The sequence below is a fragment of the Sphingomonas sp. P3_C5 genome (assembly GCF_056402635.1).
Genome location: NZ_JBFUHA010000006.1, coordinates 1 through 113,384 on the forward strand (window position 1 = coordinate 1; position 113,384 = coordinate 113,384).

The window sequence follows — 113,384 nt, forward strand, 5'->3', positions numbered from 1 at the left end:
CGCCCCCACCCCCCCCCACCCCCTACCCCTCCCCTGAAGGGGAGGGGCTGATTTTTACCGCACCTGAGCCGCGATTTGGCGAACGGAAGGGGTTGGAGCTAATAGCGCCGCATCGGGGAATGGTGGGCGCGGTAGGGATTGAACCTACGACCCCACCCGTGTGAAGGGTGTGCTCTACCACTGAGCTACGCGCCCGTCGCGACTGCCCGATCGATCGAATGATCCATCACCGGGGCGCCAACGGAATAGGGCGGCGTCGCCGCCGCCCCAATATTTTTCGCCTTAAGGCAGGCAGGCGCGGCTTGTCCAGCCCTGCCCGCCTGTCGCTTTTAGTTGACTGAGTCCTTCAGGCCCTTGCCGGCCTTGAACTTGGGCTGTGACGATGCCTTGATCGTCATCGGCTCGCCGGTGCGCGGGTTGCGGCCGGTCGAAGCCTTGCGCTTGCTGACCGAGAATGTGCCGAAGCCGACCAACCGGACCTCATCACCCTTTTTGAGCGCGGCCGAAATCGCATCGAACACTGCCTCGACGGCCTTGCTCGCATCTCCCTTGCCGAGCCCGGACGCATCCGCGACCGATCCGATCAGTTCCTGCTTGTTCATGCCTGGAGAACCCCCGTCTTGAATTGATACGTATGGAAATGAGTCGCGGCGCAAAGCCGGTGGTACAGTAAGGCGGGTCGAAACCGGGCTGTCAAAGCAAAACGACGCGATGCCCCGTCCAAAACGGCGATAACGCGTCGTTCAGTGCTTATCCGCAGTCGATCAGTGGTGCAGTTCACCACCGATCGGCGCGACACCCGCAGGTGGCTGCGCGGCAAGATCGTCCGCCTCAGTCCAGTCGATCGCGGTGAGGGGCCCCGTCAATGCCAGGCGGAGCACCTCATCGACATGCGCGACGGGGATGATCGTCAGCCCTTCACGAACATTGGCCGGGATTTCCTCCAGGTCCTTTTCATTCTCGGCCGGGATCAGCACGGTGGTGATGCCGCCGCGCAGTGCCGCGAGCAGTTTCTCCTTCAGGCCACCGATCGGCAGCACGCGACCGCGCAAGGTCACTTCGCCGGTCATCGCGATATCGCGCCGAACCGCCACGCCGGTCAGCGTCGAGACGATGGCCGTCACGATACCGATACCCGCGGACGGACCGTCCTTGGGAACCGCACCTTCGGGCAGATGGATATGGATATCCTTGCGCGCGAAGATGCTCGGCTTGATGCCATAGCTTGGCGACCGCGCCTTGATGAAGCTGAGCGCGGTTTCGATCGATTCCTTCATTACATCGCCGAGCTTGCCAGTGACCTTGGCGCTGCCCTTGCCGGGCACGGTGACGCTTTCGATCGTCAGCAACTCGCCGCCGACCTCGGTCCAGGCGAGGCCGGTCACCGCGCCGACCTGGTTCTCTTCCTCGCCAAGGCCGTGGCGATATTTCTTCACCCCGGCGAATTCAGCGAGATTGTCGGGCGTGATCGTGACGCTCTTGGTCTTGCCCTCGAGGATACGGCGCAGCGCCTTACGCGCGAGCTTGGCGATCTCACGCTCGAGCGTGCGGACGCCGGCCTCACGGGTATAATATTGGATCAGCGCGCGCAGGCCCTCGGTGGTGAGCTTGAACTCGCCCTTCTTCAACCCGTGCGCCTCGACCTGCTTGGCGATCAGGTGCCGCTCGGCGATCTCGACCTTCTCGTCCTCGGTATAGCCTTCGAGCCGGATGATCTCCATGCGGTCGAGCAGCGGCTGAGGCAGGTTCAGCGTGTTCGCGGTCGTCACGAACATGATGTCGCTGAGGTCGAGATCGATCTCGAGATAATGGTCCTGGAACTTCGAGTTCTGCTCAGGATCGAGCACTTCGAGCAGGGCCGAGGCGGGATCGCCGCGGAAATCCTGGCCGAGCTTGTCGATCTCGTCGAGCAGGAACAGCGGATTTGAGCTGCCGGCCTTTTTGAGATTGGTGACGATCTTGCCGGGCAGCGAACCAATATAGGTGCGGCGATGGCCACGAATCTCGGCTTCGTCGCGCACGCCGCCCAGGGACTGGCGCACGAACTCACGGCCGGTCGCCTTGGCGATCGACTTGCCGAGCGAGGTCTTGCCGACGCCGGGAGGGCCGACGAGGCAGAGGATCGGCCCCTTCAGCTTGTTGGTGCGCGCCTGGACCGCGAGATACTCGACGATCCGGTCCTTCACCTTCTCGAGCGCATAATGATCCTCATCGAGGATCGCCTGCGCGGCCGAGATGTCCTTCTTGATCTTCGACTTCTTGCCCCAGGGCAAGCCGAGCAGCACGTCGAGATAGTTGCGCACGACCGTCGCCTCGGCTGACATCGGCGCCATCGTCTTCAGCTTCTTGAGCTCGCCGGTCGCCTTGGTGCGGGCTTCCTTGGAGAGCTTCAGGTTGGCGATCTTCTGGGTGATCTCGGCGATCTCGTCGCCCTCACCCTCTTCGCCCTCGTTGCCGAGCTCGCGCTGGATCGCCTTCAACTGCTCGTTGAGATAATATTCGCGCTGCGTCTTCTCCATCTGGCGCTTGACGCGGCTCTTGATCTTCTTCTCGACCTGCAGGACGCCGAGCTCGCCTTCCATGAAGGCAAACGCCATTTCGAGCCGGCGCGCCGGATCGGCCTCGACCAGCAGCGCCTGCTTGTCGGAGACCTTGACCGAGATGTTGGAGGCGACCGCATCGGCGAGCCGCGACGGCTCCTCGATCTCGCCGAGCTGGACCGCGGTTTCGGCCGGCAGCTTGCGGTTGAGCTTGGCGTAATTCTCGAACTGGTCGACGACCGAACGCATCAGCGCGGACACCTCGGTGCCCTCCGCGACCTTCTCCTCGACCGGCAACACGGTTGCGGTGAGATAGGTCTCATTCGCCGTCAGCACATCGAGCGCGGCGCGCAGCTTGCCTTCGACCAGCACGCGGACGGTGCCGTCGGGAAGCTTGAGCAGCTGCAACACGGTTGCGGTCACGCCGATATCGTAGAGATCCTCGCGCTCGGGATCGTCTTCAGCGGGATCGAGCTGGGCGACGAGGAAAATTTCCTTGTCTGCGGCCATCGCGGCTTCGAGCGCCGCGACCGACTTGTCGCGACCGACGAACAGCGGCACGATCATATGCGGGAAGACGACAATATCGCGAAGCGGCAGGACGGGGTAGGATTGGGTCATGGATACTCCGGGGGTGCCTGAACAGGGCACAAGTTCTTCCTTATATGGTGTTGGTAACCGATCCATCAATCGCCGCGTGATGATTGCCCGTTCGGGCAGGTTTTTTTGCCCATCAACCCCGGCCCTGCGATGCGCCGTGCGGTCGCGTATCGCAGGTGCGCGACGGGGGGAGCGCCGGTTCGCGAGCGCTTTGATTTCCCCACTCTCATCCAGAATAGCGACGGGTGCTTGTTCAAAAAATCGTGATCTCGCAGGATGATCGCTAGATTTCTCGTCTCACGGATCGAGCCGGTCCGGGTCTGCCTCCATCGAAACAAGGTGCCCGCATGAGCCTTCGCCCGCTGTTCGTACCTATAGTCATGCTCGCTGCTTTTCCGCTCATTGCCGCCGCCCTGCCAAAAAAGGGAGAGCCTGCGATCAGCGTCCAGACTCAGCGATCGGGCGGGCCGGTCGACCCCGAACAGGCGAAGCTCGCTTTCGACTCGGCGGATCTGAAGTTCGAGGTGCTGCCCGAAACCGAGCAGTTGAAGGGCGTGGCGACGCTCGTGTTCACTGCGAAGGCGCCGCTGACGCAGCTGGTGATCGATCTCGATCATAATATCGCGCCAAGTGCGGTGGCGATCGACGGAAAGCCTCTGCCCCGCTCCGCCTTTGCCGATCCCGATGGGCGGCTGACGATCACACTGCCGCAGCCGGTTGCTACCGGCAAAAGCGTCACCGCGGTGATCACCTATGGCGGCACGCCGCATGTCGCGGTGAACGCGCCGTGGGACGATGGCATGGTCTGGTCGAAGACCCCCGATGGCCGCACCTGGTTCGCGACAACGGCGGAGGGCTATGGCTGCGACCTGTTCTGGCCGTGCCTCGATTTCCCGAGCGGCGAGCCGGCGCATGTGACGCTGCATATCACCGTGCCCAAAGGCCTCAAGGCGCCGTCCAACGGCAAGCTGCTCGGTGTCGATACGCTAGCCGATGGGCGCACGACCTGGAACTGGAGCGTCCGCCAACCCAACACCTATGGCATTGCGCTGACCGTCGCGCCCTATGAGGAGATATCGGGCGTCTACAAAAGCCGCTTCGGCAACGAGATCCCGATGTTTTACTGGTACCTTCCGGGCGAGGAGGCGAAGGCCAAAGCACTCTTCGCCGAGTTCGCGCCGACGCTCGATTTCTTCGAAAGCCAAATCGGCCCCTATCCCTGGGGCGACGAGAAGCTCGGCGTGGTCGAGACGCCGCACAAGGGCATGGAGCACCAGACCATCAACGCGTACGGCAATGGCTATGCCAAGGCGCCGGAAGGGTTCGACTGGCTGTTCCAGCACGAATTTTCCCATGAATATTTCGGCAACCAGCTGACGGCCACGAACTGGGACGATTACTGGCTGCACGAGGGCTATGGCACTTACATGCAGCCCTTTTACGGGCGCTGGCGCGAGGGCGAGGCGCGCTATGCAACGATGCTCGACCAGCAACGCAACCTGGTCGCCAATCTGCGCCCGATCATCTCGGGCAAAGTCCGCACCGAGGAGGAGGTCTATGAGCTCGACAAGGGCGGGCCCGGCCAGGATATTTATTACAAGGGCTCGTGGATGCTCCACACCCTGCGCAACCTGATCGGCGACGAGGCTTTTCTCGATGTGACCCGGCTCGCGGTATATGGGCGGACCGACCCGAAGCCGGGCAATTTCCGGCCGCGCTATGGTTCGAGCCTGGAATATGAAGGGTTCGTCAAACAGGTGACGGGCAAGGACTATGGCTGGTTCTTCAATGTCTATCTTCGCCAGGCGGCACTTCCGGAGCTGATCGAAGCGCGCGCGGGCAACACGCTGACGCTGGCCTGGAGCGCGCCGGAGGGCCTACCTTTCCCGATGCCGGTCGAGGTGCAGATTGATGGCAAGGTCCAGCGTCTGGCGATGACGGACGGCAAGGGCAGCATCGCGGTCGCGCCCGACGCACATGTCGTGGTCGACCCGGACAGCCGCATCCTCAAGCGTTCGCGCGCAGTGGAGGAGTTTCAGGCGTGGCGGGCGGCGCAGGCCAAGGCGAAATGATACAGAAGAGGCAGGAGGGGACATGAACATGGTTTTTCACAGCGATCCTGCGGGTCTGCCCGGTCTCGCCGCATTGATGCTGGGTTTCGTCGCGTTCCTGCTTGCGCTGGTCGCCGCGCGGCTGCGCGCCGGACGTGGACCGAAGGTGGCAATGGCGCGGCGGAGCAACGCCTCCATCATCTGGATTCTGGGACAGGGCGTTGCGCTGGCCATTGTCGGCTCAGGCGCGATCCGCGTCACGCTCGACCCCCAATCGTCCAAAGCACTTACCGAGGGTTTCATCACACTCGCGCTGATGCTCGGCGCCGTCCTTCTGTTCCACGCCTCCTCGCGCGCGATGGGCAAGAACTGGAGCCTGGTCGCGCGCACCCGCGAGGACCATCAACTCGTCCAGAGCGGTCCGTTCGCGCTTGTGCGGCACCCGATCTATGTCGCGCTGTTCCTGTTCATGCTGGCGATGGCGATTGCGTATGGCCATACGAGCCACCTGATCGTCGGGGTACCGGTCTACGCCCTCGCGACCTGGTTTCGCGTGCGGCACGAAGAGCGCATCCTGCGCGAGCAGTTCGGCGCCGATTATGATGCCTATGCCGCACGCGTGATGAGGTTCGTGCCGGGGGTTTTCTGAGCGGCATGCTGACCTTCGAACGCGACGGTGCTAAGCGCTTTCCGCTGGCGGCTGTGGAAATGTTGTCCCAGATCGAGGCCATCACAGCTCGTCTCGAACCGGACCGGGCCGGTATCCGTCTGCATGGGATCGATGGACTGCCGGCGCTGCTGGCAACCGAAGGCGCGATCGGCAGTATCGCTGTAAGCGCGATCGGTGCGGCGGCGCGTCCGGTCCGCGCGATCCTGTTCGACAAGACCGCAACCGCCAACTGGTCGCTTGGCTGGCATCAGGACCGGACCATCGTCGTAGCCGAACGGCGCGAGGTGGAGGGTTACGGCCCCTGGACGATTAAGGCCGGGCTGCAACACGTCGCGCCGCCCTTCGATCTGCTGGCCCGGATGGTGACGCTGCGCGTGCATCTCGATCCCGTTTCCGCCGAAAATGCGCCGCTGCTGATCGCCCCCGGCTCGCACCGGGCCGGCCGCGTGGCGGAGCAGGACATCGACGCTGTGGTGGCGACATGCGGTGTCATCCCCTGCCCCGCCGAGCGCGGCGATATCTGGCTCTACGCCACCCCAATCCTCCACGCTTCGGAAGCGGCGGCGCGACCACAACGAAGGCGCGTGCTGCAGGTCGATTACGCCGCTGAGGACCTTCCCGATGGTCTGGAATGGCTCGGCATCTGACGCAGCCCTTGCGCTGACCGGCAAATCGGACATTCTCCCAGCAAGGGGGAAGCCGCATGACCGATCAAGCCGACGATACGCTCTGGAACCACGATCTCGCACCGACCGATGCGGCGCAGAGGACCTGGGCGTGGTACCATTATGCCGCGCTCTGGATCGGGATGATCGTCGCGGTGCCGAGCTGGATGCTCGCCTCGGGACTGATCGAGCAAGGCATGTCGGCGGGCCAGGCGACGATCACCGTGCTGCTGGGCAATGTCATCGTGCTCGTGCCTTTGCTGCTGATCGGCCATGCCGGCGCGCGTTACGGCATTCCCTACTCAGTGCTGGCGCGCGCCTCGTTCGGGACGCGCGGCGCGCGGCTGCCCGCCCTTGCTCGCGCGCTGGTCGCGTGCGGCTGGTACGGCATTCAGACCTGGATCGGCGGCGAGGCGCTGCTCACCCTGCTTGGCGTGCTTGTCGGCAAGGATCTGAAGGGCGCGACGATCCCGTTGCTCGACATGGGCGTCGGCCAGGCGTTTGCCTTTGCGGCCTTCTGGGCGCTGCAGCTCTTCTTCGTTCGCAAGGGGCTGACGACGATCCGCCGGCTCGAGACCTGGACCGCGCCGATCAAGATCCTGGTCTGCATCGCGCTGGTCTGGTGGGCGATCRACCGCGCCGGCGGGCTCGGGCCGATCTTCGCCAGCCCCTCCGCCTTCGTGCCGGGCGGCGCGAAGGAGGGGCAATTCTGGCTGGTGTTCTGGCCGTCGCTGACCGGCATGATTGGTTTCTGGGGGACGCTGGCGCTCAACATCCCCGATTTCACCCGCTTCGCGCGCAGCCAGCGCGACCAGATGGTCGGCCAGGCGATCGGCCTGCCGCCGGGCATGGGGCTGATCGCGCTCGCCAGCGTCATCACCACATCGGCGACGGTGGTGATCTATGGCCATGCGATCTGGGACCCGGTCGCGCTCTCCGGCACCTTGGCGGGCCCGCTGGTGCTGATCGGGCTGATCGTCATCACGATCGACACCATCTCGTGCAACATCGCCGCGAACCTGGTGTGCGCTGCCTATGACTTCTCGTCGCTGGCGCCGAGCCGGATTTCGTACCGCACCGGCGGACTGATCACCGCGGTGATCGGCGTGCTGATCATGCCGTGGAAGCTGCTCGCCACGACCGGTGGCTACATCTTCGTCTGGCTGACCGGCTATAGCGCGCTGCTCGGGCCGATCGCCGGTATCCTGATCGCCGATTACTGGCTGATTCGTCGTGCACAACTTGATGTGGATGACCTGTACCGCGAGGATGGGCGATATGCGTACGCCGGCGGCTGGAACGGGCGTGCGCTTGCCGCTTTCACGATCGGGATACTGCCTAACCTTCCGGGATTCCTGGCGACGGTTGCGCCGGGTGCGTTCGGCTGGGTGGGGGGATTCTGGACCGGGCTCTACGCCTATGCGTGGTTCACCGGACTGTTCCTGGCGCTGACGAGCTATGCGCTGATGATGCGGGGCTCGGCGACGCGGGCGGCTGTTGGATAATTTCGGTAGACTGCATGGGAGGTGCTTCCCACCACCGTGACGGACCACGATAATAGTGAAGCGTGCACTTGACTATTGTCAGTGCAGTGGCAATACAGAAGCCATCACTTCACTAATGGAGTCGTTGGCCATGGAAGAGCAAGCCGTCATCCCCAGCACCTTTGTGATCGAGCGGAGCTATCCGGTGCCACGCGAACGCGTGTTCGCCGCGCTCAGCCAGGAAGAGAAGAAACGCCGCTGGTATGCCGAGCGGGACGGTCATGATGTGACCGGGTTCACGATGGATTTCCGTGTCGGCGGCGAGTCGATCCTGCGTTATCGGCTTGGCCCGGACACGCCGTTCGAAGGGGTCGAGATCGTCAATGAGGAGCTGTTTCACGACATCGTCCCCGATCGCCGGATCGTCAGCGCCTCCACCATGTCGTTGGGCGGGAGGCGCTTTTCGGTCTCGCTGGTGACGATCGAGTTCGTCGCGACCGACACGGGAACTGATCTGGTCTGCATTCATCAGGGCGTGTTCTTCGAAGGCGCCGACGGCCCGGAAATGCGCGAGGCGGGCTGGCGAGCGCTGTTCGAAAGCCTCGCATCGGCCCTGACCGAGGAGCGCCAGCTTCAATGACGGTCGCGCCCGCGATCAGCGTCGACCGAATCCTACGCGCGCTTGCCGATCCCTCGCGCAAGGCGATTGTCGAGCGGCTGAGCCAGGGGCCAACCTCAGTCTCCAGCCTGGCGGCGCCGCTCAACATCACCCTGACTGCGGTGGCCCAGCACCTCCAGGTGCTCGAGGAATGCGGGCTGGTCCGGACCGAGAAGATCGGCCGCGTGCGGACCTGCAGCCTGGAGACGAAGGGTTTCCTGCCGCTTGAGCAATGGATCCGCGATCGGCGTTCAGCGTGGGAGATGCGGCTCGACAAGCTGGGGGATTTTCTGGCCGACGATAGTGCAGAATAGTCTTACCGAAGGCGTCGGCCTCAGTTTGTGCCGAAGCGGGTCCAAAGCTTTGGATAGCGCTTTTTCAATGCCGCTGGGTCTTCGCTGAACCGAAGGCCTGAAGGCTTTTCACCAGGTGTCAGGCGGACGGGGTTCGGCATTTTACTGGGATCCCGTCCAGACTTTTCGCCCCATACATCAAGCGCGAGATATGCAATTTCCTCGAACTCACGATCTTCGACCGAGTCCGGCATGGGGAGGTCAGCCAACGAATCCGGATCAGCCTTTGCCCGCTCGAACGCTTCTCTCCCTTGAGAAATCAGCCAGCGCCGAAAATACTCGAAACCGTCATCAGACGCCCCGCCCTGAATGATGTAGGCAGCGCCCCATAAATCCCATGAATAGGACGCACGCATTTCCTGGGCGAAGATAGCCTCATACCCTTCAAGTTCCCGTAGAGTCAGTTTCTCAAGCGACGCCCGGAGAACCGCGGTCTGTTTTTCGCGATCAGCTGCATAGGGAACCGCTTCCGCTATGATCGACCAGAAACGCGCCTCAGTCATTGCGGCGGGCCCGGCGTCCTTGGCTGAAGCGTACGGTATGAATCCAGCTAGAAACAGCGCGATTGACGTGCCGATGACAGTCCGTCTGCTTTTCATTCCTCGCCCCACGCCACGCATCAAGCCGCCCGCCACATCGACCAGAAGCGCGGCCCGCCTTTGGGTACGACCCAATCCGCCGTCACTTCGAAACCAAGGCCCTGATAGAAGCTTATATTCCGCTCAAGCGGGGTCTCGAGATAGGTCGGCATCCCGTTCGCTGCGATGCGATCGAGCCCCGCGCGCACCGCCGCGCCGCCAAAGCCCTTGCCCTGTGCAGCCGGCTCGCAGCCGGCGATGTGGAGATACCAGAAATCACCCGACGGCATATGCATGTCGATAGCGTCTGAAACCGCCAGCGCTCGCCCGAGCGCAGTCCCGAAAATGGTGAGCAGCGGCAGCGCCTCGCGCAAAAGGTCGAGCCGGCTGGTGCGAATGCGCCCCGGCCCGCGCCACAGCGTCGCCGCCTCGCCGCCCGCCGTGACGAGCCGCATGCCGTGCGCGTCCTCGTCGAACAGCAAGGCGAACAGCTTCGGCAACTGCTTCGCGCGCCGAACCGGATCGGGGAAGATGAAGCTGGTGGCCGGGTCCTCGCCAAAGGCGCGGGCCAGGGTCGCGGCGATTGCGGCACGGTCGCGGTTATCCGCGACCCGGACTGGGGAAATCGGGTCGGCGTCCGCGATCACGCGGCGCCGGCGCCCGCCTTGTCCTTCTTGGCATAGACGCGGATCGGTTCCTTGCGGCCCTCGATCACGTCCTTGTCGATCATCACCTCATCGACCGAATCCATGCCCGGCAGATCGAACATGGTGTCGAGCAGGATGCCCTCGAGGATCGAGCGCAGCCCGCGCGCACCGGTCTTGCGGTCGATCGCCTTCTTGGCGACCTGGACAAGCGCGTCGTCGGTGAAGCCGAGCTTCACGTCCTCCATGTCGAACAGCTTCTGATACTGCTTCACCAGAGCGTTCTTCGGTTCGGTCAGGATCGTCACCAGCGCGGGCACGTCGAGATCCTCGAGCGTCGCGATCACCGGAAGGCGACCGACGAATTCGGGAATCAGGCCGAACTTCAGCAGATCCTCAGGCTCGACAGACTTGAGCGTCTCGCCGGTGCGGCGCTCCTCAGGCGAAGCGACATAAGCGCCGAAGCCGATCGACTTGCCCTGGAGGCGATCGCCGATGATCTTTTCGAGGCCGCTGAACGCGCCGCCGCAGATGAACAGGATGTTGGTCGTGTCGACCTGCAGGAACTCCTGCTGCGGATGCTTGCGCCCGCCCTGTGGCGGCACCGAGGCCGTCGTGCCCTCCATCAGCTTCAGCAGCGCCTGCTGAACGCCCTCGCCCGACACGTCGCGGGTGATCGAAGGATTCTCGGCCTTGCGGCTGATCTTGTCGATCTCGTCGATGTACACGATGCCGCGCTGCGCCCGCTCGACATTGTAATCCGAAGCCTGGAGCAGCTTGAGGATGATGTTCTCGACATCCTCGCCGACATAGCCAGCCTCGGTCAGCGTCGTCGCATCGGCCATGGTGAAAGGCACGTCGAGGATTCGCGCCAAAGTCTGGGCGAGCAAGGTCTTGCCGCAGCCGGTCGGCCCGACGAGCAGGATGTTCGACTTGGCAAGCTCGACATCGGCGCCCTTCTGGCCGTGGTTGAGGCGCTTGTAATGGTTGTGCACCGCGACCGAGAGCACCCGCTTGGCGCGCTTCTGGCCGATGACATAATCGTCGAGCACATCGCAGATTTCCTGCGGAGTCGGCACGCCGCCATCCTTCTTCGAGACAAGTGCGGACTTGGTCTCTTCGCGGATGATGTCGTTGCAGAGCTCGACGCATTCGTCGCAGATGAACACGGTTGGCCCGGCGATGAGCTTCCTCACCTCGTGCTGCGACTTGCCGCAGAACGAGCAATAGAGGGTGCTCTTCGAGTCGCCACCGCTGAGCTTCGTCATAAACCAGATACCTTCATTCGATTACGCACACTCGCCGCCGCCGTGCGAGGGACTCGGATTTCGCCGCCTTCATCGTCCGGCCAAGCAGCCTAATGATAGTTCCGCCGCGACGATAGCAAATATGTTTATCGCTGAAAGAGGAAACAACCCGTTTCCATGCGACTTCTGGGACACAGGTGAAATGATCGCGCCCCACGACCTGCGCCGGTACCGGATCTTTGCGATCAGGTGCCGGCGCGATCGTCGCCAAAATCAGGACGCGGGCAGCACCGGGGTGGACGAACCGTCCTCGGCAATCGCCGGGCGCTTGTCGAACACCTCGTCGATCAGGCCGAAGGCCTTGGCCTCGTCCGCCTCGAGGAACTTGTCGCGATCCATCGCCTTCTCGATCTCTTCGAGCGGCTTGCCGGTGTACTGAGCGTACAGCGTGTTCATGCGGTGCCGGATGCGCAGGATTTCCTTGGCCTGGATCTCGATGTCCGACGCCATGCCCTGAGCACCACCCGAAGGCTGATGGATCATGATTCGGGCGTTGGTCAGCGCAACGCGCATGCCGGGCTCGCCGGCGGCGAGCAGGAAGCTGCCCATCGAGGCTGCCTGGCCAATGCAGACCGTGCCGACGCGGGGGCGGATATACTGCATGGTGTCATGGATCGCCATGCCCGCCGTGACGACGCCGCCCGGCGAGTTGATGTACATGAAGATGTCCTTCTTGGGGTTCTCGGACTCCAGGAAGAGCAGCTGGGCAGTGATGACCGAGGCCATATGATCCTCGACGCCACCGGTGACGAAGATGATCCGCTCGCGCAGCAGCCGCGAATAAATATCGAAGCTGCGCTCGCCGCGGTTGGACTGCTCGATGACGATGGGGACGAGACCACCCTCGGGCGACTGGCTGAAACCAGCATTGGTGAGAGGACGTGCGAAGTCGCCGGTGTCGAACGGGTTGTGCATGATGTGCCTTTGGATCCTTGTGCCCCTAGAGAGCCCTACATCGGCGCTGGCGGAAACGAGTTCAAGCCCCGCGGCCATCCTCGCGTCGATCCTCGACGCCGGGCGCGCGATGAGACAGATAGGCGAGCCGCCGCATCTCGCGTCGCCCGCGCACCACCGTATCAAGAATAAGCCCGGCAAAGCCGTTGAGCGCGGCCATGATCATCAGCCCGGTGACGAGAATCGCGGTCGGGAAGCGCGGTACGAGATGGGTGTGCAGATAGGTCAGGATCAGCGGCACCGCGAGGACGACCCCGATCAGGGCGAACAGCACGCCGACCGCGCCGAAGAACAGCAAAGGCCGCTCGATCCGGTACAGGGTCATGATCGTGCGGGCGATCCGAAAGCCGTCGCGATAGGTGCTGAGCTTCGATTCGGAGCCTTCGAGCCGGGCATAATAGGGCGTTTCGATCTCGCCGACCGGCATCTTGAGCTCGAGCGCATGGACGCTGATCTCGGTCTCGATCTCGAAACCCGAAGACAGCACCGGGAAGCTCTTCACGAATCGGCGCGAGAAGACGCGGTAGCCCGAAAAGATATCGGTGAAGCTGCGCCCGAACAGCTGGGCCAGGATGCCGGTCATCGCCTTGTTGCCGAACTGGTGACCGCGCCGATAAGCGGCGGTCTCCTGAGTCACGCGCGATCCGACGACCATGTCGAGCTGCTCTTCGAGCACGCGCGCGATTAACGCCGGGGCGGAAGCCGCGTCATAGGTCGCGTCGCCATCGGCCATCACATAGATATCGGCATCCACGTCAGCGAACATGCGACGCACGACATTGCCCTTGCCCTGCATCTTCTCGGTGCGGACGACGGCCCCCGCCGCGCGCGCGACCTCAACTGTACGGTCGCGGCTGTTGTTGTCGTAGACGTAGATGGTGGCGTGGGGGAGTGCCGCGCGGAAACCGGCGATGGTCTGCGCGATTGCGGTTTCCTCGTTATAGCACGGAAGCAGGACGGCAATCTTTGTCGTAGCAGTCACAGCCCCCCCTTTCCTCTCCTTCCAGGGGAGAGGATACGAAGACTTGGCAGCTCGCTGCCTAGTCGTAGTTGGTGAGGGTGAGCGGCGCCTCGCGCCGCGCGCTGCAAGTGCAGCGCATACCCCTCACCCAGCTCCGACTAAGCCCGTGTGAAGAACACGGGCCAAGTCTGCGCAACCCTCTCCCACAAGGGGAGAGGGATCAACTACTTCTTCGCTGGCGCCTTTTTGGCGGCCGGCTTCTTGGCCGGTGCAGCCTCGGCCGGAGCCTCCTCGGCGGCGGGTTTGGCTGCCTTCTTGGCGGCCGGCTTCTTCACCGGCTCATCGGCGACCTCGGCAGGCGCTTCGGCAACGGGCTCGGCCTTCTTGGCTGCGGCCTTCTTCGCGGGCTTGGCTTCGGCCTCTTCCTTCGCAGGAGCCGCCTTCTTCGCCGCTGCCTTCTTGGCCTTGGGCTTGTGGTTGTCGTGATCGTGGGTGTGGGTGCCGGTATCGAAGCCGTCTTCGGATTCGATCGCGGCTTCCAGTGCCTCGCGAGTCACTTCGCGGTCGCTGATCTCGGCCTTTTCGAACAGCCAGTCGACCACCTTGTCCTCGTAGAGCGGCGCGCGCAGCTGGGCTGCCGCCATCGGCTCCGAGCGGACATATTCGATGAACCGGGTACGGTCCTCCGGGCTGTACTGCTGGGCGGCCTGGGCGATCAGCCGGTTCATTTCCTGCTGGCTGACCTCGACCCCGTTCGACTGGCCGATCTCCGACAGGAGCAGGCCGAGGCGTACGCGACGCTCAGCAATCTTCTGATAATCCTCGCGCTCGGATTCCATCTCGGCGAGTGCCGCCGCGGGATCCTCCTCATGCGTGGCTTCGTGCTCGAGTTGCTGCCAGATCTGATTGAACTCGGCCTCGACCATCGTCGGCGGGACCGGGAAATCATGACCCTCGGCGAGCTGGTCGAGCAGCTTGCGCTTCATGTGGGTGCGGGTGAGGCCATTGAGCTCCTGCTCGATCTGGCCCTTGAGCAGGCCCTTGAGCTGCTCGAGGCTTTCGAGGCCGAGCGAGGTCGCGAGCGAATCGTCGATCTTGGTCTCGCCGGCGACTTTCACCTGCTTGATCGTCAGGTCGAAAGTCGCGTCCTGGCCGGCCAGATCCTTGGCCTGATAGTCGGCCGGGAAGGTCACCTTGATCTGGCGCTCCTCGCCGGTCTTCACACCGACGACCTGATCTTCGAAACCAGGGATCAGGCGGCCCGAGCCGAGCTCGACCGACATATCCTCGCCGGTGCCGCCCTCGAAGGCGACATCGCCGACCTTGCCGACGAAATCCATGACGACCAGGTCACCCATCTTCGCCTTGTAGGTCGGCTTGGCATCGTCCCAGCGCTTCTGCTGCTCGGCGAACTTCTCGAGCTGCGCCTGGACGCTCGCCTCGTCGGCGGGGACGGTCAGCCGCTCGAGCTTGATCGAATCGATCGACGGAGTCGGCACATCGGGCAGCACTTCGAGCTCGACCTTGACCTCGGCATCCTTGCCGAGCTCATAGCCGTCATCGAGGCTCACCGAAGGCTGGATCGCCGGGCGCAGCTTCTGCTCGGCGAGGAGCGCCTGGACGCCTTCCTGGATCGAGCTGTTCAGCGCATCCTGCATCAGCGCCGGGCCGTGCATCTTGCGAACCAGGTTCGCCGGCACCTTGCCGGGGCGGAAGCCGGGCATGCGGACCTGCGGCGCAACGCGCTTCAGCTCGGCATCGACCTTGGAATTGATATCCTTGGCCGTGATCTTCAGCGTGTACGCGCGCTTCAGGCCCTCGTTCAACGTCTCGACAGTCTGCATTTCAACTATACGCCTTTTCAGGGAATCGGTGCTGCGGCACCCCTCGCCCAGCGCGACGAGACTGGTGCGGGCGAAGGGACTCGAACCCCCACATCTTGCGATACCTGGACCTAAACCAGGCGCGTCTACCAGTTCCGCCACGCCCGCAGGGGACACCGTCGGTCGGCGGCGTCTATACCAGTGATGCGCGCGGGGGCAAGCGCGGAGGCAACCTGCGCTGCTTAAAGGCGTTATGTGCCGAGAGGAGATTGATCCCATGGCCACCACGCCACCGACTGAACTGCCCCCACCGAGCCAGCCAGGACAGCCCGAGGCGCCACCGCCCGAGGTCGGCCCCACTGCACCCGATGTGGATATCCCCTCCCCCGGCAGCGAGCCCGAGCAGCCGTTCCAGCCGACGGACTGACCCGAAAGGAACTCCCGTGACCGATCATGATCGCGACCCACACCCCGACAGCCCGCTGGCCAACGACGATGACACCAGGGAAGATGAGCGCAGCGATATCGAGCAGATCGTCGAGGCGCGGAAAGATGCTGTCGAGCGCGGCGAAGGCGGGCGCGAGCCCGATTCGTTTACGTCGTCCGGCCTTCCTGACGGCGTCGGCGGCACTGGTGGGATAACGAAGAACCAGGATGACGACGCCCAGTAAACGGAACGGCGGCGAGGCGAACCTTTTCGCCTCATCCCTTTCCGCATCGGGGTAAGCCGCTCCGTTCTACCGAACCGAGAAATCGAAGATTCGCGCAGTCATCGCGCCGCCCGTGAAGCCGCCGCCTCCACCGCCGGTAATGGCGAACATGAAACCATATTCACCCGGCCCAAGCGACGCCCGCGGTGTCGCCTTGAACACGCCGGGACGCACCATGTCATAGTCGAACGGGATCTGGTCCTTGTCCATCACGCCTGTCTTCGCGCCGCCGATGTTGACGCTGCCTACCCGCGCCTCCCTTCGCCCTTTTTTCTTGTCGAGGTGGACAAGGGTGAACTCGTTGGGTGAGGTTACGGTCGCGTTCGAGCCCGACGACCAGGCCGTCCCCTGCCGGAGACTGTCCGGGTTCGACTCATCGAAGAAGAAGTAGAATATCGGCCGCGTACTGGTCGTATTGGTTCGCGCACTCTCGCCCGGGATTGCTGCCTTGATGCTCATCGAGGCAAGCCCGCTGGTGAGCGCATAACCCAGAAATCCGCCGGTTTTCGCCTGATTGGAAACGGTGGCGTCGATGCGCTTCATCGTCGGCGCAGCTCCCTCCATCAACAGATATACGCCCGGCGCATGCGGCACGGCCGGGTCCACCGCGTCGATCGAGAGGGCGCCGGCGACTGGTGCCGGGTTCGCAGCTGCCAGCATCGCCGCGATAACCGGACCTGAAACGCCCTGCTTCTTCAGCGCGATGATCTGCTCTGTCGAAACATCGTAGCTGGCGCCCGACGTTTTGATCTTGGCGATGATTGCCTCGTCGCCGAGCCCCGCCTGCGTCAGCGTGACGACAGTGCTGTTGTTGAGCGTTTCAGCTGACACGGGCACCGCGATCGCAAACAACGATGCCGCAGCTAATAATCTGATAAACATACTGCTTTCCCCCCAGTGCTGATTGGGAGGTTACGCCCGGAAAATCGATACGCCAAGCAACTCCATGGATTATTGCGCCCATTTCGACGGAAAGGCGCGACATAGGATTTGATCGGGCGTCAGCTCGTCCTGCTGCTTTTGATCTGCGCCTTCTCGTTTTCGGCGGATGCAGGACCGCATGGCGGATGTTCTGCCGCGCAGGCCCTGCGCCCCGCACATGATCATAGATTCGCCGAATCGATCAGGCTGCGCAGATAGTGGGTATGCTCCAGAAATGCCGCCGTTCCAGCGCGGGTGATCACCGCACGGGTCCGCGGCTTCTTGCCGACAAACTCCTTTTCGAGCTTGAGATAGCCGGCGGCTTCGAGCGTCGCGAGGTGGCTGCCGAGATTGCCGTCGGTCGCCTCGGTCAACGCCTTCAGCCTGCCGAACTCGATCGGCTCGGTTTCGCGCGCCGCATAGAGCGCCGCCATGATCCGCAACCGCAACGACTGGTGGATGATTTCATCGGGGTTCGCCATCTCAGATCGTTCTCATCCACAGGCCGCCCAGGACCAGCCCGCCGCCGCCTGCTGCCGCAATCCAGAAGGGCATCAGGCCCGGCGCGAGCAGATAGCCGAGCATCACCGCGACGAAAATGCCCGCGCCGATCCAGGTGAAGCGCGGCAATCCGAAGGTGCCGATCAGGGCATAGGTCACCGCCATGATCAGCGCCGGGAAGACGAGATAGGGCAGCGGCGAGACCGGTTTGAACACGAGATAGACCGAGCCCATGAACAGCATGATGATCAGCGCCATCAGCAGCGATCTTKCGGTGGGATTCTTGGCATTGCCTGTCCTCGAACCGCCCAGACGCGCCGTGCGCCGGCCCAGGATCGTGCTCCCGACGGTGCCTACGACAATGCACGGCAGCCAGACCCATCCCCATTGCTCGACAGGGGTCAGCCCGTTGCCGGTATAGCCCGCGATCCAGACCAGCCCCCAGAGCACCAGATACGGACTGGCGATGGAATAGGCGCTCGCAACATGCGTGCGGCGGCTCACCCGCTCGACATCGCGGAGCGATTCGGCGGCTTCATTCTCAGTGATCATCCTTCGACTCCCGTTTGACTCTGCCGCACAGAGACCATATGCAGAGAACTCTGTCAAGCAGAGTATTCGGCTTCACCGAGTGAAGCGCCGAGTCGCACCAAGCCAGATCGAGGGAACGAACATCATGCCGAGGATATACCTGCGCAACGCGCTCACCTTCGCGCTCATCGTCTGCGTCGCCATGCCGGGGGCCGCCGCCGATCTTTCGCCCGCCCGCTGGCCTGAGGCCGAACGCCTGCGACTCGAACAGCGCGAGGCGGCGATCTGGCCAACTGAAGCTCGCAGCGCGAGCAGCCGACAGGGCCTCGTCACAGGCACTGCCTCGCCCATCGCGGTCCATGCCGGCGCCGAGGCACTCCGCCAGGGCGGCACCGCGGCCGATGCGGCGATCGCGACTGCGCTCACCCAGGTGACGACGATGCTCGGCGCCAATGTCTCTCATGCAGGCGTCGCGCAGCTCGTCTATTTCGAGGCACGCACGGGGCGCGTCTACACCCTCGATGCCGGCTGGGGTACCTGGCGAGGCGAGCGCTCGCCGGCCACGATCCCCGGCACGGATCTCGGCATGATCACCGGCCACACCACCGCCCCGACTGGCGCTGCCGGGCGAAAGGCGCTTGTCCCGGGGTTCATGGCCGGCATGGCGGCGATCCATCACCGCTTCGGCCGCCTCCCCTTCCCCAGCCTGTTCGCGCCGTCGATCTGGTATGCCGAGCATGGCGTACCGGTGACGCCGCTGCTCAGTGCCTATTTCGGCATCGCTCAGGCGGGTCTGTCGCAGACGCCGGAGGGCCGCGCGTTCGCCCTGCCCGATGGCACGCACCTTCCGAAGATCGGCGAGCGGTTCGTTCCACCAGGGCTTGCGGCGACCCTCAAATCCGTTGCGCGGAACGGCGTGGGCACGATGTACCGCGGTGCATGGGCACGCGATTATGTGGCGACGCTTCGCGCGCATGGCGGCGCGGCATCGATGGCCGATATGGCCGCCTATGCGCCGCGCTGGGCCGAACCGCTCAGCACCGGGTTCGCGGGGGCAACGATCTTCGGGCCGGATGCGCTGAACACCAATGGCTGCGCGATATTGGCGGCTCTCAACCTGCTCGATCACAGCGGCTCTCAAGCACCCTATTGGCAGGATGCGGAAAGCTTCCGGACCACCGCTCTCGCGCTGCGATTCGCAATTGCCGCTCCTTATGCATCCGAGATTACGAGTTTCGAGCAGCGCACGGGCATCGGCGGCAACTGCGCCGTGCGCACCACCCCCGCTTATGGCGAAGCGGCAGCACGGGAGTTCAAGACGCTCGTGATGGGCGGCGCCGCTCCGCCAGAGGGGCATCACAGTGCATCAGTCGTCGCGATCGATCGGTGGGGCAACGTCGCCGCGCTCGTCCATTCGAGCAACACGCCGCTCTGGGGCGACACTGGGATGGTGGTCGATGGCATTCCCGTTCCGGTCGCCGCCGGCATCTACCAGTATCGGCTGGCTGCCATCACACCTGGGGATCGGCTGCCCGGCGATATGGCGCCTCTGATCCTGATGCGTCACGGCAAGCCCGAAATCGCGGTAGCATCGATCGGCAGCTCGCTGGTGCCGGAGACCGTGCGGCTGATGCTCGGCCTTGGCCGTGGCGGGGACGCCGCCACATGGCTCGCCGCGCCCCCGCTCCTGTTCAATTTCGAGGCGATGAAGGACGCGATCGGCAAGCGCGACGAACTGGTGGCGACAGGCCGTTATCCAGCCGAATTGCTGGCACGACTCCGCGCGCAGGGACTTGCCGTCCGCGAGATCGATGCACAGCGCGTGCTGACCCTGCGCGGCACGGCCGCTATCGGCGGGGTGCGGCCGGCCGGCGAGCGCCGGGGAAGCGAAGCGCCCGGCGTGTTGGAATTCGCCGAGGCGCAATGACTGGAAGCGCTGGTAACAATCGCCGCGTGCGGCAAATCAGCGCTTTTTGACCGGCACGACGACCGAGCTTGCGGCAACCTTGCGATACGCGTCCACGCCAGCATCGAAATAATGGATCGCGGGGGCCTCGAACGTCACCATGTAGAGATTCCCGCCGATGATGGCGCCGCTCGCCTCACCCTTGCGGTGCACTTCCTCGCCTTCGACCACGAAGCTGTACGTGAAATGAAAACCGGGCTTGCCGGCGAAGGTCGCGGGTTCGATCGAGTCGATCGACATCAGCGAGGTGCCGACCGACACGCGATAGCTGCTTTCGAACAGCTGGGCGATGTCGGGAATCAACATCGTCGACGAGAATCTCGGGAGCGGTTCAGTCTTTTTCTTTGCGTCGCGAAACAGCGTCGTATCGTTCGGAATGCCGCCGTAAAAGGTCAAGTCATTCAACGTCAGACCATCAAGCGTCCAGCTTTCCGCGTTGCGCCCGGGCCTGGCGCCGATACGATTCCAGTCGATCTCCGGGGTCACTGTCAGGCCGGATTTCGCGACGGTCTGCGCCTTGCCCTTGGGCATCAGTTTGGCGGCGACAGCCGGCATGGCCACCAAGCCAAATGCTGCCACAATCACTGAAAAACTCTTGAAAAGGTTCATTTTATACCCCCGCCATCATAGCTATCAACGCTTTGTCCGAAGCATCTGGCTTTCGTTCCAGATAATTTTTCAACGCCGCCTGCCCTTCAACTTGCGAACCCGAGCGCAAAAGGGACAAGCCCAATCCACGCCAAGCTTCGGCCGGCGCCCCGACGCTGACCGTGGCCTGCTGATAAAAGCCGACCGCGCTTTTCAAATCTTCCGGCCGGCCGCGCGACCGATACAGTTCGCCGCGCGCATAATTGAGTTCCGGCGTCCAGCCATCCTTGGCCAGATTGGTTATCAGAAAGTCGGTGGCGCCAAAGTCATTCATCTTGATCTGATCGTCGATGAAGCTCGTCCAAAGCGGCCCGAGCGCAGCGCGATATTCGGCCCTGTTCACCCGCGGCGTACCCACAACCGTCGTTTTCGCCGCAAGCGCGCGCAATGCCGCGACCCGTTCTGCCGTTGGCGGATGGGTAGCGAACATGCCGCCGTTCTTGTCCTTGCGGCTTTTGACGTTCCGCGCGGCGGCGGTCGCGTCGGCCTCGGCCCGCATCTGCTCCCAGATTCGAGAGCATTCCATCGGATCATAGCCCGCCTTCGCCATCAGCAGCAGGGAGCCCGCATCCGCGTCCGCCTCCTGCTCGCGCGAAAACTTGAAAATATCCGACAAGAGCCCGAGTCCGAACAGGCCCAGCCCCATCACAGCCATGATCGCGAACGTGCCCGTCTTGGATTTCACCTGGCGAAAAAGCGCCAGTGAGTGGCGGTTCTGATAGTGAACGAATTCGTGACCCAGCACTGCGGCGAGTTGCGCCTCGTTGTTGGTCCGCAAAAGCAGGCCTGACCAAAGCTGCATCATGCCATTGGGCGCTGTCGTCGCGTTGAAATAGGGCGTCCGCATAATATAAATACGGATTTCCGAACAGCGCGGGCCAACCGTTCGACAGAATACGTCGTGAACATAGGCGTTCAGAGCCGCGTCATGAATGACGAAGTTCGAATTCTTGAGCCGCCGCTCCTCCTCGTTCATCTCCATCCACAGGCCGCGCTCATCCTTGTCCTGCGGCGTGTAGATCGCGTCGATCGATTGAGCGGGGGCACCAGGATTCGGCGCCTGAGTCTCGAGCGTCTGAGCGTGCGTGGCGCCAGCTAGCAGCGACGCCAGCATCACGCCCCGCCCCCATTGGCGAACCTTCATTTGACCGCTGTCGCGACAACCGGCTCGATGCGACCAGGCAGGCCTTTCAGGAGCTGATCCACACGCTTGGCGGCACCTTCCGGTGTCCTGACATCGCCGCCCATCATCGGATCGGCATTGAGCCAGATGACATCGCCGGTTTTGAGATCGACGAGGCCCGCATAACCAATATGGACGCCGGGAGGAATGTAGACACCGAGAAACATGGCGCCGAGCAGCTGCGCTGCCTTGCGGCCGGACGAACCATAAGCGTCATGCGTGAACAGGAAGAGCGCGTAATCGGCGCCGGAGATCTTGCCGATGCGATCGACACCGCTCCCCAGGGTCCAGTCGAATGACGTCTTTTTGGTAGGCAACCTGGCAAACAGCTTGTTCATCTCGATCGCGTTCGCGACGGCATTGAACAACGCCCGATACTCAGCCAGATAGGCGCCGTCATCACCCTCGGGATCTTCGGCGAAAACGATCTTCGTATCGGCGACCTTGCTGTTTGCCTTCAGCGCATCGGCAATCAGGCCCCGCGCCGAAGCCGTCCAGTCCGCATTTGGTTCGTCCACTCCACCCGTGGTCAATGTCCCGACATGCACATCGGGCCGATAGACGACTATCGTAACCTGATGGTCTTTCGGAAATTCGAAGCCGGGCTTGACCGCTGAACGCTCCTGCGCCGCAGCCAGCCCCGGAAACAACAGAAACGCTGCGGCAAGCGCCGCAAAAAAACGCCCTCTCATATATTCTTACCCCCCGGCCGCGCCGTTCTGGAACGACGCCAAGGGAAGACGTTTAAATCCGCAGGAGCGATTCAGGCAAGCAACTTCTTTCGACGAAAATCAACCAAAACGGATGTAATTCCCGCAGCTTTCGAGAGAGTTAAGCCAGCGCCTTTTTCAGCAGCTCGTTTACCACGCCCGGATTGGCCTTGCCGCCCATCGCCTTCATCGTCTGACCGACAAAGAAGCCGAACAATTTGTCCTTGCCCGAGCGATATTCAGCGACCTTGTCCTCGTTCGCGGCCATCACCTCGGCGATCACCTTTTCGATCGCGCCGGTGTCGCTGGTCTGTTTCAGCCCGCGCTCCTCGACGATCGCACCGGCGCCCTGCCCGGTCTCGAGCATGATCTCGAACACCTGCTTGGCGAGCGTGCCGGAGAGCGTGCCGTCCGCGACCAGGCCAAGCAGTTCGGCCGCCTGGGCGGAGCTCACCGGCGATTCCTCGATGCTCTTGCCGAGCCGGTTGAGCGCGCCGAACAGCTCGGACGTCACCCAGTTCGCCGCCGCGACCGGCTTAGCGCCGGCGTCGAGCAAAGTATCGAACCAGCGCGCAGCCTCGACCTCAGCGGTCAGCACCGCTGCGTTGTACGGCGTGATGCCGAGCGCCTCATAGCGCCGGCGCTTGGCGTCCGGCAGCTCGGGCAGGCTCGCGCGGCATTCCTCGAGAAAGGCGTCGTCGAGCTCGAGCGGCAACAGGTCCGGATCGGGGAAATAGCGATAATCATGCGCATCCTCCTTGGAGCGCATCGACCGCGTCACATTCTTGTCGGGATCGTAGAGCCGGGTCTCCTGGATGATCCGGCCGCCATCCTCGAGCACCGAAACCTGACGAATCGCCTCCTGCTCGACCACCGCCATGACGAAGCGCACCGAGTTGACGTTCTTGGTCTCGGTCCGCGTGCCGAGCGGATCACCCGGCTTGCGCACGCTGACATTCACGTCGGCGCGCATCGAGCCCTCTTCCATATTGCCGTCGCACGAGCCGACATAGCGCAGGATCGAGCGCAGCTTGCGCAGATAGGCGCCGGCCTCGGCGGGCGACGCCATATCCGGGCGGCTGACGATCTCCATCAACGCGACACCCGATCGGTTGAGATCGACATAGGACTGGGTCGGATGCTGATCGTGCATCAGCTTGCCGGCATCCTGCTCGACATGGATCCGCTCGACGCCGATCCGCTTGGTCGCATCGTCGGGGTTCTTGTCGTCGAGGCTGATCGTGATCGCGCCCTCGCCCACCAGCGGATGGTAGAGCTGGCTGATCTGATAGCCCTGCGGCAGATCGGCGTAGAAATAATTCTTCCGGTCGAACCGGGACCATTTGTTGATCTGCGCCTCGATCGCCATGCCGGTGCGCACCGCCTGGCGGATGCACTCGCGGTTCGGCACCGGCAGCATGCCGGGCATCGCCGCATCGACCAGCGACACCTGGGTGTTGGGCTCAGCGCCGAACGTCGTCGCCGCGCCCGAGAAGAGCTTGGCGTTGGTGGTCACCTGCGCATGAACTTCGAGGCCGATCACGACCTCCCAATCGCCGGTGGCGCCACGGATCAGATAATCGTTCACCACCATGCCTCCGGACGCGCGACAAACCCCGCGCGCTCTTCCAATGCCAGCCCCGCGTTCAGCACACCCTGCTCGTCGAGCGGTTTGCCGATGATCTGCAAGCCCAGCGGCAGCCCCGCCTTGTCGAGCCCGCCGGGGACCGACATCGCGGGCAGGCCCGCAAGCGAGCTCGGCACGGTGAAGACGTCGTTCAGGTACATGGCGATCGGATCAGCGCTCTTCTCGCCCAGCGCAAACGCCGCCGATGGCGCGGTCGGCGTCAGCAGCAGGTCGCAGCTGTCCCAGGCCTGCTCGAAATCGCGCGCGATCAGGGTGCGGACCTTCGATGCCTGAGTGAAATAGGCATCGTAAAAACCCGCCGACAGCACATAGGTGCCGATCAGAATGCGCCGCTTCACCTCATCGCCGAAGCCAGCCGCACGGGTCGCCTCGTACATTTTGTCGAGCATGCTCTTGTGCTTCGAATTGTCGCCCGCCATTTCGCGAACCACGTCTTCCGGCAGATCACGCAGGCCGTAGCGCACACCGTCGTAACGCGCGAGATTCGATGAGGCCTCGGCCGGCGCGATGATGTAATAGGCCGGCAGCGCATATTTCGTATGCGGCAGCGAGACCTCGACGATCTCGGCGCCGGCATCCTTCGCCCAGTCGATGCCCTGCTGCCACAGCGCCTCGATCTCGGCCGGCATATTGTCGACCCGATACTCCTTCGGGATGCCGATCCGCTTGCCGGCAAGGCTGTTCGAAAGGCCAGCCTCCCATTTGGGCACGTCGAGCTGAAGCGAGGTCGAATCCTTCGCGTCGAACCCGGCCATCACCTCGAGCATGATCGCGCAGTCACGTACATCGCGTGCCATCGGCCCGGCCTGGTCGAGCGACGAGGCGAACGCCACCACGCCCCAGCGCGAGCAACGGCCATAGGTCGGCTTGATCCCCGAGATTCCGGTGAACGCCGCAGGCTGGCGGATCGAACCGCCGGTATCGGTGCCGGTCGCCGTCGGACACAGTCGTGCCGCAACTGCGGTCGAGCTGCCGCCCGAGGAACCACCCGGCGCGAGAGGTGCATTGCTCCCATCGGCGCCGCGCCACGGCGAGATCACATTGCCGAACGCACTGGTCTCATTGGACGAGCCCATCGCGAACTGGTCCATGTTGAGCTTGCCGAGCATCCCGGCGCCAGCGTCCCACAGCTTGCCCGAGACGGTCGACTCATAGGGCGGCGTGAAGCCCTCGAGGATATGGCTCGCCGCAGTCGAGGCGACGCCCTTGGTGCAGAACAGGTCCTTCATCCCGATCGGCACGCCGGCGAGCGGCTTGAGCGTCTCGCCCGCCGCCCGCGCGGCATCGGCCGCATCGGCCGCGGCGACGGCGTGGTCAGGCGTTTCGACCAGAAAAGCGTTGAGCACCTTCGCCTTGCTCACCTTGGCGACGAACGCATCCGCCACCTCGCGCGCCGAGAAACTGCCCTCGCGGACACCGTCACGGATGGCGGCAACGCCAAGATCGGTAAGGTCGGTCATTCGATCACCTTGGGCACGGCGAAAAAGCCATGCTCGGCCTGGGGGGCATTGGAGAGCACTGCGTCGCGGACATTGCCGTCCGTGACGACATCGTCGCGCAGCCGCAGGTGATTGGGGATCACCGCAGTCATCGGCTCGACGCCGGTCACGTCGACCTCGCCGAGTTGCTCGATCCAGCCCATGATGTTGTCGAGCTCGGGCGCAATGCGCGCGGCTTCCTCTTCGGTGATCGCGATGCGGGCAAGGCTCGCGATCTTCTTCACGGTTTCGATATCTACGGACATGGCCGCGCGGCTAGCAGAGCGGCTTGCCTGAGCGCAACCTATTCGAACGGTTCGCCGACCGGCACGCCTCCCACGAACAGCTGGCGCCGCGGCACGGTGCGGATTTCGACCGCACCTCCCGCAAGCCCTTTCCTGAGCGCAGCACGCGCTGCCGCATCGGGCGCTGTGGCCTCGAACTCGGTCCATTGGCCGTCTTTCAGCCGATACCGCTTGGTCGAACAGGACGTCTCGCTAACCGCAGCGTAGAGGATCGTCTGCTGCTTCTGATCTGTGGCGGGTTCAGCGGCCAGACGGTCGATGCACGCGTCGCTGATGGCAAGCGCCTCGGTGGCACCGGGTGTGTAGAGCAAGGTGCATTTATGGTCGGCCTCGCGGCCGCAAGAATCATAGCTCCCCAACAGGTCCTGCAGGTCTTGCGGGACCGGCACGATGCTCGGCAGGACGCGCAATCTTTTGGTCAGCGCTTCCGCCGCGTCGGCCTGCCGGACACCCTCATCGACATCCCACCGGTTCGTCTGCGCCTGCGCCTTCTTCGCGCGACTCGCGACCGCCGCATTTTTCGATCCCGCCAGCCGCTTGAGCGCAGCTTTGCCCGGATCGCCAAAGTCGAACGCGAGGGCCGCCCAGTCGAACTTGTCCGGCGTGATCCGGCCCGATTCGAGCCGGGAGACCTGATCCGCGGTCGAGATCGCGTTGAAGCTCAGGATCGGTGTCGCGAGAAGCAGCGCAACCGCTGCGACGATGAACGCAATGCGCAGGTTCGCGGGGCGCACCCTTGCCGCCCAGCGATTTCGCCCGAGGATGAGAGACACGAAATAAGCGACACCATAGAGGGTCGCGAGGATGACGAAGACCAGCGCCCAGAGCCGGTCGGGCGTGAAGCCATATTGGGAAATCCGCAGCCCGGTTGCGATCGCCGCGATCACGCAAAGCGGCATCGCCGCCAGCCCCAATGCCATAGCGCCCCAACGCAACACCGGATTGGTGGCTTCCTCGTCCTCGCCATTGCCGATCACTGCATTGGCCAGGATCAGCGCACCGATCACGCAGCTGAGCAGGATCGGCGTGGTCGATTTGGTCGCCTCCCACAAAGCCCCGAGGCCGGTGAAAGGCAATGCGATGAGGAACAACAACAGCCCGGCGCCGAAAACCGGTGCCAGCACCGCGAGCACCGCGGTCACGACCCGCTGGAGCAGCCTTACCACCCTGTCGCGCTCGCGGAACAGCCCGAGCGAGCCACCAAACGCCGCCCCGGCAAGGCCGGCACTGAACCAGTGCCGCTGGAGCATCTCGCGAATGAAATGCAGCCCGATCAGGTCGAACAGCGCCGACAACAGCCACGCGAGCAGGAAGGCGAGTCCGACAAAAGCCCAGGTGGCGAACCATAACACCACATTGGTCCAGGCATGGCCATGGACCTGGGCGTAGGGAAAGCGCCACCCGCCCTGATCGCGCGCCGTCTGGAACAACGGCACGGTGATCGCGATTGACAGTAGCAGGCTGGCATAGCGCCAGTCACCGAGCCACCAGCCCGGGCCGCCCCCGCTCCAATAATAGACAAGGCCTGTCACCGCACCGACCGACAGTGCGAAGGCGACCGCCCATGACAGTCGGGTGCGCTCCACCCCGAAACCGAACGCCAGGGTGCCGGCACCGATCCCGATCGCCAGCGCCGTCCGCCATGCCGCGATATATTCGGGCAGGACGCCGCTCAGCAGAGAAGGGTCGGCCATCCGATACGGATCAGTCAGTTGCTGGATCACGACCGAGGCCACCAGGCCGATCAACGCCAGGATCGCCGGCCGCAGCCGCCAGTCCTGTTCGGCATCCCCGACCGGCATCGTCTCCGCATCGATCATGGTCTCGCCCCTCTCGCCGCGGAGTGAGCGCAGACCCGAAGCCGATTGCAAGCGCCGCGTTCATGCTGCACGGAATCCACATCGCCGCGAACGCGGTTATGCCGCCCCAGCACTATGGAGTTCGAGGCTTGGCCCGGAAGTTTCTCTACCTCGTCGCCGTCCTGATCGTGCTTGCGATCGCCGCCGTCTTCGCGTTCCGGCTGTTCCCCGGCGCAATCATGCGCGCGTCCATGGTGCCGACCACGGCTTTCGAAGCGCTGCCGGGCGCGGCGCCCAGCACCTATGCCGACCCGAAGATGTGGATCGCGCGCCCCGACAAGCCAGGCAATCCCGCTTTATGGACGCCAGCCGGCTATAAACCCGGCGCCGCGCCCGAAACGGCAGTCTTCTTCATCCACCCCACCTCCTATCTCGAGCGCGCGCAGTGGAACGCGCCGCTCGACAATCAGGAAGCCAATGATCGCGCCGCCCTGTTCCTCCGCGCCCAGGCGAGCGCGTTCAACGAGGTCGGCGCGATCTGGGCACCACGCTATCGCCAGGCCACGTTCGGCGCGTTCCTCACCAGCCAGGCCGAGGCCGAAAAGGCACTCGACTTGGCATATAGCGATGTCGTGGTTGCCTTTAACCAGTTCCTGAAGGAAGCTGGCGACCGCCCGATCATTCTTGCCGGGCACAGCCAGGGCGCGCTCCACCTCACCCGCCTGCTCCGCGAGCGGATCGCGGGCACGCCGCTCGCGAGCCGCGTGGTTGCAGCCTATGTCATCGGCTGGCCGATCTCGAAAACGGCTGACCTGCCGCGCCTCGGCCTGCCCGAATGCGCGGCCGCCGACCAGGCCGGCTGCATCCTTTCGTGGCAAAGCTTCGGCGAGCCAGCCGATCCCTCCGGTATCCTCGAGACATTCGACGCCACCAATGGTTTCACCGGCGCTCCACGCAAGGGCACCGCGATGGTCTGCACCAACCCGATCACCGGCACCCCCGGCGCCGCCGCGCCCGCCACCGCCAATCTCGGCACGCTGGTTCCTTCAGCCGACCTTGCCAGTGCAACGCTCGAGCCGGGCCAGATCCCGGCGCGCTGCGACGGGCGCGGGCTGTTGCTGATCGGCGCCCCGCCCAATCTCGGTAACTATGTGCTGCCCGGCAACAACTACCATGTCTATGACTACAGCCTGTTCTGGGCGAATGTCCGCGCSGATGCCGCGCGGCGGCTGGCGGCGTTCAAGACACGATGAGTACGCTTCTCTCCGTTCGCCCTGAGCTTGTCGTAGCCTGTCCTGAGCGCCTGCCTTGCAGGCAGTCGAAGGGGGCTGCTTCCGCACAAGAAACACGATGCTTCGACAAGCTCAGCACGGACGGTGGGAGCCTGAAATGATCACCGCCGACCGCACCCTGTTTCGCGATGCCCTGCCCAATGCGGGCCGCCTGATCGGGCTCGATGTCGGCACCAAGACGATTGGCACCGCGCTCTGTGATGCCGGATGGACCTTTGCCAGCCCCGCTCTGCTCATCCGCCGCACCAAGTTTCAGAAGGACAAGACGGCGCTCGCCGCGTTCATCGCCGAGCAGCAGGTGAAGGGCATCGTCATCGGCTTGCCGCTCAACCTGACGGACGGCAGCGAGAGCCCGCGCAGCCAGTCGAGCCGCGCCTTTGCGCGCAATATGGAGGATCTCGGCCTGCCGATCCTGCTCCAGGACGAACGCTGGTCGACCCAGGCCGTCACCCGCACCCTGATCGAGCAGGATGTGAGCCGCGCCAAGCGGGCGGAGCTCGTCGACAAGATGGCGGCCGCCTATATCCTGCAGGGCGCGATTGACGCGCTGACGAGCTGATATCCCTTATGCTGACGCGGGCTCGATAACGGAAGCGTCGGGGATTGGGGTGTGGGCCGGACAGTCCCTTATCGGTCGTATGCACGCGGCCGAAAGATGTCCGCAGCTTGTGGTTTACTTAACAGAAGCGTCATATCGCCATAGTCATTGATAAGCATTGCCGTGACGGGGTGGGCCTGAAAGATGATCGACGGGCTGGTGGGTCTTCTTTTTCTCAACCCTAACATCGCCGGCGGTCCGGGATTTCTCGGGCCGCTGGGTTATACGGCGATCATCGCGCTGGCTGGAATCCTAGAAGCTTCCCTCGCTTATGTTTCAGCGCGCAAGCTACGGAAGATCACGGCATACCCGGTTATTTTTTTGCTTCTCACGGGCAATGTGGGCTTTGCAGTTTGGTGCCATTCTCGTGAAGCGACAATGTATCAACGTGTCGGTGATTTGGTCAGCATCTTTTTGTGCCTGGCCACGGCTCTTGGGTGGTTTACTGGATCTATTTCCCGATCGCGATTGATTACGATCTTCATTTGCGCGACCGGTACTCTCGTTGCGTCCATCGCTCTCGCTGCGAGCTCGGATATTCTTGGAGACTTCGCCTGGAAGCGGGCAAACGAGGTGCGGGAGCAGAACCGGCTGGAAACAGCCACTGTGAAAGCTTTGCGCTGTATTGCAGAGCTGCGGAAGCGCGACCCGGTAGCAGATGCCGACAGCGACTATTCACGCGGCGATGCGACGCCCGTCGGTGTCACGACGGAGGCTCCGGGTGAGACGATCACCCCGACGACGGACTATGAGGCTGCCTGCGATGATAATTTTGCGGGTTACTATCGACCCACTGGCAAATGGTTCGTCGACAAGAGCAGATACTGGCGCTTATCTCAGCCGAAAGAGCAATACACGTGCAACCGTGCACAGAGAGATTACATAACCCGGTACAATCAACAGATGTTGAAACGCGCCCCCGTGATGGTGAGGAAGTTTTGCCGAAGCCAAAGACTCCTTGACGATACGCGTCTCTATCTCGCGACAGAGGCGGTTTTTTCGACGGCCCATCGGAAATACAAGTGGTCGCGGGAAGGCGTGCCGGATATAATCGATGGCGCCGCCTATTTCACAAAAGCCGCATGGCTAATCGACGCCAAATCGGGCCCTGTGCTCGTGACCAAGAGTCGCCTGCGTCAGAGCGCCGGCGAATGTCCGCGTTTTGAAGATTGCGCGGATCTCGCCGGACTGGCCTATCTCACCGAGGAAGATCAGCACTTCTCGTTGAAACGCCGCTGGCCGACCGTGATGAAGGTTGGAGATAGGGCGTCGAGAGGAATCGGTCTGTCATGGGGAAACCTCCTGACCCGATCCGGAGAAGTCTCCCTGCGCGAGAGCTATACCACGGGAGATTGCTTTCACGGGCGAGAGACACTGATCGAGCTTGCACCTGCGGGGCCAGTTAACAGGGGAACGATTTACGACAATGTTTCCAGCATGAAAGGCGGACGCGGGTGGAGTCAGGTCAAAGGGGGGCARATCGAAAATATCGTGGTCGGCAAATCCTTTGACGTGGTGGAGCGAGGCACAGGCATCGTTGAACATTACGAAATGAAAAGCGGACGATTCGTCGGACCCCAAAAGAGTCAGTTCATGTGCTGACGGCTGCCTGCCGGTAGCTTGCGCCTGAACATCCGGCGACCCCACTTTAATTGGGGCAATTGCTAGAACATCGGCTTCCGGGAGTGTCTACACCGACGCTAATGACCGTCGTCGGATCGTTTGCAGTCGTCCCCGTTTATGGGTGCATCATCTGGTCTCAGCGGGCGAAATGGCGCAGTCCCTGACTGATCGTCGATTCGACTGGCTGAACAGGGGGAAGTTGTGACAGGCAGCAAGCAGGCAGCATGGCACCATATGTCCGAGGCAATGGCATTGGCCCTCGCCTTGATGGCCACCCCTTCGCTCGCAGCGGCAGCCCAACAGGCCGCGACCCTACCGCAGCCCGCAGCAGCCACTCCAGCGACCACCGCCACCTTCCTGGCACTGTCCGATATCCACCTCACCGCGCAAACCCACCAGGCCTGCGGCCAGTCTCCCGACCAGATCGAGACCAATCCAGCGCTGTGGACCGCCGCCCAGGCCGAAGCGAAACAGGTGATCCAAACCGAAAAGCCCGCCTTCGCGATCTATCTCGGCGACCTCCCGTCCCATTGCGATACCCGCCCCGATACCGACAGCGACTTCACCGCCGCGCTCGACGGACTGGCGAATATCGCGGGAACCAGTACCAAAATCATCTACATCCCGGGCAACAACGATTCCCGCACGGGCGATTACGAGCCGTTCACCGCGCCCAACGGAACCCCGCTGGACCTGTCGACCGCGTGGAAAGGCAGTCCGGTGCTCAACGCCCAGCCGGGTGACCTGATCGATACCACCAATGTCCCGAACGGCTATTATTCGGTCTACGCGGTGCAGGCGACACCCACCGCCCCCACGGCGCTGCGCGTCATCGCGCTCAACACCAACATGTTCACTGCCAAATACGGCCAGAATGTCCCGAGCACTCAGGCCGACGCCAACGCCCAGCTCGAATGGCTCGGCGCCCAGCTGAAGGACGCCCGCGCGAAGAGCGAGAAGGTCATCATCGCCATGCACGCTCCGCCCGGCGTCGATGGCTATGGCGGCGGTACGATGTGGGATGCCAATCTTCTCTACACTGGGCAGGATCCCGATCTCACCCAGGGCTGGGTGCAAAAGACCTTCCTGCAACTCGTCGCCGGCTATCGCCCCGAGATCGTCGGTCTGCTCAGCAGCCACACCCATTACAACGAGATCAGAAGGCTGCGCGATTGCAGCCAGAAACTGCCCAGGCTCGGCACCTTCACTGAGCTCGACGTGGCGATCCCGGGGATCACCACCGATCACGGCAATAACCCGTCGATCAAGATGTTCAGCTATGATGACCGGTTCGAATGGACCGAAAACCGGACCTATTATGCATCCGACGGAACCGGCACCGGCTGGGACACGAACCCGCCGCTGTCGTTCGACCTCGTCAACTATCCCTGCCCGTCCTGCGCGCCTGGCGACACTCTCGCCGCACGCATCGCCTCCCTCGACAAGGCGACGAGGATCAACACCTCCAAAAAGCTCGCCGCCATGATGATCGCATGGCTCAAGGTCGGCGCCACGCCACCGACGAGCCCCGGCAAGTACCAGCTGTCACTCGACGTAACCTGCGAAGTGCCACCTTCGAAATAGGATGGCGGCCGCCACCCAATTCCGCCAGAGCGCGATCGATGCACTGAGGCATTGATCGGCGCGAGGGATGTAAGGGCTAGGGATATGAGTGCGTCGGAAACCCTGGACCTGAAATATCCGCGAACCTACCACCTGCCGACCTCGCCGGGCCTGCAGAATGACGACCGTCGCCTGCCCAGCCTCGCCCCTTTTGCCGGTGGGCGGGTCATCGTCACCGAGAAGATCGATGGCGAAGGCACGACGATGACGCCAGCCAAAACCTATCCGCGCTCGCCTGACGGGCGCTATCATCCGTCGCGCGACTGGATGAAGGCTTATCACGCCCGCCGCGCCCGGGACATTCCGCCGGGCTGGCGGATATCGGGCGAATATGCCTATGCCCGGCATTCGATCGTCTATGCGCGCGGTCTCGGCAACGCGCTGCCGAGCTATTTTCTGGGGTTCGGCGTCTGGGACGAGACCAATGCCCTGCTGGGATGGAACCAGACGCTCGAGATTTTCGACCTGCTCGATATCGCGCCGGTGCCGGTGCTGTACGATGGACTGTTCGACGAGAAGATCCTCGCGCAGATCGCGGCGACGCTCGATCCGACCACCCAGGAAGGGTTCGTCGTCAGGATCGCAGATCGGATCCCCTATCCTTCCGGCAAAGGCGATGCCGGCCGCTTCTTCCGGAGCGTCGCCAAATGGGTTCGCAAGGGCCATGTCCAGACCGACCAGCACTGGCTTCTCGCGCCGGTCATTCCAAACGAACTCCGTGAAGGCGTCGATCCGACACCCTGACGCGGGTTCGCCTTAAATCCATGCAACGGAGGCCGCCATGCGCGCCGTGATCTTCGACATCGACGGGACCCTCGCTGACGTCGCCCACCGGGTCCACCATCTCGACGGAGACAAGGACTGGGCCGCCTTTTTCCGCGATATGCAGGATGACCGCCCGATCGAGCCGATCGCTGAGCTCGCGCGCCTTCTCCACAAGGCGGTCGAAGCGGGCCACGGCCTCGACGCCGTCCTGATCGTCACCGCCCGGCCCGATCGCGCGGACTGGCGCCGGACGACGCTCGACTGGCTCGAGGTGCACGGCATTCCCCATGATCGCATCTATTTCCGGCCGGAGGGCGACACGCGTCAGGATCATCTGGTCAAGGCCGATATCCTCCAGCGCATCCTCGACGACGGCTATCAGCCAGTGCTGGTGATCGACGATCGCCCGCAGGTCGTGCGGATGTGGCGCGAACACGGCATCACCACGCTGCAATGCGCCGCTGACGAGCAGGGTACGAGCGCCGATGCCGGCCAAACCATGCTGCACATGCTGGTCGGGCCCTGCTGCGGCGGCAAATCGACCTATGCCGCCGCGACCTACAAGCCCCATGAGATCGTCTCGACGGACGAACTGCGCCTGCAGCTGTACGGCAATCTCGGCCATTCGCCGGAGGCGCTCGCCCGGGTCTGGAAGCTAACCCATGGCCTGATCCGCGCCCGGCTCGACGCCGGCGTATTCACGGTGCTGGATGCGACGAACCTGCGCAGTGAGGACCGTGCGCGCGTCCTCGATCTGCTACCGCGAGGCGTTTTCGCCCGCTATGTCGTCATCGACCGCGATCTGGATCGCAAGATCAAGGAGCGCGGCTGGCGATCCGAGGAGCTTGTCCTGAAACACCACCGCCTGTTCCGCGCCGAGGAGAAGGCAATCATGGCCGGGGACAGCCATCCCTATGTCACGGTGCAGGACAAGCGGACCAGGTGACCTCCGCCGGGCGGAGTGCCCTTCTCATGGCCTCGTCAGGAGCAGGTCGTGCGCTGGTTGAGGCATAAGGCCTTCGTCCAGCCAATGCCGCCCTTGACGCGGACCTTCATGAAATCGCCCCAGCAGCCGAGAAAATAGACCTGCTGGTCCGCATCCTCGCCGCGGAGTATCTGCGGGCTCCTGATATCGTGATCCGCGCGGATCGGCTCCCCGTTCACCAGCCCGTCAGCACCCAATACGGTCCGGTGCATATAGCCCTTGCCCCGGAAGACGGTCTTGCTGTCGTCCCCCACCTGATCGGCGCGGTCTATCAGGTACCAGTCGCCCGCCTGGCCAACGACATGCACTTCAATCCAGTCATCCTGAGGGGTGCGCAACGTCGCGATGACATCGCCGCCGGGGGTTTCGCGGACATTCGTGCCCTGAGGGTCCTGATCGACCACGCTCGCGGTCACGTTGCATGCCTGCGTATCGGCCGCCTCCAGCGATCCGCTCGCGCACAGGAGCAAGGCCGCGGTGCAAAGCAGGATTCTCATTGGGCAGTCTCCCTTGCGCAGACGCGAGACCGGTCGCCCGCGCCTGAACATGACCCGCACACCCGATGTCCGCAATCTGCAAATAAAGCGTCCCGCGCCGATAGCCGGTAAGTGAAGCCGAATGGCGACGAAACAGCTCCGGTCGCCCAAGGGGTGCCATTGATTCAACATCGCACTGAAAAGTCGCATTGTGACAGCCGGATGGGTCTGAAAAATCCGCCACGCTCTTTCACATGACGGTCGAAACCTTGGCGCTTCGGCCTTCCCTGTTCTTTCCCTGTTACGGGCGCGGCCTTCCCTGTTCCGCGCTCGACGCTTCCCTGTTATTGAATAACAGGGAAAGCAGGCTTCAACACATTGAATGCGTGCACAAAATTTGCCGACAAAATCCAACAAAAAGGCCAAAATCGGGCCAAAAAATAAAATCTTCCCTGTTCTTTCCCTGTTAATCGGCTCGGAACAGGGAAAGAACAGGGAACGGCGATCAGCTTGCGCGCGCTCGGCGCAGTCGAACGCCATCTGCCCAGGCCCATTAGATCCCCAGGCAGGCTCGCCTGTTTGTATTCAGCACAGCGCACGGCGCTACGCGGCGAACTGCCACTTTGATTGTAGCTCGCAGTATCTACATGAATTACCAATTTAAAATTGACAATGAAACAATCGGCGCAATCGCGCGTTATTGTACCGAGGACTTCCCTCACGCATTGTTTCGGCGGAACTGCCTTCGCCACGGGCCAGCGCAATGGAAAACTACAATTTGCTTTGCACGCCCGAACCCTTGGGCAGCCACATCCACTTTTCAGTGATGCTGCGGGGCATCAAGCAGCACATCTTTGTTTCTTCGGTATCCGTCGATTCCGATGCGCGACAGCGGCTGAGCAGCAGCGAGGCCGCCCTCTATGTCGCGCAGAACGTTCACCGCTTCGTTGAGGCTGCAATCGCGAAGGTCGGGGACGGGTTGGCACAATCGGTAACGCTCGATGAGAATGATCGCGTCATGCCCCGGACCAGGCGCCGCGTGCGTTAGTCGACGCCGCGCCTGCCTACAGGATGCAGGCCCTGTACGGGCGCACCGATCACCCGGCGCCGTTCCTCCGCGGCACGGCGGATCAGCTCTCGCGGCGAACTGAAATAGGCAAGCGGCGTCGTTCCCATATATTGCTTGAAGTCGCGGTTGAAATGCGCCTGATCATAATAGGATGGGTCCATGAACTCGGTCAGCGGACGGTCCGGCGCGTCACGCACCGCGCCCAGCGTCCGCAGGAAGCGCTGGCGACGCAGCAGCCGTTTCGGGGTGAAGCCGAAAACGCGCATGCAGAGCCGATGGAGCGCGCTAGGCGACAATCCGACCAACTCCGCCAAATCGCGGACTTCGCAGGCCGATCCCGAGACAAGCGCATCATGCACAAGCAGCACGACTGCCTCTCTGCGGCGCGGGGCCCCGGCCCGGCGCAACAATAACCGGTCGAGCAGCGCGAAACGGCCCGCATCATCGTTGCAGGCGCAGAGGGACTCCGTCAGCGCGTCGCCCTGAACCCCGAGCACGTCGCCGAGCGGCACGACCCGATTGGCGATCAGACTGGCATCGCCGCCAATCAGTCGCATCCACCCGATCGGCGTGAGGCCGACACCGAGCAGCGCGCCGCCGGTGCTGGTGAAGAGGCGGGCGCGATCGGTCGGCCCGAACAATGTCGCAGGCTGGCCGGGGATGAGCACGCCGCCAGCCGGATCCTCGACCGCCCAGGTCCCCGACAGAACGAACCGCATGTTGACCCATTCGGGGTGGAGATGGTCGGTGAGCGGGCCTGGAGACTCGACAACCACATAGGCAGTGACGAGATCGCGCAGGCCTTGATGCGGCAGCTGGAATCGTACCTGTGGCGCGGCCCGTGCATCGGGCGACGTCGCTTCATCGACCAAGTTTGGCGCTCCCCCCGGTTACTCCACCGATCCGACGATTGCCCCCTGTTGGGCGCCCTTCGGCTCAGCTGCGGACAGGTCTGTCGCCTAAGCCCTCGGGATGCAACCCGAACAACGTGTCGATACGCAAAACAGCGAGGATGGATCATGTTGCGGTCGCGGCGCCGGAGCGATTCCGGTATCTTTGCGTCAACCGAAATGGCTTGGGGGTCAAAATGGTTTGGGGGAATTGCCAATGACGCGACCGACGATCGAGACCGCCAGCCGCCGCACGCTGTTCGCCCTCGCGCTGGCAATGGCAGGCCTGCTCGGCGGATGCGCCGCCACTGGCGATGTTCACCCCGCCGCCACGACACCGCTCAAGCCCTGCATCAATCCGCAATCGGTCACGTCGCTGCCCGGCAAGGCCTGGTGGAGCGAACAGCGCTGGCGCTACGCAAGCGACGCCGACGCGACCGCCGCCTATCAGAAGCTCGAACAGACCACGCCGCCCTGGCCCGACTGGTTCACGCCGCAGGACAGTATCTTGCCGGCCGGCACGCGCTTCCAGATGGCGCTCGCGCCCGGGCAGCCCGAGACAAAGCCCGGCGGTTTTGGGACTTTCGACGATATCGAGGATCCGCGCGACGTCCGGGAATATCTCGCCGTGCTTTATGCGTGGAAACCGGTCGTCGATCGGGTCGTCACCTATGAGACCACCCAGCCGATGAAAGTTCAGATCGGCCCGATCGGCCCGCAGATCGATCCGACCCTGTGCCGGCTGCTGCCGGGGCGCTGGTCGCAGGTCAGCATGCAGATCCCCGCCGCCGACCGCATGACCTATCTGAAGGTGATCGCGATCCGCCCGATCCACTGAGCTGCCGGAGTCAGCCGCGCGGGTCTTCACCAAAGCGGTTCGCGCCTCTCTTTCCGCCCTGCACCAGCTGGATCACCAGGACCGCCAGCGATCCGATATACAGCACATTGTTGAGAAACAGCAGGCCGAACATCCCCATGTCAGGCTCCTGCGCCGCCGCGACGGACTTGCTGAAGCTGTCGAAGAATCTCGGCATGATGGCCATGCCGACCGCGAGAAAGATCAGCGCCGGGACGCCCCAATAACCGCGTTTGTCGCGATCATGGAGGCGGCGTGTCACCGCGGCGGCCAGCAGAATCACGGTGATCGCGGTGATCACCGCAAGGAAAACCGTCAACCCCGCCATGTCCGGCATGAGCTCGGGATGGTTGCCGTGGATCGTCACTGAATAGGAACCCGGGCCAGTGACGACATCCGCCTGATCGGGATGTTCGACGGCAAATTTCTGCATTCTGGAGAAGGATTCTGCAAAGAGAGGCATGAAAACCGCCATCCAGGCGGCAATCGCCAGCCCAATCACTGATCCCGCGTAGATCCAGAATTGCGACAAAGTGTCTCGCCCCGAGAAGTGGAGCATTTTGCGCAGCCCGCGCCCGATCGTCCTGAAGACCATGCTCCTCGTTTCCTCCCCAATGTGCGCCCACAAGAGCGATTCCCGATCATGTCATAGGACGGCATGGGCTTGGATGGCAGTGTCGTTCCAGTTGCGCGTCAGGCTTGCGCGCCGCCCCCTCCCCCGCTACCCGATCCCTTTAATGCAAGCCTCAGATCATCGCCCCGCCGCCCTCATCAAAGGCGGCGCCGTCTTTCCGCACCGGCACCTCACCGGCATCGACGGATTGCAGCCGCATGAGATCATGTTCCTGCTCGACGAAGCGGAACAATGGATCGAGGCGAACCGCAGCCGCGCCAAGAGCGACAAGCGGCTCGAGGGCCTCACCCAGATCAATGCCTTTTTCGAGAACTCGACCCGTACGCTCCTCTCGTTCGAAATCGCGGGCAAAAGGCTAGGCGCGGATGTCGTCAACATGCACGCCGCCCAATCCAGCGTGAAGAAGGGCGAAACGCTGATCGATACAGCGATGACCCTGAACGCGATGCGCGCCGATGTGATCGTCATCCGCCATATGAGCTCGGGCGCGGTGCGGCTGATCGCCGACAAGGTCGATTGCCCGGTGCTCAACGCCGGCGATGGGAGCCACGAGCACCCGACCCAGGCGTTGCTCGACGCCCTCACCATCCGTCGCCGGCGCGGTTCGGTTGCCGGGCAGCGCGTCGTGATCTGCGGCGATCTGCTCCACAGCCGGGTCGCGCGCTCGAACATCCTCGCCCTGACTGCGCTCGCCGCCGAGGTCCGCGTTTGCGCACCCTCGACGCTGATGCCAGCCGCGATCGAGCGCATGGGCGTGACCCCCTTCACTGATTTCGATGCCGCCCTCGACGGCGCCGATGTGGTGATGATGCTTCGCCTGCAGACCGAGCGCATGTCGGGCGGCTTCGTCCCCTCCACCCGCGAATATCATATGCGCTACGGCCTGACCCTCGACCGCCTCGCCAGGGCGAAACCCGATGCGCTGGTGATGCACCCCGGCCCGATGAACCGCGGCGTCGAGATCGATTCGAACGTCGCCGATCACGCCTCGCGATCGGCGATCACCGAGCAGGTCGAGATGGGCGTGGCGGTGCGCATGGCCTGCCTCGACGTCCTGACGCGGCGAGCCCGGGGTGTGGAGGGCTGGGCATGATCCGCGCCTTCTGCAACGCCTCGCTGGTGTCGTCCGACAGGGACGGGGTCGCGGCGCTGGTGATCGATGCCGAGAAGATCGTCGCAATCGAACAGAATGACGTGCCGGACGGCACTGAGACGATCGATTGCAGCGCCCTCGGCCGGTCAGTGCTGATCGCGCCCGCGATCATCGATCTCGGCGTGTTCGCGGTCGACAAGGCTGCGTGTCGCGCCGGCGGTATCGTCCGGGTCGGGCTGATGCCCGATCAGTCCCCGGTGCTCGACGATCCCGGCATCATCCAGCGCGCAGCCGATATGGGCAAGCCTGACATCTGGGTTCACCCGATCGCCGCCGCGACGCGCGGCCTCGCCGGAACTGACCTTGCCGAAATGGCCATCGCCCGGGATGCCGGTGCTCGCGCGGTCGCGACGGGGCGGCGCTGGATCGCCGATTCAGGGGTGATGCGCCGCGTGCTCGCTTATGCCCGCGACTGCGATCTCACGGTGATCGCCCATGCCGAGGATGCCGGGCTGGTCGGCGGCGCCGTCGCCACCGATGGCGAGACCGCGACCCGGCTCGGCCTTCCCTCCGCGCCCGCCATTGCTGAAGCACTGGCGATCGCGCGCGACCTGCTGCTCGCTGAGGAGACCGGCGCGCGTCTCCATTTCCGCCAGGTGACGACTGCAGCCGGCTTCGAACTGGTCCGTCGCGCCAAGGCACGCGGCCTGCCCATCACCTGCGGCATCACGCCCGCGCATTTGTTCCTGTCGGATATCGCGATGAGCGATTTCCGCACCTTCGCGCATGTCTCTCCGCCGCTCCGCAACGAAAGCGATCGTCAGGCCGCGCTGGCCGCAGTCGCGGACGGTACGATCGATGTGCTGTGTTCAGGCCATGATCCGCGAGGGCCCGAGCAGAAGCGCCTGCCTTTCGCCGATTCAGCGGCGGGCATGGCGGGCGCCGAGACCCTGCTTGCTTTGTCGCTCGGCCTGGTGCGCGATCAGGTGATCGAGATCGACCGGCTCTTCGCCCTGCTCGCAGCCAATCCCGCGAAGATCCTCGGCCTGGATGCGGGCACGCTGGAGCCCGGTGCGGCCGCCGATTTCATGCTGCTCGACTGGGAAGCGCCGTGGCAGATCGACACGGATCGCATGGCGGCCAAAGCGGGCAACACGCCGTTCGACAAGCTTCCGGTTCAGGGCAAGGTGTTGCGCCTGTTCAAGGGCGGCACCGAGCTGGTCTAAGGTCGAATCAGGGAGCGCTGCCGTTGTTCGGTCGGTGCGGCGATTCAAGCGCATTGCGGGATCGGTCATAAGAGAGGCATCGAACATCCCGGATGCTCGGTGCGCTTTTTCTCATCGTTGGTCCGCTGAATATTTTCCGCCCAGCTGCGGGTGATCTGCGCCCGATTATCCCTGATAATTCCCTGTTCCGGGGCGGGCGGAGGGCGAGGGTTATTCGTCAAACTATTGTAAAAAGACAAAAAGTATCGGGAGTTTGGCTGAGCTTGCACCAAAAAAAGAAAAATTTCCCTGTTATCGCTCGCGGAACAGGGAAATTCACGCCTGGCTGGCACGCGTTGGGCTGCCCTATCCCACGGCCTTTAGAGCGAATCGGATTTACATGGCGATGGCGGTTGCCCCTCGCCCGTTCGCCGCAGATCAGGGGCCGACTGTTCGAAGCCCCTCTCCCGCTAGCTGCGGCGGGAAGAGAAGGCTTTCGAAAAGCTCAGGGCGAGACTCGCCCCTGATCGATCAGCGCGAAGCGAGCTGGCCGGCGGGGCGAACCCAGTCCGCGACCTGATCGCCGGCGGCGAGGCGGACGAAACAGGTGCCGCCCTTCGCCTTGAAGCTGCTGCACAGCGCAACTGCGTCGGCGCGAGCGAGGTTACCCACTGAAAGCCGGTAGAATTTACCGCCTTGCGACGAGAAGTTCATGCCCGAGGGCGTATGCGCGGTGAAGCTGGCGTCGCGGCGTGTCGCGCGGCCCCAGGCATCCTTGGCCACGCCCGCGCTCTCATAAGCGCCGAGCTGCACGACATAATTGCCCTTGGCAGCGGGACGTGCCGATACCGGCTGGGCGATCATATGCATCCGCGTCGTCGTGCCGACCGTTGCGGCCATGCGAGTCTTGGTCGCCATGGTGACGGGCAGGCGCTGCACGACTTCCTGGCGTGGCCCGAAGACGACGCTCGAGAAGGCAGGTGCCGGAGTGGCGACCGATGCGATCTCTACTGGTGCCGCAGCGACGCTTGCCTCAGGCACCGGAGCGGGCGCGGCCGCATCCATGGTGGCAACAGCCGTATTTTCGGATGCAGTCGGTGCGACCGGCTCGACAGTCTGCACTGCCATTGCGGGGCCGTTGCCGTTGAGCGCGAGCGCGGCCGGCTGGCCGGCATCGAGCACCGGCGTCACGCCGAGCAGGCTGGCGACCTGGTCATAGGCTGATTTCGGCCGTGCGAACTCGGCCCATTGCATGATCCGCTGATCGACCTCTTGCGGGGCCACATCGACCGCAACCATCGTCTTGGCTTCCTGCCAGCGTCCGGCCAGCGCGAGGCTGAGCGCGAGATTCTGCCGGGTCTTGGCGTCTGCATCGGGGCTGCGCACCGCAGCGCTCAGCAGTTCGATCGCGCCATTGGGGTCGCCCGCCAGCGCCATCGCCAGTCCGCGATCGCTCGCCGAGATGGTGTCGGTATGGGCATCGAGCGTCCGGCGCGCGGCACCCCAATCACCGGTCCCGATCTGGGTGAGCGCGAGATTGAGCGCCGCCTTGCCGTTGCCCGGCTCGAGCGCGACCGCATCGGCATAGGACTGGCGTGCCGAGTCGAAGCGGCCGGCCTTGAGATAGGCGGTACCGAGCAGGACGCGGAACGAAGCGACCTGTGGACGAAGCCCGACCGCGGCCTCGGCATGCATGACTGCAACCGAGATCTGGCCTTTGGCGAGTGCCTTTTGTGCCTTGCCGGCTTCGGACGCAGCCTGCCTTTCAGCGCGCGACTCGTCGCGAGCGCTGGCGAAAGCCATGCCGCTGATCTGAGTCGCAGCCCCCGCGAGGGTGCCGGCGAGCGCGATGGCGGAAAGCCCAAGAGTGATAGCGGCCCGGGTTTTCATCGGTATTCCCCTGTTCACGTCAACGTCCGCCCTGGGGTGGCAACTGGCGCGCCAGTTCATCCACCTCGGGGAGGGATTGCAGAAAATGGTCAAGCGCTGCGGTCACAAGGACCTGAGCGGAGACATTATGGAGCGCGCTCGCGAGGCGAAGGCGCAGGTGACGATCCTGGTCGAGCCGCAGCGTAAAGGCAGCCTTGTTGCCCTTGGCGTGCGCTTCTTTTGCGATCCGCTTGGCGGTCGCGATCGAAACCGGCCTTGGCTCAATCCGTGCCTCGACGGGTGCGCGCATCGGCTCAACGGGCGCGGGCGTGGGCTCGACCCATACTGGCCTTGGCTCAACTGGCGCAGGCCTGGCTTCGACCGGAATCGGCGCGGCCTGAACCGGCATTGGTGCGGCCTGAACCGGCATCGGCATGGGGGCCGGCATTGGCATCGGCGCCGGCATGGCTTCGACCGGCATCGGATCGAGGGGGGGGCGGATCGGGTTGGCTGCGCGTCCGAGATCGGCATATGCGCCGCCGGACTCCTCCTCGCCTTCCTCGTCCTCGTCCTCGTCCTCGGCGCCGTATTCGTAGGCGTCCTCGTCCTCGTCCTCGCCCTCATAGTCCTGCTCGGGCTGGTAGGCGCGGGGCACCTGCGGCTCATAGGCCTCAGGCGACTCGAATTCTTCCTGGAGCGCCTCGCGCTGGCGCAATACCGGCGGCACCGTCGGGGGCGCCGGATAAGGCTGTTCCGCCGGATAGGCCTGCTCGGGATAGGGCTGCTGCTGGTGGTGCGTAAAGCCCTGCGCGGACAACTCTTCGTCGGTGTGGCCCATGTCGTTCCAGCCGAGGTCGTCGTGCGGCCCCGGAGGCGCACCGAAGCCGCTGAAACCCTGCGGGCGCATCGCCGGCCGGGCGGTTCCCTTGCGGGCGAGCAGCGTCGACGAGAGCGACGCCAGCGGTTTCTGTCCGAACACGGTCATTGCTCAGCTCATCACCCGGCGGCCGAAGCCACCCATTGCGGGGCGCGGTGCGGGAAAGCCGGTCTGCTGCACGCCGGGTGCCGAAAAGACGGTGCGGCGGAAATTCTTCTCGAGCCGGTCGGCGATGTAGGTCCAGAGTGCCTGGACCTCCTGCGAAGAGCGGCCATTGACGTCAACTTCCATCACGGTGCGGCCGTCGATCATCGAGGCAGCGAAGTCCGTGCGGTGATGGATGGTGACTGGTGCGACCGTACCGTGCTGCGAAAGCGCAACCGCGGCTTCGGAGGTGATCTTGGCCTTGGGCGTTGCGCCGTTAACGACGAACAGCAAAGGCTTGCCGGCCCGCTCGCACAAATCGACGGTGGCGCCGACCGCGCGAAGATCGTGCGGCGAAGGCCTGGTCGGAATGACGATCAGCTCGGCGACCGCGATCACGCTCTGGATCGCCATGGTAATGGCGGGAGGCGTGTCGATCATTGCCAGCTTGAAACCCTGCTGACGCAGGATCTCGAGATCGGCGGCAAGCCGCGCGACGGTGGTTTGGGCGAAAGCGGGATATTCGCTATGCCTTTCGTTCCACCAATCGGACAATGATCCCTGCGGATCGATATCGATCAGGACGACAGGGCCAGCACCGGCCAGCTGCGCCTGTACAGCGAGATGCCCGGACAAGGTAGTCTTGCCCGATCCGCCTTTTTGTGATGCCATCGCGAGAACGCGCATGTGCCTCTTAAACTCCCCGTGTCAGAGAGGCTGAGATGCCACGGGAGACGTCAAGAAGCGGTTAACGACGTCAAACTTTCACGGACTGCGCCTATTTACCCTGTTTCATGGCGTCGGTCCGTCAGCACAAGGGCGCAAGACACCTAACGAAATCTTTGCCAAACCCGTTATAGTGGTGATTATCTGCTAAGGTTGGTGGCGGGGAATAGGACGAATCTATGCGCAAAGCGTTTCGGCCGGCGGCTCTTGGCCTTGCCGGCTTGTTCATCGCGGTATCGGTGCCCGCGCTCACGCCTGCATTTGCCGATGTGAAGGCGGGCGTCGATGCCTGGAGCCGCGGCGACTATCGCAAGGCAGTCGAGGAATGGCGCCCTGCCGCGATCGCCGGGGATGCCGATGCGCAGTTCAATCTCGGCCAGGCCTATAAGCTCGGCCGCGGCGTGCCCGTCGACATGGCGATGGCGGAGAGCTGGTACCGCAAGGCAGCGCTCCAGGGGCAGTTCGAGGCCGAGGCGAATTACGGCCTGATCCTGTTCCAGAATGGTAAACGCGAGGAGGCCCTGCCCTGGCTCAACAAGGCGGTCGCGCGCGGCGAACCCCGCGCGCAGCTGGTGCTCGGCACGATGCTCTATAATGGCGATGGCGTCATGCGGGACTGGCCTCGCGCCTATGCCCTGATCGTCCGCTCGGCCGCCTCGGGATCGCCCCGTGCGTCCGAGGTGCAGGCGCAGATGGATCAATATATCCCGGCCGACGACCGTCAAAAGGGTCTAATCCTCGCCCGGCAATATGAAGCCGAAGCGCAGCGCCCGCAATTGCCCCCCGAGATCGCCGGCCAAGGCACCCAGAACTGGATGCGCGGCACTGACCTGCCTCCGTCGTCCTATGACCAGAATGGCGGCGCGCAGCCCGGCGTCGATGCGCCCCGGCCCGAGAAGCCCAAACCCGTCATAGCCGCCCGTCCCGTCCGCCCCGAGCCGGCCCCACCGGTAGCGCAGGTGCCGACCCGGGTGCCGCCCGCCCCTACCCGCGTGTCGCAGCCCGCCGCCGGGCGCTGGCGAGTCCAGTTCGGCGCCTTCCGCGATGAGGGCAATGCGCGCGCTCTATGGGCGAAGCTTCATAGCCAGGTGAGCGCGCTGGGCGGGCTCGAGCCCTATTTCCTGCGCGCCGGCGCCTTGACCAAGCTCCAGGCCGGCCCGCTGGCGTCAACCGCTGAGGCCGGGCGCATCTGCGCGTCGGTGAAGCCGACCGGTACACCCTGCGTCCCGGTGGCTCCTTAAGAACGCCGCGAGCTAGCCCCTCACCCACTCTTTCGCGCTTATTCCTTGCGCGTAAAGCAGTGACGTCAGATCGCCATTGTCGATCCGCGCCCCTGCTGCTGCCGCCACAATCGGCTTGGCGTGATAGGCCACCCCAAGCCCGGCCTGCCGAATCATCGCCAGGTCATTGGCCCCGTCGCCCACGGCGAGCGTCGTCTCGAGCGGCAGATCGAACTCGGCCGCCGCGCTGAGCAACGTCTGCAACTTGGTATCCGACCCGACGATCGGCTTCGCGACCGTTCCCGTCAGCTTGCCGCCCGCGATATCGAGCCGGTTAGCGATCGCCCGGTCGAACCCGATCATCCGCGCCACCGGCTCAGCGAATCGGGTAAAGCCGCCCGAGACGAGAATCGTCTGCGCACCGCGCGCCTTCATCGTCCGCACCAGCGCCACCGCACCCGCCATGATCACAACCCGCTCGGCGAGGCAGCGTTCGATCACAGCCTCGTCGAGCCCCTTGAGCAGTGCAACGCGCGCATCCAGCGCCGCCTCGAAATCAAGCTCGCCGCGCATGGCAGCCTCGGTGACAGCGGCGATCTGCGGCTTGATCCCGGCATAATCGGCGAGCTCGTCAATGCACTCGACGGTGATCATCGTCGAATCCATGTCGGCGACGAGCAACCGCTTCGCCCGGCTCTCCACAGGCTGCACGACGATATCGATACCGGGAAAGGCGCCGTCCAGCGCCGCGCGCGCCGCCTCGGGGTTCAAACCGAAATCGACATCAGCCGCGAACCCCTCGTCGATCCAGGCATGGGCCGCCGGCAGGCACCCCGCCTGGTCGAGCCGATCCCGCGCGGCCGAAATATCGCCCCCGCTCAGGTTTCCGGCTGCTATCAGCGTTGCGATGAACATGGACTCTCCCCGGCAGAAGGTGGCGCTCATTACAGGGCCGACCGCTAGCGGCAAGTCCGCACTCGCGATGGCGATCGCCGAGAAACATCTCGGCGTCGTGATCAACGCCGATTCAGCCCAGGTCTATGCCGATCTGCGCATATTATCAGCCCGGCCAAGCCCTGCGGACGAAGCCCGCGTACCGCACCGGCTGTTTGGCCATGTCGATGGCGCCGACATTTATTCCGCAGCGCGCTGGGCCGCAGAAGCAAAGGCGGAGATCGTTCGGACTCATGAAGCCGGCCTGTTGCCGGTACTGGTCGGCGGCACCGGTCTCTATCTGCGCACCCTGTTAGACGGCATCGCTCCGGTTCCGCCAATCGATCCGTCCATCCGTGAAGCGGTACGCGCAATGCCAGTTGCTGAAGCGCATGCCGAACTGAGCACGCTCGATCCACCCGCCGCAGCCCGGCTGGCGCCCGCCGACACCACCCGCGTCGCCCGTGCGCTGGAGGTGATACGCTCGACTGGCCGCCCAATCGCTGACTGGCAAAAGGCGAAAGTCGGCGGGATCGGCTCCGACATCGACCTCACGGCCATGGTCCTGCTGCCGGATCGTGACTGGCTGCTCGCACGCTGCGACGCGCGTCTCGAAGCGATGTTCGCCGGCAGTGCCATCGAAGAGGCACGCGCGGTCCTCTCTCGCACCGACATTCTGCCGGCCGCGCCGGTCCGCATGGCGATCGGCGTGCCCGAGCTTGGCGCGGTTCTCGCAGGCACCTCAACCCTCGACCACGCCCTTAGCGCCGCGCAATTGGCGACCCGCCAATATGCCAAGCGACAATTTACGTGGTTTCGGAACCAACCTCCCGCTATGTGGCACCGCAGCGGCACGACAGAAACATGCGCGTTGCTACAGGAATTTGTAACTAGATTCCGTTACGAGACTTGACGGACAAATTTTCGATCACTAACGGCGCATTTCCTGTTGTAATGTTGCGCCGCAGAAAAAGAAGGACTGAGCGATGACGGAGAAAAGCGGAGCCGATATCCTGGTCGAGGCGCTGTGCGATCTCGGCGTGGAGATCGTGTTCGGCTATCCGGGCGGCGCGGTACTCCCCATTTATGATGCTCTGTTCCGCTCCGGGCGGATCAAGCACATCCTGGTGCGCCACGAACAGGCAGCGACTCATGCCGCCGAGGGCTATGCCCGCTCGACCGGCAAGCCCGGCGTCGTGCTCGTCACCTCGGGGCCAGGCGCGACCAATGCCGTCACCGGCATCACCGACGCGCTAATGGATTCGATCCCGATGGTCGTCATCACCGGCCAGGTCCCGACCGCGCTGATCGGCACTGACGCGTTCCAGGAAGCCGACACCGTCGGCATCACGCGCCACTGCTCAAAGCATAATTATCTGGTGAAGGATCCCGCCCGGCTCGGCGATATCATCCATGAGGCGTTCCATATCGCGACCTCCGGCCGCCCAGGTCCGGTCGTGGTCGACATCCCCAAGGACGTCCAGGTCGCGAGCGCGCGCTACACCAAGCCGGGTCCGATCCGGCACAAGACCTATCGCCCGCAGGTGAAGGCCGATCAGTCGCTGATCGAGCAGGCAGTCGATATGCTCGCGGCCGCCGAGCGCCCGATCCTCTATACCGGCGGCGGCATCATCAATGCCGGCCCTGCGGCGAGCCAGCTGCTGCGTGAACTCGCCCGCATCTCCGGAGCGCCGGTGACCTCTACGCTGATGGGTCTCGGCGCCTTCCCCGCCTCGTCGCCGCAATGGCTCGGCATGCTCGGCATGCACGGCACATATGAAGCCAATTACGCGATGAACCAGGCCGACCTGATCATCGCGCTCGGCTCGCGGTTCGACGATCGCGTTACGGGCCGGCTCGATGCGTTCAGCCCGAACAGCCGCAAGGTTCATATCGATATCGACCGCTCGTCGATAAACAAGAATGTGCGGGTCGATCTGCCGATCATCGCCGATGTCGGCAACGCGCTCGAGGACATGGTCCGCGTCTATAAATCGCGGCGTCATCCCAAGCCCGATCTCGCTGAATGGTGGCGTCGGATCGATGGCTGGCGCGCGGTCAAGAGCCTCGATTTCCCCGACAATGCGAACGAGATCATGCCGCAGCGCGCGATCCGCGCTCTGTGGGAGGCGACGCACAAGAAGTCGCCGGTCATCACCACCGAGGTCGGCCAGCATCAGATGTGGGCCGCGCAGCACTTCGATTTCGAGGCGCCCAATAAATGGCTAACCTCGGGCGGGCTCGGCACGATGGGCTATGGCCTGCCCGCCGCGATCGGCGCGCAGCTCGGCAACCCCAAGTCGCTGGTGATCGATATTGCCGGCGAAGCCTCGATCCAGATGAACATCCAGGAGCTCGGCACCGCCACGCAATACCGGCTGCCGGTCAAGGTCTTCATCCTCAACAACCAGTATATGGGGATGGTTCGGCAGTGGCAGGAGCTGACCTATGCCAGCCGCTACGCCGAGAGCTACAGCGATTCGCTGCCCGATTTCGTCAAACTGGCCGAAGCCTATGGCTGGAAGGGCATCCGCATCGAGGGGCCGGACCAGCTTGACGACGGTATCGCCGCGATGCTTGCTCATGACGGGCCGGTGCTGGTGGATTGCATGGTGGCGAAGCTCGCCAACTGCTTCCCGATGATCCCCTCGGGCGCTGCCCATACCGACATGATCCTCCAGGCGACCGAAGTCTCGGGCGAGATGGACGACGAAGCCAAGGCACTGGTGTGATGCATATCAAGGAAGAAACCGTCCAGCGGCACACGCTTGCCGTGATGGTCGATAACGAGCCGGGCATCCTCGCCCGGATCGCCGGCCTGTTCACCGCGCGCGGCTACAATATCGAGAGTTTGACGGTGTCGGACGTCACCGCCGACAAGGCGGTGAGCCGGATCACGATCGTCACCTCGGCATCCGCCCATGTCATGGAGCAGATGCTGGCCCAGCTCGACCGCCTGATCCCGGTGCATTCGGTGACTGATCTCACCGCGCTCGGCCCACATGTCGAGCGTGAGCTTGCGCTGCTGAAGGTCGCCGGCACCGGCGATCATCGCATCGAGGCGCTGCGGCTGGCCGATGTCTACCGCGCTCGCGTGGTCGACGCGACTACCACCAGCTTCGTCTTCGAAGTGACCGGCGGGCGCGAGAAGATCGATACCTTCATCTCGCTGATGCGCGAGGTCGGCCTGATCGAGGTCGCCCGCACCGGCATCGTCGCCATCGCGCGGGGGAAGAACGCCGCTTAACGCCAATGTTTCGTCACCCCGGACCTGTTCCGGGGTCAATCCATCCACGAGCGAAGCCATCGCTGGTTGCACGATGGATGCCGGGACTAGCCCGGCATGACGGCAGATTTTTGAACCAGGGAGCTACTATCAATGCGTGTCTATTATGATCGCGATGCCGATCTGAACCTGATCACGAACAAGAAGATCGCGATCGTCGGCTATGGCAGCCAGGGCCATGCCCATGCCCAGAACCTCCGTGATTCGGGCGTCAAGGAGATCGCGATTGCGCTCCGTGCCGGCTCGGCCACCGCGAAGAAGGCCGAAGGCGCCGGCTTCAAGGTGATGACCAATGCCGAGGCAGCCGCCTGGGCCGACATCACCATGATCCTCGCGCCCGACGAGCATCAGGCGGCCATCTATGCCGATGATCTCCACGCGAACCTGAAGCAGGGCGCGGCAATCGCCTTTGCGCACGGCCTCAACGTGCATTTCGGGCTGATCGAGCCGCGCGCCGATCTCGACGTGATCATGATCGCGCCCAAGGGCCCGGGCCACACCGTCCGCAGCGAATATGTCCGCGGCGGCGGCGTCCCCTGCCTGATCGCGATCGACAAGGATGTGAGCGGCAACGCGCATGACATCGCGCTCGCTTATGCGAGCGGCGTCGGCGGTGGCCGTTCGGGCATCATCGAGACCAATTTCCGCGAGGAGTGCGAGACCGACCTGTTCGGCGAGCAGGCAGTGCTGTGCGGCGGCCTCACCCACCTGATCCAGGCCGGCTTCGAAACGCTGACCGAGGCGGGCTATGCGCCTGAAATGGCCTATTTCGAATGCCTCCACGAGGTGAAGCTGATCGTCGACCTCATGTATGAGGGCGGCATCGCCAATATGCGCTATTCGATCTCGAACACCGCTGAATATGGTGACATCACCACTGGCCCGCGGATCATCACCAGCGAGACCAAGGCCGAGATGAAGCGCGTCCTCGCCGACATCCAGGGCGGGCGGTTCGTGAAGAACTTCGTCCTCGACAACCGCGCCGGTCAGCCCGAGCTCAAGGCAGCCCGCAAGGCAGCGGCCGCCCATCCGATCGAGAAGATCGGCAGCGAGCTGCGCGCGATGATGCCGTGGATCGGCGCCAACAAGCTGGTCGACAAAGACAAGAACTAACGACTTCATTCCTCCCCGGAACGGGGAGGGGGACCAGCGCAGCTGGTGGAGGGGCTTGGAGCGCGGCACGGTCCCGCCAAGCCAGCCCCTCCACCACCCGCTGAAGAAGCGGGCGCGTTTAGGCGAGATCATGTCCCCCGGACATGATCTTGGCCTGCCGGGGGCAGGCCAAAGCCTAAACGCCCTCCCCGTGCCGGGGAGGAATGGAAACTATCCGTTGCAATTTAGGCGTTTGACGCAAGTCCCCGCCCTGGCGCACATCGTCGTCGCCCCAACAGGAGACGATTCGATGCGCCTTGTGCTCGCCACCGCCCTCGCCCTCGCCGCTGCGCCTTTGCTCGCGCAAATGCCAACCACTCCTCCCGGTGCGCACGACGCCAGCCGCGTCGTCGCCGGCACCTATGATGTCGATACCGGCCACACCCAGGTTCTCTTCACGGTCAACCATCTCGGCTTCACTGAATATACCGGCCAGTTCACGCAGCCGACCGGCACCCTGACGCTGGATCCGGCCAATGCCGCGAACAGCAAGGTCGAGGTCAGCTTCCCGATCGATCAGGTCTCCACGACGGTGGCCGCCCTGAACACCCACCTGAAAAGCCCGGACTTTTTCGACGCGGCGAAATATCCTACCGGCAAGTTCGTTTCGACCAAGGTGACGGTGACGGGCGAAACCGCCACGATCGAAGGCAATCTCACCCTCAAGGACGTGACCAAGCCAATCGTTCTGAAAGCCCGCTTCGTGGGCGCCGGCAACGCTCCCATGGGTGCGAAAAAGCCGAGTGTGGGCTTTGCCGCGACCGCGACGATCAACCGCAGCGACTTCCATGTCGGTTATGGCGTGCCGATGGTGTCGGACAAGGTCGAGCTCACCATCAACGCCGGCTTCAACCAGAAATAACGGGCCGGAAATCAGCCTGAATGAGCGATTCCACTCCGTCCGAGAACGAAGGCAGGCCCGGTGTCGGCCGTGTCGAGGCCTTTTCGGACGGGGTGATCGCGATCATCGTCACCATCATGGTGCTCGAGCTCCATCCCCCCGTTTCCGAGGGGATGGACAAGCTCTGGACTCTCTGGCCGGTCTTCTTCGCCTATGCGCTGAGCTACGCCTATGTCGCGGTCTATTGGGTCAACCATCACCGGCTGTTCAGCCATGCGACGCAGGTCACCAATGGCCTGATCTGGTCAAACATGGCGTTGCTGTTCGCGCTCTCGCTGGTCCCCTTCTCGACATCCTATCTTGGCGAGCATCATTTCAACCGCGACGCCACCCTGGTCTATCTCGCGACGATGCTGCTGCCCTCGATCGCCTATATGTGGCTCCAGTCGACCATTCGTCGCACCGGCAGACAGGGCAGGGCCTCGGTCGCCTATCACCGCCAGACCAGTCGCAAGGGCGGATTCGCGAGCCTTGTCTATCTCGCCGGCGTCCCCCTCACCTTCCTCTCGCCCTGGCTCGGCATCGCCTGCGCAGCGCTGGTCGCGGTCTTCTGGTTCCTGCCGGAAAGCCGGCTCGACCGGCTATTCGACGGACGGGCTGGACATGACCAGCGCTAAGGCGGTATCGGGCACTTCATGACGCAGGCTCTCTGCCTTTCGCTGCTTCGACTTACGCGCCCTTAGGCGCGACTTCCGACGCGTGCCTCCGGCGCGCGCGACCCGCCTAAGGGCCAATCCGACCCAGAGACCCCGCGAGCCGCGAGACGAAACATGCTGCGTGACCCTTCCGTTAAATACCGCCCCTTCCCCCAGGTCGATTTGCCCGACCGACAATGGCCGTCGCGAACCATCACGCGCCCGCCGCGCTGGCTCTCGACGGATCTGCGCGACGGCAACCAGGCGCTGATCGATCCAATGGACGGCGAGAAGAAGACCCGCTTCTTCGACCTGATCTGCAAGGTCGGCATCAAGGAGATCGAGGTCGGCTTCCCCGCCGCCGGCGCGACCGAGTTCGACTTCATCTCCGGCCTCGTGACGTCGGGCCGAGTGCCGGACGATGTGACGATCCAGGTCCTCACCCAGTCCCGCCGCGACCTGATCGAGACCAGCTTCGCCTCGCTGCGGGGCGCGCCCAAAGCCATCGTCCATCTCTACAATGCGGTGAGCCCGGCCTGGCGCAAGATCGTGTTCGGGATGAGCCGCGCCGAGATCCGCCAGATCGCAGTCGATGGCGCGATGATCCTGCGCGATCAGGCTGCCGCTCAGCCGGACACTGACTGGCATTTCGAATACAGCCCCGAGACCTTCTCGACCGCAGAGCTCGATTTCTCGGTCGAGGTCTGTGAGGCGGTGATGGAGGTGCTGCGGCCCACCCCCGATCACCCGCTGATCCTCAACCTGCCCGCGACCGTCGAGGCGGCTACGCCCAACATCTATGCCGACCAGATCGAATGGTTCGGCAAGCATATCCGCAATCGCGACAGTGTGGTGATCAGCCTGCATCCGCACAACGACCGTGGCACCGGCGTTGCTGCGGCCGAGCTCGGCCTGATGGCTGGCGCTGACCGGCTCGAGGGTTGCCTGCTGGGCAATGGCGAGCGGACCGGCAATTGCGACCTCGTGACGGTCGCGCTCAACATGTACACGCAAGGGACTGATCCAAAGCTCGATTTCTCGGACATCGATCAGATCATCAACACGGTCACCTATTGCAACCAGCTGCCGGTCCATCCGCGCCACCCCTATGCCGGCGAACTGGTCTTCACGGCTTTCTCGGGCAGCCATCAGGATGCGATCAAGAAGGGCTTCACTGCCCAGGCGGAGCGCAACGACGAATATTGGGAAGTGCCCTATCTCCCGATCGACCCCGCCGATCTCGGCCGCAGCTATGAGGCGGTGATCCGGGTCAATTCGCAAAGCGGCAAGGGCGGCGTGGCCTGGGTGATCGAGCAGGACAAGGGCCTTAAACTACCCAAGCGGCTCCAGGCCGATTTCAGCCGCCACGTCCAGGCACTCGCCGACGAGACCAGCCGTGAGCTGAATGCCGAGGATATCTGGGGCAAGTTCGAGGCGACCTATCTCCGCAAGGACGGCGACCGCTTCGCGCTGCTCGACTATCATGAGACTGGCTCGAGCGGCGACCGGCTGTTCGTCGGCAGGGTCTCGATCGGCGGCGAAGAGCGCTCGATCAGCGGGCGCGGCAACGGCCTGATCTCGGGCGTGATTGCCGCACTTGCGGATACGACTGGCCCGCAGCTCGACGTGGTCGACTATAGCGAGCACGCGATCGGCCATGGTGCCGACGCGCAGGCGGCGGCCTATGTCGAATGCCGGACCTCGGACGGACGCACCGTCTTTGGCGTCGGCATCGATGCGGACATTGCCACCGCGTCGGTCAGGGCGGTGCTCAGCGCCGCCAACGCGGTTTAGCCTGTCTCCAACCCACCATTGCGCGCGGCGAAGTGTCATCATAGGCTGCGGGATGTAGCGCTGATGCTGCGGGCAATGGGGGCTCGACCCGGATGACGCGTATATTGGTCTCCATACTGCTGGCCGGTAGCGCATTGGCGCTTGGCGGGTGCGTCGCCAGCCTCGCCGTCAGTGCCGCCGGCATGGCGGGCCAGGCCGTGGCGGGAAAGCCGAAGCCCAACGAACAGGCGCAACCCGCGGCCGCGACCGAATGCAGCACCCGTGCAGCGCAATATGGCAGGGTGCACCTCATCGATGTCGAGCAGCACAGCCCGAGCAGGATTATCGTCTGGGGTACGGTGGACGACGGCAAGCAACGACGCTCATTCGAGTGCCACTATACCACCAAGATCACCGGCTTCACGCTGCGCGCGATTGCGCCGAATCACTGAGCCTGAAGGTCGACGGCACGCAGCAGGGCCTGCGGGTGGTGTTGGGAATGTCATGCGGGTCCTGACAGTTTTCGATATGTACAGAACATTGTACATAGTCTTCTAACTATCCATAAATACGTGTAAATTTTAGAGAAGGTGCGACGCCAGTGCCTCGGCGACCTTGATCCCGTCAACCGCTGCTGAGAGGATGCCGCCGGCATAGCCGGCGCCTTCGCCAGCGGGAAACAAGCCGATGGTGTTGAGGCTCTGGAAATCCGCACCTCGGGTAATCCTGACCGGCGAGGATGTCCGTGTCTCGACCCCGGTCAGCACTGCATCGGAATGGTCATAGCCAGGAATCTCGCGAGCGAACGCGACCAGCGCCTCGCGCATCGCGGTCACCGCAAACTCAGGCAGGCATTCAGCCAGATCTGTCGGATGCACGCCCGGCAGATAGGACGGAACGACGCTGCCCAATTTGGTCGACGGACGGCCGGCAAGGAAGTCCCCTAGCGTCTGGGCTGGGGCCTTGTAGTTCGACCCACCCGCGATGAACGCGCGCGATTCCCAGTGACGTTGCAGCGCGATCCCGGCCAGCGGGTCGCCCGGATAGTCGCGGGCCGGATCGATGCCGACGACGATGCCTGAGTTCGCATTGCGCTCGTTGCGCGAATATTGGCTCATCCCGTTGGTCGCGACCCGCCCCTCTTCCGAGGTGGCGGCAACCACGGTGCCGCCCGGGCACATGCAGAAGCTATAAACGGTGCGCCCGTTCTTGCAGTGATGCGACAGGCTGTAATCGGCAGCACCGAGGATCGGGTTGCCCGCCGAATGGCCGAAGCGCGCATCGTCGATCCAGCTTTGCGGATGCTCGATCCGCACGCCGATCGAGAAGGGCTTGGCCTCGACATGCACGCCCTCGGCATGGAGCATTTGGAACGTGTCGCGCGCGCTGTGACCGACCGCGAGCACGACCTGCTCCGCTTCGAGATAGTCGCCGGTGTGGAGACGCAATCCGCGTACGCGGCGAACCCCTTCGCCGTCCTCAGCGATATCGATCCCGTCGACCCGGTGCTCGAACCGATATTCGCCGCCGAGCCCTTCGATCGTCTCGCGCATGCTCTGCACCATCGCCACCAGCCTGAAGGTGCCGATATGCGGATGCGCCTCGGTCAATATCTCCGGCGGGGCGCCTGCCTTGACGAATTCGATGAGCACCTTGCGATCGAGATGCCGTGGATCCTTGATCCGGCTGTAGAGCTTGCCGTCGGAAAAGGTGCCCGCACCCCCCTCGCCGAACTGGACATTGGATTCCGGGTTCAGCACGCTCTTGCGCCAGAGGCCCCAGGTGTCCTTGGTGCGTTGCTTCACCTCCTTGCCGCGATCGAGGATGATCGGGCGGAAGCCCATCTGCGCGAGGATCAGCCCCGCGAAGAGACCGCACGGCCCGGCCCCGATCACGACAGGACGCCGCCCGCTCCAGCCGGCCGGCGCCCGCACCGGGAAGCGATAGCCGGTATCCGGCGTGCGCTGGACGTGCCGGTCCTTCTTGAAGCGGGCGAGGATCGCATTCTCGTCGCGAAGCGTCACGTCGACTGAATAGACGAGTTGGATATCCATCTTGTCGCGCGCGTCGTGCGCGCGCCGGGCGATTGTATAGCGGATCAGGTCCCGCGGCGTGATGCGAAGCCGGGTGCGGATCGCGGCCGCCAGCGCTTCATCCGCATGGTTCAGCGGCAGTTTCAGTTCAGTGATGCGGAGCATCGTTTCGCCATAGCGAGACCCGGCTCACACGGCCACTGTTGTGCATCCGCTCCCTCAGCCTGCGGCCCGACCCCGCACAATCTCGCAGCCGACCGCCGCATCGGGATAGATATCAGGCTTCATCGATCGCACCGTCACCCGCGCGACCCGCGCATCGGCGAGGCACAGCGCCGCGATCGCTTCRCACAAAGTCTCCTGCAGATGAAAATGCCGCGTGGCCGCCAGCGCGCGGATGTCCTCGCGCAGGAAGTCATAGTCCAGCACTGCCTCGATCCGATCCTCCGAAGGAGGTACCGGATATTCGATCTCCATCCGGACATTCACGATCACCCGCTGCGGCGCGGCCAGTTCCTCGGCATGGATGCCCAGCCCCATGACGAGCTCGAGCCCCTCGAGGATCGTGGTGAAGCGCCTTCCCTCAGCCATGCGCTCGCCTGTCCGCCTTACGCGTCTCGAACATCACGTCGCTGTCGCGCGGCAGGAAATGCTGGCCATTGTCCACGAAGATGTTCTGCCCATGAATGCCGCGCGCCGACAGCAGGAAATCGACCGCTTCGGCAATCGCGCTCACCTCCACCGGACGCCGCAACAGATTTTCGCTGGCGACCGCGCGGAACTCGGCCTCGCTCTGGTCGAGGCTCGGCAGCGAAAGCCCGGGTGACACCGCGTTGACGCGGACGCGCGGGCCCAGTGCCTGGGCGAGCATCGCGGTCGCCCCGGCCAGCGCGATCTTGCCGCAGCTATAGGAGAAGAAATCCGGGTTCAGATTGGCGATTTTCTGGTCGAGGATATTCACCACGGCGCCCGTCGCCAGATCGTCCTGCGCGGCGAGCGCCGACGCAAGCAGCACCGGCGCGTCGAGATTGACCGCCATATGATCCCGCAATGCCGCCGCCCCTGCGATTGGCGGCCGGTCATAGCTGAACAGCGAGGCGTTGTTGACGAGCGCCATCAGCGGCGCCCCGAATGCGTCGCGCACGCTGGCGACGAGGCGCGGCGCCGTTTCGGCGCAGGCAAGATCGCCCGTTACGACACATGCCCCATCAAGCTCGRCCGCCAGCGCCTCGGCGTCGTCAGGCGAATGGTGATGGTGGATCGCGACCCGCCAGCCCCGGCCGGCGAGATGCCGCACGATGACCGCGCCGATCCGCCGCACCGCGCCGGTCACCAGCACTGTCCGCGCCGGATCAATCACGCCTCAATAGCCCATCAGCGCGAGCACTTCCTTGCGGCTGCGGTCGTCCTCGCGGAACACGCCCATCATCCGGCTCGTCACCATGTTGACGCCCGGTGTGCGCACCCCGCGCGCGGTCATGCAGGCGTGGCTCGCCTCGATCACCACCGCGACCCCGACCGGCTTGAGGTTGTCCCAGATGCAATTGGCGACCTCCGCGGTCAGCCGCTCCTGGATCTGCAGCCGGCGGGCATAGGCGTGGAGCACGCGCGCGAGCTTCGATATGCCCACCACCCAGTTGCTCGGCAGATAGGCGATCGAGGCCTTGCCGATGATCGGCGCCATATGGTGCTCGCAGTGCGACTGGAACGGAATGTCCTTCAGCAGCACGATTTCATCATAGCCGCCGACCTCCTCGAAGATTCGCGAGAGGTGCATTGCGGGGTCATCGGCATAGCCGGCGCAATATTCCTTCCAGGCGCGCGCCACCCGCTGCGGCGTGTCGATCAATCCCTCGCGGGCGGGGTCGTCGCCGGACCAGCGAATCAGCGTCCGTATCGCCTCCGCAACGTCTTCGGGCACGGGAATCTTCGGCGATGCCGCGACGATGTCACCATCCTCGGGTTCACCATGGCCAACATCCATACTCATTTCCTTGTTGTCGATTCGGTCGCGACGTTACGGCAAGCGGCGCTTTGCCCGATTGAGTTCTATTTCGAAACTGTCTCATTTGGGCAACAACTGCGCAACCCCGCAGGATTCCTGCGATTACGCCATTGACGGGTGATTCCAGCGGACGCTAAATTCGCATACCGAAATTACGAAACAACGCTCAGTCAGCTCAGATTGACGGGCGTACTCCATAGGGGATGCATCATGAAGAAGTTCGAACTGCTCGCAGCGTCGGCAATCGCACTATTCTACGTCAATCCGGCGCTCGCCCAAGAGGCACCGCCCGAGCAGACGACGGCAGCGGCGCCCGCCGAGGACCAGAGCGGCGGCGACGATATCGTCGTGACGGCGCAGCGCACCTCCGAGCGGCTCCAGGACGTCCCGATCTCGGTCTCGGCCTTTACCGGCAAGGCGCTCGAGGTCCAGCAGATCCACAATTCGCTGGATCTCCAGCTCAGCCTGCCGAACATCAGCTATACCAAGACGAACTTCACCGCGTCGAGCTTCACGATCCGCGGCATCGGCGATCTCTGCACCGGTTTCTCGTGCGATGCAGCGACCGGCATCCACATCAACGACGTGCCCGCGCCCGCGACGCGACTGTTCGAAACCGAATATCTCGACATGGAGCGAGTCGAAGTGTTGCGCGGGCCGCAGGGCACATTGTTCGGCCGCAACGCGACCTCGGGCGTCGTCAACTTCATTACCGCCAGGCCTGATCTCACTGGCATTCACGCCTCCGCATCAGCCGAATATGGCAATTACAACTCGAAAAAGGCCACCGGCGTCCTCAACGTGCCGCTCGGCGACACCCTGGGCGTGCGCTTCGCCGGCCTGTATCTGAAGCGCGACGGCTATACCAACAACACCTTTGATAACTCGCAGATCGACGGGCGCGACCTGTACCAGGTCCGTGGCTCGATCCGCTGGCAGCCGAGCAGCTCGACCACAGTCGACCTGATGGGTTCCTATTTCCACGAAAAGGACAACCGCTCGCGGATTCAGAAGCAGCTCTGCCACCGCGACCCGACCGGGATCCTTGGCTGCGCACCTGATCGGCTTGGGTTCGACACGGTCAATGCGAACGCGGTGTTCCAGGACATCCTCACGTCTCGCGAATTCTTCGGCATTGCGCTCAGCCCGTCGCTCGTGCCCTTTGGCGTTCGAAGCCTCTACGGCGCCGATGGCTTCAACGGCATCACGGTGCCGACCGACCTGCGCACCGTGAATTCCAATGTGAGCCCGACCTATTTCTCGGATGAGCTCAACATCCAGGGTCGGATCGACCAGGATTTCGGCCAGATGTCGCTCTCGGTGATTGGCGGCTATAACCGGTCGCGCGTCGACTCGACCGCCGGCTACTTCCTCAACACGCCGAACTCGCTTGCGACCAATGTCGGCCTCAATACCTTCCTGGGCGCCGCTGCGGCACCGGGTTCGCCTTTCGCCACAGGTCGGGCGCGGGTGTTCAATTCCGCCGGCCAGCTCTGCACCTCCGCAGTCGATCGCAGCTATACCGGCGTATTTGGCGGCCATACCTATGGCTGCAGCAGCAGCCCGCTCAACTATGACGAATCGCGCAGCAAGTCTGAAGGCTGGTCGGCTGAAGCGCATCTCAACTCGCATTTCGACGGGATGTTCAACTTCCTGATCGGCGGCATTTACCTGACCGGCGTCACCGATGGCGATTATTATGTGTCGCCCGGTCTCGGCAGCTACGCCGCGGACATCATCGGCTATGCCAAGGGCCTCGCTGCGGGCGCTCCCGCCGGCTCCACTTATGTCGGACCAGGCTTTTTCAACAGCGAGACACAGCGCTATCAGCTGAAATCCTACGGCCTGTTTGGCGAGACCTATTTCCAGTTCTCTCCGAAATGGAAGCTGACGATCGGCGCGCGCTATTCGCATGACCAGAAGTTCGTCAGCGATCGCAGTCCGCTGCTCAGCGTGCTCGTGCCCTATGGCTCGACCAACGTCTTCTCGTCACCTTATGCCGTCGCGTTCGACGCGGATGCCGGCACGGCGGGCAACCAGATGTATCGCAACGCCAGCGTCCAGTTCGGCCGCGTAACCGGCCGCGTTGTGCTCGATTACAAGCCCAGCGACAATTCACTGATCTATCTGTCCTATTCGCGCGGCTATAAATCGGGCGGCATCAATCCGCCGTTCGATCCCTCGGTGTTCTCCGCGCCGGCGACGTTCCGCCCGGAAAGCATCGATGCGTTCGAACTCGGCACCAAGAACACCTTCATGAACGGCTCGCTGCGCCTCAATGCGAGCGTATTCTATTATAAATACAAGGATCTGCAGCTCAGCCGCATCCTCAACAAGACCTCGTTCAACGACAATACCAACGCCGACATCTACGGCGCCGAAGTCGAGGCGGTCATCCGGCCCGAGCGGCATTTCATGGTCAATCTCTCGGCCAGCTATCTGAAGACCAAGATCAAGGACTTCTCGCTGGTCGATACCCGCGATCCCTCGGGCGGCCGTTCGGACACGGTGATCATCAAGGATATCACCAACGCCTCGAACTGCGTCGTACGGCCGACCACGGCTGGCAATGCGGTGGGCGCGAACACACTGGTCGCTGCGTTCAACAGCGCAATCGGCCTGCAGGCACCAACCCCAGTCCCGGGCACCAATACCACTGGCGCCTATTCGATCTGCGGCAGCCTGGCGGCAGCGATCGCCAACCCGTCGGCGGGTCTGCGCGCGTTGTTCGGGACACCGACGGGTCCGCTGCCCTTCTTCACCTCCACCAACGCAGCGGGGGCTGTGACGGGCCTTCCCGATGGCGTGGCGGTCGATCTGTCGGGCCACCAGCTACCCAATGCACCGACCTGGAAGTTCTCGGCGGGCGCTCAGCACACCATGGATATCGGCAGCAGCGGCATGACGCTCGTCAGCCGTGCCGATCTCACTTACACGGGCGAGTATTTCTCGCGCAGCTTCAATCGGCCTATCGACAAGATCAAGGGCTATGAAATCGTCAACCTCTCGCTGACGCTGAACGGTCCTCAGGAGAAATGGTATCTGCGCGGCTTCGTGCAGAACCTCACCGCCAACAATGCCATCACCGGCCAGTATGTCACTGACGCCTCGACCGGCCTGTTCACCAACATCTTCACCCTCGAGCCGCGCCGCTATGGCGTCTCGGCGGGCTTCAAGTTCTGATCGATATGCAGGGCGGGTCGCCTGCCCTGCCCCCTTTTTCAGCCCCCGGTGCCCGCACCGGGGGTTTTTCTTCGCCCAAAGCGGTCAGAAGGGCCATTTCAAGGTGTGAAACGGCGCATTGTAGGCGTGACAACGCCGAAAAGGCGGCGCACAAGCGTGGCACGTCCCAGGAGGCGTGAAACCGATGTCGGCATGAACGACACATCAGGAAGGAAAATTTATGGCGACTGCACCGACCAAGACCGGCGGCATCCATGCTCCGGTACAGCCCTCCCCCGAGCTGGGCGCGATCGTCGGCAACGACAAGCTCCCGCGCAGCCAGGTGATCAGCAAGGTGTGGGATTACATCAAGGCGAACAATCTGCAGAACCCAGCCAACAAGCGCGAGATCCTCGCCGACGCGAAGCTGGAAAAGGTGTTCGGCCGCAAGTCGTGCACGATGTTCGAGATGAACAAGTATATCGCACAGCACGTCAAGGCGTGATGTCCGCCGGGGCATCGTCACCATGCGGTGGCGATGCCCTCGAGCGGCCCCTGGGTCACAGGCTGGCTCCTCCCCTCACCAGAACAATCATTGAGTCCTTTGGCTGCTTGTCAGACAGGCACTTACAGGCTTCTACTTCAAGCCGGACAGCGTTTCGAACAGGTGGCTCAGCTCACCGCCACCGCGCCCCGGGCTGCTGAGCAAAATGCCGCAGCACATAGCCCCATGGGATGACGATCGGCATCAGGATCACCCCGGCGACGATTGCCTTGAAATCTTCGGGAAACGTGGCGGGCGCGTTACCCGTCGACCATTGAGTCAGGCCGAAATCGAGCAGCCACACCGTCTTCCACGCGAATTCGAACATCAGAAGTGGGAGCATCTGCAGCGGATAGCGCAGCCCGATGAACGCGAGCAGCCATATAGCGCCCAACAGGCTGGGGATCACACCGCGGGCGAGCGGCTCATGGCTGAGGAGCTGGGGCACGATGAAGCCGCCCAGGCCGACAATCAGCAGCAGATAGGTCGCCCGCAACACATAGAGGCGGGTTAGCGAAACCTCCCGGTCAACCGCGCCCTTGGGCATCGGTGCCGTAACCGCGATCATGGTCATTGGAATATCCTTCGAGAAAAAGAGGGCGGCGCGCCTATTGCGCGTCGGGATTAGGCTGGAAGTGCAGCAGGTCGCCTGGCTGGCATTGCAGCGCCGCACAGATCGCCTCGAGCGTCGAAAAGCGAATGGCGCGTGCCTTGCCGGTCTTGAGGATCGACAGATTGGCGAGCGTGATGTCGACCCGGTCAGCGAGCTCGGTCAGCGTCATCCGGCGGGCGTAAAGCAGGTCATCGAGCTTGACGGTGATCATGGTCACACCGTCCCGGCAAGGTCGTCGCGCATGTTCGCACCCTCGGCGAAGACGCGGGCGAGCACGAACAGCAGGATCACCGCCAGCCATCCGCTGGTGGAGAACGCGCCGACATGCAGGCCATGCGCCTCCGCGGAGGTCACGCCGGCGATGAGGCTTACCAGCAGTTGGAGGACCTGCTGGCCGAGCAGGGCCCACGCGATCACCTGCAGCCGCTCAGCGTTCCGGGCGACGAACGGATCGCCGGCGCGGACCGTGTCGATCATCTCTAGCAAGCGGCGCAGCACGATCAGGTTGAGCGGCACCGCTGCGAGGCCGACCAGCGCGAGCAGCCGCGCGCCCGTGATCAGCGCGGCCGTCTGATCTGTCGGCGCGAAACCGAGGGCAGTCATCGTCCAGGCCGCATTGAATACCAGCCCCGCGAGGATTGCCAGCACCACCGCTGCGTAAATCCAGTTGAGCACGACCAACAGCTTGAGAAGGATGCGCGCAACCGGCAGCGCGGCGGGGAAGTATCTGGGCATTACTCACTCCTGCGACTCGACTATCGATAAATCATATATCGATTATCGATATGTCGCAAGGGAGCCGGCTGACCTCGAAGCCGATGCGGATCTCGGCGGCAGATCGTCGAGCTCTGTTCCTCGTGCTTTAGCGCGGAGCGCCCGGCTCATTTCTTAATATCGCCTCTCCGGTTCGCGGGTTTGTCAAAGTCACGTTCTCGAGCGCCTTGATGCGCCACCCATCGTCGCGCCTGGTCAGCACGGCCAGGATAAGCGTGTCGATGGCATGCGGCCCCGCCGGGTGAACCGCGCCGACGGTGAGACGGCTCCAGAAGTGTATAATTGCAGCCCCGTCCGCGATCGGGATTACATCGATCACCTCATTTTCGAGTGTGGAATCGCGGTAGATCGTCTCGTGAATGGGCGCGTGCAGGGCGACGATCTCATCGACCCCGCGCACATAATGGCCGAACCGATTCACGAACGTGGCATCTTCATGGAACAATGTTCCAAGAGCCTGCATGTCGTGTCTGTTCCAGGCTGTCTGGAATGCCTCGGCTGCGTCTTCAGGTCGCGTCATGCGGATCATATCGCTTCTCGACCAGATGTGTTCCAGTCGAGCGCACGACCCAAGGGGAACCCACCCATATTGCCGTGATCTGCCGAAAAGGCCGGGCGGGTTCAATGCATCGGCGGCACTGCCTAACCGGCCAGGAGCATATAAGCCGATGCCAGCCCGGACAGCGTCAGAAGGCACAAAGCAGCGAAGGCATAGCCGGGATAGCCCTTGGCCAGGAACGCTTTCACGATCTCTACTTTCCATTTCTCTATAATCATCGTCATACCCTCACACGCCCAATAGCCGTGTTCCTGGTGGCTTGGGCCTGCCCCAATTACAGCGGATTCGTTCGACGTTGAATCAACGCGAGAGACGCCTGTCGATGGGTTCCGATTGTTCTGGCGGGTGGTGCCCCCGGCGAGATTCGAACACGCGGCCTACGGTTTAGGAAACCGTCGCTCTATCCGGCTGAGCTACGGGGGCACGCGGCGCTTGGTAGAGATTGGCCCCGCACGGGTCAATCACACCAGATCACTCAGTTGACCGCATCCGGCGGCACGATCGGGAACGGCAGCGGTGCGATCGCGACGCCCTCGTCCGCCAGCTCCTTCGCCTGCCCCAATGTCGCCTGGCCGTGGATCGGCGCTGGATCGGCATCGCCGACATGCATTGCCCGTGCGCGGTCGGCAAAGGCGCTTCCGACCCATTCCGACTTTTCGAGCGCCTTGCGCTGCGCCTGGGCAAGCGCCTGCATCGCCGCCTTCATCACCGCGGGGCTCAGCGTCTCGATGGATGCGGGGGCCTGGGCATTGCCTTTGGCAGCGATATTGGGCGCCATCACTGCCTTGCCGATATCGCTCGCGCCGCAGATCGGGCACGACAACAGCCCGCGCCCGCGCTGATCCTCGAAGGCATCGCTCGATCCGAACCAGGCCTCGAACACATGGCCGCTGGAGCACCGCAGATCGAAGACGATCATAACGCCGCTACGGCCGGGATCGCGCGGCGATGCGCCAGGACCGGGATGCGCGCCCGGACGTCGTCGATCCGCGCCGGATCGATCTCGGCAAAACCCACGCCGGCCGCCTCGGCCATGTCGAGCAGAACCTCGCCCCAGGGGTCGATCACCAGGGAATGTCCATAGGTTGCGCGGCCGTCCTCATGCACGCCGGTCTGTGCCGCCGCGACGACAAAGGCACCTGCCTCGATCGCCCGGGCGCGGAGCAGGATATGCCAGTGCGCGGCGCCCGTCGGCTGGGTGAAGGCGGCGGGAACCGCGAGGATGGTCGCGCCGGCGTCGCTCAGCGCTCGGAACAGGTCGGGGAAGCGCAGATCATAGCAGATCGCGAGGCCGAGCCCGCCCGCCGGCGTTGCCACCACCACCGCGCCCTGGCCAGGTGCATAGGAGGCGGATTCGCGCCAGCTCTCGCCGGTCGGCAGATCGACGTCGAACAGATGGAGCTTGTCGTAGCGGGCGCGGATATTGCCCTCGGCGTCGATCACGAAGCCGCGATTGGCGAGCTTGCCGCCCTCCTCCTTCACCGCGAGCGAGCCGAGATGGACCCAGATGCCGTGCGTCGCCGCCGCCTCGCGGACCGCCGCCAGAACGGGATCGTCGGCCTCGGCGAACAGCGAGCTCGCCGCGCGCGCCTTGTCGCGATCGAGCAGGCCGGACATTTCCGGGGTGAAGAGCATCGTCGCGCCGCCGGCGGCCGCCTCGGCGATCGCGTCGGTGATTACCCGGGCATTGGCGGCGGGGTCGATCCCGCTCGTCATCTGGAGCAGCGCGATCTTCATGCGGTGAGCAGCGCGTCCAGCTTGCCCTCCCGATCGAGCGCTGCAAGATCGTCCGAGCCGCCGATATGCTTCCCGTCGATGAAGATCTGCGGCACGGTGCTGCGTCCGCCGGCGCGATCGAGCATCTCGACGCGTTTCGGCCCGCCCATGCTGATGTCGAATTCCTCGACTTCGACGCCCTTGGCATCGAGCAGGCGCATCGCCCGCGTGCAATAGGGGCAAAAGGCTTTGGTGTAGATTTCGATCTTGGCCATTGCCCAGAAATGTGGGGCGTGCCCCCGCTTGTCAATCGTTCGCGGCTGGATCGAGCACACGCGCCCAGCACAGGATCACCACACTCGCCGCGCCGGCGCGGAGCAGGATGCGGGTGCAGGCGTCGGTCGTGGCGCCGCTGGTGTGGATATCGTCGATCAACACCACCGCCTTGCCGCGCAGCTTTTCCCGGGCATCGGGGCTGATGAAGAAGGCGCCGGCGACCGCTCTCGCCCGCGCCCGAGCGCCCATCGCGCGCAGGAACGGTGTCGCCCGCACCCGGCGCAGCAGCAGCGGATCGTTCGGCACACCGGTCGCCCGGGTCAGCGCTCGGGCGATCAGCGCGGCCTGGTTGAAGCCGCGCGACCAGATTCGCCAGCGGTGGAGCGGCACCGGGATCAGCAGATCGGCGTGCTCCGGCATCAGCCGCACCATCTGTCGCGCGACCGTCTCGGCAAAGGCGGTGCGGCCGCCATATTTGAGCCTGAGCGCGACCGTCCTCGCCACATCGCCATAAGCCACGGCCGCGCGCACCCCGGCATGGCGCGGGCGCTTGCCATGGCATGTGGCGCAGAGTGCGTCGGGGCCACGATCATAAGCGAAGGGCACATGGCAGGCCGCGCACCAGGGCGGCGCCAGAAAGCGCAGCTCGTTCCAGCAGGCCGCGCAAAACMGGTGGTCGTCGCCAGTGACAGCGCCACAGCCCGGGCAGCGCGGCGGCAGCGCGAGATCGGCGGCAAAACGCAAAGGAGCGAGCAAGCGCGCCACACGCCCTTGTCGCGCCGCGCATCCGGCGGCACAAGCCCGCGCGATGAGCGTTCCAGATATCTTCGATCGTGCAGCCCGCCGCCTGCGCCGCGACCGCGCCGCCGCGACGTTCGCCGAGCATGATTTCCTTCGCGCGGCGATGCTGGACGGCATTCAGGACCGGCTCGACACCGTCACCCGCAGCTTCGAGGATGTGCTCGATCTCGGCTGCTTCGACGGCGCGTTCCAACCGCCATCCGGCGCCCGGATCACACGCTGCGATGCCGGCGCCGTGTTTGCTAAGGCGGCGAGCGGCATTCAGGCGGATGAGGACAACCTCCCCTTCCCGGCCGGCGCCTTCGACCTGGTCGTCTCGGCCGGCGTGCTCGACAGCGTCAATGATCTGCCCGGTGCACTGACCCTGATCCGGCGCGCGTTGCGCCCCGACGGCCTGTTCCTCGCCGCCTTTACCGGGGCCGGCACGCTCGCGACCCTGCGCGGGGTGCTCCGCGAGGCAGAAGCCGATCGCCCCGCCGCTCGCATCCACCCCCAGATCGACGTCCGCTCGGCCGGCGACCTGCTCGTCCGCGCCGGCTTCGCGCTGCCGGTTGCGGACGTTGAGTCCCTCACGGTGCGCTACGGTGCGCTCGGCAGGTTGCTGGGCGACCTGCGCGGCATGGCTGCTACCAACCTGCTGGTCGGCCGCACTCCGCTCCGCCGCGACACCTTGGCCCGGGCGGCAACGCTGTTCGCGGACCGTGCCGATCCGGACGGCCGCACGGCGGAACGCTTCGAGCTTGTCTTCCTGACCGGCTGGGCGCCGGCCCCGTCACAGCCCCAGCCAGCCCGCCGCGGCAGCGCCACCGCGTCGCTGACGGAAGCGCTCAAACGCCCGGGCGGAAACCAGGCCGAACAGGCACCCGGCGACGGCTGACGGAGGCGCCTCGCTTTCGGAAAGAAGCGGGGATTTGCTGGCTGTTCCTGGCTGTTCCAGGGTAATCATTTTTTCGCTGGCTGTTATTTGAAAGCCGATGTCAGATTTGTGTATTAATTTCAGATGCTTGTGGCGTTCTGGCTGTTTTCGAATAACAGCCAGCTATCAGCCAGCATAACAGCCAGCGAACAGCCGACATGCTGGCTGTTCCGGCGATTATCAGCCAGCCAATTGTGCAATGCGATTCAAGCTGAGAAAGAGCAGGGCCGCGCCTCGGGAGTCTCGGTCCGATCGCGATCTGCCGGACTCCGCCGTCGTGTTGAATCGAGGCGCGCCGGTAACGGAACGACGATCGCCTGGCGGTAGAGATCCCACGCTCGGGTACACGCCAGAAACACAACCTGATTGGCGGTTATTGCCCGTGACACCTTCGTGCTTTTTCTATCTGGTCTTCACCCAGCTGCATCAGAACTCGACAATGCGAGTGTCTTGGGGGCGTTTATGTCAGAAGATTCATGGCGGGAACAATGGCGATCGCAGGGCGGCGATTTGCCAAACATGGATCGCTGCCCGAGCTGCTACAGCGAAATGCCGGCCCTCGCGAGCAAGTGTTTGAAATGCTCCCGCGAGCGCCGGTGGGATTTTAAAGTGACAGCCGGAATGACTACGGTTTTAAGTCTTTTGATTGCCCTTCTCAGTGTAGCGTCAACATCGATACCCATATTGACGCCGTTCATGAGCCCCAAAGACACCGCACCGCATATAGCCTTTCTGGGCGCGAGCCCGGATGGTACTGTGGATTATAGCGCGCTTAACAGTGGCCGTGAAATAACTGTTCTTTCGCATGGCACTATATCCATAAGGAGCGCCGAGGGAGAAACATTAACTCTCGCTATCAGATTCCCGAAACTTGAAAACAAAGATGAGTTTCGAACGTTCAAGTGGAACGATATTAAAACGGTTACCGGGCGACCGGCGTATCCCCAAAATCTCTCCGTTTCGACATTTTCGCGAATGATCCATCAGAAGGGATCCAGGTGTTTGGCGACGCTGATTTTTTTCAGCATTAGCGGCGACCATGCCTCAGATGAACCGTTCGACTGCGTCAAGCTCGAACCGTTGGCGGGCTCCACACGATCGCGGTGATAGTGCACTGATCTGCGCGATGGTTGTCGGAAACGGGCTGCGTTAGGAGTTAAGTGCACCGACCGCGCCGATCCGGACGGCCGTACGGCGGAACGCTTCTAGCTCATCTTCCTGACCGGCTGGGCGCCGGCCCCGTCACAGCCCCAGCCAGCCCGCCGCGGCAGCGCCACCGCCTCGCTGACAGAGGCGCTCAGAGTCCCGCGCAAGAGCCAGGACGACGCAGGCCACGGCTAAGACGAATTTCCCTGTTATCGGCGGCGGAACAGGGAAATTTCTTTTTTTTCTTGATGCCGTCTCGACTGCATTTTTGATATTTATCATTATTTTACAATATGTTGAGCAAATCCTCTTCAGATTTGACCGCCCTGGAACAGGGAATAACAGGGAATTATCAGGGAAATTGCGCCGCCAGGCCGCACCGTGCCGGTGGAGGAGACCGTTCAATATGCCGACGATGAGAAGGAGCCATCGGGCCTCTGCACTGTCCCGTGCGCAATCTATGACCGATCAGGCGATGCAGTTGAATCGGCACCCCGGCCGGAGATGGGGCTTCTAAAGCCGGCTCGCCGCAACGATCCGGCCGCCTTTGCCTTCCTGAACCAGGATCGCGCTGAGATAATGCGGGTCTGCAGCCGCCGGAACGGCAAAGCTCGTCTGCGCACCGCTCCAGGTGCCGAGCGCATCGAGCGAGCGGACGATGTTTCGGTGCGGCAGGGTCTTTCCGCCATTCTCGCCGGCCCGTATCGAAACGGCGATCGTCCGCGGGTCATAGCGGATCAGCCACACCGTCGCGGCCTTGCGCGCAGCCGCTTTGCCGATGACGACCTGCGACCCCGTCCGTGCAATCGACGGCCCGTCCGCTCCGCGGGCGTTGGCGCGGATCGCGGCGGCGAGCTGCGCCGCATTGCTGCCAACCACCTCGCCGCGGCCGTTGATGATCACCTGCGGCGTCGCGACTTCGTTTCGCCCTCCGGCATGGGCATAGTCCCATTGGCGGGCAGTGAAGGCGGGCTGGCCGAAACTGTCTTTCCAGCCGAGCTGATCCCAATAGGTGACCGCAAAGCTCAGTGCGAGGATATCGGGTCGCCCGGCGATCGCGTTCACATTGGCATCGGCGGGCGGGCAGCTCGAACAGCCCTGGCTCTGATAGAGCTCGACCACTGCGGGATGCGCCGCATCGGCATTGGTGACAAAGGCGGGTTCGGCGGCGGACGCCATGCTTCCGCTACTGGCAGAGCTGCCGCAGGATGCGATGGCGAGGCTGGAAAGCGTCAGCACAGCGAGCGTCTTCATGGTCGATCTCCAACGGATAGTGTTTTGTCCTGCGCCCCCTCGCGAAAACGGCTTGGATCAGCGCCATAGGCCGATGCGAAGGCGCGGCTGAAATGGCTGCGGCTGGCAAAACCGATGCTCGCGGCGATCAGCTTGACCGGCATTCTCGTCGATCGCAGCAGTTCAGCGCCGTGGTGCAGCCGGGTGCGCGCAACAAAGGCCATCGGGCTCATCGCCAGATTATGCGAGAACTCGCGAGCAAAGGCGGATCGGCTCATCCCTGCGATACAGGCAAGGCTCGCGACGCTGTGCGGCGCAGCCGGCTTGTCGAGCACCGCTGCGACGGCTTTCCCGAGCCGCGGATCGCGCAGGCTGCTGAGCACGCCGAAATCATGGCCGCTGCCCGCAAAGTGTCGGCGGAGCAGCATCACCACGCACGCCTTCATCAGCGCAGCGATCAGAGCGCGAGACCCAAGCGTCGGTGCGCTGATCTCGTCGAGCATCAGCGCAAAGCCCTGGCGGACGATCGGCACGTCGCTCAGCTCCTCGACGATCGGCCGCGTCACCGCATCGAGCAGGCCGAACGACCCGGAGATGCTCGCCATGATCAGCCCGCACACCACGCGCAGATCGGCCGCGCCTACACCGGCGGTGGCGTCGAACATCATCATCCCCTCGCGGGTCATGGTGCAATGCTCGGCGGCGCTCACATCGCGCGCCGGCTGGTCATCGGCCGCCATGGTCTGGGCGAGGCCGGGTGGAATCAGCACCACGCTGCCCGGTCCGCAGACGATCGGCGACTGGCCTGGCACCATCAGATGCATCGTGCCCGAGAGCACATAATGGACTTCGATCGCGGGGCTCGGCCCACCGACAAGCTGGAGGCCTTTGCTGACTTCGCAGATCGCAAACGCCTCAACCACCACGTCCATGGTGGCGAGGAGATGGTCGAGAATGGGTTCGGTCACCGCGTCCTCCATGGGGTCGCGAGGCTCTATGCGCCTGTCGAACCCGATTGAGAACAAGGGGATTGAACAATGGCCCCGCCCCGCACCGCTGCGGGACGATAAGGCACGTGCACCTGTTTCGGAATGCGCCTTTGGCGCATTGCGGCACCAGCCCGCTCCCCCACCCGACCTCCCAATCAGGATATTCTATGGGAGGTCGGGTGGGGGAGCGGGCTGGTGCCGCCTTCGAAATGCGCTTCTCGCGCATTTCCAAACGGGCTCCTAGCCGATCATTCCGTCGCCCGAGCCCTTGGTGAGCATCCGCCCGATGGCGTCGAACAGCGAATCCATCGCGACCGGCTTGAACAGCACCTCGTCGGCGCCTTCGGTCAGGCAGCGCTCGCGCAGATCGATCGCGGTATCGGCTGTGACGACGATGATCGGCAGGCTGCCCTTGGCATCGCCGCGCGCGCGGATGCGGCGGATCGCCTCGAGCCCGTCCATGCCGGGCATCCGCAGATCGACCAGGATCATGTCGAAATCCTGCTCCTCGACCAGCTTGAGGCCGAGCTCGGCGCTTTCGGCGCCGGTCATCGACGCGCCGGCGACATCGAGCATATCCTTCACGACCCGACGATTCATCGGATCATCCTCGATGAAAAGGACGTTCATGGCGTGGACACCAAGGGGCAGGCGGGCTGGGCATGAGACAGGTTCATTTCCGACATCCTATCTGATCATGCCGCTTGCGTTACAAGATGGTTGGTTGGGTGCATGTCATTTTTGTCCGATGGATAGAGGGTTTCGGCAAGCGCCACGCCGGCAATCGGCTTGGCGATAACCAGATTGATGCCTGATGCCAGGAAAACGGCGCGCTGATCGTCATCGGGCGTCAGCCAGAGCAGGGCTGAAGCGATACCCGCAGCACCTGCCGCCGCGGCCAGCGTGGCAAGTGCAGCCGGCACATCGTCACTGGCCTTGATCGTCGCGTCGTCGACCAGCAGCTGGCCAATCCCGCCCGCCCCGATCAGCCCGACCGCCTCATCGACTGAACCGGCGAACAGCACCGTGCCAGCGCGAGCCTCGAGCACGGCACGCAGCATGCTGCGCGTGATCGGGTTGCGATCGAGGATGAGCAGGGCAGATGGCCGAGCCTGGTTCTCACCCCCCTCGGGCGCCGCTTCGGCCCGCACGAGCGGCAACTCCAGGGTGAAAGCCGCCCCTTTTCCCGTCTCGCTGCGAACCGTCACATCGCCGTCCATCGCCCGCGCCAGATTGCGGCAGATCGTCAGCCCAAGCCCGGTGCCGCCGAACTTCCGGGTGGTACCGGCGTCGACCTGGCGGAAGGATTCGAAGATGACCTCATGCTTGTCGGATGGGATGCCGATCCCGGTATCGCTTACTTCAATCGCCAATCTCGGATGCTCGACATCCTCTTCAATCGCGCTGGCGCGCACGGTGATCGATCCATTTTCAATGAACTTCAGCGCATTGGAGAGTAGGTTGAAGATAATCTGGCGCAATCGGGCAGCGTCGCCCTCGATCCGCTCCGGGCAATCCGCGAGATCAAGCGTGAAGCCGATGCCGCGCGAACGCGCCTGCTCCTCCCACATCCGCGAGACGTCGCGCAGCGTCGCCTTCAGGTCGAAGGACACATGCTCGATCGTCATGTTGCCGGTTTCCATCTTCGCAACATCGAGAATGTCGTCGACCAGGGCGCGCATACTCACGCCGGCACCGTGCACCACCTCGATCCGGTCGCGCGTGCCGGCGTCCAGCGCGCGGTCGGCGAGCATCACCTGAGTCATGCCCAGGATGCCGTTCAGCGGCGTGCGGATCTCGTGGCTGGTGGTCGCCAGGAATTCCGTCTTCGCCGCGAGCGCCTTGCCAAGGGCCGTGTTGGTCGCGGCGAGATCGATATTCGCGGCGCGCACTTCGTTGCGGCTGCGCCGGATCGTGATGAGGCCGAAAGTGAGCAGGACGACGACGACGACGGTGGCAATGGCAAGCAACATGAAGATCAGGCGCTGAGTCCGCGCGCGGGCGACCTCGTCGGCGATATTGCGCTGCAGCTCATCAGCCTTGAGCTTGGCGATCTTCAGTTCCTGGTTAGCGAAATCGAACCGTGCAGCAGCCAAGGCGGTGTTGGTCGAGGCAGCGAGCGTCGATGTCTGGTCGTCCAGCCGCTTCAGCGCCTCGAGATGGATCAGCGCCCGCTTCTGGTCCCCCATTCGCTTGAACAGATCATAGGCGGTCTGGTGCGCCTCACGGAAGGACAAGGTGGTCTGACCGAGATTCACGCCGTGGAAGCTGCGGTCGATCAGCGCCTCCGCGCGGGCAAACTGGCCACGTTGCAACGCGGCCTGAGCGGCCACGCTCCAGTCCTGTTCGCCGGTGCCCGTTATATCGGTGCGGCTGGTGATCGCCGCGGCCTCGGCGATGGCATGATCGGCCGCGTCGAGCTTGCCGATTGCAAGGTCAACCCGGGCAATGTTGCGTAGCACGAGCACTTCCAGTGTCGTGCTTTGCATCGAGCGCGACAGCGCGAGAGCCTCACGAAACTGTCCTTCGGCTTCAGCGAAGCGCTTGAGCTCCTTCAGGCAGACGCCGCGGTTGTTCGCATTGGTGAAGGCAAGCGAGGGGTCGCCACGATAGACCTCACCTGCCTGCTTGTAATATTTGAGCGCGTTTTCATAATCTTCCGCCTCCTGATAGAGCAAGGCGATGCTCTGGAGCGCGACGGCGCGGCTGCGCGTCTCACCGATCTGGTTGAAGATGGTGTGTGCCCGCTGATAATCATTCAGTGCGGCCGCCACATCTGCGGTCATGGTATGCAGGCCGCCGCGAGATAACAGCAGATCGCCATTCAATTTGGTCGGCGGCCCACCCTTGGATACCGCGGCGAGCGCGCTCTCGATCAGCGATTTGGCATGAGTCACATCGTTGAGACGAAGATAGGCTTCGCCCTGGAGCCACTGTGCCGTTGCAATTCCGACGGTTCGCTGGCGCCCTGCCATTTCCCGGGCCGCAACCTCAGCCTCCCTCGCCTTGACGATGGTTTTCGCGGGGTCGACCAGCATCGTCGCCTTGGCGTCTGCCACCATTCGATCGAAACGCGTTCCCGGGTCGGTCGCAGCGGCATAAGCCGGCATTCCAACAGCCGTCAGCATCGCCAGCAAGAGCAGCGCCGCGGCAAAGACTGCGCGAAGATGAGGAGCTCTCATTACAGGCGACAGTGCCAAAAACATCTTAAATCCGCGCTAAGGTAACAGGTGCAACGACCTCGACTGCTCAGCCGCTCTTCCAGAAGCTCGCCGGACGACGGAACATCGCATGCGGCTGCTCCTCCGGTGCGCGCGCCTTGTCGTCGCGCAGGAACTGGCGGAACGCATCGATCGAAACCGGCCGGCTGATCAGATAGCCCTGCACCATGTCACAGCCCATCACGCTCAGCAGCGCCATCGCCGCCTGGGTTTCGACACCCTCGGCGGTCACCTCCATCTCGAGCGCATGGGCTAGATCGATCGTGGAGCGTACGATCAGCGGGTCGCGGTTACTGCTGGTGAGCTGCAGAACGAACATCTTGTCGATCTTCAATTCACGCGCCGGCAGTTGCTTGAGATAGGCGAGCGAAGAAAGGCCAGCGCCGTAATCGTCGATCGCGATCGGTATCCCGACATCGGCGAAGACCTGCAGATTGGCGATTGCACTCTCTGGATCGCGGATCACCGAGGTCTCGGTGATCTCAAGCCCGATCCTGACACCGCTTTCGAGCACCTTCGCGCACATCTGCTTCACGAACCCGGCGTCGGCCAGCAACTGCCCGGAAATATTGATGAAGATGGTGAGATCATTGCCATCGCCGGCAATCAGCTGCTGGTCGATGATCACCTGATCGAGCGTCCAGAGCGTCAGCGCAGCGATTTCACGCGACTCTTCTGCGATCGTTATGAAATCGCCCGGCAGGATCAGGCCTCGGGTCGGGTGCTGCCAGCGTACGAGCGCCTCGGCACTTGCAATCTCCTGGCGGCGGACATGGACCTTGGGCTGATATTGCAGGAACATCTCGCCGTTCGCGATGGCGTCCGGGAGTTCGCGCGTCAGCGTCAGCCGATCGAATGCCGGCGTGCCGGCCGAGAGATCGCGAATGACCGCATGGGCATCGGTCCGCGCCTGATCGAGTGCGCTTTCGGCTTCCTCGGCCAGCCGCACATCCTCAGCATCGACCGTCGGCGCGGCGGCCGCGCCGAAGCGCATCTCAAGCCGGTGCATCTCCCCGTCAATGTCGAGCGGAAGTTCGAAATCGGCGGTCAGGCAACCTAGCGCAGCGGCTAGATCTCCCAGCGAGTCTCCTTCGAATGACACTTCGATGAGCGTTCGGCCGACGATCGATATCCGCGCATCGCCAAGGCTGGCATTGATGCGAGCACTCACATCGATCGGCAGCTGGTCGGCGCGCGCCCGACCGAGATGGCGGCGCAGCGCGGAGAAATTGGCGATCTCGGCGAGGCACAGGAACTGCCAGAGCTTGGGCAAGGGCAGCCGGGTGCCATCGCCCAATGTGTAGGACATGGCTTGATGCGCCCGTAGCTGCCTCTCCAAATCGACGATGCTGGCAGAGGGCACCTCTCCGCTTGGCGAAGCGACCCCGGACCCACCCGGTTCGGGAAGATCGGCAGGCGTGGCTGACGCCAGAAGCGGCTCGCCGCTTTGCGTTGGGTCCGCTTCGGGACGGGATTTCCGCAGAGCGCGCATCATCGATGTCGGCGGTAGCAGGCGGCGCTGAACGAACTCTTAAACGCAGCTCGTTTGACCTACGTAATAACCGCAAAGCCCGGGAATCCGATTGCTTTATCGTTAATTTTCTCTTAACAATTTGCCGTACTCAACTGAGTGCAACAAGGGAGAAAAATACGTGCTTAGCTTCATCATTGCGCTGATTTACGGCGAGGGCGTTCGCCCCTGGTAAGCCAGTCCATCGACCCGATACTCGGCATAATATCTTTGCTTTAGAGCAGCTTGTGCCGAGATCGGGTCGAAACTGCCATTTCGCGCCGCGCGACACTCGAGTGGTGATCCGCGCCTGAACGGCGCCCTTCAAACCATCTAAAAATCCACGCGAAAGAGCGTAGCCGGCACTCCTGAGTGCTGCTCATCTGTGCAAATAAATACGACCATAATGGTGCTTATTTGATAGCGATGCCTATCGAATTGTCCCATTTTGGGATCGCTGTCTGAGCCCACGCACAGACACTCAAATGTGGGCGCCGGCGGCACCCTACCTCACCTCACCAAAACCCTACCTCCCGACGCACGTCAGCTGTGCGGTGAACCCGCAATCGCGCTCGTGCGGATCAGCCCGACTGGGCTTAATCCTCTTGCCAGCCGCCGCCGATTGCCTTGAACAGCGCAGCGGTGTCCTGCCGCAACTGGGCATCGCTCGCCGCGACCTGTTCGCGCGCGCTCAGCACCTGGTTTTCAGCGTTGAGGAGCGAATCCTGCGCGACAAAGCCGGTCCGATACTGCGCCTCGACTGCGTGCGCTGTGCTTTCGGCATCCGCCACCGCGCGCTTGAGCGCAGCATTGCGCCGCCGCTCGGCATCAATCCGGGCGAGAGGATCCTCGACATCGCGGAGCGCTCCGAGCACCGTCGCGCGATATTGTGCATAGGCCTGTTCGCGCTGTTCCTTCCGCACGTTTACCGTCGCCTTGCGCCGGCCCCAGTCGAGCAGCGGGAAGCTGACCCCGCCGGTGCCGCTCAATTGCAGGCTGTCGCCAGTGAACAGATTGCCGAGAGACGTCGAGATCAGCTGCGCCGCGCCGGTGAGGGAGAATTTCGGGTAGAGGTCCGAAACCGCCACGCCGATATCGGCCGTGGATGCCGCCAGCTGGCGTTCGGCGGCACGGATGTCGGGCCGCCGCCTGAGCAGGTCCGACGGCAAGCCCGCGGGAACCACGGGCAACACCGCGAGGGGCTGCGCGGGCGCTGAAAGCTCGGCATCGAGCGCCTCGGGTGGCTGGCCGATCAGGATCCCGAGCGCGTGGACCCGCATCCGCGCATCGGCACGGATCGGCTCCAGCCGCGCTTCGAGTGCGGTAAGCGTCCCGCGCTGGCGTGTTACATCGATGTTTGGGACGAGCCCAACCTTTGCGCTGTTCTCCGCGATCTCGAGCGCGCGGCGTTCGCGCACCAGTTCCTGCTCAATGATCCCAACCTGCTCCTGATCGAGCCGCAGCGCGAAATAGGCCTGAGCGACCTCGGCCGCGAGCGTTACCGCGGCATCGCGGCGCGTCCATATCGCGGCATCGGTCCGCGCCACCGACGCTTCGACACCGCGCCGGTCACCGCCGAACAGATCGAGCTCCCAGCTCGCATCGAAGCCGAGTGCATATGTGGTGATCCCGCTCCCGGGCAGCGCGACACCACTCGGGGTGCTCGATCCGCCGCCCGACCCGCCCGAGAACAACCGCGCGAGGGACGAGAAGCCCGCGTTCTTGCTGAATTCGACATGGTTGACGTCGGCAGCCGCATTCACCGTCGGCTTGCCGGCCGCGCGCGCGCCGATCTCCTGCAACCGCGCCTGGCGAACCCGCGATACGGCGACCGCGATATCGGGATTGTCCTTCAGCGCGCGCTCGACCAGCGCGTCGAGCTGCGGATCGCCGAACGCCGACCACCAGCGCGCCGGATCGACCGCCGCGCCGGGCACGCCGGCTTGCGGTTCGCCATAAGCTGGCGGCACCGGCGTTTCGGGCGGATGATAGTCCGGCCCGACGGTGCAGGCGCCGACAAGCAGGGCCGCGCCAAGCGCGATCGATGTGCGTTTCCAGATCAATGTGCCATGCCTCCGCCGCCGCCAGATTTTGACGGGCTCATCAGGAATACGAGCGGCGCCACGACCAGCACCAGGATCATCAGTTGGCGATACACATCGAGAAAGGCGAGCATCGCCGCCTGACGCTGAACCTGGCTGTAAAGCACCGCGAGTGGCGTGGTTACCGCGTCTCCCACGCCGGCGAACGCACCCTGCGCCTTCGCCAGCCAGTCATTATAGCGCGGATCAAGAGGGTTGAGGTGCTCGACCAGCGTTGATTGCCGGATCTGCAGGTTCGATGCGAGCAGCGTCTGGGCCGACGAGATGCCGATCGTTCCGCCAAGGTTGCGCGCGACGTTCAACAGGCTCGATGCCTGCGCCGTCTTGTTCTGGGGAATTCCTGCATAAGCGGCCGTGCTGATCGGCACGAACAGGAAGGGCAAAGCAGCGGCCTGATAAAGTCGTGCGATCGCCGCGTCGGCAAACGAGATATCGGCGGTCAGATGCGACATGTTCCAGAGCGCGAAAGCCTGCACCAGCAGCGCCGGAAAGATCAGCAATCGCACATCCACGACGCCGGACAGCCGGCCGGCAAAGGGCACCATCACCAGCGTCGCCAGCCCGCCGGCGGTCAGCGCAAGCCCAGCTTCGAACGAGCTGTAGCCCATCACCTGTTGCAGCATCTGCGGGATCAACTGTGTGGTGCCGAACAGGATCAGGCCGGTCAGGCCCATCACGAGCAGGGTCACCGAGAAATTGCGGCTCTTGAGCAGCTTGAGATCGACAACCGGCGCGTCATGGTTGAGCTCCCAGATGACGAGGCCGATCAGCGAAATGACTGCGATCGCTGCCGTCATGATGATAAGGCCGCTGGAGAACCAGTCCTCTCGCTCGCCGCGATCAAGGGTGAATTCGAGGAAACCCAGGCCAAACGCGATCAGGATGACGCCGATATAGTCGATCCGCAGGCCCCGTTTGAGCAGCTCGGCGCGATCGTCCTTGATGGCCTTTGGTTCATCAACGAAGATGCTGGCGAGGAAGAAGGAAGCGATTCCGATCGGGACGTTGATCAGGAACACCCAGTGCCAGCTCCAGGATTCAGTGATGTAGCCGCCGAGCGTTGGCCCGAGCACTGGCCCCACCACGACCACGATGGCGAACGCCGCAAAGGCCATGCCACGCTGCCGGGGCGGAAAGGTATCGGCGAGCATCGACTGTTCGACCGGCGCCAGTCCGCCGCCGCCAATGCCCTGGAACACACGCGCGATGACGAGGGTCGAAAGGTTCGGCGCCAGCCCGCACATCAGTGACGAGAGCGTGAACAGCGCGATCGAGATCATGAAATAGCGCTTCCGCCCGATCGCATCGGACAGCCAGCCGCTGATCGGGATGATGATCGCGTTGGCGACGAGGTAGCTGGTCAGCACCCATGTCGCCTGATCGGTCGTGATCGAGAGCCCACCTGCGATATGATCAAGCGAGACGTTCGCGATCGAGGTGTCGAGCACCTCCATGAAGGTGGGGATGCTGATGATCCCGACCAGCAGCCAAGGGCTGTAAGGGCCCGCGGCGGAGCGGCTCGGGCTCCAGTCTCCCGCCGCGGCTGCGGCGCTGGCCATGTCAGCGGACCTTGACGGTCGGCACCACCGACATGCCGGGCCCGAGCGGATATTTGAGCGGGTCCGGGCCATTCTTCGCGTCGAACTCGATCCGCACCGGCACGCGCTGGACCACTTTCACATAATTGCCGGTCGCATTCTGCGGGGGGAGCAAAGCAAAGGCCTGGCCCGCGCCGCGCTGCACTGAATCGAGATGGCCCTTGAACTCGACATCGGGATAGGCATCGACCTTGATCGTCACCGGCTGGCCGATCCGCATATGCTTGAGCTGGGTTTCCTTGAAGTTCGCCGTCACCCAGACCCGATCGGGCACGATCGCCATCAGCTGGGTGCCGGGCGCGACATAGGAACCGAGGTTGACCTGGCGATTGACGACCTGACCCGAGACGGGCGCGTACAGCCGGTTATCGCCGAGCGTGACCTGGGCCTGCCTGGCCTGCGCCTGGCGCGCCGCGATCACCGCCTGAGCGGCGCCGACCTGACGCCGCGCCACCGCGACCTGCGCGGCAGCGCTCTCGATCTGCTGGCGCGCGGCTGCGGCCTCGGCGGCGGTCGAGCGCGCCTGGGCGCGGGCGGCGTCGAGCTGCTGCGCGGCGACCGCCGACGGATCGATCCTCTGGAGCGCCTGATAGCGGGCGAGATCCTGTGCAGCCTTGGCGGCGTTCGCCAGCGGTGCGCGGGCCTGAGCGGCAGCTTGATCGCGGCTCGCCTCGGCAGCGGCAACCTGTGCACGCGCCTGTTCGAACTCCGCCTCCGCCTGAGTCACATTGGCGCCCGCCTCGGAAACCCGCGCCTCGGGGCCGGCCGCCGAGATCACCGCGAGCAACTGTCCGGCCTGAACATGGCGGTTGTCGAGCTCAGCGACTTCCTTGAGCGTGCCGGCAACGGTCGGTGCGATCCGGACGATATGGGCATCGACAAAGGCGTCGTCGGTCGATTCATATTGGCGGGCGTTGAGCCACATCCACAGCCCGCCGATCACCACTACCGCGACCACGCCGACAAGGATGATCCAGAACAGGGGCTTGCGGAACAGCGAGGGCTTTTTCGCCGCCTCTGCGTTCTCGGGCGCCTGGTTTTCGGTCGCCGGATCGCTCGCGGTGCGCTGATCGTCGCTCATGGGAGTTCCTGTCGTTCGGCTATCAGCCTGTCGAGAATGGCGTCGGTATTGGCGGCGACCCGCGCCCTGAAGGCGGTCGCCGCATCGGCATCGATCGTTTCGCGTTTCAGCAGCTTGAGACACGAGGCACGCGAGGCGCGGATCACGATGACCTGGCCGAACAAGGTGATGGCGGCGATCTGCGCGGTCCAGGCATCACGCCGGCCGGTGGCGATGCAGACAAGCTCGACGAGCCGCTCCATCATCCGGCCCATCAGCCCGCCATAGATCCGTTCGAACGCTTCGGTCGGGTTCATCTGCTCGCGGACGATGAACAGGGACCAGCTGCTATTCTCGTCGCTCGCCATCTTGGTGGCAAAGGCGCTCAGGACTGCGTGGATCGCCGCGCGGGCGTCTTCTGGCGCCTCAGGCATCTGACCGAGGTCGAGCGAGGCGGCCATATACTCGCCCATCTGCACGGCAATGTAATCCGCCGCCGCGAGGTACAGACCCTCCTTGCCGCCATAATGATAGGTGATCGAGGACATCGCCGTATCGGCCGCGGCAGCGATCTCGCGCGTGCTCGCCCCCTCCAGGCCCTTGAGGCCGAATTCGCGAATCGCGATGTCGAGGAGGCGCTGCTGAACCACGCGCCGCAGTTAGTTCGTTCGAACGAACAACGCAAGGCCGCGCATATAGAAATCCGCAATTTCAGGAAGTCAGCCCGAAACGCGGTATTGGCTCATCCGTTCCGAAAGATCAGGCGGCGACGGTCTCGCGCTCGGATTTCGTCGGCTGGCTGGCCGGGACGGGGTTGGAAAATTCCATCCCGTCATCGACTGAGCCGAACCGCAGCGACAATATGTCCCGGGCGTAATTCTGATGGAGCTTCCAGGGTTTCTTGCTGCCCTGTTTGGGGAATTTCTCCATCGCGCGCGTCACATAGCCCGAGGAGAAGCTGAGAAAGGGCTCGGGCGTCAGCACATCGTTGCCGATCCGCGGCGTCGCCTGACGCAGGCCGCGCTTCTTCATCGTGTTGAGCAGGCGGCAGACATAAGCGCAGGTGAGGTCCGCCTTCAGCGTCCAGGAGGCATTGGTATAGCCGAACGACGAGGCCATGTTCGGCACGTCGCTGTACATCATGCCCTTGTAATTGAAGGTCTTCGACAGATCGACCGGCGCACCATCAACGCTGAAGGCGACGTCGCTCAGCAGCTGCAATTCGAGCCCGGTCGCGGTGACGATCACGTCGGCGGGCAGTTCGGTGCCGGATTCGAGCTTGATCCCGGTCGGCGTGAATCGCTCGATCTTGTCGGTGACGACCGAGGCAGCACCCTTTTTGATCGAGTCGAAGAGGTCGCCGTCGGGCACGAGGCAAAGCCTCTGGTCCCAAGGATTGTAGCGCGGCGTGAAATGAGTCGCGATGTCGTAATCCGGGCCAAGCTCGGTGCGGACCATCTCGAGGAGGCGGGCCTTGGTCTTTTCGGGTCGCTTGCGCGCGAGATTGTAGAAGAACATCTGGAACAGCACGTTGCGCCAGCGCGTGATGTCGTAAGCGAGCATGGCCGGCAACTTGCGCCGCAGCCAGTTCGCGAGACTGTCCTCGGCCGGGCGCGAGACGACATAGGTCGGCGAGCGCTGCAGCATCGTCACATGCGCTGCCTTGTCAGTCATCGCCGGCACCAAGGTCACCGCGGTCGCGCCGCTGCCGATGACGACGACCTGCTTGCCGCTATAGTCCAGGTCTTCGGGCCAGAATTGTGGATGGACCACCCTGCCCTTGAAGCTTTCGGCGCCGGGGAAGTCGGGCGTGTGGCCCTGTGCGTAGTTATAATAGCCGCTGCACATGAAGAGGAAATTGCAGGTGAAGCTGACCGGGCCTGCGGGGCCGTCAGCTTCTACCGTCCAGCGCGCATCGGCGGTCGACCAGGCGGCGCGCTTGACGTGGTGGCCATAGCGGATGTGCTTGTCGATGCCATAGTCACGCGCGGTCTCATTGACATACTTCAGGATCGACGGGCCATCGGCGATCGCCTTGGCCTCGGTCCATGGCTTGAACGAATAGCCGAGCGTGTACATGTCCGAATCGGAGCGGATGCCGGGGTAGCGAAACAGGTCCCATGTCCCGCCCATCGCCTTGCGCCCCTCAAGGATCACATAGCTGCGATCGGGGCTCAGCGTCTGGAGGTGCCAGCCGGCACCAATCCCCGAAATTCCCGCACCGACCACGACGACGTCGAAATGTTCCATGGCTCTTTGACCCTCTCCACGATACCCGATATTCGATTTTCATCGGGGACGCAAAGATCGGTTTCGATCCGCAATGCTTTTTTGGTGCGCTACCCCGCAGCCTTCGCCTTTGCGCGGAACGCGTGAAGCAGCGGCTCGGTATAGCCATTGGGTTGGGTCAGCCCCTCGAACACCAGAGCGCGCGCCGCCTGCCAGGCGAGGCTATCCGGAAGCCCCGACATCGGCCGATACAGCGGATCACCGGCATTCTGCACATCGACCTTCGCGGCCATGCGCGTGAAGGCGCCGTCGATATCCGCCTCGGTCGCGACGCCGTGGAGCAGCCAGTTCGCCATATGCTGTGACGAGATGCGAAGGGTTGCCCTGTCCTCCATCAGCCCGATGTCGTGGATATCGGGCACTTTGGAGCAGCCGACCCCCTGGTCGATCCAGCGGACCACATAGCCGAGAATACCCTGGGCATTATTGTCGAGCTCGTCGCGCACCTCGTCGGCGGTCCAGTTGCGTCCCTTTGCAACCGGCACCGTGAGCAACGGGGTGAGCCCCGGGATCGCTTCGCGTGCGAGCTCGGTCTGCCGCTCGAACACATCGACCTGGTGATAGTGCATTGCGTGGAGCGTCGCGGCGGTGGGGCTCGGCACCCAGGCTGTGTTGGCGCCCGAGCGGGGATGCGCGATTTTTTGCTCCATCATGTCGGCCATGCGGTCGGGCGCGGCCCACATACCCTTGCCGATCTGCGCCTTGCCGGAAAAACCATGCGCGAGGCCGATGCGGACGTTGCGGTCCTCATAGGCCTTGATCCAGGCGCTCGCCTTCATCTCCGCCTTGGGGATCATCGGCCCGGCGCGCATGCCGGTGTGCATCTCGTCGCCGGTACGATCGAGGAAGCCGGTGTTGATGAAGACGATCCGGTCTTTCACCGCCTCGACACAGGCAGCGAGATTGGCCGAGGTCCGCCGCTCCTCGTCCATTACGCCGACCTTGATCGTGTGGCGGGTGAGGCTGAGCAGATCCTCGACCGCGTCGAACAGCTGGTTGGTGAAGCCGACTTCCTCAGGCCCATGCATCTTCGGCTTGACGATATAGAGGGAGCCGGCACGGCTGTTGCGATACGCCCCCAGGCCCCGCAGATCATACAGCGCGATGGTGCTGGTCATGATCGCGTCGAGAATGCCTTCGGGCGCCTCGCCGCCATCGGAGAGGCGTACCGCGGGGGTCGTCATCAGGTGGCCGACATTGCGCACGAACAAGAGGCTTCGGCCTGGCAAGGTCAGCGTGCCGCCATCGAGCGCCTCATAGATGCGATCGGGATTGAGCCGCCGCGTGATCGTTCGCCCGCCCTTGTCGAAGCTCTCCTCGAGATCGCCGCGCATCAGCCCGAGCCAATTGGCGTAGGCCGCAACCTTGTCCTCGGCATCGACCGCCGCGATCGAATCCTCGAGATCGACGATCGTGGTCAGCGCGGATTCGAGGATGACATCCGAGATGCCGGCCAGATCGCTGCGGCCGATCGCGCTGGTGCGGTCGACTACCACTTCGATGTGCAGGCCATTGTGGCGAAACAGGAAGGTCTCGCCCTTGCGCCCGACCAGCTGCGACGGATCGCGCAGATTGGGCATTCCACCGCGGCAATTCGCCCATTTCTCGCCCGCCAGCGGCACCGCTTCATCGAGAAACGCCTTGGCATAGTCGATCACCTGCGCACCGCGCACCGGATCATAGCCGCCCGGCACCGCCATGCCCGGCAGAGCGTCCGTGCCGTACAGCGCGTCATAAAGGCTGCCCCAACGCGCATTGGCGGCGTTGAGGACGAAGCGGGCATTGAGCACCGGCACCACGAGCTGCGGCCCGGCCATGGTCGCGATCTCGGCATCGACATTCTCGGTGCCGATCGTGAACGGTGCGGGCTCGGGTACGATATAGCCGATGCCGCGGAGAAAGGCCTCGTCCACTGCGCCACCCGCGACATAACGCGAATCGATCTGCTCCTGCAGCTCGTCGCGCTTCGCCAGCAGAGCGCGATTCTCCGGCGCGAAGCGGGCATAGATGGCAGCGACGCCCTGCCACCATGTGCCGGCATCGATCGCCAGCCCGGGAAGCACCTGCTCCTCGACAAAAGCGGCAAGCGGGGCGGCGATAGTCAGACCGGCGCGATCGAGCATTTCAGGCATTGGACCTCCTGGAGAAAAGCAGCTGCCTGGGGAGGGCTGGAGCGCGCTTAGGCCAGCAGCCCCCTGTGCATCAACCCTGTTCGGGATCGAGCGACGCCGCCGACGCTTCGAGCCGCTCAAGCATCGCCTTGAAGGTCGCGAGCTCGCTTGCCGAAAAGCCGGCAAAGACCTGCGCCTCCAGCTCGAGCGCCTTGGGCGCAACGCTCTCGTACAAAGTCTGCCCCGCAGCTGTCAGCGACAACAGGTGCGATCTCTGGTCGTCGGGATTGGGCCGCCGCTCGACCAGCCCGCGATCGACCAGTGCGATCGCCGCGCGGCTGACCGTCACCTTGTCCATCCGCGTCGCGGCGCCGAGCGCCTGCTGGGTCAGTCCGTCGCTTTCGGCGATCACGGCGATCAGTCGCCATTCGGGAATGCGCAGGCCGAACAGCGCCTGATACGCCGTTGCAATCGCCGACGACACACGGTTCGACGCGATCGACAGCCGATAGGGCAGGAACTGGTCTAGCTTCAGGCTTGGCATTGCGCTCTGCTAGCGCGCTCGGTCGGTTTCGTCACTGGCCATGTGTCAACGAGCCGCCGGCAACCGCACCTCGAACAGCAGCGGCCAGTTCTTTCCCGTGAGAAACAGCCGGTCGCGCGCCGCGTCATAGGCGATGCCGTTGGGAACCGAATCACGGTCGTCGCTGCCGATCTCTGCAGCCAGTGCCGACATGTCGATCCAACCCTTCACCACGCCGGTCGCCGGATCGATGCGCGCGATCCGGTTAGTCAGCCAGACATTGGCGAGGATCTCGCCCTTCACATATTCGAGCTCGTTCAGCTGATCGACCGGCACACCCTCGGCCGTCACGCGCAGCCTGCGCACCAGCTTCAGCGTGTGCGGATCGAGGAAGCGGAGCACCGGGGTCCCGTCCGACAAGATGATGTGCCTGGCGTCGCGGGTCATCGCCCAGCCCTCGCCCGCATAATGGAAGGTGCCGAGCCGGCGAAAGCCGTGCAGCGACCATCGATAGCCAATGCCGCCATGCCAGGTGACGCTGTAGATCTCGTCTCCCCAATCGACCACGCCTTCGCCGAAGACGCCGGGCGGCACGGCGACCTTGGCGAGGATCTTGCCACTGACTAGGTCGACTTTGCGGATCGAAGATTGCCCTTCCTGGCCGGTGCTTTCGTAAAGCGCTCCGTCGCGGAAGAACAAGCCCTCGGTGAAGGCGGTTCTATCGTGCGGGAACCGGGCGACCACCTCGGGCTGCGACATCGGCAAATCAGCATGTGAGGCAACCGGCACCAAGGCCGACAGCAGTGCGACAATTCCGGCAAGCCTGCGAAAACGCTCGATCATGGAACTGCTGTGACGGCTGCGCGTCCGGTTCGCAATGCCAGACGAGATCGCACGATCTGGGAGTGGACCTGCGCCGCCTTGTTCGCTATATAGTTTCATCTGATACCACTTGCCCGCACGGAGCAACCGCCATGACCGATCCGACCGACAACCCCATGGGCCTGGACGGCTTTGAATTCGTCGAGTTCACCGGACCCGATCCCGATGCGCTTGCCGACCTGTTCGTGAAGATGGGCTTCACCCATGTCGGCACGCACCGCTCGAAGAATGTCCGTCGCTATGCGCAGGGCGACATCAACTTCCTGCTCAACATGGATGCTGCGGGCCAGGTCGCCGATTTCCGCCAGCAGCATGGCCCCTCGGCCAATGCGATGGCGTTCCGCGTCGCCGATGCCGCCAAGGCGCTGAAGCTTGCGGTCGAGCGCGGCGCGACGCCCGTCGAGGGAAAGGTCGGCCCGGCAGAACTCAACATTCCGGCGATCGAGGGCATTGGCGGCGCCAATCTCTATTTGGTCGATCGGCGCGGTGCTGCGACGATCTATGATATCGATTTCGAGCCGGTCGAAGGCGCCTCGCCTGACCAGCATTCGGTCGGCCTGCACACGCTCGACCATTTGACCCACAACCTCCAGCGCGGCCGGATGGATTATTGGGCGAATTATTACGAGCGCATCTTCAACTTCCGGCAGATCCGCTATTTCGATATCGAGGGCCAGGCGACGGGCCTGTTCTCCAAGGCGATGACCGCACCCGACAACAAGATCCGCATCCCGCTGAACGAAAGCCAGGACGAGCATTCGCAGATCGAGGAATTCATCAAGGACTATAAGGGCGAAGGCATCCAGCACCTCGCGCTGGCGACCGATGATATCTTCAAGACGGTCGATGCGCTCCGCGCCAACGGCATCCGCTTCCAGACGACGCCGCAGACCTATTTCGACCTGATCGACAAGCGCCTGCCGGGGCATAACCACGACGTCGAGGAAATGCGTAAACGCGACATCCTGATCGACGGTGCGCCTGAGACTGGCGGTGGCCTGCTGCTGCAGATCTTCACCGAGAATATGGTGGGGCCGATCTTCTTCGAGATCATCCAGCGCAAGGGCAATGACGGCTTTGGCGAGGGGAACTTCAAGGCGCTGTTCGAGAGTATTGAGCTGGACCAGATCCGAAGGGGCGTGGTGCCTGGTGCTGTGGAGGCTTGAATCCTTCTCCCGGCGGGAGAAGGTGGCGCGTAGCGCCGGATGAGGGTGACTAATAAAGGTCACCCTCACCCTCCCATCGCTTCGCGATGGGCCCCTCCCTCTCCCGCTGGGAGAGGGGTTTTGGAGCATCTCGATGCCTGACTACCAAACCGGCTTCGGTAACCATTTCTCGACCGAGGCGATCCCCGGCGCGCTACCCGTCGGCCGCAACTCGCCCCAAAAGCCGCCTTTCGGCCTTTATGCCGAGCAGCTCAGCGGCACTGCCTTCACTGCACCGCGCGATGAGAATCGGCGCTCATGGCTTTATCGCCTGCGCCCTTCAGCCGCCCATCCCGCCTTTACCCGATACGAGGGCGCGAAACAGTTTGCGCCGGGGCTGAGCAAACAACCCCTCGCGCCCAACCGCCTGCGCTGGGGGCCACTCGATATCGAAGATGCTGACTGGCTCGACAGCCTCACCACGATGGTCGTCGCCGGCGATGGTCCGAAAAGCCAGGCGGGTGTCGCGATGCACATCTACCGCGCCTCGAAGGACATGGTCGATCGCGCGTTCGTCTCGGCCGATGGCGAGCTGCTGATTCTGCCGGAAATGGGCGCTCTCACCCTGTTTACCGAGCTCGGCCGCATCGACGTAAAGCCACGCGAGATCGCGCTGATCCCGCGCGGCGTGCGGTTCCGCGTTACCCTGCCCGATGGCAAGGCGCGGGGCTATGTCGCCGAGAATCACGGGCAGCCCTTCCGCTTGCCCGATCTCGGACCGATCGGCTCGAACGGCCTTGCCAACCCGCGCGATTTTGAGACGCCGGACGCCTGGTTCGAGGACCGCGAGGGCGATTTCGAGCTCGTCCAGAAATTCCTCGGCTCGCTCTGGACCACCAATCTCGGCCGCTCGCCGATGGACGTGGTTGCCTGGCACGGCAATTATGCGCCATGGAAATACGACCTCGCCCGTTTCAACACGATCGGCACGGTGAGCTTCGACCATCCCGACCCCTCCATCTTCACCGTCCTCACCTCACCGAGCGACGTGGCCGGCACGGCAAATGTCGATTTCGTGATCTTCCCGCCGCGCTGGATGGTCGCCGAAGACACGTTCCGCCCGCCCTGGTTCCACCGCAACGTGATGAGCGAATGCATGGGACTCATCTCGGGCGCCTATGATGCCAAGGCCGACGGCTTCGTCCCGGGCGCCTTGTCGCTGCACAATCAGATGAGCGGCCACGGGCCCGATGTCGCGAGCTGGAAGGGCGCAAGCGAGGCTGAGCTCAAGCCGCACAAGATCGAGGGAACCATGGCCTTCATGATCGAAAGCCGCTGGGTCTTCACCCCGACCGAGCAGGCGCTCGAAACCAGCGCGCTCGATGAGGATTATGATCAGGTCTGGTCGGGCTTCCCGAAAGCGTCGCTGCCATAGGGGTCGTCGACGAGAGTCATGTTCGCGCCCTCCGTGGCGCGAATGAGCACCGAGGCAATGTCGAAGCCTTCGAGGCAGAAGATATTGACGCCGAAATGGTCGGGCGCTGCGCGCTTGCGGTGGAAGACATAGATGCCGCAGCGGCTGCAGAAATAATGCTTCGCCCGGCGGGTGTTCCATTCGTAAAGGGTGAGCGCGTCCTCGCCCGCGGTCACCGTCAGCGCGTCTTCCGGCACCTTGGTCATCACCGCGTTGCGCTTCACGCAGATCGAGCAATCGCAGGTGGTGAGTTCGGCTATGTCGAAATCCACCTCGAACCGCACTGTGCGGCAATGGCATGCCCCCTCGTGCACCGTCATATCTCCACTTCTCCTCGGCAGGCGCCTCAAATAAATTTGCACGGACTGTCGAATCCGCTCCCCCTCGCCCGTCTCCGCGGTACGATCGCATTCAGGCGATCGGCGAAAGACGGAGAAGACCCATGCAATATATGCTGCTGATCTACGAGGACGAGGCGGGTTATGGCGACAACCAGGATTCGCCCGAACTTCGCGACATCACCGCGCGCCACATGGCGCTGGTCGGCGAGCTCGGTTCGACCCTGGTCTCGGGCGCCGGCCTGATGCCCACCGCAACCGCGACCACGGTGCGCACCAAAAGCGGCAAGCAGGCCGTGCATGACGGCCCCTTTGCCGAGACCAAGGAGCAGCTGGGCGGCTATTATCTGATCGAGGCGCCCGATCTCGACGCCGCCATCGCGATCGCCAAGCGGGTGCCGCTCCGCGTCGAGGGTGCGATCGAGGTGCGGCCGCTGATCGTCCACTGATGACCGCGCTGGACCGGGCCGCGCGCGACCATAAGGGCCGCGTCATTGCCGCGCTCGCGGCCCGGTTCCGCGACCTCGATCTGGCTGAGGAGGGTTTCGCCGAGGCATGCGCCCGTGCGATGACGGCCTGGGTGCCGATCCCACCGCGCGATCCGGCGGCGTGGTTGTTCCGCGTCGCCGACCGCGTCGCGCTCGATGCGCTCCGCAAACAGGCGATCCGCGCGGGCGCCGCCCTGCCCCCGCCCGATCCGGAGCCCAATGCGGAGGATCTGCTGATGGCCGATTCAGCGCTGATCCCCGACGAACGGCTGCGGCTGATCTTTATCTGCTGCCATCCGGCGATCCATCCCGAGGCTCGCGCTGCCCTCACCCTCAAGCTGGTCTGCGGGCTCTCGACACCCGAGATCGCCCGCGCCTTCCTTATCTCCGAGGCAACGCTCGCGCAGCGCCTGGTGCGCGCGAAACGCAAGATCGTGGATGCCGGCGTGCCGTTCGAAATGCCTGGACCGGAGGCATGGGCGGAAAGGCTGAGTGCAGTGCTCAGCACCATCGAGATCGCTTATGCCAAGGCGCATGAGGATGCGGGCGGCGCCGGCCGCCATGCCGGCTATGCGCGCGAGATCCTCGGCATCACCGCAACGCTGGCCAGCCTGATCCCGCAAGAGCCTGAAGTGTTGGCGCTCGCCGCGACAGTACGGTTCGCCGAGGCACGACGCCCGGCGCGGATCGATGCGGACGGGATGATGGTGCCGCTCGATCGGCAGGACCCGGTCTTGTGGGACAAGGCGCTGATCGCCGAAGGGCGCATCCACCTCGCCCGCGCGCTTGCCCTTGGCTCGGCCGATGCACGAACGCTGCAGGCGCTGATCCACGCCGAATGGTGCCTTCGCCGATCGCGCGACGAGCCCGCGCCGTGGCGATCGATCCTCGTCCTCTATGACGCGCTGCTCGAGCTGCGCGACGATCCGGTCATCCGCCTCAACCGCGCGGTCGCGCTCGCTGAGGTTGCCGGGCCCGCGGCGGCGCTGGTGGAAGTCGATGCGCTTGATTCCACGATGCTGGCGGATTTCCTGCCCTGGCATGTCGTCCGCGCTGACCTGCTTGCCCGTTTGGGACAGAATGACGCGGCTTGCTCAACCTATGACGCCGCGCTCCAATTGGGGCCCGAGAAAGCCGAACGACTTTGGCTCGAAGCACGGCGGGCCGCTTCGGGCCAATAGCTGATTTCTTCGTTCGACAGAGCCACCACTGGTCACCGTTCCTCCCGCACCGTCGCGGCGGTGGAAATTCCCTGTTATTTCCGCGGAACAGGGAATTTTTTATTTTTTCTCGACGCCGCTCTCAGCCTGAATTCACAATTTTATGAATATTTACAATTGTTTATGGAAATCCGTATCGCCGCACTCAGCTCCGGAACAGGGAATAACAGGGAATTATCAGGGAAAATGCGCAGGGCAGCCACCATCGATGGCGCTCCGCGCAGCATTCTGGATCCGGACGATAAGAAAGAGCGGCTCGGGCTTCTGAGACGTCCCGTGCGCATCTTATGGCAGATCCAGCGATGCGGTTGAATCGCGCCACCGCGCCGCGGACGGGCGGCGATGGTTCCAATTCAGTGCTCGCGCCCTGCTGACCGAGATGTCTCGCAGCTTGTCGGGCGCGGGCCCCGCGGGATCAGCGGTACGTCACCTTCTTTACCGCAGCGACGATCTTCTCGGCACTCACCAACGCGAGCTTTTCGAGATTGGCAGCATAAGGCATCGGCACGTCTTCGTTATTGACCCGGAGCACAGGCGCATCGAGATCGTCGAAGCCTTCCTCCATCGCGATCGCCACGATCTCGGAACTGATCGAGCAGGTCGGCCAGCCTTCCTCGACCACGACCATCCGGTTGGTCTTCTTCAGGCTCTTGAGCACGGTCGCCTTGTCGAGCGGACGCAGCGTGCGCAGGTCGATCACCTCGGCCTCAATGCCCTGTCCGGCCAGTTCCTCGGCCGCTTCGAGCGCAAGCCCGACGCCGATCGAATAGCTGACGATCGTCACGTCCTTGCCCTCGCGCATGATCCGAGCCTTGCCGATCGGCAGGACATAATCGTCGAGCACCGGCACTTCGAAGGTCCGCCCGTAGAGCAGCTCATTCTCGAGGAACACGACAGGATCGTCAGTGCGGATCGCTGCCTTGAGCAGGCCCTTGGCGTCGGCCGCATCATAGGGAGCGATCACGATGAGGCCGGGGACGGCGGCATACCAGGGAGCATAATTCTGGCTGTGCTGCGCACCGACGCGGCTCGCTGCGCCATTCGGACCGCGGAACACCATCGGGCAGCGCATCTGGCCGCCCGACATGTAATTGGTCTTGGCCGCTGAATTGATGATGTGGTCGATAGCCTGCATCGCGAAGTTGAAGGTCATGAACTCGACGATCGGGCGAAGCCCGCCCATCGCCGCGCCCGTGCCGACCCCGGCAAAACCATATTCAGTGATCGGCGTGTCGATGACGCGCTTGTCGCCGAACTCGTCGAGCAGGCCCTGGGTTACCTTGTACGCACCCTGATATTGCGCGACTTCCTCGCCCATCACGAAGACGCGGTCGTCCTTGCGCATTTCCTCGGCCATCGCATCGCGCAGCGCTTCGCGCAGCGTGATCTTGACCATCTCGGTGCCGGCCGGGATTGCGGGGTCCTTGACCTCGGCATCGTGCTTCGCCGCATCGTACATCTGGCGGGCGCCGGTCTCGACCTGCTTCGGCTCGGGGGTCGGCTCGGTCTTCTGGTCAGCAGGCTCTTCGACAGGCTTCTGGGCCGCTGGTGCGGCTGACGCGGCCGGCGCTGCGGCCTCCTCGCCTTCAGCATTCAAGGTCGCGATAACAGTGCCGACCTTCACGCCGTCAGTGCCCTCGGCGACCAGGATCTCGCCGATCGTGCCTTCGTCGACCGCTTCGAATTCCATCGTCGCCTTGTCGGTCTCGATCTCAGCCATGATGTCGCCGGACTTGACGGTGTCGCCTTCCTTGACGAGCCATTTGGCCAGTGTACCCTCTTCCATGGTCGGAGAGAGCGCCGGCATCTTGATCTCGATCGCCATCAATAGGACTCCACCAGCACGTCGGTATAGAGCTCGGCTGGCTCCGGTTCAGGCGTCTGCTCGGCGAAATCTGCGGCTTCGTTCACGATCTTCCTGATCTCCTGATCGACCTTCTTGAACTCATCCTCCTTCACGCCCTGCTCCTCGAGCAGCTTCCTGACGTGATCGATGGGATCTGACTTGTCGCGGACTGACTGGACTTCCTCCCGGCTGCGATATTTCGCCGGATCGGACATGGAATGGCCGCGGTAGCGATAGGTCTTCATCTCGAGGATGATCGGCCCCTTGCCGGCACGAACCCATGCGAGCGCCTCTTCGGCGGCACCACGGCAAGCGAGCACGTCCATGCCATCGACCTGGATGCCCGGAATGCGGAAGCTCTCGCCGCGCTTGTAGAGCTGGTCCTCGGCCGACGAGCGGTTGACGCTCGTGCCCATCGCGTACTGGTTGTTCTCGATGACATAGATGACCGGGAGCTTCCACAGCTCGGCCATGTTGAAGCTCTCATAGACCTGGCCCTGATTGGCCGCGCCGTCGCCGAAATAGGCGAGGCACACGCCGCCATCGCCCTTGTATTTGTGGCTGAAGCCAAGGCCCGTACCGAGCGACACCTGAGCACCGACAATGCCGTGGCCGCCATAAAATTTATGCTTGATGCTGAACATGTGCATCGAGCCGCCCTTGCCCTTCGAGATGCCTGCCTGGCGCCCGGTGAGCTCAGCCATCACGTCCTGCGGGGGGATGCCGCACAACAGCATATGGCCATGGTCGCGATAGCCGGTGATCACGCTGTCATTTTCGGTGAGCGCTGATTGCAGCCCGACCGCGACGGCTTCCTGGCCGATATAGAGATGGCAGAAGCCGCCGATCAGGCCAAGGCCGTAAAGCTGGCCGGCCTTCTCCTCGAAGCGCCGGATGAGCAGCATCTGCTTGTAGAATTCGAGCAATTCGGCACTTGAGGCCTTGTAGGGCGTGGGTTCGTCAGGACGCTCACGATTGGGCGTCAGGGGCTCGCTTTTGCGAGATGCGGGGGCTTTGGCCACGTGCGCGAAACCTCGTTTCCGTAGGGGAGGAAGCGCGCCTATAGGCCCGATCCTGCATCGACTTCAATCGCCCAACGCATCAACATTGGCTGAGTGCCGTGGATGACTGCATGCCTACCGGCTCACCCGGACGCAACGTGCTGTTTTTGCCCGATCCTCAGTCTCCATCCGGACGGCCGCACGCAGTCGGCGTCCTTCCCTCCAGCCATTCCCGAAAGGCAGCGAACACCGGGGAAGGCTTGCGGTCGCGGCGATAGAGCAGGTTGATCGGCCAGGCGACCTCGGGCTCGAGCACGACAGCGACGACCGAGCCGGGCGGCAGCGTGGCGATGATCTCATAATCGAGGAAGCCAACCGCATCGCTGTTACGAACGAGCTCGGCGGCGGTGCGCTGGGTGCCGGCCTCATGGACGATCGAGGGCTGGATACGAAACTCGCTGATCATCGCCTCGACCGCGACGCTGCTATTGTGCGAGCGGACGGTGAGCACGAACGGGAGCCCGTCAAGCTCGCGGAAATGGACGCTGGTGCGCTCAGCGAGTCGATGGCCCGGCGCTACGGCGACGGCCATCGTCCGGCGACCGATCGCCAGCGTGGCGAGATCGATTCCAGGCGGTGCGGGGCCGATCACCGCGCCGAAATCGACCTCGCCGGTTATGATGTCCTTGAGCACAAGGTCGGGTGCGGTGACCCGCAGATCGGCCCGCACCTGGGGATGTTCCTTCATGAAGGCGCCGACCAGCGCCCCGAACTCGCCCTCCGCAAGCACCGGGATCGCAGCGGCGGTGAGCGCGCCATGAAGGCCAGCCTTCAATTCGCGGATCGTGTTCTGGATCGTGCGCAGGCCTGCAAAGTTGCGTTCAACCGAGGCGAGCAGCACCTGGCCCGGCTCGGTGAGTGCCATGCCGTAACGGCCTCGCTCGAACAGCTTGAACCCACACGCCTGCTCGAAGGCGAGGATCGTGCGGGTGACGCTTGGCTGGGTGGTATGGAGCCGCTCGGCGGCGCGCGTCGCCGAGCCGGTATCGGCAATCGCACGGAAGATCTCGAGCGCGCGGACGTCGATCAGCATCATCGCAAACATTCCCCGGTGTATGTTTCTGCGTGCAGGCACATGCGGCGAAGCGCGACGGACGCGGCGCTCCGCAGCCATATCAACGGCGTATGGATCGGCCCGCAACAGGAATTTGATCGTTTCGCCCGCGAATCCCAGAAGTTCGGCCGCCGGCGCCCCGGATAGGCGCGGCTTCATTCGCAGGAGAGAAGCATGACTATCGGCTTCAGTAACGACACCTTTCTGAGCAGGAACGGCGTGACCGCCGGGAATGACCAGAACGGCAACGCAATCAAATTCACGAGCCAGGATGCGGAGTACCGCGTCTACATTCCCGGCAAGGACGCGAACAAGAGCACCGCCGGCCTCAACAGCGCGGGCCAGCTGGTGGTGACGCTGTCGATCGACCACATCATCGGCACCGAACTCAGCAAGGACGATCACGCGACCGCGACGATGACCTTCGACACAGACGGCAGTCTGCTCCGGACCGACATGGCGGTCACCTTCGAGGATAGCGGGCCGCTGACGATCCCGTCATGGCTGGTCGCGGATGTCGACATCACCGTCGCGCTACTTGGCCTGATCAGTGCGCCGGAGAGCGGTGGAGAGTCGCTGGGCGTCGCGGCCGAGGTCATCGAGGACATCGACGACTTCGTGAAAGTCTTCAACAAGATCACGGCAGGAATCCGCAAATTCACCGATGACGGCGGGAGGCTGAATTTCCCCGCGGTGGTGGCGGCCGAAATGAACCGGGCGTGCGTCTCGGTCACCGTCTGAGCCCCCCATATTCCAGGAGACAGACCATGGCGCAGATAAGCTTCGACCATAATGCGTTCGGCGATGCGATGTACGTCGAGAGCCTGATCATACTCGACGATTATGATCCCAATCATCACGGCTGGGAGCTCAATGACGGCCAGACAATGGGCTATAAGCTCGATGGCAACAGCTACCAGACCTGGTGGCACGATGTGACTCGATGCCGCGACGACTGGGCGATCATGGTATCGTCCAAGACCGACCATAAAAGGTCGGGCAAGGATGATCATCTGGTACTGATCGCCGTGTTCAACCGTGACCATCATCTGGTCGCAGCGCAGGCCTCGGTACAGACCATCCAGTACGGCGAAACCGGCAACACGGAGGTGATCTGGGCCAAGCTGGCGGACGGCCAGGTGCCGGATGCAAATACCGATGCGCAGGTTGCGAACGACGTCTCCAATGCGCTGGTGACGGTGATCGAGGGGATCCTTGGCGACACGGATGATGGTGGTTTCTTCGACCTCCGGCTGGTCGCCTATCATAACCTGATGTGCATGGTGAAAGCGGTGAAATATCAGTGACGGGGGCGCGGCGCGGGCGGCCTGGGCCGTCCGCGCCGCGAACCTTTCGGGCACATCAGAAGTTTGACCCGCCCAAGGAAAGAAGATTGCCGCGCGCAGGATCGGGCGCTTAAAGGCACCCGTGATGGAGTCGCCCCCGCACCCCTTACGCATCGCCAATTTCCGCGCCTATTGGCTCGCACGCTTCATGATGACGCTGGCGCAGAACGGCATGATCATCGTGATCGGCTGGCAGACCTATACCATCGCCCGCACGACCATGTCCCCGGCGGGCGCCGCTGCCCAGCTCGGGCTGATCGGGCTGCTCCAGTTCGTACCCCTGTTCGTATCGACGCCCGTAACTGGCCTGGTGGCGGATCGCTTCGACCGCCGGCTGATCACGCGGTGCACGGTCTCGCTTCAGCTATTATGCGCGCTGATTCTGGCCATGGCGACCTATGAAGGCTGGATGACGCTGCCGGTGCTGTTCTCGGTTGCGGTGTTGCTTGGCGTCGCCCGCGCCTTTGCCGGCCCGGCCTTCTCGTCCCTGGCGCCCAATCTGGTGCCGCGCGAAGTGCTGCCGACCGCGATCGCGCTCAGCTCGATCTCATGGCAGGTCGGCACGATCATCGGCCCGGCGATCGGCGGCTTCGCTTACTCGATCGCTCCCTCCGCTGCCTATTTCCTCGCGACTGGGCTGTTCGGCGTGGCGTTCCTCTGCCTGTTGCTGATCGGGCCGGTGCCGCGCACCACGAAGATCGCCAATGCGCATCCGCTCAGGCAGATCGCCGACGGCCTTGCCTATGTCGGCCATAACAAGATGATCCTCGGCACGATCACGCTCGATCTGTTCGCTGTGTTCCTCGCCGGTACCAGCGCCGTGCTGCCGATCTATGCCCATGACATATTGCATGTCGGGCCAAGGGGCTTGAGCCTGCTCGCGGGAGCGCCTGCCTTCGGCGCGGCCGTAACCGCCCTCTTCTTCTCGTTCCGGCCGATCAAGACCAATGTCGGGCCGAAGATGCTCGGCGCCGTTCTGGTCTATGGCAGCGCGACCGTGGCCTTCGGCCTGTCGGAGGTGATGCCGCTCAGCCTGATCGCTTTGGCGATCGCGGGCGCGGCCGACATGTTCTCGGTCTATATCCGCCAGTCGCTGATCCAGCTCTACACGCCCGACGAGATGCGCGGCCGGGTTGGGGCTGTCTCGCAACTGACCATTTCAGCGTCCAATGAGCTCGGCGAGGCGGAATCGGGTTTCCTCGCCTCGATGCTCGGGCCGGTCGGCGCAGTGCTGGTCGGCGGCGGCGGCGCGATTGTCGTGACGATCCTTTGGACCTATCTCTTCCCAGCCATTCGCAACGCCAAGACATTCGACCCACCCACAACACCGCAAGACGCGTCAGACATTGAGATGGAGGCAGCACGATGAAAGCCAACACGATCCTCGAGACGATCGGCAACACACCGCATATCCGCGTGCAGAAGCTGTTCCCGGGCGCGGAGGTGTGGATCAAGTCCGAGCGCTCGAACCCGGGCGGCTCGATCAAGGACCGGATCGCGCTTGCCATGATCGAGGCGGCCGAGGCATCGGGCGACCTTAAGCCCGGCGGCACGATCATCGAGCCGACCAGCGGCAATACCGGTGTCGGTCTGGCGATGGTCGCCGCGGTCAAGGGGTACAAGCTGATCCTCGTCATGCCCGAAAGCATGTCGCTCGAGCGCCGCCGGCTGATGTTGGCTTATGGCGCGACCTTCGATCTCACGCCGCGCGAAAAGGGCATGAAGGGCGCAATCGAGCGCGGGCTCGAGCTGATCGCGCAGACGCCGAACAGCTGGATGCCGCAGCAATTCGAGAACCCCGCCAATGTCGCCGTCCATGCCCGCACCACCGCGCAGGAGATATTGAACGACTTCCGCGATTCGCCGATCGACGTGATCATCACCGGGGTCGGGACCGGCGGCCACATCACCGGCGTCGCCGAGACGCTGAAGAAGGAATGGCCGCACCTCAAGGTCTATGCGGTCGAGCCCGAAGCATCGCCGGTCATTTCGGGCGGCCAGCCCGGCCCGCACCCGATCCAGGGCATCGGCGCCGGCTTCATCCCCGCCAATCTCCATACCCAGGCGATTGACGGCGTGATCAAGGTCGATGCAGCCGTCGCCAAGGACATGGCGCGCCGCGCGGCGACTGAGGAAGGCATGCTGGTCGGCATCAGTTCCGGTGGGACGCTGGCGGCGATCCTGCAGAAATTGCCTGATCTACCCGATGGCGTACGGGTGCTCGGTTTCAATTATGACACCGGGGAGCGCTATCTTTCGGTACCGGATTTCCTGCCCGAAAGCTGAGCGGTTCTCGCGCAAGTTAATCTCGCGCAAACTATCCGCCTCCGCTATATTCCTTCTGCGATGCGGGGGCATCGCGGGGGAAGCGAAATGCGCAAGGCGATGATTTGCGTCAGCGTGATGCTGGTGCTGCTACAGGTATGGCCGATGCTGTTCGGGCACCGGGCGGGCGAAGCGTCCGCTGCGATCTCTGCCGAAATCGTTGCGCCGAAGGTGATTCCAGCGGTCGCGACGACGCAGGCGATCCCGGTTCCGGCGGCGGTGAGCGTGCCCGGGGATGGCGCGCCTGTGGCTTGCTACAAACACTATACGGCGGTGTTCGCAGCCTGCTCGCGAGATGATCAGGCCTGTCATATCAAGGCAGCAGACCAGTGGGACGTGTGCGAAGCGACCGGGTTCTGGCCGAAATAAGAGGCTGATTTAGATCAAGATAATATGTCACGCGGATGGGTCACGAGGCGCGCGGATCTAGGGTCGAGCGCGGCCGGCCGGCTTGGTTTCGGAACCCACCGCCCTGCATCTTTCATTGAAGCTCTTCCGGATTGAGGCCGGGATTCGGTTGCGACGTCCCTGCAACCAGGCGCCCGGCCTCCGCCGGGAAAGGTCCTTTCCTGGCAGCATCAATTCCCCTACCCCCTGCCGCGGCGTCAACCAGCGCTAGCGATATAAGCAGTGGCAAACAGCGACGTGCAGTCGCCTCGATCTCGCCTCACCGCGCCGCGACTCGGACGGCCGATCTCCCCAACGGCCATTCCTGAAACGAGGTCGACGCTTTAACCCATGTCTAGAATCGAGACTCGAACCGGTGGGATAAGGCGGTCATTCCACCCGCCGCGAACCATTTCGCATTCGAAGCATTCTGGGGTACACGCGCGTCCGCTGATCGTCAGGAGCATTGTTTGATCCTCCCCCTGCATTGTTCAACCGACCGCTGAACTGACTCATGACTGAGCTCCCAACCCAGCCAGCCAAGCCGAGCGCGGGCCTGTGGCTCCTGTCGCTGCTGATCGCTGTCGTGGCGATTGCCGCGCCGTTGCTGATCGTCATGCACGCGCCGCCAGTCGTCCCGCATCGCCATGTGAAGCTGGTGCCGCAGCGCGTGGTGCCCAAGGCCGAGCTCCCACCGGTCGAGCCAGTCGCCTTCCAGGATCTCGACCCCGGCGACGCGCGCGCCTTCAACGCGACCGTGCCTTTCTCGACTGGCCCCAACCCCGCCGCCCGGCCTTTCAAATTCGTCGGCAGCGATGAGCAGCGCGCGCGCGCGATCGACTGCCTCGCCGCCGCTGTCCTGTATGAGGCAGGCGACGATGCGGAAGGCCAGCGCGCGGTTGCCCAGGTCGTGATCAACCGTGCCCGTCACCCCGCCTTCCCTAAAACGATCTGCGGCGTGGTGTTCCAGGGATCGGAGCGATCGACCGGCTGCCAGTTCACCTTCACCTGTGACGGCGCGCTTGCCGGCCATACATGGCCCGAGATCTACTGGACCCGCGCCCGCGCCACCGCCACCGCCGCACTGAACGGGTCCGTCTACAAGCCGGTCGGCTATTCGACCCATTATCATACCGATTGGGTGGTGCCCTATTGGCAGTCGAGCCTGGACAAGGTCGCGGCGGTCCACACCCATTTGTTCTTCCGCTGGACCGGCTGGTGGGGCACGCCCCCTGCCTTCAATCGCCATGTCTCAGCCGAAGAGCCAGTGATCCCGGCCATGGCCTTGTGGTCAGATGCGCATAAATCGGGCGAGGCTCTCGCGGAAGTCTCAGCCGAGGAAGCAGCCGCCGCAGCTTCAGACGCTCCGGTTTCGGCAGCGCTGCCGAGCGACACCAACAGCTTCCTCCTCACGCTCGATCCCAAAATGCCGCCCGACGCTTATGCTCTGCTCGCGACGCGGACCTGCGGGGACCGGCTCTACTGCAAGGTGATGGGCTGGACGAACAAGGCCAAAACGCCCGGCGCGCTCCCGCTCCAGGCGAGCCAGATCGCGACCATGTCGTTCAGCTATCTGCGCGACAAGGCGCATGGCTATGACAAGGCCTTGTGGAATTGCGGCGAGTTCAGGCGCGCCGATTTCAGCCAGTGCATGAAGCTTCAGGTGCTGGTGCCGGTCGCCAGCAAGCCGGCAGACAGTTTCAAGCTCGAGAGCCTGCCTGGCGCGACACGCATCCCGCCCCCGCAGGTCTCATTGACGATCAAGCCGCCGCTCGCTGCGAAGCCGAAGGCCGACGTGCCGGTGGCAGCCAAGGCGCCGGCTGTCGCGGTGGACGGCCACTAACCCTCAGGGCTTGCCCGGATATTTCGGTGTCGGTGTGGGCGTAGGCGTCGGACTTGGAGCCGGTGCCTGGATGGCTGACTGTGGCTGCGGGTTTGGCTTTTTCGGTTTGCCCTGACCCGGCTGTTGACCCTGGCCCGATGGCTGGCCCTGACCCGCTGGATCCGGACTCTTCTGGCCCTGACCAGCCTGCCCCTGGCCCGCTGGATCCTGGCTCATCTGGCCTTGATCGGTGGGCGGCAGGTCAGGGAAACGGCCCGGCCCAGGGAAACCGCCCTGGCCCGGATAGCCACCCGGCCCCTGATAGTCGTCCGGATTGCCGCCCGGCGGGCGATAGCCGGGATAGCGCGGCGGCCGGCCGCTGCGATCGGTCGGCACGAAGCCGGTTCCAGTGCGGCTGTTCGGTTCGAACGCCATCGCCTGGGCAACGCCCGGGAAGATCAATGCCTGGACCTGCTGGAGCCCCGGCGGCGAGATCACGAACGGACCGATCGGCGCCCTGCCGGCGGCGGGCACATAAACCGCGAGCATTGGCCGATCGATCGTCACCGTCCGACCAGCGGCGGTGACATCGATGACGCCCGGCCGCACCCTGCCCTGAGTCCCGCGACCGGGGCCGCGCAGGATGATCAGCGAAGCGGTCGCCGGATCGCTGCGTACGCGCGGCCCCACTCCGGGCTCGCCGGCGGCGATCCGCGCCGCTTCCTCGCCGACCACGCCCTCGAAGATCGTCCCGCGTATACCGATCGAGGCGATCGGGGTGCGGACCGAGGTGCTGCCGGCGGCATCGGGCCGACCCGAGATGAATCGGAAGGCGCCCTTGGTCACCGAGGCCGCCAGCGAGCGCGTGCTGCGATTGGGATCATAGACGAAGCGATCGATCGTCAATCGCGCATTGGCGCCGACCGTGAAGGTCGTCTTGTCGAGCAGCAGCACCTGAAGCTGGCTCCGGCCGCCGGTCTGGACCTCATCGTTGAGCGCGACCCGCTGCCGCACCACCGCGGCATGTGCCTGGGGCGCCCCGGCGCTGCGGATGCGCACATTGTTCAAAACCGCTGCGTTGATGCCGACGATCTGCGGCTGCCCCGCCGCGATCGCCGTGCCCGCCAGCGATACCGCAATGGCGAGGGTGAGGAAGCGTGCCCGCGTGCCTGTGCTGTTGGTCATGATCAGTTCCCCCGCCCCGGACGGCCAATCGGCCCGCAGGCCGCATTCGCTTCAGCCCAGGCCGGCCCGGGGACCGACCGACCGCGCACTTCATCGATCTCGAGCCGCGCGCCATTGGGGTCATCGAGGCGGCAAAGCACACTCGCATGGAGCAGCAGGATCTCGCCGGCATCGGGATGATTGATCAGCACCCGCTCGAGCGTCGCAGCCGCACCGGTCAGGTCTCCGCTGCGGATCTGCTGGCGGGCAAGCGCTGCGCCCGGCCCGGTTCCCGTCGCTGCCTGAGAGAGCTGGTCGAGCGCCGCCGCCGGATCAGCCTGCGCCAGAGCCGGTGGTGCCGTCAGCCACGCCGCGCCCAACGCGAGGAGCAGGTAAAAGGGATATCGGGTGGCCATAGATGTCGCCTCCGCTGGGTCGCCGTCTTCGTGATCGAGTCGGCTCGCCTCATCCTACCACCCCGGGCTGGTGCCGGGAACTGGCACCGCTACGGACCCAAATGGCAGGGGCAAGCGCCCCGATGCGGGAGATACGGGCCGTCAGTCGGGAAAGATGCAGGCTGGCGTTCAGCGAGTCTTCGCACTCTTCAACCGCCGGGCATTGGCCTTCACCGTGGCGTCGATCGGCGCCAGCGCCAGACCTGCCAGTCCGGCGAGCCGTTCGACCGTCCGGGTCGTGAACGCCATGCTCCGCGTCGCCTGGGTAGCCCATTCAGCCGCGGTCGGCGGCCGGCCGCGCAAGGTCATCGCAGTCGCCACCTGCGCTTCGGCGATGAAGGCGGTCTGCATCGACAGCCATTCGTCGCCCACAACGCTCGCCGCCTTGCCGAACGCCACCATCTTCTCTGGCACCATCCGCCCCAGCTCGGCATAATCGCCCTGCAGCGGCGTGCGCATCGCGGTGCTGATCATGTCCGTCCGCGCTGTGGCGATCTGCCGCGACGTCTCCACCATGCGCGATGCCTTCACGCCCGTTTGGGCCATCTCGAACCATGCCGAGCTCAGCCGTGACCAGGTGGTGAAGGGATCAGTCATAGGGCAATTCCAGTGCGGCACGAGTTCGGTAGTGATGATTAGCACGGAATCGCGTCACGCCAGTGCCGAAACACAGAGGGCAACGAAAAAGCCGCCACCCTTTGCGAGGCAGCGGCCAGATCGTCGCGATAAGATATAGGGCTTTAGAAGCTGAACTTCGCCTCGCCGCCGATGATCCGCGGCTCGTTGATCATGCCCGTGAGGTTGTTGAAGTCGATCGCGCTGATGCTGCGGATCTGGTTGGTGATGTTGCGCGCAAACGCGGCAACCTCGATCCCGTTGTGCATCTTGTATCCGACCTTGAGCCCGCCCTCGAGCAGCGGACGGCCCCGGAATTCAAGCGCGTCGTACAGGAAATAGTTGATCGTGCTGCGATACGCCCAGTCGGTATAGACATAGGCCTCGCCGTCGCCGATCGGCACGCCGTAGCGGGCGGTGACGTTCGCCACCCATTTCGGCGCCTGGGGAAGCGGATTGCCATTGATCAGCGCGGTGCCCGCCGGCGTCAGCGGGTTGAGCACATGGCAGCCGACGGTGGCGCCGCACACGCCGACAGCGATCCTGGCGTCGTCGATCTTGGTGAAGTTGTAGCTTCCGCCGGCAGTCAGGGTCAGCTCGGGGATCGGCCGCGCGTCGAACTCGGCCTCGACGCCGGAGCCGATGGCATTGGTGTTGAAGAGATGCGCCGAGTTGGTCGCCCCGCCGACCGCGGTGATCTGCAGGTCCTTGGTGCTCCACAGATAGCCGTCGATGTCGAAATGGATCTTGCCGCCGGCAAAGCTGCCCTTGAAACCGGCCTCGCCGGAAATCGTGGTCTGCTTCTTGGCAACATTCTGGACGCTGCCGAAAGTCACGCGATCCTGGATCGCAGGGCCCTGGTAGCCAGTCGCAATGCGCTCGTAGAAGTTGATGTTCTTCGACAGCGCGATCGTAGCGCTGACATCCCAGGTGACGTCGCTCGCGTTTGCAACGGCACGCAGCGGCACGATCACACCGCCTACGTTGGGCACGCTGATCGCGAATCCAGGACCATAGCCAGTGATCCGGTCGTCCTTATGGTCATGCGAATAGCGCATGCCGGCGCGCAACGTGAGCCAGTCGATCGCCTTCCACTCGATCGAGCCGAACACGCCGTAATTCTCGTTGGTGTCGCGGTGCTCGATGTCCTGGTCCAGATTGGCCGCGCGGGTCGTCGGCGGATAGCTGTAGTCGAACTCGGAATAATTGAGCTTCTGGTGGAAATAATAAGCGCCGCCGAGCAGCCGCACACCGTTCATGTCGTCGCTGGCGAAGCGGATTTCCTGGCTGAACTCCTCGGGCCGCGTCACGCCGCCCGTATTGCTGGGGAACAGAGCATCGTTCAGCGCACCGGTCGGGAAATTATAGGTATTGCCGCCATCGATATCACCCGTGCTCTCGACCCGGGCCTTTTCGAACGCGGTCACTGAATAGAGCGTGCCGACGCCTTCGAAATGATAGTCGAGGCGCAGGTTGGTGCCCCATTGGGTCAGCGACTGGCTGGTATAGCCGTCGATCCCCACTTTGCTCGGGTCGAAGCCCGGGGTGAAATTATTGCTGCCCGACTTGATCAGGCCGGCGCGGAACACGCGCGGGGTGCCGTCGAGATCGCGGACATGCCCGTTGAGCAGCGCGTTGAAATCGCCGCTCGAATAGCCGAGCTGGAAGCGCCCGGCGATGTCGCGATAGCCTTCGAGCTTCTTGTCGGCTCCGCCGGTCGGTGCGGTGTTGGTCACCCAGTCGTCACGGTATTGGAGGATGCCTGAGGCGCGGAACGCCCAGCCACCGCCAAGCGGCAGGTTCAGCGCGGCTTCGGCGTTGATTGTGTCATGGGTCGCCCAGGATGCGCTGGCATAGCCGCCGGGCTTGCTATCGTCGGGCTTCGCTGAGTCGAGCTTGATCACGCCCGCCGGGGTGTTCCGACCGAACAGCGTGCCCTGCGGCCCGCGCAGCACTTCGACGCTCGCCAGGTCGAACACCGGGAAGGATTTGAGCATCGGGCTTTCGAGCGCGACATCGTCATAGACCACCGAGACCGGCTGCGCCGCATTGGGATCGAAATCGGTATTGCCGAGGCCGCGGATATAGAAGCGCGGGAAGGTGCGGCCGAACGAGGATTCGATCTGGAGGCTCGGCGTACGCGACGAAAGGAAGCGAATATCGAGGCCGCTCGCGTTCAGCACGGCGAGCTTCTCGCCCGAGATAGAGGTGACGGCGACCGGCACGTCCTTGCTCGATTCAGCGCGGCGCGTCGCGGTGACGATGATGTCGCCATTGTCCTGATCGAGCGCGGGCGCGGCCTCCTCGGTCGGCTCGGCGGCAGCGGCTGTAGCGGGAAGTGCGCCGGCGATCACCAGCAGCGAGGCCCCGGCGAGGAGCGGGTGGAGAAGCGTGGATACGCGACGCGACGAAACGAACATGGTCATCCCCAAAAAAGGTCGGGCATCCCACCTGCGCGATTCCGCGTGCCCCGGAATTCGCATCAAACCGTAACATGCGCGTAATCAGTATCAAGCCGCCGCGGCGTGAGTTTGGCCCGGTTCGGTCGCTTCGTCCGCTGACCGTTGCAGCAATGTCGCAGCCGCGCGGTCCGTCAGCTTTCAGCCATCGTCAGTGGCGCGGGGCTTCGGCACCGCCTTCTCATACCGATCCCAATGGGTCTCGATCTCGTCGATCACCCTGGATCCGACGATGTAGAGGCTCTCCAGCGCGGCGTGCAGGCCCGCATAGCCGCCATTCTCGCGCTGCAGATTTTCCGCCGCAGTCAGCCCCGGCGGCTGCATCGTGTAGTTGCTGCCCGCGCGCAGCACCATGAAGCGGTTCTTGTCCACGCGCCCGACCCGGTCGAGATAGAGGATCGACTGATAGGTCCCGGTCTCCTCCATCGCCGAGGTGACGAACTCGCCCTTCCCGCCCGTCCAGTATTTCGTCCAGTCGCGCGCCCATTCGGTGAGCAGTTTGCCATGCCAGTAGGTCGATCCCGCAAGCTGGTCGCCTTTCAGCACGAACGGCGGTCGCTGCGCCATCGGCGTATCGGTATAGCGCGCGCGTTCTGCCTGGATGCCCGCGTCATCAGGCAGTTTGATATCCTTGGTGAGCGCATAGGCCCATTGCTGGAGCGCCGGATTGATCTCGAACATCTCGCCTTCGAAGACCGGCGGGGCGGGGTCGTCGGGGCCGTTGCTATGCAGCGGGAAATAGCCAGATTTCCAGTCCTTCGGCATTTCTCGCGCATCGATCTCGTGGGAGAGATCGCCGTCGACGAGATAATGCGCCCATGCCGCTGATCCTACCGATCCCCGGGCCGGATCGATCCCTGCGATGCCGGCGACCAGCCAATAAGCGCGCCGCAGATCGAAGCGCTGGTCGAGCCCAAGCGCCAAGGTCGCGGTCGCCGATTTGATGTTGCCCATGCCCGTGACCATGCCGAGCGTTTGCGTCGCCGGATCGTACCAGAGATCATGATGCGATTGCGGAAACGGAATCCGCGTGTCGAGGTGGCGCCGTTCCTTCCACAGCTGGAATTCGCCGGCCATGTCACCAGTGTCCGCGCCGATCTCGAACATCGTGACGATAACGACACGCACCGGCAATGGATGCGTGCACGGGCCGCCGGGAACGCAGTTGCTCACGCTCCCGGCGATCGCCCGGTGACCCGGCGCCCCACGCGCCACGCTCTGGCCAGAGAGCGAAAAGCAGGCAAAGGCGAGCATCACGGCCCGGCTCAGAAAGCGCATCACGCATTCTTTCGATGTTGGAGGCGCGGCACCAGCTACGTGTCGCACCTCAGGGAAAGGGATGCGGGGCCTGCGAGGCCCCGCATCCGGAGCCGATCAGAACGAGTATTTGATCGTCGCCTGAACATTGCGCGGCAACTGCGGCAGGGCGATATCGGCACCGAAAAGGTCCTGCCCACCGGCGCGGAAATAGCGCGCATTGTTGACGTTCTTGACCACGACACGGAGTTGCCAGGGCCCGGTCTTGAACGACGCACCGAGGTTGAGCAGCCAGTAAGACGGCAGCTTCACCTTTTGCGCATAGCTCGAATAGGTCGAATCGACGTGCGAGAGATCGCCGTTGATCGCGATGCCGTTGTCGAAAGCATAGGTCGCGGTCGCCGACACGACGTCGTGCGGAATGCCCGGGCGGCGCGCCTGCGCGTTGGTCTTCGGATAGACAAAGCCGATCTCGCTGCCACCCAGGTACAGTGATGGCGTGGCGGCATTGACGAGATCGCCGATGCCGAAATAGTTGAAATACCCTGCCCCGCTCAGTCCCACATCCAGGGCTGCCTTGTTGACCACGTCGATGTACGTGTAGTTGGCGGTCACCAGCAGGTGCCGATCCACCGACCAGCGCAGTTCCGCCTCGACACCCCTCGTCTTGATGACCTGGTTTGTCAGCGGGCTATCGGAGACGACGTCGGTACGCTCCTGCTTGTAAACGGAAACCGCGGCATAGAGCCGTTTGTCGAGGAATTCGCCCTTCACGCCGGCCTCGTAGAGCGTGGATGCGGACAGGAACGTGCCCGAGGCGATGGCAGTCGGCTGAACCTCGGCGCCTTCGCCCGCGACGATCGTCGATTGTCGCGACGCGGTGAAATAGGGAATAAGCCCGATCGGCGTCTTGTACGAGATGCTGGTGTTCCAGGACCAGCCGCTGTCAGTGCCGCTGGCGCCCGCGGCAGGGCTGTTGGGAGCCGGCCTGCCGGTGGGGTCATATTTCGCCAGGTCAGCCACGGACTTGGCATAAACATGGTCCCAACGAAGGCCGCCGATGATATCGAGGCCGAAGCCAAAATCGACATCGACAAGTCCGGCAAGCCCGAAGTCGAGATAGTGCCCGTTCAGATAGTCCGAATAGTCGCAACCGCATTGTGACGACAGCAGGCGGGTGGATGCCGCAGTGTACCCGGTGGTGATGTCGGGGCGGTTCCAGAATTCGGCGCCGAAGTCATCGCCGAACTTGAAGTGGGTGAGCCGCAGCGACGGTGACGCCTGAAACGAGATTTTGGCGGCCGAGGTGTCGAAGCTGTCAGCCAGGACGATCTTGTCTTCCAGCACATAGGAATGGATGACCTGTGAGAAGCCATAAAGGTTCTCGTTCAGATTGCTCGTGCCGTCGTAGAATATCTGGTTCTTGATCTCCAGGTCGCCGCCGCCGCTCCAGATCAGGTCGAAATACGCCGTCTTCTGGTCGTTATCGAGCCTGTCGCCCACTCCTGTCAGCGTGTCCTTGGGGCTAAGCTTCGTCGTTCCGGGATTAATCAGCGCCAGATCCGGATAGTTCGTGGTGAGGCACGTATTGGTGTAGCCGGTCGGACCGGGATTGAACACGCCGCAACCGAATGAGCCGAAGATGGTGAGGCCTTTGCCGCCGTTCGCGGCATAGACTTCCTCGCGTGAGAGCTTGCCGTCGGGAGTGGTTCCCGGAATGATGCCATCTAGCCCCGTCCCAGCGTTGCCCGTGATGTAGGTGCCGTTGTCGACAAGATCCTGGGTAAGGCGGTTCCAGCCGCTGTTCTGCTGGCCCCTGAACCGCTGATACATACCGCCGAATTCGGCACGCAGGTTCGACGTGATGTCGGTGTCGAACGCCGCCGACAGCAGCACGTCATGGGTGTGGATGTTGCGATAATAGCTGCCCGAATCCTCGAACTCGCCGTAAAGGCTGTACCCGAATTCGTGATCGCCGACCTTGCCCGGACCGGTCACGCTCGCCTTGAGCAGGTTCCTGCTCCAGCTGCCGCCGTCGTAGCTGACGAACCCCGAAGGCTTGGCGGCATAGGTGCCGTTGGCCGCGCGCGCTGTCTTGGGCACGAAATTCATGTAGCCGCCGGTCTTGGACGGGCCGTAGATCGGCGAGGCCGGGCCGCGGACGATGTCGATACGGTCGGCCGCGCCGATCGGGGTCGGATAGTTGCCGGGATTCTCAAGGCGCAGCATGCCGCGGAAATAGACCTCGCCCGGCGTGCCTCGGATGTCGAGTGCGCCGCCGGTGCCGAAGAACGAGCTGGTGAAGGTGCCCGGCACCTGAGAGACCAGATCGTAGATCTGCGTGATGCCGAAGCGATCGAGCTGCTCGGAGCTGACGGTCGACGCCGAGCGCGGTGTCTCCACCAGCGTCTTGTTGAAGCCATAGACCGATCCGACGTCCTTGACCGGCAACGCGTCGAGCGACCCGGTGATGACGATGTCGTCCTCCGGCTTGGGCTCCTCGAGGGCGGGCTTGTCCTGCGCCCAGGCCGGCGCCGTCAGCGCGGTGCAGGCAAGCAAGCTGGCAGCGATCAGGCTGAGCGGGCTGCGAAGGTCTTTATGCTGCATCGCAGCACGAACCATGAGGTGAGTGGAGAGAATCTTTGCCATCGTCATATGCCCCCTTGGTGCCGATGGGAGCGCCCATTTTCCCCGCGCTCCATCGATCAATGATGTCAAATAATTGCCTCTCCAAGTTTCTTAATTGCTGCGTTGCACCATCGTAATGGTGCAGTCGCAGCATTGTAAAGGGAAACTTTATTGCGTGCCGATTTGTGAAGTGTGGCGCTTCAGCTGCTGTTATCGCGAGGTTTTTCAGTCGGACGATATGGCCGGGAAACGCTCGGATACCGGTACTCGGCCGGGCTTTCCCGCAAGCAAGCCTGTTCTGGCCTGGTCGCCGGGCGGTGCATGTGGGTACGGATCGTGATCGCTCAGGTGTCCGGGATGCTGGCGGATCTCGTGCTGGTCTGAGCTGCAGCTAAAGCTTGCGGTGGAGATAGACGAGGTCGAGCCAGCGGCCGAACTTGCGGGCGACAGCGGGGAGCCGCCCGACTTCAACGAATCCGAACTTTGCGTGAAGCGCCAGGGATGACGCGTTCTCGGCATCGATTCCGGCGATCATGACATGTTTCCCGGCGTCAACCGCGCGGTCCATCAGCGCTTGCACCAGGCGAGTGCCCGCGCCGTGGCGGCGGCGATCAGCGCGGATATGGACGCTGTGCTCGACGGTCGGCTCATAGCAAGGCCATGGCCGGAATTCGCCGTAGCTGCCGAAGCCGATGAGCTCTCCATCCTTGTACGCGGCCAGCACGGGGAAGCCGCGCTCCCGGCGCTCGGCAAACCAGCGCGCCCAATAGTCCGCGGTAACGGGCGTCTCGGAATAAACCGCCGTCGTCGTAGCGATCACGTCGTTATAGATGGCAAGGGCGGCCGGCAGATCGGACTCGCGCAGATCGGCGATCGACAGGCTTTCGCCCAAACTTTCCAGAGACTCCACCATATGATAGAATCATCTCATATGATGGATAATTTGACAAGAGCCCTTGCTGATCGGGTCAAGATCGAACGCAAGGCGCGGGCATGGTCCCTCGGCCAGCTCGCGGATCAATCCGGCGTCTCGCCCGCCATGATCAGCAAGATCGAGCGTGCCGAGGTCAACGCCACAGCAGTTGTTCTCGGCAAGCTTTCGGGCGCGTTCGGCATACCCCTGTCCGACCTTCTCAGCGGCGGCGGGCAAGACACCAGCCGACTGACGAGCCTTTCCGATCAGCCGCTTTGGACCGATCCGGAGAGTGGCTATTCGCGGCGCGCCCTGTCGCCCCGGTCGTCAGCTGTGCTCAGGCTGACCGAGGTCGAAATGCCGGCCGGCGCCCGTGTCGCCTATCCGGCTGCCGCATACGCCTTCCAGCATCAGCAACTCTGGATGCTGTCCGGAACCCTCAGGCTGCAGGAAGGCGATCTCATCCATAACCTCGCCGCCGGCGACTGCCTCGCTTTCGGCGAGCCCGCGGATTGCGTATTCGAGAATATCTCCCGCGAGCCGTGTCGATATCTGATCGCTATCGCACACCTCCAGCCATCCTCCGGAAGATAATCGCTAACCCCCCGTCCGCCACCCCGGCGGAAGTAGCGGAACGCTCGCGCAGGCGACGCCCCCATCGCGAGCGGTACCGGCAATATGCGCTTCCAGGCACCCGCCCGCTGGCAATGCATCGATCAACGCCCAGCTGATCCCGCCAAGCGGTACCTTGGCCCGTCGCCCATCGACGGCGCCGGGTGCACCGGCATAGGTCCCCGAATTCAGATAGACGAACCGCCCGCTCGGCGGCCCCTGGACGCAAGGGCCCAGGAGCCGCGGGCCGCCATCGGTCCCGGCCCCGCTCACCGTCACTGAGAAATCGAAGACCCGAGCGTCTTGCGAGATTGAAATCGGCGCGACCAGCACCGCCTTCCCGGTCGCGCCGCGTTGCAGAGCGACTGCGGCCCCCACGGGTGGGCTCTCCATCACGATGCGCAGCGGCAGCTCGAACGGATCAGTTCGCATGACGACCCGACTCCTTCAAACGCGTCTCCATCAGGTCCGCCGCCTCGTCCATGCCATTGGCGCGGGCCGCTTCGATAGCGGTCCGGCCCTGCTTGTCGCACATCATCGGGTCGGCCCCATAAGCCAGCAGAAGCCGGGCCATATCAGCGGCGGCGGATTCCTCATCGGGCAGGCAGAAGAGCGGCGTCGGCGCCTCCACCTCCGGCAGGACCTGATCGGCCAGGTCCGGCTCTACGCGCAGCACCTCTTCGAGCCGCGCCAGCCGCCCGAGCGATGCAAGCGCCCGCACATCACGACTCAACGGCGCCAGTCGCTCAGTCAGGTGCGGCTTGCCGAGCACCGCCGACCAGCTGAACGGTGTGCCCCGCCATTTCCGTTCGCGCAGCTCGACATCCGCACCCGCCGCGAGCAGCAAATCGACCGCTTCGAGCGATCCGGACTGAACCGCCCGGTGCAGCGGACTGATGCCGTCATGGCCGAGGCCGCCTACCGACGCGCCCAGCGAGAGCAGCAGGGCCACCGCGGGAGCGTTGCCGAACTCAGCGGCAGCGAGCAGCGGCGCCGGATTGCGCACCAGCATCGGGTCGGCCGCAAGCAAAGCTCGGGCGCCCGCCACATCGCCGCGCAGGCATGCCGCTCGAAACGCCTGTGCCCCCGCCAGTATCACTGGGCTGGCGCCGTGCCGCTCCAGGAGCCCGGCCATGTCGAGATAGCCCGAAAGCTGAGCCAGCGCATGGGCTGGCTGCCTGGTATAACCGTGCACCGCGTCAGCACTGGCTCCACGCGCCAGCAACCATTCCGCGCGCAGGAGATGGTTCTGTCCAACCGCATTGCCGAGCAAATAGTCGAGCGTATTCAGTCCCTGAAAGTCACCCAGCCGCCCCTCGCCAGCCACGCGCCATGCGTCGAGCGCGCCATGTGCCTCACAGTGCCGCCAGAACAGATCATACCAGTACACATCAGCGCCGACGATCGAGACATTGTAAAGCGCCTGAAGATCATAGGGGGCCGCACCCGCGGCGATCAGCAGCTCCACCAGCTCGAACGCCTGAGCATGGCTCGGCTTGGCCCCCTCGCCCAGCCCCACTGCACCTGTCAGGACTTTGAACGGGCTGCCCCAGCCATCGTCGAACTGGAAATTCGGGTCCGCGCCGGCGTCGAGCAACAAGCGCGCAATGGCGACTGCGTTGACTGCGTCGAGCCGGCCATAAGTGACATAGGCCAAGGCGGACCAGTTGCGAGGGCCGCCCGTCCGCTTCGCCCCCCGTGGATCGCGGGCAAGCCGCCGCTCGACCTCGGCCAGATCGCCACAGGTCGCCGCCGCAAACAAGCTGTCCTTCGCGATATCGGGATATCGTTTGAGGAGCCGCCGCGCCACGGCCAGATCACCGCCCCAGCCATGGCCAAGCACCTGGTCCACGCGGCCCTTGTGGCTCTTGCTGTCACCAGCGAGGTCACCGATCGCGGCCTTGAGCGCAGCCCAGCTCTCACAACCATGTTCAAGCGCCAGGGCATGCTGCGCATCCCGCAGTCCCGGCTCGGCCGGTGCCTTGGGCCAGGCCGCGAGCAGGCGCGATCGCGCCTCCGCATCGCCCGCGCGCAAGGCCTTCAGCCAGCGCTTGGCGTCCTTGCGCAGTGTATCGAGATTCGTCCTGGGGGTGAGCGTACGGCTCATTGGATACCATCCTTCCAATCGCCAGACGTCCGCTTACGAAAGGCCGGAAGAAGGGTTCGTAAGGATCAGATCGGACTGGATGGGAGCATCTCCCTTGCCGCGGACAGGCGGCGCTCCAGCAGCGCGCTGGCTGTAGGGATAATCTGGAGGGTTTTCGGTGTCAACGAGGGCGACCTCTGCATCGATCTGATGGAGGAGCGAGCGATGTGCCCGTCACTTGCTCATATAAGCGGCGAGCTCATCGGGCGTGCCCATCGGGAATGCCTGTTTCAGATAATCGAGGAACGCGGAC

At 63.7% G+C, this 113,384-nt stretch carries 109 protein-coding genes, 3 tRNA genes and 1 pseudogene (1 of these 113 running past the window's edge); 45 read left to right on the plus strand and 68 right to left on the minus strand.

Annotation, left to right across the window (positions count from 1 at the left end; genetic code table 11):
• Positions 1-120: 120 nt before the first annotated feature.
• From AC1DVS_RS15510 to lon, 3 genes are all read right to left on the minus strand, one after another.
• Positions 121-195 (minus strand) — tRNA-Val (locus AC1DVS_RS15510).
• 134 nt (positions 196-329) lie between these two features.
• Positions 330-602: an HU family DNA-binding protein gene (locus AC1DVS_RS15515; protein WP_272627303.1), complete on the minus strand. Its 273-nt coding sequence runs from the start codon at positions 600-602 to the stop codon at positions 330-332.
• Positions 603-764: 162 nt separating this feature from the next.
• Complete coding sequence (gene lon, locus AC1DVS_RS15520; protein ID WP_478024475.1) at positions 765-3,161, minus strand: endopeptidase La; 2,397 nt, start codon at positions 3,159-3,161, stop codon at positions 765-767.
• Positions 3,162-3,487: 326 nt separating this feature from the next.
• Between lon and AC1DVS_RS15525 the strand changes: the two genes are divergently transcribed.
• The 6 genes from AC1DVS_RS15525 (at position 3,488) to AC1DVS_RS15550 (ending at position 8,982) form a co-directional block, all read left to right on the plus strand.
• Positions 3,488-5,212 carry a M1 family metallopeptidase gene (locus tag AC1DVS_RS15525; RefSeq protein ID WP_478024477.1) on the plus strand — a complete coding sequence of 575 codons (1,725 nt, stop codon included), beginning with the start codon at positions 3,488-3,490 and terminating at the stop codon, positions 5,210-5,212.
• Positions 5,213-5,234: 22 nt separating this feature from the next.
• Positions 5,235-5,840, plus strand: coding sequence for a methyltransferase family protein (locus AC1DVS_RS15530; RefSeq protein ID WP_478024479.1), 606 nt, complete (start codon positions 5,235-5,237; stop codon positions 5,838-5,840).
• Positions 5,841-5,845: 5 nt separating this feature from the next.
• Complete coding sequence (locus AC1DVS_RS15535) at positions 5,846-6,508, plus strand: phytanoyl-CoA dioxygenase family protein (RefSeq protein WP_478024481.1); 663 nt, start codon at positions 5,846-5,848, stop codon at positions 6,506-6,508.
• A gap of 56 nt (positions 6,509-6,564) precedes the next feature.
• Positions 6,565-8,031: an NCS1 family nucleobase:cation symporter-1 gene (locus AC1DVS_RS15540; protein WP_478024482.1), complete on the plus strand. Its 1,467-nt coding sequence runs from the start codon at positions 6,565-6,567 to the stop codon at positions 8,029-8,031.
• Between the two features lie 130 nt (positions 8,032-8,161).
• Positions 8,162-8,650, plus strand: a complete 489-nt coding sequence (locus tag AC1DVS_RS15545; protein WP_478024484.1) for an SRPBCC family protein — start codon at positions 8,162-8,164, stop codon at positions 8,648-8,650.
• Complete coding sequence (locus tag AC1DVS_RS15550; RefSeq protein ID WP_478024486.1) at positions 8,647-8,982, plus strand: ArsR/SmtB family transcription factor; 336 nt, start codon at positions 8,647-8,649, stop codon at positions 8,980-8,982. Before AC1DVS_RS15545 ends, AC1DVS_RS15550 begins: the two co-directional genes overlap by 4 nt.
• Positions 8,983-9,002: 20 nt before the next feature.
• Here AC1DVS_RS15550 and AC1DVS_RS15555 read toward each other — a convergent pair whose 3' ends face one another.
• The 7 genes from AC1DVS_RS15555 to AC1DVS_RS15585 form a co-directional block, all read right to left on the minus strand.
• Positions 9,003-9,620, minus strand: a complete 618-nt coding sequence (locus AC1DVS_RS15555) for a DUF4240 domain-containing protein (protein WP_478024488.1) — start codon at positions 9,618-9,620, stop codon at positions 9,003-9,005.
• A 20-nt stretch (positions 9,621-9,640) separates the two neighbouring features.
• On the minus strand, positions 9,641-10,246 hold the full coding sequence (locus AC1DVS_RS15560) for a GNAT family N-acetyltransferase (protein ID WP_478024490.1): 606 nt from the start codon (positions 10,244-10,246) through the stop codon (positions 9,641-9,643).
• Positions 10,243-11,511 (minus strand): ATP-dependent Clp protease ATP-binding subunit ClpX, encoded by a 1,269-nt coding sequence (gene clpX, locus AC1DVS_RS15565; RefSeq protein WP_343887869.1) that lies wholly within the window; start codon positions 11,509-11,511, stop codon positions 10,243-10,245. The genes AC1DVS_RS15560 and clpX overlap by 4 nt, the downstream gene beginning before the upstream one ends.
• Before the next feature lie 252 nt (positions 11,512-11,763).
• Positions 11,764-12,465, minus strand: a complete 702-nt coding sequence (gene clpP, locus AC1DVS_RS15570; RefSeq protein WP_478024492.1) for an ATP-dependent Clp endopeptidase proteolytic subunit ClpP — start codon at positions 12,463-12,465, stop codon at positions 11,764-11,766.
• A 61-nt stretch (positions 12,466-12,526) separates the two neighbouring features.
• Positions 12,527-13,486 carry a glycosyltransferase family 2 protein gene (locus AC1DVS_RS15575; RefSeq protein WP_478024493.1) on the minus strand — a complete coding sequence of 320 codons (960 nt, stop codon included), beginning with the start codon at positions 13,484-13,486 and terminating at the stop codon, positions 12,527-12,529.
• Between the two features lie 203 nt (positions 13,487-13,689).
• Positions 13,690-15,309: a trigger factor gene (gene tig / locus AC1DVS_RS15580; RefSeq protein ID WP_478024495.1), complete on the minus strand. Its 1,620-nt coding sequence runs from the start codon at positions 15,307-15,309 to the stop codon at positions 13,690-13,692.
• 62 nt (positions 15,310-15,371) lie between these two features.
• Positions 15,372-15,456 (minus strand) — tRNA-Leu (locus AC1DVS_RS15585).
• Positions 15,457-15,565: 109 nt separating this feature from the next.
• Between AC1DVS_RS15585 and AC1DVS_RS15590 the strand changes: the two genes are divergently transcribed.
• Entirely contained in the window at positions 15,566-15,715 is a 150-nt protein-coding gene (locus AC1DVS_RS15590; RefSeq protein WP_478024496.1) for a hypothetical protein, read from the plus strand.
• Positions 15,716-15,731: 16 nt separating this feature from the next.
• Positions 15,732-15,959: a hypothetical protein gene (locus tag AC1DVS_RS15595; protein WP_478024498.1), complete on the plus strand. Its 228-nt coding sequence runs from the start codon at positions 15,732-15,734 to the stop codon at positions 15,957-15,959.
• Between the two features lie 66 nt (positions 15,960-16,025).
• Here AC1DVS_RS15595 and AC1DVS_RS15600 read toward each other — a convergent pair whose 3' ends face one another.
• From AC1DVS_RS15600 to AC1DVS_RS15610, 3 genes are all read right to left on the minus strand, one after another.
• Positions 16,026-16,829 carry a hypothetical protein gene (locus AC1DVS_RS15600; RefSeq protein ID WP_478024500.1) on the minus strand — a complete coding sequence of 268 codons (804 nt, stop codon included), beginning with the start codon at positions 16,827-16,829 and terminating at the stop codon, positions 16,026-16,028.
• Between the two features lie 272 nt (positions 16,830-17,101).
• Positions 17,102-17,401 carry a winged helix-turn-helix domain-containing protein gene (locus AC1DVS_RS15605; protein ID WP_478024501.1) on the minus strand — a complete coding sequence of 100 codons (300 nt, stop codon included), beginning with the start codon at positions 17,399-17,401 and terminating at the stop codon, positions 17,102-17,104.
• Between the two features lies 1 nt (position 17,402).
• The gene (locus AC1DVS_RS15610; protein ID WP_478024503.1) at positions 17,403-17,972 is read right to left on the minus strand and encodes a hypothetical protein; all 570 of its coding nucleotides are present in this window, start codon (positions 17,970-17,972) and stop codon (positions 17,403-17,405) included.
• Positions 17,973-18,096: 124 nt separating this feature from the next.
• Here AC1DVS_RS15610 and AC1DVS_RS15615 point away from each other — a divergent pair, with 124 nt between their 5' ends.
• Positions 18,097-19,878 (plus strand): gamma-glutamyltransferase, encoded by a 1,782-nt coding sequence (locus tag AC1DVS_RS15615; RefSeq protein ID WP_478024505.1) that lies wholly within the window; start codon positions 18,097-18,099, stop codon positions 19,876-19,878.
• A 36-nt stretch (positions 19,879-19,914) separates the two neighbouring features.
• Here the strand turns inward: AC1DVS_RS15615 and AC1DVS_RS15620 are convergent, their stop codons facing one another.
• The 7 genes from AC1DVS_RS15620 to AC1DVS_RS15650 form a co-directional block, all read right to left on the minus strand.
• Positions 19,915-20,472 (minus strand): hypothetical protein, encoded by a 558-nt coding sequence (locus AC1DVS_RS15620; protein ID WP_478024507.1) that lies wholly within the window; start codon positions 20,470-20,472, stop codon positions 19,915-19,917.
• A gap of 55 nt (positions 20,473-20,527) precedes the next feature.
• Positions 20,528-21,709, minus strand: coding sequence for a M48 family metalloprotease (locus tag AC1DVS_RS15625; protein WP_478024509.1), 1,182 nt, complete (start codon positions 21,707-21,709; stop codon positions 20,528-20,530).
• Positions 21,706-22,440, minus strand: coding sequence for a hypothetical protein (locus tag AC1DVS_RS15630; protein ID WP_478024511.1), 735 nt, complete (start codon positions 22,438-22,440; stop codon positions 21,706-21,708). Before AC1DVS_RS15630 ends, AC1DVS_RS15625 begins: the two co-directional genes overlap by 4 nt.
• Positions 22,441-22,579: 139 nt before the next feature.
• Positions 22,580-24,052: an Asp-tRNA(Asn)/Glu-tRNA(Gln) amidotransferase subunit GatB gene (gatB, locus tag AC1DVS_RS15635; RefSeq protein WP_478024512.1), complete on the minus strand. Its 1,473-nt coding sequence runs from the start codon at positions 24,050-24,052 to the stop codon at positions 22,580-22,582.
• On the minus strand, positions 24,043-25,566 hold the full coding sequence (gene gatA, locus AC1DVS_RS15640; protein WP_478024514.1) for an Asp-tRNA(Asn)/Glu-tRNA(Gln) amidotransferase subunit GatA: 1,524 nt from the start codon (positions 25,564-25,566) through the stop codon (positions 24,043-24,045). Before gatA ends, gatB begins: the two co-directional genes overlap by 10 nt.
• Positions 25,563-25,850 carry an Asp-tRNA(Asn)/Glu-tRNA(Gln) amidotransferase subunit GatC gene (gatC, locus tag AC1DVS_RS15645; protein ID WP_478024515.1) on the minus strand — a complete coding sequence of 96 codons (288 nt, stop codon included), beginning with the start codon at positions 25,848-25,850 and terminating at the stop codon, positions 25,563-25,565. Before gatC ends, gatA begins: the two co-directional genes overlap by 4 nt.
• 38 nt (positions 25,851-25,888) lie before the next feature.
• Entirely contained in the window at positions 25,889-27,709 is a 1,821-nt protein-coding gene (locus AC1DVS_RS15650; protein ID WP_478024517.1) for a DUF4153 domain-containing protein, read from the minus strand.
• 128 nt (positions 27,710-27,837) lie between these two features.
• Between AC1DVS_RS15650 and AC1DVS_RS15655 the strand changes: the two genes are divergently transcribed.
• From AC1DVS_RS15655 to AC1DVS_RS15680, 6 genes are all read left to right on the plus strand, one after another.
• Complete coding sequence (locus tag AC1DVS_RS15655; RefSeq protein ID WP_478024519.1) at positions 27,838-28,941, plus strand: DUF3089 domain-containing protein; 1,104 nt, start codon at positions 27,838-27,840, stop codon at positions 28,939-28,941.
• 136 nt (positions 28,942-29,077) lie between these two features.
• On the plus strand, positions 29,078-29,539 hold the full coding sequence (ruvX, locus tag AC1DVS_RS15660) for a Holliday junction resolvase RuvX (RefSeq protein ID WP_478024520.1): 462 nt from the start codon (positions 29,078-29,080) through the stop codon (positions 29,537-29,539).
• Between the two features lie 183 nt (positions 29,540-29,722).
• Positions 29,723-31,180, plus strand: coding sequence for a hypothetical protein (locus AC1DVS_RS15665; RefSeq protein WP_478024522.1), 1,458 nt, complete (start codon positions 29,723-29,725; stop codon positions 31,178-31,180).
• Positions 31,181-31,402: 222 nt separating this feature from the next.
• Positions 31,403-32,785 carry a metallophosphoesterase gene (locus AC1DVS_RS15670; protein ID WP_478024524.1) on the plus strand — a complete coding sequence of 461 codons (1,383 nt, stop codon included), beginning with the start codon at positions 31,403-31,405 and terminating at the stop codon, positions 32,783-32,785.
• Between the two features lie 84 nt (positions 32,786-32,869).
• A complete protein-coding gene (locus AC1DVS_RS15675; protein ID WP_478024526.1) occupies positions 32,870-33,568 on the plus strand; it encodes an RNA ligase family protein in 699 nt (232 codons plus the stop codon).
• A 37-nt stretch (positions 33,569-33,605) separates the two neighbouring features.
• A complete protein-coding gene (locus tag AC1DVS_RS15680) occupies positions 33,606-34,535 on the plus strand; it encodes a phosphatase domain-containing protein (protein WP_478024527.1) in 930 nt (309 codons plus the stop codon).
• A 35-nt stretch (positions 34,536-34,570) separates the two neighbouring features.
• On the opposite strand, the gene AC1DVS_RS15685 is transcribed toward AC1DVS_RS15680, so the two are convergent.
• Positions 34,571-35,071, minus strand: coding sequence for a hypothetical protein (locus tag AC1DVS_RS15685; RefSeq protein WP_478024529.1), 501 nt, complete (start codon positions 35,069-35,071; stop codon positions 34,571-34,573).
• A gap of 742 nt (positions 35,072-35,813) precedes the next feature.
• Here AC1DVS_RS15685 and AC1DVS_RS15690 point away from each other — a divergent pair.
• Positions 35,814-36,098 carry a hypothetical protein gene (locus AC1DVS_RS15690; protein ID WP_478024530.1) on the plus strand — a complete coding sequence of 95 codons (285 nt, stop codon included), beginning with the start codon at positions 35,814-35,816 and terminating at the stop codon, positions 36,096-36,098.
• Here AC1DVS_RS15690 and AC1DVS_RS15695 read toward each other — a convergent pair.
• Positions 36,095-36,991, minus strand: coding sequence for an AraC family transcriptional regulator (locus tag AC1DVS_RS15695; RefSeq protein WP_478024531.1), 897 nt, complete (start codon positions 36,989-36,991; stop codon positions 36,095-36,097). The genes AC1DVS_RS15690 and AC1DVS_RS15695 overlap by 4 nt on opposite strands.
• A gap of 235 nt (positions 36,992-37,226) precedes the next feature.
• Here AC1DVS_RS15695 and AC1DVS_RS15700 point away from each other — a divergent pair, with 235 nt between their 5' ends.
• Entirely contained in the window at positions 37,227-37,847 is a 621-nt protein-coding gene (locus AC1DVS_RS15700; RefSeq protein WP_478024532.1) for a hypothetical protein, read from the plus strand.
• A gap of 10 nt (positions 37,848-37,857) precedes the next feature.
• On the opposite strand, the gene AC1DVS_RS15705 is transcribed toward AC1DVS_RS15700, so the two are convergent.
• The gene (locus tag AC1DVS_RS15705; protein WP_478024534.1) at positions 37,858-38,460 is read right to left on the minus strand and encodes a DUF805 domain-containing protein; all 603 of its coding nucleotides are present in this window, start codon (positions 38,458-38,460) and stop codon (positions 37,858-37,860) included.
• A 142-nt stretch (positions 38,461-38,602) separates the two neighbouring features.
• Between AC1DVS_RS15705 and AC1DVS_RS15710 the strand changes: the two genes are divergently transcribed.
• A complete protein-coding gene (locus tag AC1DVS_RS15710) occupies positions 38,603-39,592 on the plus strand; it encodes an aspartate carbamoyltransferase catalytic subunit (RefSeq protein ID WP_478024535.1) in 990 nt (329 codons plus the stop codon).
• Positions 39,589-40,818, plus strand: a complete 1,230-nt coding sequence (locus tag AC1DVS_RS15715; RefSeq protein ID WP_478024537.1) for a dihydroorotase — start codon at positions 39,589-39,591, stop codon at positions 40,816-40,818. Before AC1DVS_RS15710 ends, AC1DVS_RS15715 begins: the two co-directional genes overlap by 4 nt.
• Before the next feature lie 510 nt (positions 40,819-41,328).
• Here AC1DVS_RS15715 and AC1DVS_RS15720 read toward each other — a convergent pair.
• Genes AC1DVS_RS15720 through AC1DVS_RS15730 form a run of 3 tightly spaced genes read right to left on the minus strand, consistent with a single transcriptional unit; the run spans position 41,329 to position 44,374 of the window.
• Complete coding sequence (locus AC1DVS_RS15720; protein WP_478024538.1) at positions 41,329-42,687, minus strand: SPOR domain-containing protein; 1,359 nt, start codon at positions 42,685-42,687, stop codon at positions 41,329-41,331.
• Positions 42,688-42,706: 19 nt separating this feature from the next.
• Positions 42,707-43,651: a hypothetical protein gene (locus tag AC1DVS_RS15725; RefSeq protein WP_478024540.1), complete on the minus strand. Its 945-nt coding sequence runs from the start codon at positions 43,649-43,651 to the stop codon at positions 42,707-42,709.
• 3 nt (positions 43,652-43,654) lie between these two features.
• Positions 43,655-44,374: an AAA family ATPase gene (locus tag AC1DVS_RS15730; protein ID WP_478024542.1), complete on the minus strand. Its 720-nt coding sequence runs from the start codon at positions 44,372-44,374 to the stop codon at positions 43,655-43,657.
• Positions 44,375-44,592: 218 nt separating this feature from the next.
• On the opposite strand from AC1DVS_RS15730, the gene AC1DVS_RS15735 reads away from it, so the two are divergent.
• A complete protein-coding gene (locus tag AC1DVS_RS15735) occupies positions 44,593-45,654 on the plus strand; it encodes an SPOR domain-containing protein (protein WP_478024544.1) in 1,062 nt (353 codons plus the stop codon).
• Between the two features lie 12 nt (positions 45,655-45,666).
• Here AC1DVS_RS15735 and serB read toward each other — a convergent pair whose 3' ends face one another.
• The gene (serB, locus tag AC1DVS_RS15740) at positions 45,667-46,548 is read right to left on the minus strand and encodes a phosphoserine phosphatase SerB (RefSeq protein WP_478024545.1); all 882 of its coding nucleotides are present in this window, start codon (positions 46,546-46,548) and stop codon (positions 45,667-45,669) included.
• Here serB and miaA point away from each other — a divergent pair.
• From miaA to AC1DVS_RS15780, 8 genes are all read left to right on the plus strand, one after another.
• The gene (gene miaA, locus AC1DVS_RS15745) at positions 46,541-47,479 is read left to right on the plus strand and encodes a tRNA (adenosine(37)-N6)-dimethylallyltransferase MiaA (protein ID WP_478024546.1); all 939 of its coding nucleotides are present in this window, start codon (positions 46,541-46,543) and stop codon (positions 47,477-47,479) included. The genes serB and miaA overlap by 8 nt on opposite strands.
• Positions 47,480-47,552: 73 nt before the next feature.
• Positions 47,553-49,298: an acetolactate synthase 3 large subunit gene (locus tag AC1DVS_RS15750; protein WP_478024548.1), complete on the plus strand. Its 1,746-nt coding sequence runs from the start codon at positions 47,553-47,555 to the stop codon at positions 49,296-49,298.
• Positions 49,298-49,813 (plus strand): acetolactate synthase small subunit, encoded by a 516-nt coding sequence (ilvN, locus tag AC1DVS_RS15755; protein WP_478024550.1) that lies wholly within the window; start codon positions 49,298-49,300, stop codon positions 49,811-49,813. Before AC1DVS_RS15750 ends, ilvN begins: the two co-directional genes overlap by 1 nt.
• A 132-nt stretch (positions 49,814-49,945) precedes the next feature.
• Positions 49,946-50,965 (plus strand): ketol-acid reductoisomerase, encoded by a 1,020-nt coding sequence (ilvC, locus tag AC1DVS_RS15760; RefSeq protein ID WP_478024552.1) that lies wholly within the window; start codon positions 49,946-49,948, stop codon positions 50,963-50,965.
• Between the two features lie 289 nt (positions 50,966-51,254).
• The gene (locus AC1DVS_RS15765) at positions 51,255-51,866 is read left to right on the plus strand and encodes a YceI family protein (protein WP_478024554.1); all 612 of its coding nucleotides are present in this window, start codon (positions 51,255-51,257) and stop codon (positions 51,864-51,866) included.
• Between the two features lie 20 nt (positions 51,867-51,886).
• Complete coding sequence (locus tag AC1DVS_RS15770) at positions 51,887-52,522, plus strand: TMEM175 family protein (protein WP_478024556.1); 636 nt, start codon at positions 51,887-51,889, stop codon at positions 52,520-52,522.
• A 153-nt stretch (positions 52,523-52,675) separates the two neighbouring features.
• Positions 52,676-54,334, plus strand: coding sequence for a 2-isopropylmalate synthase (gene leuA / locus AC1DVS_RS15775; RefSeq protein ID WP_478024558.1), 1,659 nt, complete (start codon positions 52,676-52,678; stop codon positions 54,332-54,334).
• A gap of 92 nt (positions 54,335-54,426) precedes the next feature.
• The gene (locus AC1DVS_RS15780) at positions 54,427-54,765 is read left to right on the plus strand and encodes a hypothetical protein (protein ID WP_478024559.1); all 339 of its coding nucleotides are present in this window, start codon (positions 54,427-54,429) and stop codon (positions 54,763-54,765) included.
• 129 nt (positions 54,766-54,894) lie between these two features.
• Here AC1DVS_RS15780 and AC1DVS_RS15785 read toward each other — a convergent pair whose 3' ends face one another.
• Genes AC1DVS_RS15785 through folE form a run of 4 tightly spaced genes read right to left on the minus strand, consistent with a single transcriptional unit; the run spans position 54,895 to position 58,336 of the window.
• Entirely contained in the window at positions 54,895-56,511 is a 1,617-nt protein-coding gene (locus tag AC1DVS_RS15785) for an NAD(P)/FAD-dependent oxidoreductase (RefSeq protein ID WP_478024560.1), read from the minus strand.
• Positions 56,512-56,565: 54 nt separating this feature from the next.
• Positions 56,566-56,937 (minus strand): dihydroneopterin aldolase, encoded by a 372-nt coding sequence (locus AC1DVS_RS15790; RefSeq protein WP_478024562.1) that lies wholly within the window; start codon positions 56,935-56,937, stop codon positions 56,566-56,568.
• Positions 56,930-57,703: an SDR family oxidoreductase gene (locus AC1DVS_RS15795; protein WP_478025073.1), complete on the minus strand. Its 774-nt coding sequence runs from the start codon at positions 57,701-57,703 to the stop codon at positions 56,930-56,932. The genes AC1DVS_RS15790 and AC1DVS_RS15795 overlap by 8 nt, the downstream gene beginning before the upstream one ends.
• 6 nt (positions 57,704-57,709) lie before the next feature.
• The gene (gene folE, locus AC1DVS_RS15800; protein WP_478024563.1) at positions 57,710-58,336 is read right to left on the minus strand and encodes a GTP cyclohydrolase I FolE; all 627 of its coding nucleotides are present in this window, start codon (positions 58,334-58,336) and stop codon (positions 57,710-57,712) included.
• Positions 58,337-58,561: 225 nt separating this feature from the next.
• On the opposite strand from folE, the gene AC1DVS_RS15805 reads away from it, so the two are divergent.
• Positions 58,562-61,534: a TonB-dependent receptor gene (locus AC1DVS_RS15805; protein ID WP_478024564.1), complete on the plus strand. Its 2,973-nt coding sequence runs from the start codon at positions 58,562-58,564 to the stop codon at positions 61,532-61,534.
• Between the two features lie 220 nt (positions 61,535-61,754).
• Positions 61,755-62,018 carry an SWIB/MDM2 domain-containing protein gene (locus tag AC1DVS_RS15810; protein WP_299906850.1) on the plus strand — a complete coding sequence of 88 codons (264 nt, stop codon included), beginning with the start codon at positions 61,755-61,757 and terminating at the stop codon, positions 62,016-62,018.
• A 172-nt stretch (positions 62,019-62,190) separates the two neighbouring features.
• On the opposite strand, the gene AC1DVS_RS15815 is transcribed toward AC1DVS_RS15810, so the two are convergent.
• The 10 genes from AC1DVS_RS15815 to AC1DVS_RS15860 form a co-directional block, all read right to left on the minus strand.
• A complete protein-coding gene (locus AC1DVS_RS15815) occupies positions 62,191-62,631 on the minus strand; it encodes a hypothetical protein (RefSeq protein WP_478024566.1) in 441 nt (146 codons plus the stop codon).
• A 34-nt stretch (positions 62,632-62,665) separates the two neighbouring features.
• Positions 62,666-62,881, minus strand: a complete 216-nt coding sequence (locus AC1DVS_RS15820; protein WP_478024567.1) for a helix-turn-helix domain-containing protein — start codon at positions 62,879-62,881, stop codon at positions 62,666-62,668.
• Between the two features lie 2 nt (positions 62,882-62,883).
• Positions 62,884-63,405 carry a DUF2975 domain-containing protein gene (locus tag AC1DVS_RS15825; RefSeq protein WP_478024568.1) on the minus strand — a complete coding sequence of 174 codons (522 nt, stop codon included), beginning with the start codon at positions 63,403-63,405 and terminating at the stop codon, positions 62,884-62,886.
• Positions 63,406-63,532: 127 nt separating this feature from the next.
• Positions 63,533-63,973 (minus strand): SgcJ/EcaC family oxidoreductase, encoded by a 441-nt coding sequence (locus AC1DVS_RS15830; protein ID WP_478024570.1) that lies wholly within the window; start codon positions 63,971-63,973, stop codon positions 63,533-63,535.
• Between the two features lie 113 nt (positions 63,974-64,086).
• Positions 64,087-64,227 carry a hypothetical protein gene (locus AC1DVS_RS15835; RefSeq protein ID WP_478024571.1) on the minus strand — a complete coding sequence of 47 codons (141 nt, stop codon included), beginning with the start codon at positions 64,225-64,227 and terminating at the stop codon, positions 64,087-64,089.
• A gap of 122 nt (positions 64,228-64,349) precedes the next feature.
• A tRNA-Arg gene (locus tag AC1DVS_RS15840) sits at positions 64,350-64,426 on the minus strand.
• A gap of 52 nt (positions 64,427-64,478) precedes the next feature.
• Positions 64,479-64,922, minus strand: coding sequence for a DUF1178 family protein (locus AC1DVS_RS15845; RefSeq protein WP_478024572.1), 444 nt, complete (start codon positions 64,920-64,922; stop codon positions 64,479-64,481).
• Positions 64,919-65,740 (minus strand): carbon-nitrogen hydrolase family protein, encoded by an 822-nt coding sequence (locus AC1DVS_RS15850; protein ID WP_478024574.1) that lies wholly within the window; start codon positions 65,738-65,740, stop codon positions 64,919-64,921. Before AC1DVS_RS15850 ends, AC1DVS_RS15845 begins: the two co-directional genes overlap by 4 nt.
• Positions 65,737-65,994, minus strand: a complete 258-nt coding sequence (gene grxC, locus AC1DVS_RS15855) for a glutaredoxin 3 (protein WP_478024575.1) — start codon at positions 65,992-65,994, stop codon at positions 65,737-65,739. Before grxC ends, AC1DVS_RS15850 begins: the two co-directional genes overlap by 4 nt.
• 31 nt (positions 65,995-66,025) lie before the next feature.
• On the minus strand, positions 66,026-66,760 hold the full coding sequence (locus AC1DVS_RS15860; RefSeq protein ID WP_478024576.1) for a double zinc ribbon domain-containing protein: 735 nt from the start codon (positions 66,758-66,760) through the stop codon (positions 66,026-66,028).
• Positions 66,761-66,803: 43 nt separating this feature from the next.
• Between AC1DVS_RS15860 and AC1DVS_RS15865 the strand changes: the two genes are divergently transcribed.
• The 3 genes and pseudogenes from AC1DVS_RS15865 to AC1DVS_RS15875 form a co-directional block, all read left to right on the plus strand.
• Positions 66,804-67,673, plus strand: coding sequence for a class I SAM-dependent methyltransferase (locus AC1DVS_RS15865; RefSeq protein WP_478024578.1), 870 nt, complete (start codon positions 66,804-66,806; stop codon positions 67,671-67,673).
• 405 nt (positions 67,674-68,078) lie between these two features.
• Positions 68,079-68,819 carry a hypothetical protein gene (locus AC1DVS_RS15870; protein WP_478024580.1) on the plus strand — a complete coding sequence of 247 codons (741 nt, stop codon included), beginning with the start codon at positions 68,079-68,081 and terminating at the stop codon, positions 68,817-68,819.
• 63 nt (positions 68,820-68,882) lie between these two features.
• A pseudogene (locus tag AC1DVS_RS15875) lies at positions 68,883-69,053 on the plus strand (SAM-dependent methyltransferase); the annotation flags it as partial.
• 318 nt (positions 69,054-69,371) lie between these two features.
• On the opposite strand, the gene AC1DVS_RS15880 reads toward AC1DVS_RS15875, so the two are convergent.
• The 13 genes from AC1DVS_RS15880 to AC1DVS_RS15940 form a co-directional block, all read right to left on the minus strand.
• Positions 69,372-70,112, minus strand: coding sequence for a DUF1223 domain-containing protein (locus tag AC1DVS_RS15880; protein ID WP_478024581.1), 741 nt, complete (start codon positions 70,110-70,112; stop codon positions 69,372-69,374).
• Positions 70,109-71,059, minus strand: a complete 951-nt coding sequence (locus tag AC1DVS_RS15885) for a helix-turn-helix domain-containing protein (protein WP_478024583.1) — start codon at positions 71,057-71,059, stop codon at positions 70,109-70,111. The genes AC1DVS_RS15880 and AC1DVS_RS15885 overlap by 4 nt, the downstream gene beginning before the upstream one ends.
• A gap of 261 nt (positions 71,060-71,320) precedes the next feature.
• Entirely contained in the window at positions 71,321-71,710 is a 390-nt protein-coding gene (locus AC1DVS_RS15890; RefSeq protein ID WP_478024585.1) for a response regulator, read from the minus strand.
• Positions 71,711-71,775: 65 nt separating this feature from the next.
• Positions 71,776-74,262 carry an ATP-binding protein gene (locus AC1DVS_RS15895; protein WP_478024587.1) on the minus strand — a complete coding sequence of 829 codons (2,487 nt, stop codon included), beginning with the start codon at positions 74,260-74,262 and terminating at the stop codon, positions 71,776-71,778.
• Between the two features lie 67 nt (positions 74,263-74,329).
• Entirely contained in the window at positions 74,330-75,610 is a 1,281-nt protein-coding gene (locus AC1DVS_RS15900) for an EAL domain-containing protein (RefSeq protein ID WP_478024589.1), read from the minus strand.
• A 797-nt stretch (positions 75,611-76,407) separates the two neighbouring features.
• The gene (locus AC1DVS_RS15905; RefSeq protein WP_478024590.1) at positions 76,408-77,874 is read right to left on the minus strand and encodes an efflux transporter outer membrane subunit; all 1,467 of its coding nucleotides are present in this window, start codon (positions 77,872-77,874) and stop codon (positions 76,408-76,410) included.
• On the minus strand, positions 77,871-79,472 hold the full coding sequence (locus AC1DVS_RS15910; RefSeq protein WP_478024592.1) for a DHA2 family efflux MFS transporter permease subunit: 1,602 nt from the start codon (positions 79,470-79,472) through the stop codon (positions 77,871-77,873). The genes AC1DVS_RS15905 and AC1DVS_RS15910 overlap by 4 nt, the downstream gene beginning before the upstream one ends.
• 1 nt (position 79,473) lies before the next feature.
• Positions 79,474-80,592: an HlyD family secretion protein gene (locus AC1DVS_RS15915; RefSeq protein ID WP_478024594.1), complete on the minus strand. Its 1,119-nt coding sequence runs from the start codon at positions 80,590-80,592 to the stop codon at positions 79,474-79,476.
• Positions 80,589-81,221, minus strand: a complete 633-nt coding sequence (locus tag AC1DVS_RS15920; protein WP_478024595.1) for a CerR family C-terminal domain-containing protein — start codon at positions 81,219-81,221, stop codon at positions 80,589-80,591. Before AC1DVS_RS15920 ends, AC1DVS_RS15915 begins: the two co-directional genes overlap by 4 nt.
• Positions 81,222-81,330: 109 nt before the next feature.
• Positions 81,331-82,821, minus strand: coding sequence for a flavin-containing monooxygenase (locus AC1DVS_RS15925; protein ID WP_478024597.1), 1,491 nt, complete (start codon positions 82,819-82,821; stop codon positions 81,331-81,333).
• An 89-nt stretch (positions 82,822-82,910) separates the two neighbouring features.
• A complete protein-coding gene (locus AC1DVS_RS15930; protein ID WP_478024599.1) occupies positions 82,911-84,992 on the minus strand; it encodes a malate synthase G in 2,082 nt (693 codons plus the stop codon).
• Between the two features lie 70 nt (positions 84,993-85,062).
• The gene (locus AC1DVS_RS15935) at positions 85,063-85,515 is read right to left on the minus strand and encodes a MarR family winged helix-turn-helix transcriptional regulator (protein WP_478024601.1); all 453 of its coding nucleotides are present in this window, start codon (positions 85,513-85,515) and stop codon (positions 85,063-85,065) included.
• 45 nt (positions 85,516-85,560) lie between these two features.
• Positions 85,561-86,337: a glutaminyl-peptide cyclotransferase gene (locus tag AC1DVS_RS15940; RefSeq protein WP_478024603.1), complete on the minus strand. Its 777-nt coding sequence runs from the start codon at positions 86,335-86,337 to the stop codon at positions 85,561-85,563.
• Positions 86,338-86,468: 131 nt separating this feature from the next.
• Here AC1DVS_RS15940 and hppD point away from each other — a divergent pair, with 131 nt between their 5' ends.
• Complete coding sequence (gene hppD, locus AC1DVS_RS15945) at positions 86,469-87,542, plus strand: 4-hydroxyphenylpyruvate dioxygenase (protein ID WP_478024605.1); 1,074 nt, start codon at positions 86,469-86,471, stop codon at positions 87,540-87,542.
• 133 nt (positions 87,543-87,675) lie between these two features.
• A complete protein-coding gene (gene hmgA / locus AC1DVS_RS15950) occupies positions 87,676-88,956 on the plus strand; it encodes a homogentisate 1,2-dioxygenase (RefSeq protein ID WP_478024607.1) in 1,281 nt (426 codons plus the stop codon).
• Here the strand turns inward: hmgA and AC1DVS_RS15955 are convergent.
• Positions 88,917-89,315, minus strand: a complete 399-nt coding sequence (locus tag AC1DVS_RS15955; RefSeq protein ID WP_478024609.1) for a GFA family protein — start codon at positions 89,313-89,315, stop codon at positions 88,917-88,919. The two genes, hmgA and AC1DVS_RS15955, sit on opposite strands and share 40 nt — an antisense overlap.
• Before the next feature lie 122 nt (positions 89,316-89,437).
• Here AC1DVS_RS15955 and AC1DVS_RS15960 point away from each other — a divergent pair, with 122 nt between their 5' ends.
• From AC1DVS_RS15960 to AC1DVS_RS15970, 3 genes are read left to right on the plus strand one after another with little or no spacing between them, the layout of a single operon-like run.
• Positions 89,438-89,782, plus strand: coding sequence for a YciI family protein (locus tag AC1DVS_RS15960; RefSeq protein ID WP_478024614.1), 345 nt, complete (start codon positions 89,438-89,440; stop codon positions 89,780-89,782).
• Entirely contained in the window at positions 89,782-91,002 is a 1,221-nt protein-coding gene (locus AC1DVS_RS15965) for an RNA polymerase sigma factor (protein ID WP_478024616.1), read from the plus strand. Before AC1DVS_RS15960 ends, AC1DVS_RS15965 begins: the two co-directional genes overlap by 1 nt.
• A gap of 60 nt (positions 91,003-91,062) precedes the next feature.
• Positions 91,063-91,353 (plus strand): hypothetical protein, encoded by a 291-nt coding sequence (locus tag AC1DVS_RS15970; protein ID WP_478024618.1) that lies wholly within the window; start codon positions 91,063-91,065, stop codon positions 91,351-91,353.
• 103 nt (positions 91,354-91,456) lie between these two features.
• Here the strand turns inward: AC1DVS_RS15970 and AC1DVS_RS15975 are convergent, their stop codons facing one another.
• The 3 genes from AC1DVS_RS15975 to AC1DVS_RS15985 form a co-directional block, all read right to left on the minus strand.
• Positions 91,457-92,866 (minus strand): pyruvate dehydrogenase complex E1 component subunit beta, encoded by a 1,410-nt coding sequence (locus tag AC1DVS_RS15975; RefSeq protein WP_478024620.1) that lies wholly within the window; start codon positions 92,864-92,866, stop codon positions 91,457-91,459.
• Positions 92,866-93,909, minus strand: coding sequence for a pyruvate dehydrogenase (acetyl-transferring) E1 component subunit alpha (gene pdhA, locus AC1DVS_RS15980; protein WP_478024622.1), 1,044 nt, complete (start codon positions 93,907-93,909; stop codon positions 92,866-92,868). Before pdhA ends, AC1DVS_RS15975 begins: the two co-directional genes overlap by 1 nt.
• A gap of 157 nt (positions 93,910-94,066) precedes the next feature.
• Positions 94,067-94,984: a LysR family transcriptional regulator gene (locus AC1DVS_RS15985; protein WP_478024624.1), complete on the minus strand. Its 918-nt coding sequence runs from the start codon at positions 94,982-94,984 to the stop codon at positions 94,067-94,069.
• Between the two features lie 192 nt (positions 94,985-95,176).
• On the opposite strand from AC1DVS_RS15985, the gene AC1DVS_RS15990 reads away from it, so the two are divergent.
• The 6 genes from AC1DVS_RS15990 to AC1DVS_RS16015 all read left to right on the plus strand — a co-directional run bounded on the left by AC1DVS_RS15990 (position 95,177) and on the right by AC1DVS_RS16015 (position 100,903).
• Complete coding sequence (locus AC1DVS_RS15990) at positions 95,177-95,743, plus strand: hypothetical protein (protein ID WP_478024626.1); 567 nt, start codon at positions 95,177-95,179, stop codon at positions 95,741-95,743.
• A 26-nt stretch (positions 95,744-95,769) separates the two neighbouring features.
• A complete protein-coding gene (locus tag AC1DVS_RS15995; protein WP_478024628.1) occupies positions 95,770-96,309 on the plus strand; it encodes a hypothetical protein in 540 nt (179 codons plus the stop codon).
• Positions 96,310-96,433: 124 nt separating this feature from the next.
• Positions 96,434-97,717, plus strand: coding sequence for an MFS transporter (locus tag AC1DVS_RS16000; protein WP_478025074.1), 1,284 nt, complete (start codon positions 96,434-96,436; stop codon positions 97,715-97,717).
• A complete protein-coding gene (gene cysK / locus AC1DVS_RS16005) occupies positions 97,714-98,634 on the plus strand; it encodes a cysteine synthase A (RefSeq protein WP_478024630.1) in 921 nt (306 codons plus the stop codon). Before AC1DVS_RS16000 ends, cysK begins: the two co-directional genes overlap by 4 nt.
• A gap of 87 nt (positions 98,635-98,721) precedes the next feature.
• Positions 98,722-99,042 carry a hypothetical protein gene (locus tag AC1DVS_RS16010; RefSeq protein WP_478024632.1) on the plus strand — a complete coding sequence of 107 codons (321 nt, stop codon included), beginning with the start codon at positions 98,722-98,724 and terminating at the stop codon, positions 99,040-99,042.
• A gap of 532 nt (positions 99,043-99,574) precedes the next feature.
• Positions 99,575-100,903: a cell wall hydrolase gene (locus AC1DVS_RS16015; protein ID WP_478024634.1), complete on the plus strand. Its 1,329-nt coding sequence runs from the start codon at positions 99,575-99,577 to the stop codon at positions 100,901-100,903.
• 3 nt (positions 100,904-100,906) lie between these two features.
• On the opposite strand, the gene AC1DVS_RS16020 is transcribed toward AC1DVS_RS16015, so the two are convergent.
• From AC1DVS_RS16020 to AC1DVS_RS16050, 7 genes are all read right to left on the minus strand, one after another.
• Positions 100,907-102,067, minus strand: a complete 1,161-nt coding sequence (locus AC1DVS_RS16020; RefSeq protein ID WP_478024636.1) for a FecR family protein — start codon at positions 102,065-102,067, stop codon at positions 100,907-100,909.
• Between the two features lie 2 nt (positions 102,068-102,069).
• Complete coding sequence (locus AC1DVS_RS16025) at positions 102,070-102,462, minus strand: hypothetical protein (RefSeq protein WP_478024638.1); 393 nt, start codon at positions 102,460-102,462, stop codon at positions 102,070-102,072.
• 168 nt (positions 102,463-102,630) lie between these two features.
• Complete coding sequence (locus AC1DVS_RS16030; RefSeq protein ID WP_478024640.1) at positions 102,631-103,098, minus strand: hypothetical protein; 468 nt, start codon at positions 103,096-103,098, stop codon at positions 102,631-102,633.
• 143 nt (positions 103,099-103,241) lie between these two features.
• Complete coding sequence (locus AC1DVS_RS16035) at positions 103,242-105,536, minus strand: TonB-dependent receptor (RefSeq protein ID WP_478025076.1); 2,295 nt, start codon at positions 105,534-105,536, stop codon at positions 103,242-103,244.
• 180 nt (positions 105,537-105,716) lie between these two features.
• Entirely contained in the window at positions 105,717-106,853 is a 1,137-nt protein-coding gene (locus tag AC1DVS_RS16040; protein WP_478024642.1) for a purine nucleoside permease, read from the minus strand.
• Between the two features lie 96 nt (positions 106,854-106,949).
• Positions 106,950-109,481, minus strand: coding sequence for a TonB-dependent siderophore receptor (locus AC1DVS_RS16045; RefSeq protein ID WP_478024644.1), 2,532 nt, complete (start codon positions 109,479-109,481; stop codon positions 106,950-106,952).
• Positions 109,482-109,851: 370 nt separating this feature from the next.
• Positions 109,852-110,373 carry an N-acetyltransferase family protein gene (locus AC1DVS_RS16050; RefSeq protein ID WP_478024646.1) on the minus strand — a complete coding sequence of 174 codons (522 nt, stop codon included), beginning with the start codon at positions 110,371-110,373 and terminating at the stop codon, positions 109,852-109,854.
• An 18-nt stretch (positions 110,374-110,391) separates the two neighbouring features.
• Between AC1DVS_RS16050 and AC1DVS_RS16055 the strand changes: the two genes are divergently transcribed.
• Positions 110,392-110,967, plus strand: a complete 576-nt coding sequence (locus AC1DVS_RS16055) for a helix-turn-helix domain-containing protein (protein ID WP_478024648.1) — start codon at positions 110,392-110,394, stop codon at positions 110,965-110,967.
• 3 nt (positions 110,968-110,970) lie between these two features.
• Here AC1DVS_RS16055 and AC1DVS_RS16060 read toward each other — a convergent pair whose 3' ends face one another.
• The 3 genes from AC1DVS_RS16060 to AC1DVS_RS16070 all read right to left on the minus strand — a co-directional run.
• Entirely contained in the window at positions 110,971-111,417 is a 447-nt protein-coding gene (locus tag AC1DVS_RS16060; protein ID WP_478024650.1) for a DUF5990 family protein, read from the minus strand.
• Positions 111,407-113,092 (minus strand): ankyrin repeat domain-containing protein, encoded by a 1,686-nt coding sequence (locus AC1DVS_RS16065; protein WP_478024652.1) that lies wholly within the window; start codon positions 113,090-113,092, stop codon positions 111,407-111,409. Before AC1DVS_RS16065 ends, AC1DVS_RS16060 begins: the two co-directional genes overlap by 11 nt.
• A gap of 213 nt (positions 113,093-113,305) precedes the next feature.
• Positions 113,306-113,384, minus strand: the 3' end of a protein-coding gene (locus AC1DVS_RS16070) for a LysR family transcriptional regulator (protein ID WP_478024654.1). It continues 812 nt past the right edge of the window; 79 of the gene's 891 nt are visible here — the last part of the coding sequence; its start codon lies beyond the right edge, outside the window; its stop codon occupies positions 113,306-113,308.

Excerpts from the sequence above, each read along its gene's own strand:
- AC1DVS_RS15605 (WP_478024501.1), bottom strand. The coding sequence starts at position 17,401 with ATGGCGAACCCCGATGAAATCATCCACCAGTCGTTGCGGTTGCGGATC.
- AC1DVS_RS15725 (WP_478024540.1), bottom strand. The coding sequence starts at position 43,651 with ATGACCGTGTTCGGACAGAAACCGCTGGCGTCGCTCTCGTCGACGCTG.
- AC1DVS_RS15825 (WP_478024568.1), bottom strand. The coding sequence starts at position 63,405 with ATGCCCAGATACTTCCCCGCCGCGCTGCCGGTTGCGCGCATCCTTCTC.
- AC1DVS_RS15625 (WP_478024509.1), bottom strand. The coding sequence starts at position 21,709 with ATGAAGGTTCGCCAATGGGGGCGGGGCGTGATGCTGGCGTCGCTGCTA.
- AC1DVS_RS16010 (WP_478024632.1), top strand. The coding sequence starts at position 98,722 with ATGCGCAAGGCGATGATTTGCGTCAGCGTGATGCTGGTGCTGCTACAG.
- AC1DVS_RS15845 (WP_478024572.1), bottom strand. The coding sequence starts at position 64,922 with ATGATCGTCTTCGATCTGCGGTGCTCCAGCGGCCATGTGTTCGAGGCC.
- AC1DVS_RS15535 (WP_478024481.1), top strand. The coding sequence starts at position 5,846 with ATGCTGACCTTCGAACGCGACGGTGCTAAGCGCTTTCCGCTGGCGGCT.
- hmgA (WP_478024607.1), top strand. The coding sequence starts at position 87,676 with ATGCCTGACTACCAAACCGGCTTCGGTAACCATTTCTCGACCGAGGCG.
- AC1DVS_RS15930 (WP_478024599.1), bottom strand. The coding sequence starts at position 84,992 with ATGCCTGAAATGCTCGATCGCGCCGGTCTGACTATCGCCGCCCCGCTT.
- serB (WP_478024545.1), bottom strand. The coding sequence starts at position 46,548 with ATGTTCATCGCAACGCTGATAGCAGCCGGAAACCTGAGCGGGGGCGAT.
- AC1DVS_RS15620 (WP_478024507.1), bottom strand. The coding sequence starts at position 20,472 with ATGCCGGCTGTCGCCGCCAAACTGATGCCCAAGGGCAAGGCGCAGACC.
- AC1DVS_RS15550 (WP_478024486.1), top strand. The coding sequence starts at position 8,647 with ATGACGGTCGCGCCCGCGATCAGCGTCGACCGAATCCTACGCGCGCTT.
- AC1DVS_RS15780 (WP_478024559.1), top strand. The coding sequence starts at position 54,427 with ATGACGCGTATATTGGTCTCCATACTGCTGGCCGGTAGCGCATTGGCG.
- AC1DVS_RS15820 (WP_478024567.1), bottom strand. The coding sequence starts at position 62,881 with ATGATCACCGTCAAGCTCGATGACCTGCTTTACGCCCGCCGGATGACG.
- AC1DVS_RS16030 (WP_478024640.1), bottom strand. The coding sequence starts at position 103,098 with ATGACTGATCCCTTCACCACCTGGTCACGGCTGAGCTCGGCATGGTTC.
- AC1DVS_RS16040 (WP_478024642.1), bottom strand. The coding sequence starts at position 106,853 with ATGCGCTTTCTGAGCCGGGCCGTGATGCTCGCCTTTGCCTGCTTTTCG.
- AC1DVS_RS15815 (WP_478024566.1), bottom strand. The coding sequence starts at position 62,631 with ATGACCATGATCGCGGTTACGGCACCGATGCCCAAGGGCGCGGTTGAC.
- hppD (WP_478024605.1), top strand. The coding sequence starts at position 86,469 with ATGACCGATCCGACCGACAACCCCATGGGCCTGGACGGCTTTGAATTC.
- AC1DVS_RS15675 (WP_478024526.1), top strand. The coding sequence starts at position 32,870 with ATGAGTGCGTCGGAAACCCTGGACCTGAAATATCCGCGAACCTACCAC.
- AC1DVS_RS15765 (WP_478024554.1), top strand. The coding sequence starts at position 51,255 with ATGCGCCTTGTGCTCGCCACCGCCCTCGCCCTCGCCGCTGCGCCTTTG.
- AC1DVS_RS15710 (WP_478024535.1), top strand. The coding sequence starts at position 38,603 with ATGCAAGCCTCAGATCATCGCCCCGCCGCCCTCATCAAAGGCGGCGCC.
- AC1DVS_RS15865 (WP_478024578.1), top strand. The coding sequence starts at position 66,804 with ATGAGCGTTCCAGATATCTTCGATCGTGCAGCCCGCCGCCTGCGCCGC.
- AC1DVS_RS15705 (WP_478024534.1), bottom strand. The coding sequence starts at position 38,460 with ATGGTCTTCAGGACGATCGGGCGCGGGCTGCGCAAAATGCTCCACTTC.
- folE (WP_478024563.1), bottom strand. The coding sequence starts at position 58,336 with ATGAGTATGGATGTTGGCCATGGTGAACCCGAGGATGGTGACATCGTC.
- AC1DVS_RS16055 (WP_478024648.1), top strand. The coding sequence starts at position 110,392 with ATGATGGATAATTTGACAAGAGCCCTTGCTGATCGGGTCAAGATCGAA.
- AC1DVS_RS15910 (WP_478024592.1), bottom strand. The coding sequence starts at position 79,472 with ATGGCCAGCGCCGCAGCCGCGGCGGGAGACTGGAGCCCGAGCCGCTCC.
- AC1DVS_RS15715 (WP_478024537.1), top strand. The coding sequence starts at position 39,589 with ATGATCCGCGCCTTCTGCAACGCCTCGCTGGTGTCGTCCGACAGGGAC.
- ilvN (WP_478024550.1), top strand. The coding sequence starts at position 49,298 with ATGCATATCAAGGAAGAAACCGTCCAGCGGCACACGCTTGCCGTGATG.
- AC1DVS_RS15955 (WP_478024609.1), bottom strand. The coding sequence starts at position 89,315 with ATGACGGTGCACGAGGGGGCATGCCATTGCCGCACAGTGCGGTTCGAG.
- AC1DVS_RS15915 (WP_478024594.1), bottom strand. The coding sequence starts at position 80,592 with ATGAGCGACGATCAGCGCACCGCGAGCGATCCGGCGACCGAAAACCAG.
- clpX (WP_343887869.1), bottom strand. The coding sequence starts at position 11,511 with ATGACGAAGCTCAGCGGTGGCGACTCGAAGAGCACCCTCTATTGCTCG.
- AC1DVS_RS15785 (WP_478024560.1), bottom strand. The coding sequence starts at position 56,511 with ATGCTCCGCATCACTGAACTGAAACTGCCGCTGAACCATGCGGATGAA.
- AC1DVS_RS15515 (WP_272627303.1), bottom strand. The coding sequence starts at position 602 with ATGAACAAGCAGGAACTGATCGGATCGGTCGCGGATGCGTCCGGGCTC.
- lon (WP_478024475.1), bottom strand. The coding sequence starts at position 3,161 with ATGACCCAATCCTACCCCGTCCTGCCGCTTCGCGATATTGTCGTCTTC.
- AC1DVS_RS15700 (WP_478024532.1), top strand. The coding sequence starts at position 37,227 with ATGACGCGACCGACGATCGAGACCGCCAGCCGCCGCACGCTGTTCGCC.
- tig (WP_478024495.1), bottom strand. The coding sequence starts at position 15,309 with ATGCAGACTGTCGAGACGTTGAACGAGGGCCTGAAGCGCGCGTACACG.
- gatA (WP_478024514.1), bottom strand. The coding sequence starts at position 25,566 with ATGACCGACCTTACCGATCTTGGCGTTGCCGCCATCCGTGACGGTGTC.
- AC1DVS_RS15960 (WP_478024614.1), top strand. The coding sequence starts at position 89,438 with ATGCAATATATGCTGCTGATCTACGAGGACGAGGCGGGTTATGGCGAC.
- AC1DVS_RS15830 (WP_478024570.1), bottom strand. The coding sequence starts at position 63,973 with ATGATCCGCATGACGCGACCTGAAGACGCAGCCGAGGCATTCCAGACA.
- AC1DVS_RS16000 (WP_478025074.1), top strand. The coding sequence starts at position 96,434 with ATGGAGTCGCCCCCGCACCCCTTACGCATCGCCAATTTCCGCGCCTAT.
- AC1DVS_RS16050 (WP_478024646.1), bottom strand. The coding sequence starts at position 110,373 with ATGGTGGAGTCTCTGGAAAGTTTGGGCGAAAGCCTGTCGATCGCCGAT.
- cysK (WP_478024630.1), top strand. The coding sequence starts at position 97,714 with ATGAAAGCCAACACGATCCTCGAGACGATCGGCAACACACCGCATATC.
- AC1DVS_RS15545 (WP_478024484.1), top strand. The coding sequence starts at position 8,162 with ATGGAAGAGCAAGCCGTCATCCCCAGCACCTTTGTGATCGAGCGGAGC.
- AC1DVS_RS15730 (WP_478024542.1), bottom strand. The coding sequence starts at position 44,374 with ATGCGCGTTCTCGCGATGGCATCACAAAAAGGCGGATCGGGCAAGACT.
- AC1DVS_RS15685 (WP_478024529.1), bottom strand. The coding sequence starts at position 35,071 with ATGAGAATCCTGCTTTGCACCGCGGCCTTGCTCCTGTGCGCGAGCGGA.
- AC1DVS_RS15835 (WP_478024571.1), bottom strand. The coding sequence starts at position 64,227 with ATGACGATGATTATAGAGAAATGGAAAGTAGAGATCGTGAAAGCGTTC.
- AC1DVS_RS15630 (WP_478024511.1), bottom strand. The coding sequence starts at position 22,440 with ATGAGAGGGCGTTTTTTTGCGGCGCTTGCCGCAGCGTTTCTGTTGTTT.
- AC1DVS_RS15810 (WP_299906850.1), top strand. The coding sequence starts at position 61,755 with ATGGCGACTGCACCGACCAAGACCGGCGGCATCCATGCTCCGGTACAG.
- AC1DVS_RS16025 (WP_478024638.1), bottom strand. The coding sequence starts at position 102,462 with ATGGCCACCCGATATCCCTTTTACCTGCTCCTCGCGTTGGGCGCGGCG.
- AC1DVS_RS15935 (WP_478024601.1), bottom strand. The coding sequence starts at position 85,515 with ATGCCAAGCCTGAAGCTAGACCAGTTCCTGCCCTATCGGCTGTCGATC.
- clpP (WP_478024492.1), bottom strand. The coding sequence starts at position 12,465 with ATGCACAACCCGTTCGACACCGGCGACTTCGCACGTCCTCTCACCAAT.
- miaA (WP_478024546.1), top strand. The coding sequence starts at position 46,541 with ATGAACATGGACTCTCCCCGGCAGAAGGTGGCGCTCATTACAGGGCCG.
- AC1DVS_RS15965 (WP_478024616.1), top strand. The coding sequence starts at position 89,782 with ATGACCGCGCTGGACCGGGCCGCGCGCGACCATAAGGGCCGCGTCATT.
- AC1DVS_RS15985 (WP_478024624.1), bottom strand. The coding sequence starts at position 94,984 with ATGATGCTGATCGACGTCCGCGCGCTCGAGATCTTCCGTGCGATTGCC.
- AC1DVS_RS15720 (WP_478024538.1), bottom strand. The coding sequence starts at position 42,687 with ATGAAAACCCGGGCCGCTATCACTCTTGGGCTTTCCGCCATCGCGCTC.
- AC1DVS_RS15690 (WP_478024530.1), top strand. The coding sequence starts at position 35,814 with ATGGAAAACTACAATTTGCTTTGCACGCCCGAACCCTTGGGCAGCCAC.
- grxC (WP_478024575.1), bottom strand. The coding sequence starts at position 65,994 with ATGGCCAAGATCGAAATCTACACCAAAGCCTTTTGCCCCTATTGCACG.
- AC1DVS_RS15995 (WP_478024628.1), top strand. The coding sequence starts at position 95,770 with ATGGCGCAGATAAGCTTCGACCATAATGCGTTCGGCGATGCGATGTAC.
- AC1DVS_RS15880 (WP_478024581.1), bottom strand. The coding sequence starts at position 70,112 with ATGAAGACGCTCGCTGTGCTGACGCTTTCCAGCCTCGCCATCGCATCC.
- AC1DVS_RS15590 (WP_478024496.1), top strand. The coding sequence starts at position 15,566 with ATGGCCACCACGCCACCGACTGAACTGCCCCCACCGAGCCAGCCAGGA.
- AC1DVS_RS15895 (WP_478024587.1), bottom strand. The coding sequence starts at position 74,262 with ATGAGAGCTCCTCATCTTCGCGCAGTCTTTGCCGCGGCGCTGCTCTTG.
- AC1DVS_RS15735 (WP_478024544.1), top strand. The coding sequence starts at position 44,593 with ATGCGCAAAGCGTTTCGGCCGGCGGCTCTTGGCCTTGCCGGCTTGTTC.
- AC1DVS_RS16015 (WP_478024634.1), top strand. The coding sequence starts at position 99,575 with ATGACTGAGCTCCCAACCCAGCCAGCCAAGCCGAGCGCGGGCCTGTGG.
- AC1DVS_RS15555 (WP_478024488.1), bottom strand. The coding sequence starts at position 9,620 with ATGAAAAGCAGACGGACTGTCATCGGCACGTCAATCGCGCTGTTTCTA.
- AC1DVS_RS15940 (WP_478024603.1), bottom strand. The coding sequence starts at position 86,337 with ATGATCGAGCGTTTTCGCAGGCTTGCCGGAATTGTCGCACTGCTGTCG.
- AC1DVS_RS15525 (WP_478024477.1), top strand. The coding sequence starts at position 3,488 with ATGAGCCTTCGCCCGCTGTTCGTACCTATAGTCATGCTCGCTGCTTTT.
- AC1DVS_RS15770 (WP_478024556.1), top strand. The coding sequence starts at position 51,887 with ATGAGCGATTCCACTCCGTCCGAGAACGAAGGCAGGCCCGGTGTCGGC.
- AC1DVS_RS15890 (WP_478024585.1), bottom strand. The coding sequence starts at position 71,710 with ATGAACGTCCTTTTCATCGAGGATGATCCGATGAATCGTCGGGTCGTG.
- AC1DVS_RS15650 (WP_478024517.1), bottom strand. The coding sequence starts at position 27,709 with ATGATCGATGCGGAGACGATGCCGGTCGGGGATGCCGAACAGGACTGG.
- AC1DVS_RS16045 (WP_478024644.1), bottom strand. The coding sequence starts at position 109,481 with ATGGCAAAGATTCTCTCCACTCACCTCATGGTTCGTGCTGCGATGCAG.
- AC1DVS_RS15925 (WP_478024597.1), bottom strand. The coding sequence starts at position 82,821 with ATGGAACATTTCGACGTCGTCGTGGTCGGTGCGGGAATTTCGGGGATT.
- AC1DVS_RS15750 (WP_478024548.1), top strand. The coding sequence starts at position 47,553 with ATGACGGAGAAAAGCGGAGCCGATATCCTGGTCGAGGCGCTGTGCGAT.
- AC1DVS_RS16035 (WP_478025076.1), bottom strand. The coding sequence starts at position 105,536 with ATGTTCGTTTCGTCGCGTCGCGTATCCACGCTTCTCCACCCGCTCCTC.
- gatC (WP_478024515.1), bottom strand. The coding sequence starts at position 25,850 with ATGTCCGTAGATATCGAAACCGTGAAGAAGATCGCGAGCCTTGCCCGC.
- AC1DVS_RS15900 (WP_478024589.1), bottom strand. The coding sequence starts at position 75,610 with ATGTCCTACACATTGGGCGATGGCACCCGGCTGCCCTTGCCCAAGCTC.
- AC1DVS_RS16020 (WP_478024636.1), bottom strand. The coding sequence starts at position 102,067 with ATGACCAACAGCACAGGCACGCGGGCACGCTTCCTCACCCTCGCCATT.
- AC1DVS_RS15680 (WP_478024527.1), top strand. The coding sequence starts at position 33,606 with ATGCGCGCCGTGATCTTCGACATCGACGGGACCCTCGCTGACGTCGCC.
- leuA (WP_478024558.1), top strand. The coding sequence starts at position 52,676 with ATGCTGCGTGACCCTTCCGTTAAATACCGCCCCTTCCCCCAGGTCGAT.
- AC1DVS_RS15975 (WP_478024620.1), bottom strand. The coding sequence starts at position 92,866 with ATGGCGATCGAGATCAAGATGCCGGCGCTCTCTCCGACCATGGAAGAG.
- AC1DVS_RS15805 (WP_478024564.1), top strand. The coding sequence starts at position 58,562 with ATGAAGAAGTTCGAACTGCTCGCAGCGTCGGCAATCGCACTATTCTAC.
- AC1DVS_RS16060 (WP_478024650.1), bottom strand. The coding sequence starts at position 111,417 with ATGCGAACTGATCCGTTCGAGCTGCCGCTGCGCATCGTGATGGAGAGC.
- AC1DVS_RS16065 (WP_478024652.1), bottom strand. The coding sequence starts at position 113,092 with ATGAGCCGTACGCTCACCCCCAGGACGAATCTCGATACACTGCGCAAG.
- AC1DVS_RS15530 (WP_478024479.1), top strand. The coding sequence starts at position 5,235 with ATGAACATGGTTTTTCACAGCGATCCTGCGGGTCTGCCCGGTCTCGCC.
- ruvX (WP_478024520.1), top strand. The coding sequence starts at position 29,078 with ATGATCACCGCCGACCGCACCCTGTTTCGCGATGCCCTGCCCAATGCG.
- AC1DVS_RS15615 (WP_478024505.1), top strand. The coding sequence starts at position 18,097 with ATGCCGAGGATATACCTGCGCAACGCGCTCACCTTCGCGCTCATCGTC.
- ilvC (WP_478024552.1), top strand. The coding sequence starts at position 49,946 with ATGCGTGTCTATTATGATCGCGATGCCGATCTGAACCTGATCACGAAC.
- AC1DVS_RS15850 (WP_478024574.1), bottom strand. The coding sequence starts at position 65,740 with ATGAAGATCGCGCTGCTCCAGATGACGAGCGGGATCGACCCCGCCGCC.
- gatB (WP_478024512.1), bottom strand. The coding sequence starts at position 24,052 with ATGGTGGTGAACGATTATCTGATCCGTGGCGCCACCGGCGATTGGGAG.
- AC1DVS_RS15990 (WP_478024626.1), top strand. The coding sequence starts at position 95,177 with ATGACTATCGGCTTCAGTAACGACACCTTTCTGAGCAGGAACGGCGTG.